The organism is Pseudomonas sp. s4, from assembly GCF_046764235.1.
Lineage (GTDB): Bacteria > Pseudomonadota > Gammaproteobacteria > Pseudomonadales > Pseudomonadaceae > Aquipseudomonas > Aquipseudomonas asiatica.
In genome coordinates, this window is sequence record NZ_CP177209.1 from 3037343 (window position 1) to 3148048 (window position 110706).

117 protein-coding genes and 4 pseudogenes (2 of these 121 only partly in view) are annotated in these 110706 nt (G+C 57.1%); 68 read left to right on the top strand and 53 right to left on the bottom strand.

Annotated elements, in window-relative coordinates; translation table 11 throughout:
* On the bottom strand, positions 1-29 hold the 5' end (the start) of the coding sequence (locus ACK56M_RS14270) for a hypothetical protein (RefSeq protein ID WP_029886795.1). It extends 286 nt beyond the left edge of the window; only the first 29 of its 315 coding nucleotides appear in the window; it begins with the start codon at positions 27-29; its stop codon lies off the left edge, out of view.
* Positions 30-288: 259 nt separating this feature from the next.
* On the opposite strand from ACK56M_RS14270, the gene ACK56M_RS14275 reads away from it, so the two are divergent.
* From ACK56M_RS14275 to ACK56M_RS14290, 4 genes are all read left to right on the top strand, one after another.
* The gene (locus ACK56M_RS14275; RefSeq protein ID WP_223809656.1) at positions 289-2406 is read left to right on the top strand and encodes an ATP-dependent nuclease; all 2118 of its coding nucleotides are present in this window, start codon (positions 289-291) and stop codon (positions 2404-2406) included.
* Complete coding sequence (locus ACK56M_RS14280) at positions 2403-4406, top strand: UvrD-helicase domain-containing protein (RefSeq protein WP_411959562.1); 2004 nt, start codon at positions 2403-2405, stop codon at positions 4404-4406. Before ACK56M_RS14275 ends, ACK56M_RS14280 begins: the two co-directional genes overlap by 4 nt.
* Before the next feature lie 75 nt (positions 4407-4481).
* Positions 4482-5288: a hypothetical protein gene (locus ACK56M_RS14285; protein ID WP_029886792.1), complete on the top strand. Its 807-nt coding sequence runs from the start codon at positions 4482-4484 to the stop codon at positions 5286-5288.
* A 367-nt stretch (positions 5289-5655) separates the two neighbouring features.
* Positions 5656-6483 carry a hypothetical protein gene (locus ACK56M_RS14290; RefSeq protein WP_411959563.1) on the top strand — a complete coding sequence of 276 codons (828 nt, stop codon included), beginning with the start codon at positions 5656-5658 and terminating at the stop codon, positions 6481-6483.
* A 405-nt stretch (positions 6484-6888) separates the two neighbouring features.
* Here ACK56M_RS14290 and ACK56M_RS14295 read toward each other — a convergent pair whose 3' ends face one another.
* Positions 6889-7797 (bottom strand): LysR family transcriptional regulator, encoded by a 909-nt coding sequence (locus tag ACK56M_RS14295; RefSeq protein ID WP_029886790.1) that lies wholly within the window; start codon positions 7795-7797, stop codon positions 6889-6891.
* Positions 7798-7899: 102 nt separating this feature from the next.
* On the opposite strand from ACK56M_RS14295, the gene ACK56M_RS14300 reads away from it, so the two are divergent.
* Positions 7900-8652, top strand: a complete 753-nt coding sequence (locus ACK56M_RS14300) for an SDR family NAD(P)-dependent oxidoreductase (protein ID WP_411959564.1) — start codon at positions 7900-7902, stop codon at positions 8650-8652.
* A 62-nt stretch (positions 8653-8714) separates the two neighbouring features.
* Here ACK56M_RS14300 and ACK56M_RS14305 read toward each other — a convergent pair whose 3' ends face one another.
* On the bottom strand, positions 8715-9299 hold the full coding sequence (locus tag ACK56M_RS14305) for a hypothetical protein (protein WP_411959565.1): 585 nt from the start codon (positions 9297-9299) through the stop codon (positions 8715-8717).
* A 321-nt stretch (positions 9300-9620) separates the two neighbouring features.
* Between ACK56M_RS14305 and ACK56M_RS14310 the strand changes: the two genes are divergently transcribed.
* The 5 genes from ACK56M_RS14310 to ACK56M_RS14330 all read left to right on the top strand — a co-directional run bounded on the left by ACK56M_RS14310 (position 9621) and on the right by ACK56M_RS14330 (position 14172).
* Positions 9621-10787 carry a hypothetical protein gene (locus ACK56M_RS14310; RefSeq protein ID WP_029886787.1) on the top strand — a complete coding sequence of 389 codons (1167 nt, stop codon included), beginning with the start codon at positions 9621-9623 and terminating at the stop codon, positions 10785-10787.
* Between the two features lie 183 nt (positions 10788-10970).
* On the top strand, positions 10971-11879 hold the full coding sequence (locus ACK56M_RS14315; RefSeq protein WP_029886786.1) for a LysR family transcriptional regulator: 909 nt from the start codon (positions 10971-10973) through the stop codon (positions 11877-11879).
* Between the two features lie 103 nt (positions 11880-11982).
* Positions 11983-12972: a zinc-dependent alcohol dehydrogenase family protein gene (locus ACK56M_RS14320; RefSeq protein ID WP_029886785.1), complete on the top strand. Its 990-nt coding sequence runs from the start codon at positions 11983-11985 to the stop codon at positions 12970-12972.
* 208 nt (positions 12973-13180) lie between these two features.
* On the top strand, positions 13181-13483 hold the full coding sequence (locus ACK56M_RS14325; protein WP_029886784.1) for a nucleotidyltransferase family protein: 303 nt from the start codon (positions 13181-13183) through the stop codon (positions 13481-13483).
* Positions 13484-13962: 479 nt separating this feature from the next.
* Positions 13963-14172 carry a hypothetical protein gene (locus ACK56M_RS14330; protein WP_411959566.1) on the top strand — a complete coding sequence of 70 codons (210 nt, stop codon included), beginning with the start codon at positions 13963-13965 and terminating at the stop codon, positions 14170-14172.
* A gap of 303 nt (positions 14173-14475) precedes the next feature.
* Here the strand turns inward: ACK56M_RS14330 and ACK56M_RS14335 are convergent, their stop codons facing one another.
* The 3 genes from ACK56M_RS14335 to ACK56M_RS14345 form a co-directional block, all read right to left on the bottom strand.
* On the bottom strand, positions 14476-15225 hold the full coding sequence (locus tag ACK56M_RS14335; RefSeq protein WP_411959617.1) for an SIR2 family NAD-dependent protein deacylase: 750 nt from the start codon (positions 15223-15225) through the stop codon (positions 14476-14478).
* Positions 15226-16245: 1020 nt separating this feature from the next.
* Positions 16246-16377 (bottom strand): type II toxin-antitoxin system prevent-host-death family antitoxin, encoded by a 132-nt coding sequence (locus ACK56M_RS14340; RefSeq protein WP_080709233.1) that lies wholly within the window; start codon positions 16375-16377, stop codon positions 16246-16248.
* A gap of 9 nt (positions 16378-16386) precedes the next feature.
* A complete protein-coding gene (locus tag ACK56M_RS14345) occupies positions 16387-16683 on the bottom strand; it encodes a hypothetical protein (RefSeq protein ID WP_050492218.1) in 297 nt (98 codons plus the stop codon).
* A 307-nt stretch (positions 16684-16990) separates the two neighbouring features.
* On the opposite strand from ACK56M_RS14345, the gene ACK56M_RS14350 reads away from it, so the two are divergent.
* Both ACK56M_RS14350 and ACK56M_RS14355 read left to right on the top strand, forming a co-directional pair.
* Positions 16991-17995, top strand: coding sequence for a hypothetical protein (locus ACK56M_RS14350; RefSeq protein WP_029886612.1), 1005 nt, complete (start codon positions 16991-16993; stop codon positions 17993-17995).
* Positions 17996-18368: 373 nt separating this feature from the next.
* Entirely contained in the window at positions 18369-18878 is a 510-nt protein-coding gene (locus tag ACK56M_RS14355) for a ProQ/FinO family protein (protein ID WP_054889896.1), read from the top strand.
* Positions 18879-18998: 120 nt separating this feature from the next.
* On the opposite strand, the gene ACK56M_RS14360 is transcribed toward ACK56M_RS14355, so the two are convergent.
* The 3 genes from ACK56M_RS14360 to ACK56M_RS14370 form a co-directional block, all read right to left on the bottom strand.
* Entirely contained in the window at positions 18999-19187 is a 189-nt protein-coding gene (locus ACK56M_RS14360) for an AbrB/MazE/SpoVT family DNA-binding domain-containing protein (protein WP_411959567.1), read from the bottom strand.
* 156 nt (positions 19188-19343) lie between these two features.
* Positions 19344-19928 (bottom strand): hypothetical protein, encoded by a 585-nt coding sequence (locus tag ACK56M_RS14365; protein WP_411959568.1) that lies wholly within the window; start codon positions 19926-19928, stop codon positions 19344-19346.
* A 121-nt stretch (positions 19929-20049) separates the two neighbouring features.
* Positions 20050-20583, bottom strand: coding sequence for a hypothetical protein (locus ACK56M_RS14370; protein ID WP_411959569.1), 534 nt, complete (start codon positions 20581-20583; stop codon positions 20050-20052).
* Between the two features lie 516 nt (positions 20584-21099).
* On the opposite strand from ACK56M_RS14370, the gene ACK56M_RS14375 reads away from it, so the two are divergent.
* The 6 genes from ACK56M_RS14375 (at position 21100) to ACK56M_RS14400 (ending at position 27023) form a co-directional block, all read left to right on the top strand.
* Entirely contained in the window at positions 21100-21528 is a 429-nt protein-coding gene (locus ACK56M_RS14375) for a LexA family protein (RefSeq protein ID WP_029886617.1), read from the top strand.
* Positions 21515-22795, top strand: coding sequence for a translesion error-prone DNA polymerase V subunit UmuC (gene umuC, locus ACK56M_RS14380; protein WP_411959570.1), 1281 nt, complete (start codon positions 21515-21517; stop codon positions 22793-22795). The genes ACK56M_RS14375 and umuC overlap by 14 nt, the downstream gene beginning before the upstream one ends.
* A gap of 264 nt (positions 22796-23059) precedes the next feature.
* Positions 23060-25846, top strand: a complete 2787-nt coding sequence (ligD, locus tag ACK56M_RS14385) for a DNA ligase D (RefSeq protein WP_411959571.1) — start codon at positions 23060-23062, stop codon at positions 25844-25846.
* Positions 25847-25850: 4 nt separating this feature from the next.
* Positions 25851-26075, top strand: coding sequence for a DUF2188 domain-containing protein (locus tag ACK56M_RS14390; RefSeq protein WP_411959572.1), 225 nt, complete (start codon positions 25851-25853; stop codon positions 26073-26075).
* 110 nt (positions 26076-26185) lie between these two features.
* Positions 26186-26578: an NUDIX domain-containing protein gene (locus ACK56M_RS14395; protein ID WP_411959618.1), complete on the top strand. Its 393-nt coding sequence runs from the start codon at positions 26186-26188 to the stop codon at positions 26576-26578.
* Between the two features lie 154 nt (positions 26579-26732).
* Positions 26733-27023: a hypothetical protein gene (locus ACK56M_RS14400; RefSeq protein ID WP_411959573.1), complete on the top strand. Its 291-nt coding sequence runs from the start codon at positions 26733-26735 to the stop codon at positions 27021-27023.
* A 273-nt stretch (positions 27024-27296) separates the two neighbouring features.
* On the opposite strand, the gene ACK56M_RS14405 is transcribed toward ACK56M_RS14400, so the two are convergent.
* The 4 genes from ACK56M_RS14405 to ACK56M_RS14420 all read right to left on the bottom strand — a co-directional run bounded on the left by ACK56M_RS14405 (position 27297) and on the right by ACK56M_RS14420 (position 29525).
* The gene (locus ACK56M_RS14405) at positions 27297-27590 is read right to left on the bottom strand and encodes a hypothetical protein (protein WP_411959619.1); all 294 of its coding nucleotides are present in this window, start codon (positions 27588-27590) and stop codon (positions 27297-27299) included.
* Between the two features lie 98 nt (positions 27591-27688).
* On the bottom strand, positions 27689-27940 hold the full coding sequence (locus ACK56M_RS14410) for a hypothetical protein (RefSeq protein WP_411959574.1): 252 nt from the start codon (positions 27938-27940) through the stop codon (positions 27689-27691).
* Between the two features lie 248 nt (positions 27941-28188).
* A complete protein-coding gene (locus tag ACK56M_RS14415) occupies positions 28189-28674 on the bottom strand; it encodes an AraC family transcriptional regulator (protein ID WP_411959575.1) in 486 nt (161 codons plus the stop codon).
* 164 nt (positions 28675-28838) lie between these two features.
* Entirely contained in the window at positions 28839-29525 is a 687-nt protein-coding gene (locus ACK56M_RS14420) for a hydrolase (RefSeq protein ID WP_411959620.1), read from the bottom strand.
* A 206-nt stretch (positions 29526-29731) separates the two neighbouring features.
* Between ACK56M_RS14420 and ACK56M_RS14425 the strand changes: the two genes are divergently transcribed.
* Positions 29732-30193 carry a RidA family protein gene (locus ACK56M_RS14425; protein WP_411959576.1) on the top strand — a complete coding sequence of 154 codons (462 nt, stop codon included), beginning with the start codon at positions 29732-29734 and terminating at the stop codon, positions 30191-30193.
* 19 nt (positions 30194-30212) lie between these two features.
* On the opposite strand, the gene ACK56M_RS14430 is transcribed toward ACK56M_RS14425, so the two are convergent.
* Entirely contained in the window at positions 30213-31196 is a 984-nt protein-coding gene (locus ACK56M_RS14430; protein WP_411959621.1) for a LysR family transcriptional regulator, read from the bottom strand.
* 1014 nt (positions 31197-32210) lie between these two features.
* Positions 32211-32903, bottom strand: coding sequence for a DUF421 domain-containing protein (locus ACK56M_RS14435; RefSeq protein WP_411959622.1), 693 nt, complete (start codon positions 32901-32903; stop codon positions 32211-32213).
* Positions 32904-33195: 292 nt separating this feature from the next.
* Between ACK56M_RS14435 and ACK56M_RS14440 the strand changes: the two genes are divergently transcribed.
* Positions 33196-33564, top strand: coding sequence for a histone-like nucleoid-structuring protein, MvaT/MvaU family (locus ACK56M_RS14440; protein WP_267817331.1), 369 nt, complete (start codon positions 33196-33198; stop codon positions 33562-33564).
* 251 nt (positions 33565-33815) lie between these two features.
* Positions 33816-34106, top strand: a complete 291-nt coding sequence (locus ACK56M_RS14445) for a hypothetical protein (RefSeq protein ID WP_411959577.1) — start codon at positions 33816-33818, stop codon at positions 34104-34106.
* A 199-nt stretch (positions 34107-34305) separates the two neighbouring features.
* Here ACK56M_RS14445 and ACK56M_RS14450 read toward each other — a convergent pair whose 3' ends face one another.
* Entirely contained in the window at positions 34306-34536 is a 231-nt protein-coding gene (locus tag ACK56M_RS14450; protein WP_411959578.1) for a hypothetical protein, read from the bottom strand.
* Positions 34537-34813: 277 nt separating this feature from the next.
* On the opposite strand from ACK56M_RS14450, the gene ACK56M_RS14455 reads away from it, so the two are divergent.
* The 3 genes from ACK56M_RS14455 to ACK56M_RS14465 all read left to right on the top strand — a co-directional run bounded on the left by ACK56M_RS14455 (position 34814) and on the right by ACK56M_RS14465 (position 36691).
* Positions 34814-35044 (top strand): hypothetical protein, encoded by a 231-nt coding sequence (locus ACK56M_RS14455; RefSeq protein WP_411959579.1) that lies wholly within the window; start codon positions 34814-34816, stop codon positions 35042-35044.
* 62 nt (positions 35045-35106) lie between these two features.
* On the top strand, positions 35107-35316 hold the full coding sequence (locus ACK56M_RS14460) for a hypothetical protein (protein WP_411959580.1): 210 nt from the start codon (positions 35107-35109) through the stop codon (positions 35314-35316).
* A 949-nt stretch (positions 35317-36265) separates the two neighbouring features.
* A complete protein-coding gene (locus ACK56M_RS14465; RefSeq protein ID WP_411959581.1) occupies positions 36266-36691 on the top strand; it encodes a hypothetical protein in 426 nt (141 codons plus the stop codon).
* Positions 36692-36866: 175 nt separating this feature from the next.
* Here the strand turns inward: ACK56M_RS14465 and ACK56M_RS14470 are convergent.
* Positions 36867-37356 (bottom strand): annotated as a pseudogene (locus tag ACK56M_RS14470) (hypothetical protein).
* A 10-nt stretch (positions 37357-37366) separates the two neighbouring features.
* Between ACK56M_RS14470 and tnpC the strand changes: the two are divergent.
* Positions 37367-38032: pseudogene (tnpC, locus tag ACK56M_RS14475) on the top strand (IS66 family transposase); the annotation flags it as partial.
* On the opposite strand, the gene ACK56M_RS14480 reads toward tnpC, so the two are convergent.
* Positions 38027-38590, bottom strand: a complete 564-nt coding sequence (locus tag ACK56M_RS14480; RefSeq protein WP_102084242.1) for an isochorismatase family protein — start codon at positions 38588-38590, stop codon at positions 38027-38029. The pseudogene tnpC and the gene ACK56M_RS14480 sit on opposite strands and share 6 nt — an antisense overlap.
* A 412-nt stretch (positions 38591-39002) precedes the next feature.
* Between ACK56M_RS14480 and ACK56M_RS14485 the strand changes: the two genes are divergently transcribed.
* A complete protein-coding gene (locus tag ACK56M_RS14485; protein WP_180963716.1) occupies positions 39003-40037 on the top strand; it encodes a DUF4238 domain-containing protein in 1035 nt (344 codons plus the stop codon).
* 808 nt (positions 40038-40845) lie between these two features.
* Here ACK56M_RS14485 and ACK56M_RS14490 read toward each other — a convergent pair.
* The 3 genes from ACK56M_RS14490 to ACK56M_RS14500 all read right to left on the bottom strand — a co-directional run bounded on the left by ACK56M_RS14490 (position 40846) and on the right by ACK56M_RS14500 (position 42834).
* Positions 40846-41826, bottom strand: coding sequence for an IS5-like element ISPpu18 family transposase (locus ACK56M_RS14490; protein ID WP_058178368.1), 981 nt, complete (start codon positions 41824-41826; stop codon positions 40846-40848).
* A 54-nt stretch (positions 41827-41880) separates the two neighbouring features.
* Positions 41881-42522 carry an HAD family hydrolase gene (locus ACK56M_RS14495; RefSeq protein ID WP_411959582.1) on the bottom strand — a complete coding sequence of 214 codons (642 nt, stop codon included), beginning with the start codon at positions 42520-42522 and terminating at the stop codon, positions 41881-41883.
* Positions 42523-42654: 132 nt separating this feature from the next.
* Positions 42655-42834 carry a hypothetical protein gene (locus ACK56M_RS14500; RefSeq protein WP_102084029.1) on the bottom strand — a complete coding sequence of 60 codons (180 nt, stop codon included), beginning with the start codon at positions 42832-42834 and terminating at the stop codon, positions 42655-42657.
* Between the two features lie 465 nt (positions 42835-43299).
* On the opposite strand from ACK56M_RS14500, the gene ACK56M_RS14505 reads away from it, so the two are divergent.
* Together ACK56M_RS14505 and ACK56M_RS14510 are read left to right on the top strand one after the other, a co-directional pair.
* Entirely contained in the window at positions 43300-47643 is a 4344-nt protein-coding gene (locus ACK56M_RS14505; protein ID WP_241523238.1) for an NACHT domain-containing protein, read from the top strand.
* Positions 47644-47646: 3 nt separating this feature from the next.
* Positions 47647-48021, top strand: coding sequence for a hypothetical protein (locus ACK56M_RS14510; protein WP_102084027.1), 375 nt, complete (start codon positions 47647-47649; stop codon positions 48019-48021).
* A gap of 39 nt (positions 48022-48060) precedes the next feature.
* Here ACK56M_RS14510 and ACK56M_RS14515 read toward each other — a convergent pair whose 3' ends face one another.
* Positions 48061-48528, bottom strand: coding sequence for a helix-turn-helix domain-containing protein (locus tag ACK56M_RS14515; protein WP_102084026.1), 468 nt, complete (start codon positions 48526-48528; stop codon positions 48061-48063).
* A gap of 376 nt (positions 48529-48904) precedes the next feature.
* Here ACK56M_RS14515 and ACK56M_RS14520 point away from each other — a divergent pair, with 376 nt between their 5' ends.
* The gene (locus ACK56M_RS14520) at positions 48905-49342 is read left to right on the top strand and encodes a hypothetical protein (protein ID WP_241523237.1); all 438 of its coding nucleotides are present in this window, start codon (positions 48905-48907) and stop codon (positions 49340-49342) included.
* Between the two features lie 356 nt (positions 49343-49698).
* Here the strand turns inward: ACK56M_RS14520 and ACK56M_RS14525 are convergent, their stop codons facing one another.
* On the bottom strand, positions 49699-50304 hold the full coding sequence (locus ACK56M_RS14525) for a DUF262 domain-containing protein (protein WP_241523235.1): 606 nt from the start codon (positions 50302-50304) through the stop codon (positions 49699-49701).
* Positions 50305-50663: 359 nt separating this feature from the next.
* Here ACK56M_RS14525 and ACK56M_RS14530 point away from each other — a divergent pair, with 359 nt between their 5' ends.
* The 5 genes from ACK56M_RS14530 (at position 50664) to ACK56M_RS14550 (ending at position 54306) form a co-directional block, all read left to right on the top strand.
* On the top strand, positions 50664-51236 hold the full coding sequence (locus tag ACK56M_RS14530) for a hypothetical protein (protein WP_102084024.1): 573 nt from the start codon (positions 50664-50666) through the stop codon (positions 51234-51236).
* Between the two features lie 221 nt (positions 51237-51457).
* Positions 51458-51622 carry a hypothetical protein gene (locus ACK56M_RS14535; RefSeq protein WP_170977525.1) on the top strand — a complete coding sequence of 55 codons (165 nt, stop codon included), beginning with the start codon at positions 51458-51460 and terminating at the stop codon, positions 51620-51622.
* 355 nt (positions 51623-51977) lie between these two features.
* Positions 51978-53069, top strand: a complete 1092-nt coding sequence (locus ACK56M_RS14540; RefSeq protein ID WP_170977526.1) for a hypothetical protein — start codon at positions 51978-51980, stop codon at positions 53067-53069.
* A gap of 454 nt (positions 53070-53523) precedes the next feature.
* Positions 53524-53904 (top strand): hypothetical protein, encoded by a 381-nt coding sequence (locus ACK56M_RS14545; RefSeq protein WP_102084020.1) that lies wholly within the window; start codon positions 53524-53526, stop codon positions 53902-53904.
* Positions 53905-54306 carry a histone-like nucleoid-structuring protein, MvaT/MvaU family gene (locus ACK56M_RS14550; protein ID WP_411959583.1) on the top strand — a complete coding sequence of 134 codons (402 nt, stop codon included), beginning with the start codon at positions 53905-53907 and terminating at the stop codon, positions 54304-54306.
* A gap of 13 nt (positions 54307-54319) precedes the next feature.
* On the opposite strand, the gene ACK56M_RS14555 is transcribed toward ACK56M_RS14550, so the two are convergent.
* The 11 genes from ACK56M_RS14555 to ACK56M_RS14605 form a co-directional block, all read right to left on the bottom strand.
* Positions 54320-55417 (bottom strand): hypothetical protein, encoded by a 1098-nt coding sequence (locus ACK56M_RS14555; protein WP_137138341.1) that lies wholly within the window; start codon positions 55415-55417, stop codon positions 54320-54322.
* 319 nt (positions 55418-55736) lie between these two features.
* Complete coding sequence (locus ACK56M_RS14560; RefSeq protein WP_411959584.1) at positions 55737-56069, bottom strand: hypothetical protein; 333 nt, start codon at positions 56067-56069, stop codon at positions 55737-55739.
* A 286-nt stretch (positions 56070-56355) separates the two neighbouring features.
* Positions 56356-57600 (bottom strand): hypothetical protein, encoded by a 1245-nt coding sequence (locus tag ACK56M_RS14565; RefSeq protein WP_411959585.1) that lies wholly within the window; start codon positions 57598-57600, stop codon positions 56356-56358.
* A 53-nt stretch (positions 57601-57653) separates the two neighbouring features.
* Positions 57654-58685: a zonular occludens toxin domain-containing protein gene (locus tag ACK56M_RS14570; RefSeq protein ID WP_411959586.1), complete on the bottom strand. Its 1032-nt coding sequence runs from the start codon at positions 58683-58685 to the stop codon at positions 57654-57656.
* Between the two features lie 3 nt (positions 58686-58688).
* Positions 58689-58973 (bottom strand): hypothetical protein, encoded by a 285-nt coding sequence (locus ACK56M_RS14575; protein ID WP_411959587.1) that lies wholly within the window; start codon positions 58971-58973, stop codon positions 58689-58691.
* A gap of 9 nt (positions 58974-58982) precedes the next feature.
* The gene (locus tag ACK56M_RS14580) at positions 58983-59996 is read right to left on the bottom strand and encodes a hypothetical protein (protein ID WP_411959588.1); all 1014 of its coding nucleotides are present in this window, start codon (positions 59994-59996) and stop codon (positions 58983-58985) included.
* A 143-nt stretch (positions 59997-60139) separates the two neighbouring features.
* Positions 60140-60346, bottom strand: a complete 207-nt coding sequence (locus ACK56M_RS14585; RefSeq protein ID WP_411959589.1) for a hypothetical protein — start codon at positions 60344-60346, stop codon at positions 60140-60142.
* A gap of 10 nt (positions 60347-60356) precedes the next feature.
* On the bottom strand, positions 60357-60581 hold the full coding sequence (locus ACK56M_RS14590) for a hypothetical protein (RefSeq protein ID WP_411959590.1): 225 nt from the start codon (positions 60579-60581) through the stop codon (positions 60357-60359).
* Complete coding sequence (locus tag ACK56M_RS14595; RefSeq protein ID WP_411959591.1) at positions 60581-60877, bottom strand: propanediol utilization protein; 297 nt, start codon at positions 60875-60877, stop codon at positions 60581-60583. The genes ACK56M_RS14590 and ACK56M_RS14595 overlap by 1 nt, the downstream gene beginning before the upstream one ends.
* Positions 60878-61143: 266 nt before the next feature.
* Positions 61144-61377: a hypothetical protein gene (locus ACK56M_RS14600; RefSeq protein ID WP_411959592.1), complete on the bottom strand. Its 234-nt coding sequence runs from the start codon at positions 61375-61377 to the stop codon at positions 61144-61146.
* Positions 61374-62504 (bottom strand): phage/plasmid replication protein, encoded by a 1131-nt coding sequence (locus tag ACK56M_RS14605; protein ID WP_411959593.1) that lies wholly within the window; start codon positions 62502-62504, stop codon positions 61374-61376. The genes ACK56M_RS14600 and ACK56M_RS14605 overlap by 4 nt, the downstream gene beginning before the upstream one ends.
* Positions 62505-62663: 159 nt before the next feature.
* Between ACK56M_RS14605 and ACK56M_RS14610 the strand changes: the two genes are divergently transcribed.
* The 3 genes from ACK56M_RS14610 to ACK56M_RS14620 all read left to right on the top strand — a co-directional run bounded on the left by ACK56M_RS14610 (position 62664) and on the right by ACK56M_RS14620 (position 64902).
* A complete protein-coding gene (locus ACK56M_RS14610; RefSeq protein WP_411959594.1) occupies positions 62664-63029 on the top strand; it encodes a helix-turn-helix domain-containing protein in 366 nt (121 codons plus the stop codon).
* A 147-nt stretch (positions 63030-63176) separates the two neighbouring features.
* A complete protein-coding gene (locus tag ACK56M_RS14615) occupies positions 63177-63791 on the top strand; it encodes a hypothetical protein (RefSeq protein ID WP_411959595.1) in 615 nt (204 codons plus the stop codon).
* 385 nt (positions 63792-64176) lie between these two features.
* Complete coding sequence (locus tag ACK56M_RS14620) at positions 64177-64902, top strand: hypothetical protein (protein WP_411959596.1); 726 nt, start codon at positions 64177-64179, stop codon at positions 64900-64902.
* A gap of 166 nt (positions 64903-65068) precedes the next feature.
* On the opposite strand, the gene ACK56M_RS14625 is transcribed toward ACK56M_RS14620, so the two are convergent.
* The 10 genes from ACK56M_RS14625 to ACK56M_RS14670 form a co-directional block, all read right to left on the bottom strand.
* Positions 65069-65641, bottom strand: a complete 573-nt coding sequence (locus ACK56M_RS14625) for a hypothetical protein (RefSeq protein WP_411959597.1) — start codon at positions 65639-65641, stop codon at positions 65069-65071.
* Positions 65642-65804: 163 nt separating this feature from the next.
* Positions 65805-67052, bottom strand: coding sequence for a hypothetical protein (locus ACK56M_RS14630; RefSeq protein WP_411959598.1), 1248 nt, complete (start codon positions 67050-67052; stop codon positions 65805-65807).
* Between the two features lie 53 nt (positions 67053-67105).
* The gene (locus tag ACK56M_RS14635) at positions 67106-68137 is read right to left on the bottom strand and encodes a zonular occludens toxin domain-containing protein (RefSeq protein WP_411959586.1); all 1032 of its coding nucleotides are present in this window, start codon (positions 68135-68137) and stop codon (positions 67106-67108) included.
* 3 nt (positions 68138-68140) lie between these two features.
* Complete coding sequence (locus tag ACK56M_RS14640) at positions 68141-68425, bottom strand: hypothetical protein (protein WP_411959587.1); 285 nt, start codon at positions 68423-68425, stop codon at positions 68141-68143.
* Positions 68426-68434: 9 nt separating this feature from the next.
* Complete coding sequence (locus ACK56M_RS14645; RefSeq protein WP_411959588.1) at positions 68435-69448, bottom strand: hypothetical protein; 1014 nt, start codon at positions 69446-69448, stop codon at positions 68435-68437.
* Positions 69449-69591: 143 nt separating this feature from the next.
* Positions 69592-69798 carry a hypothetical protein gene (locus ACK56M_RS14650; RefSeq protein WP_411959589.1) on the bottom strand — a complete coding sequence of 69 codons (207 nt, stop codon included), beginning with the start codon at positions 69796-69798 and terminating at the stop codon, positions 69592-69594.
* Positions 69799-69808: 10 nt separating this feature from the next.
* Positions 69809-70033: a hypothetical protein gene (locus ACK56M_RS14655; RefSeq protein WP_411959590.1), complete on the bottom strand. Its 225-nt coding sequence runs from the start codon at positions 70031-70033 to the stop codon at positions 69809-69811.
* Complete coding sequence (locus tag ACK56M_RS14660) at positions 70033-70329, bottom strand: propanediol utilization protein (RefSeq protein ID WP_411959591.1); 297 nt, start codon at positions 70327-70329, stop codon at positions 70033-70035. The genes ACK56M_RS14655 and ACK56M_RS14660 overlap by 1 nt, the downstream gene beginning before the upstream one ends.
* A 266-nt stretch (positions 70330-70595) precedes the next feature.
* Positions 70596-70829 (bottom strand): hypothetical protein, encoded by a 234-nt coding sequence (locus tag ACK56M_RS14665; RefSeq protein WP_411959592.1) that lies wholly within the window; start codon positions 70827-70829, stop codon positions 70596-70598.
* Positions 70826-71956 carry a phage/plasmid replication protein gene (locus ACK56M_RS14670; RefSeq protein WP_411959593.1) on the bottom strand — a complete coding sequence of 377 codons (1131 nt, stop codon included), beginning with the start codon at positions 71954-71956 and terminating at the stop codon, positions 70826-70828. The genes ACK56M_RS14665 and ACK56M_RS14670 overlap by 4 nt, the downstream gene beginning before the upstream one ends.
* A 159-nt stretch (positions 71957-72115) precedes the next feature.
* Here ACK56M_RS14670 and ACK56M_RS14675 point away from each other — a divergent pair, with 159 nt between their 5' ends.
* The 3 genes from ACK56M_RS14675 (at position 72116) to ACK56M_RS14685 (ending at position 73884) form a co-directional block, all read left to right on the top strand.
* Positions 72116-72481 carry a helix-turn-helix domain-containing protein gene (locus ACK56M_RS14675; RefSeq protein ID WP_411959594.1) on the top strand — a complete coding sequence of 122 codons (366 nt, stop codon included), beginning with the start codon at positions 72116-72118 and terminating at the stop codon, positions 72479-72481.
* Positions 72482-72628: 147 nt separating this feature from the next.
* Positions 72629-73243 (top strand): hypothetical protein, encoded by a 615-nt coding sequence (locus ACK56M_RS14680; RefSeq protein ID WP_411959595.1) that lies wholly within the window; start codon positions 72629-72631, stop codon positions 73241-73243.
* A gap of 407 nt (positions 73244-73650) precedes the next feature.
* Complete coding sequence (locus ACK56M_RS14685; RefSeq protein WP_411959599.1) at positions 73651-73884, top strand: hypothetical protein; 234 nt, start codon at positions 73651-73653, stop codon at positions 73882-73884.
* 835 nt (positions 73885-74719) lie between these two features.
* Here ACK56M_RS14685 and paaX read toward each other — a convergent pair.
* Positions 74720-75643: a phenylacetic acid degradation operon negative regulatory protein PaaX gene (paaX, locus tag ACK56M_RS14690; protein ID WP_015270318.1), complete on the bottom strand. Its 924-nt coding sequence runs from the start codon at positions 75641-75643 to the stop codon at positions 74720-74722.
* 77 nt (positions 75644-75720) lie between these two features.
* Complete coding sequence (gene paaY, locus ACK56M_RS14695) at positions 75721-76320, bottom strand: phenylacetic acid degradation protein PaaY (RefSeq protein WP_100413607.1); 600 nt, start codon at positions 76318-76320, stop codon at positions 75721-75723.
* A gap of 355 nt (positions 76321-76675) precedes the next feature.
* On the opposite strand from paaY, the gene paaF reads away from it, so the two are divergent.
* The 16 genes and pseudogenes from paaF (at position 76676) to ACK56M_RS14775 (ending at position 92624) form a co-directional block, all read left to right on the top strand.
* Complete coding sequence (gene paaF / locus ACK56M_RS14700) at positions 76676-77449, top strand: 2,3-dehydroadipyl-CoA hydratase PaaF (protein WP_100413608.1); 774 nt, start codon at positions 76676-76678, stop codon at positions 77447-77449.
* A gap of 34 nt (positions 77450-77483) precedes the next feature.
* Complete coding sequence (paaG, locus tag ACK56M_RS14705) at positions 77484-78275, top strand: 2-(1,2-epoxy-1,2-dihydrophenyl)acetyl-CoA isomerase PaaG (RefSeq protein ID WP_015270321.1); 792 nt, start codon at positions 77484-77486, stop codon at positions 78273-78275.
* Positions 78276-78277: 2 nt separating this feature from the next.
* Positions 78278-79795, top strand: a complete 1518-nt coding sequence (gene paaH, locus ACK56M_RS14710; protein ID WP_054573572.1) for a 3-hydroxyacyl-CoA dehydrogenase PaaH — start codon at positions 78278-78280, stop codon at positions 79793-79795.
* Positions 79788-80228: a hydroxyphenylacetyl-CoA thioesterase PaaI gene (gene paaI / locus ACK56M_RS14715; RefSeq protein WP_054573571.1), complete on the top strand. Its 441-nt coding sequence runs from the start codon at positions 79788-79790 to the stop codon at positions 80226-80228. Before paaH ends, paaI begins: the two co-directional genes overlap by 8 nt.
* On the top strand, positions 80221-81441 hold the full coding sequence (gene pcaF, locus ACK56M_RS14720) for a 3-oxoadipyl-CoA thiolase (protein WP_411959600.1): 1221 nt from the start codon (positions 80221-80223) through the stop codon (positions 81439-81441). Before paaI ends, pcaF begins: the two co-directional genes overlap by 8 nt.
* A gap of 121 nt (positions 81442-81562) precedes the next feature.
* Positions 81563-82882 carry a phenylacetate--CoA ligase PaaK gene (paaK, locus tag ACK56M_RS14725; protein ID WP_411959601.1) on the top strand — a complete coding sequence of 440 codons (1320 nt, stop codon included), beginning with the start codon at positions 81563-81565 and terminating at the stop codon, positions 82880-82882.
* Between the two features lie 292 nt (positions 82883-83174).
* Positions 83175-84164 (top strand): 1,2-phenylacetyl-CoA epoxidase subunit PaaA, encoded by a 990-nt coding sequence (gene paaA, locus ACK56M_RS14730; protein ID WP_015270325.1) that lies wholly within the window; start codon positions 83175-83177, stop codon positions 84162-84164.
* A 25-nt stretch (positions 84165-84189) separates the two neighbouring features.
* On the top strand, positions 84190-84471 hold the full coding sequence (gene paaB / locus ACK56M_RS14735; protein ID WP_013972614.1) for a 1,2-phenylacetyl-CoA epoxidase subunit PaaB: 282 nt from the start codon (positions 84190-84192) through the stop codon (positions 84469-84471).
* Between the two features lie 8 nt (positions 84472-84479).
* Complete coding sequence (gene paaC, locus ACK56M_RS14740; RefSeq protein WP_280167976.1) at positions 84480-85238, top strand: 1,2-phenylacetyl-CoA epoxidase subunit PaaC; 759 nt, start codon at positions 84480-84482, stop codon at positions 85236-85238.
* Positions 85225-85758 carry a 1,2-phenylacetyl-CoA epoxidase subunit PaaD gene (gene paaD, locus ACK56M_RS14745; RefSeq protein WP_054573567.1) on the top strand — a complete coding sequence of 178 codons (534 nt, stop codon included), beginning with the start codon at positions 85225-85227 and terminating at the stop codon, positions 85756-85758. The genes paaC and paaD overlap by 14 nt, the downstream gene beginning before the upstream one ends.
* Positions 85759-85773: 15 nt before the next feature.
* Positions 85774-86850: a 1,2-phenylacetyl-CoA epoxidase subunit PaaE gene (paaE, locus tag ACK56M_RS14750; RefSeq protein WP_217190382.1), complete on the top strand. Its 1077-nt coding sequence runs from the start codon at positions 85774-85776 to the stop codon at positions 86848-86850.
* 226 nt (positions 86851-87076) lie between these two features.
* Positions 87077-87385 (top strand): DUF485 domain-containing protein, encoded by a 309-nt coding sequence (locus tag ACK56M_RS14755; RefSeq protein WP_004376242.1) that lies wholly within the window; start codon positions 87077-87079, stop codon positions 87383-87385.
* Positions 87376-88944 (top strand): annotated as a pseudogene (locus ACK56M_RS14760) (cation acetate symporter); the annotation flags it as partial. The gene ACK56M_RS14755 and the pseudogene ACK56M_RS14760, both read left to right, overlap by 10 nt.
* 40 nt (positions 88945-88984) lie before the next feature.
* The gene (locus ACK56M_RS14765) at positions 88985-90217 is read left to right on the top strand and encodes an OprD family porin (RefSeq protein ID WP_031324467.1); all 1233 of its coding nucleotides are present in this window, start codon (positions 88985-88987) and stop codon (positions 90215-90217) included.
* A 28-nt stretch (positions 90218-90245) separates the two neighbouring features.
* Entirely contained in the window at positions 90246-92297 is a 2052-nt protein-coding gene (gene paaZ, locus ACK56M_RS14770; protein ID WP_411959602.1) for a phenylacetic acid degradation bifunctional protein PaaZ, read from the top strand.
* A 156-nt stretch (positions 92298-92453) separates the two neighbouring features.
* Positions 92454-92624: a hypothetical protein gene (locus tag ACK56M_RS14775; RefSeq protein WP_155252250.1), complete on the top strand. Its 171-nt coding sequence runs from the start codon at positions 92454-92456 to the stop codon at positions 92622-92624.
* 388 nt (positions 92625-93012) lie between these two features.
* Here ACK56M_RS14775 and ACK56M_RS14780 read toward each other — a convergent pair whose 3' ends face one another.
* Together ACK56M_RS14780 and ACK56M_RS14785 are read right to left on the bottom strand one after the other, a co-directional pair.
* Entirely contained in the window at positions 93013-93282 is a 270-nt protein-coding gene (locus ACK56M_RS14780; protein ID WP_054573301.1) for a DUF6555 family protein, read from the bottom strand.
* Positions 93283-93449: 167 nt separating this feature from the next.
* Positions 93450-93659, bottom strand: coding sequence for a general stress protein (locus ACK56M_RS14785; protein WP_003259459.1), 210 nt, complete (start codon positions 93657-93659; stop codon positions 93450-93452).
* Between the two features lie 279 nt (positions 93660-93938).
* Here ACK56M_RS14785 and ACK56M_RS14790 point away from each other — a divergent pair, with 279 nt between their 5' ends.
* A complete protein-coding gene (locus ACK56M_RS14790) occupies positions 93939-97721 on the top strand; it encodes a CheR family methyltransferase (RefSeq protein ID WP_411959603.1) in 3783 nt (1260 codons plus the stop codon).
* Positions 97722-97991: pseudogene (locus ACK56M_RS14795) on the top strand (NUDIX domain-containing protein); the annotation flags it as partial.
* A 125-nt stretch (positions 97992-98116) separates the two neighbouring features.
* On the opposite strand, the gene ACK56M_RS14800 reads toward ACK56M_RS14795, so the two are convergent.
* Complete coding sequence (locus ACK56M_RS14800; protein ID WP_015270335.1) at positions 98117-98668, bottom strand: ATP-dependent Clp protease proteolytic subunit; 552 nt, start codon at positions 98666-98668, stop codon at positions 98117-98119.
* Between the two features lie 22 nt (positions 98669-98690).
* Complete coding sequence (locus tag ACK56M_RS14805) at positions 98691-99065, bottom strand: low affinity iron permease family protein (RefSeq protein ID WP_003259456.1); 375 nt, start codon at positions 99063-99065, stop codon at positions 98691-98693.
* A gap of 165 nt (positions 99066-99230) precedes the next feature.
* Here ACK56M_RS14805 and ACK56M_RS14810 point away from each other — a divergent pair, with 165 nt between their 5' ends.
* The 5 genes from ACK56M_RS14810 to ACK56M_RS14830 are packed head-to-tail and all read left to right on the top strand — an operon-like array spanning position 99231 to position 103539.
* Positions 99231-100148, top strand: coding sequence for a DUF72 domain-containing protein (locus ACK56M_RS14810; RefSeq protein ID WP_411959604.1), 918 nt, complete (start codon positions 99231-99233; stop codon positions 100146-100148).
* Entirely contained in the window at positions 100145-100930 is a 786-nt protein-coding gene (locus tag ACK56M_RS14815; protein WP_013972626.1) for an endonuclease/exonuclease/phosphatase family protein, read from the top strand. Before ACK56M_RS14810 ends, ACK56M_RS14815 begins: the two co-directional genes overlap by 4 nt.
* Positions 100927-102129 (top strand): cardiolipin synthase ClsB, encoded by a 1203-nt coding sequence (clsB, locus tag ACK56M_RS14820; protein ID WP_054573296.1) that lies wholly within the window; start codon positions 100927-100929, stop codon positions 102127-102129. The genes ACK56M_RS14815 and clsB overlap by 4 nt, the downstream gene beginning before the upstream one ends.
* Complete coding sequence (locus ACK56M_RS14825; RefSeq protein WP_411959605.1) at positions 102129-103082, top strand: lysylphosphatidylglycerol synthase domain-containing protein; 954 nt, start codon at positions 102129-102131, stop codon at positions 103080-103082. Before clsB ends, ACK56M_RS14825 begins: the two co-directional genes overlap by 1 nt.
* 28 nt (positions 103083-103110) lie before the next feature.
* Positions 103111-103539: a hypothetical protein gene (locus ACK56M_RS14830; protein WP_411959606.1), complete on the top strand. Its 429-nt coding sequence runs from the start codon at positions 103111-103113 to the stop codon at positions 103537-103539.
* A 124-nt stretch (positions 103540-103663) separates the two neighbouring features.
* Here the strand turns inward: ACK56M_RS14830 and ACK56M_RS14835 are convergent, their stop codons facing one another.
* Together ACK56M_RS14835 and ACK56M_RS14840 are read right to left on the bottom strand one after the other, a co-directional pair.
* Entirely contained in the window at positions 103664-103888 is a 225-nt protein-coding gene (locus tag ACK56M_RS14835) for a metallothionein (RefSeq protein WP_054573293.1), read from the bottom strand.
* Positions 103885-104349, bottom strand: a complete 465-nt coding sequence (locus ACK56M_RS14840; protein WP_054573292.1) for a hypothetical protein — start codon at positions 104347-104349, stop codon at positions 103885-103887. The genes ACK56M_RS14835 and ACK56M_RS14840 overlap by 4 nt, the downstream gene beginning before the upstream one ends.
* Positions 104350-104477: 128 nt before the next feature.
* On the opposite strand from ACK56M_RS14840, the gene ligD (ACK56M_RS14845) reads away from it, so the two are divergent.
* The 5 genes from ligD (ACK56M_RS14845) to ACK56M_RS14865 are packed head-to-tail and all read left to right on the top strand — an operon-like array spanning position 104478 to position 110087.
* On the top strand, positions 104478-106970 hold the full coding sequence (ligD, locus tag ACK56M_RS14845) for a DNA ligase D (protein ID WP_411959607.1): 2493 nt from the start codon (positions 104478-104480) through the stop codon (positions 106968-106970).
* 54 nt (positions 106971-107024) lie between these two features.
* Positions 107025-108068 (top strand): acyl-CoA dehydrogenase family protein, encoded by a 1044-nt coding sequence (locus ACK56M_RS14850; RefSeq protein WP_015270343.1) that lies wholly within the window; start codon positions 107025-107027, stop codon positions 108066-108068.
* Complete coding sequence (locus ACK56M_RS14855; protein WP_139657715.1) at positions 108065-108820, top strand: PIG-L deacetylase family protein; 756 nt, start codon at positions 108065-108067, stop codon at positions 108818-108820. The genes ACK56M_RS14850 and ACK56M_RS14855 overlap by 4 nt, the downstream gene beginning before the upstream one ends.
* 11 nt (positions 108821-108831) lie before the next feature.
* Positions 108832-109431 carry a class I SAM-dependent methyltransferase gene (locus ACK56M_RS14860; protein WP_015270345.1) on the top strand — a complete coding sequence of 200 codons (600 nt, stop codon included), beginning with the start codon at positions 108832-108834 and terminating at the stop codon, positions 109429-109431.
* Positions 109428-110087, top strand: coding sequence for a glycosyltransferase (locus ACK56M_RS14865; protein ID WP_015270346.1), 660 nt, complete (start codon positions 109428-109430; stop codon positions 110085-110087). The genes ACK56M_RS14860 and ACK56M_RS14865 overlap by 4 nt, the downstream gene beginning before the upstream one ends.
* 222 nt (positions 110088-110309) lie before the next feature.
* Here the strand turns inward: ACK56M_RS14865 and ACK56M_RS14870 are convergent, their stop codons facing one another.
* Positions 110310-110706 carry the final stretch of a Ku protein gene (locus tag ACK56M_RS14870; protein WP_015270347.1) on the bottom strand. The gene runs 425 nt beyond the window's last position, so the window shows 397 of its 822 coding nt (coding positions 426-822); the start codon falls outside the window, past its right edge — the gene reads right to left on this strand; the stop codon is at positions 110310-110312.

A 110706-nucleotide genomic window follows, 5' to 3' on the forward strand; every position in this document is an offset into this window, starting at 1 on the left:
TCGCGAGCTGTTAGTGGTTTTGCTGCCAAACGGGAATACCTGTGCACATTGGGGCTTTCGGCCTGTTCGCGCCCGGCCTGGGCCGACAGCATGGTAAATGAAACTTGGCGTCTTGGGCGGGTTACGCGGCCATCAATTAGGGCTGAACTGATACCCGCGACGGCTACACGACCAGGCGGGTATGCCGAATGACCAAGCCCCCGGTAGGAACCGGTCGAATCGTCTAGCCCCAGTGGATTTTTCATGGCATATAGCTAGCACATCCAGGGAGGGATGGTGTCGGCCAGGTTGACGCTCAGCAACCCTCTCCCTGCCACTGAATCAGGTGAGGGCAGCGCTGTGCATCTTTCGGCTTTGAAAATCGAAAACTTCCGCCAGTTCGGCCAAGGCGGTCATGCGTTGAACATCCAGTTCAACGAAGGGGTGACTGCCCTCGTAGGTGAAAACGATGCGGGCAAAACCGCAGTCATCGATGCGATTCGCTACGTACTGCAGACACGTGATGCTGAGTATCTGAGGCTTCAGATCGAGGACTTTCACATCGCCAGCGATGGCACCCAGGCGGAAGCCATCACTCTCAGGTGTACGCTGGAAGGACTGAGCTCCGCGGAACTCGGCGCTTTCGCTGAGTACGTGACCTACAAGGATGGTGTTGGGAGGCTCTACGTTCACTGGTCGGCTCGCCGCATCGTTGCCTCTGCCTCGACTCGTAAATGGGTCGACATCTCGATTCGTTCGGGTGAAAACGGAGAAGGCCCGTCCTTGGACGTGGGTGTACGGCAACTACTGGCCACCGCGTACCTAAAACCGCTGCGCGACGCAGAACGAGAGATGTCGCCGGGCAGAAACTCCCGCCTGTCTCAAGTACTCAGTAGTTTCCCGAATATTGACGCCGGCAGCGCCTTTGATCCTGCGGCGCTTCCAGCTGACCTTGCTGACGCTGAGGCCCTCAGTATTGCAGGTATGGGCGACTATCTTCGCCATCTGGTGAACAGCCACGGCGCCATCGTCTCCGCGCAGAAGGAAATCAACGACACCTACCTGCGTCCGCTCTCCCTTGCTGGCCAGCCACTGACAAGTCGCATTGGTTTCGGGGAGGCGGGAACGGATCCCGCCAAACTCAAACAGATCCTGGAGCGTTTGGAGCTGGGGCTGTTGGATCACGCCACAGGTCAAGCCCGCGGCGTTTATGGGCTGGGCTCGAACAACGTGCTGTTCATGGCCTGTGAGCTACTGCTGCTCGGTAAGGAGCCCGACGGACTTCCGTTGCTCCTCATCGAAGAGCCAGAAGCGCACCTACATCCTCAGCGCCAGCTCCAGTTGATGGAGTTTCTTGAGGCTGCGGCTCAGCCAGCTACAGGCTTGAGGCAGGTTCAAGTCATATTGACCACGCACAGCCCCAACCTGAGTTCGAAAATTCCGTTGCAGAACCTGGTTCTGATGCAGCGGCAGCAGGCGTTCTCCCTTGCAGAAGAGCAAACCTGCCTTGCTCCTGACGACTATCGCTTCCTCAGCCGCTTCCTAGACGCGACCAAAGCGGGTCTGTTCTTCGCCAAGGGATTGCTGGTCGTAGAAGGCGATGCCGAAGCCATTCTGTTGCCGTCGCTCGCTCGGCGACTTGGCAAAGATCTCACCAAGCATGGCGTATCGATCATCAACGTGGGCGGTGTTGGTTTGCGGCGCTACTCGAAAATCCTGCAGCGAAAAGACACCTCCAAGGGCGAGATATCCGTGCCTACAGCCTGCATTACGGACATGGACGTGATGCCGGACTGTGCCCCCGAGATTTTGAGTCTAAAGGGAGTAAAAGGGGCTGCATGGCCAGACAAAGCCGATCGACGCTGGCGCGCGATGAAAGACTTCGGTGCCACACCGCTTGACCTTGAAAAAGGACTCAAGGATCACCGCGACAAGCGAGCAGAAAGTGACGGGCAATGTGTGCGCACATTCGTTGCGGATCACTGGACGCTTGAGTACGACCTGGCGTTCAAGGGGCTTTCGAAGGAAGTCCACCATGCCGCATACCTGGCCATCAATGAGGAAAAGATCGACGAAGGCAAGGAGACCAAGGTCACGCTGCTGAAGAAGGCGCGAACAGCTTTCGACAAGATCCAGACGACCTATGCCACCGAGGATGCAAGGTGTTCCGCGATCTACAAACTGTTCAAAAGAGCTTCTAAAGCGATCGCAGCCCAGCACCTGATCGATTTGATCGACCAGCGGTTTGAAAACAAAACCCTGGACGCCACGACGCTGCGTGGGCTGCTGCCCACTTATGTTGTCCACGCGATCGAGTACGCAACCGGAGGTGCCGCACTGACCACAACCTCCAGCCCGGCTCACACTCTCGTGGTGTCGGCAGCACCGGCAGGCTCAGCTGATCCGCTGGAAGAGGTCGCCGAATGACGCTTAGCCAACTGGTTGCCCCCATCACTGATGCCGATGTGGATTGGGTCATCAAGCTCATGGGGCTGGAAACGCTGGACGAGCCTCGTCGTGATTTCTTGAAATCCATGGATACCATCGATGTAGCGGCTTGCCCGGGGAGCGGCAAAACGACCCTGGTCGTGGCGAAATTGGCCATCCTGGCTCGCCATTGGAAGAGCCGTATGCAGGGTATCTGCGTGCTTTCACACACCAACGCGGCCAGGGAAGAGATCGAGAAACGCCTCGGCGGTACGGAAGTAGGTCAACGGCTGCTGCGCTTCCCTCACTATATCGACACCATCCATGGTTTCGCCGGACGATTCTTGGCTTCACCATGGCTGCGCTCGAAAGGGATTGCACTGCAGGCCATTGACGATGACCTCACGCATAAGGCACGCCGAAGAAAGCTGACGGATAGCGAGCATTTTGGTGCTAAGACGGCCTTTGAGATGAAGCACAAAAGCCTCCACAGCTTGCGAGTCCGGTCTGCTGATTTCGATCATCCACTGGGGGATGAAGAAATCGGTTTTGCGCCACACACCGCCACCTACAAAAGTGTGGTGAAATCGCTGAGCGGCGCTGCCAAGGCAGGTTATTTCTGCTTCGATGAAGTGTTCGTGCTGGGCCACGCCTTACTCGACCAAGAGCCAGCTGTGGGCGGCGCATTGCGTCTGCGCTTCCCGTGCGTGTTGATCGATGAGATGCAGGACACCCAACCTGACCAGGCGGGCATACTGCAACGGGTTTTCCCCCACGATGACCCAGATGTTCGCGTCATCCGCGTTGGCGACCCAAACCAGGAAATCTTCGAGAAGAAGACACCACAGTCGGATCCGTTCCCTGACCCAAAGCGTCAGTTGGAGATCGCCAGCAGCTTCCGCTTTGATCAGGCCATTGCGTCGATTGCCAACCCGTTTGCCTATGTCCCGATCACAGATGGCTTGAAAGGGCTGCGGGCTGAAGGCGAACCCAGCACCATCCCGAACACGATCATCGTCTTTCCGGACAAGGATGCAACCGGAGTGCTGGACGAATTCGGCAAGCTGGTGCTGAAACATCTACCGGAAGATATCCGCGAGAAGGGTGTGTTCGCCGTCGGCGCCGTGCATCGGCTTGAGAACTTCAAGCCCAACCAGTACCCGAAAGCCTTGGAGCATTATTGGCCATCCTATCGGTCTGACACGACCAAGACGTCGTTCAAGCCCCGCACGTTTGCCGAGGGCGCACATATCGCGCGCCGCTATGCGATGAAGGAGCCCACGGCCAATTCAGCCGTTGAGCTTCTGGCCTCGTGTCTGATCAACCTCGGTGAGTTGGCTTTCCCTCGTAGCCTAGTTCAGATACGAGGTCGGCACCAAGCCGCTGTACATGAGAAATTCACGACCAAGCCCGAAGCCTTCGCTCGGTACCGCGAGTGTCTCCAGCAGATGCTGTTTGTGCCGTCCGAAATCACTCAGCAGGACTGGGTCAAGGTCATCGCACCGAAACTCATGGCGCTGGCTGCCGCGCTCTATGATTCTGAGGGTGTGGCAGCTGAAATCCTGGGCCGCCAATACCTTGCTTATGAGCCGGCTCCGGTTGCCACCGAAGCCGGAGAAACAGGGGGATCCCTTGTAAACACCTACCGTTTCCAGGATGTCTCCGCCGGCGTCGATATCCGGATGTCATCCATTCACTCGGAAAAGGGCAAGACACACGCAGCGACGATAATCTTGGAGACCTTTAGGGGCAGCCACTTCATCCAGAAACTCATGCCATATCTAGAGGGCAAAAAAGCAGCTGCCAAGAGGCCTAAGGAAACAGCGAAGAAGGACATGATGCTGATGTACGTGGGGATGACCCGTCCGTCGCACATGCTGTGCTTGGCCATACGCCAGAGTTCATTGGGGGAGGGTGCTGCAGGGGAAAAGCGAAGGGTGGCGCTTGAAAAAGCTGGCTGGTCGATTCTGGAGCTTGCAGCGTCAGCGCCTGCCCCTTAGTCGTCCACCGCCACTATGCAGACAGCAAAACCAAATTCTTCGCCATGAATGAACAACAGCAAGGATGCCGCAACAATGAAACCTGAGATGTCTGAGTTTTCCTACGGCTTCGCTTTCACCAACGAGCTGATCACAGCGCCTGGCGCTCATGTTGTGGCTGCCCCCGAGTTTCCTTCACTGCAGAAGGAGGGAAAACCGGGTGGTGGCTACGACGTCAAGATTCCTTTCGGATCGCCACTGTTTCTGCAGTTCAAGCTGAGCCATCGCTTGGAGCGCACGAACTGCAAGGAATACAACCTGATGGGGGGCGCCTACTACCGTTGGCACCTCCATGCGTTAAGGCATTCCGCGCAGCATGATTTGTTACTGGAACTGGAAAGCACGGGCAACGAAGTCTATTACGTGGCCCCTGCGTTCCATCTAAGCGCCGAGCTCAACACGCATTACCTGTCGAAGCAGATCGTCGACAACTCGTTAGGGTTCCGCCCCAATGATATAGGCGTGCTGCCTGATGATGATGAGCACTACGTCGTGTTCAATAGCCACCCTGTGGCCTACCGATGTTCGGATGACCCATCGCAAGTCAAAACCCACATGATGAGTGATCTTCTAGGTACCTCCCGGGATCAACGAGCCACCCGGGATCTGGATGAGGGCGGGATTCGCCAACTTGGTCAGTTGATCGTCGATGCGCTTCGTAAAAGCAGAAGCCGGCGCCTCATCGGGCACAAGTCGGTCAATCCAGATGAGGTCGCGCGGGCAATCGATGGCCAGCCTACGCTTCGTACGCTTGCATTTATTTCGCGCACAGTTCTGGATTCCGAACTGCTCATCGTCAGAAATGAGCCAACGGCGAAGCGCATCCTTCGCAAGCGAGGGTAGGTTGGTAATGCGTCGTTTGGGCCCTGGACTCCAGCTGCGGTCTTGAAGGACTCCCCACGACCGAGCAAATGTTGAGTACTGGGGGAGCCTCGTACGCATTCGGCTGGGCAACCCACTGCCTACCCATGTACACCGTGCAGTTGACGCGATGAAACGTTATCACCAGGCTCAGGCAAATGGTGTAACGGGTACTGAGCTGGAGCGCCTGCCACATGAACTGATGAGGCGGCGCGCAGCATGTGCAGGGCGAACGCATTGCCGCTCCAGCCCTTGCAGTTGCGGCAATCCTCATATGATGATGGCGCTTTGAAATCGCGTAAAATCTCGTACCTTGGTCAATGCAAGGTCTCGTTGTGCGAAGGACAGCATGAGAAAAATTACGAAAAAGCAAGTGGTCGGCGCCAGTGCAGCAGTGGTAGTTGTTGTGCTGACGGATAAATACCTGTCTCACGTAGAGGAACGAAATCGGTACGCCTATAACGCTTCCGTAGTTGCGAAGCTACCAGTACTGCCGTTCGAATCCAAGGAGCTTAGCGTCCAGGAAAAAGCTGAGGCGATGGATATCTACGATCCACAAAATCGCATTCTGGTCACTGCTGGTCTGGCGAAAAAGTACCAAAGATTTGAATTCGAGAAGGAGTACAAGACTTTCCTGGAGTCTGGACAGGAAAAGCCAAAGGATAAATTTGAAGCCAACCGGCGCTCAACTGAGAATCGTGTGGCTGCAGAGGAGGCTTTCACTCGCTACCAGATGAAGTTCGCGAAAGCTCCACCAAAGCTCATGACAGGAAACACGTCGATCCGTTTCGGAGACTATGACTTCGATAATCACTCGTTTCTCGTCAGCGATATCGGTAGAACCAGCGGGCCTTTTCCTGCTGCCATGTTTAGAAACGTTGGCAATCCAGGCTTAGTGCGTGGCCCTGGCACCAGCAGCTTTGAGCGTCTGGCCTCGGCGACAAGGGCCTATAGCGTCTCCAGCCGCACCTGGCGCGTGAGTGAGGACATCGCCAAGGACATAGACACTGAACGCTTCGAGGTCTATGCCAAGAGCTATTTTGAGACTATGTACTCGACCTCGGAGGGAGATGGCTTGATGCTCTACTGCATTCAGATGGATCTGTTCGCCGACCCAGCGATGACGATTCCCTTGGGATCTCAGGGGTGCAATAGCCTTAATGTGACGATGAACTGATTTCCCACAATCTCCCAGCAAGCTCTTTCTAACCCTCTCAATCAATAGGCGAGGGCAGGTATTCTGGGAGTGTATCGGCGTTGGAGGAGTTCCGCTTGCCATGGGCTGAAGTGCGGACTGATCGCCGGCGCCGCGCCCCAATTCGGGGGTAGGCCAATCGCTGCTTCGGGCTCGAAGAGGCCGGCTGGATCGTTGCTAGGCCTTCTATATTCTGTTTGTATAACGGGCCTTACGAATGTGGCTTGGAGGTGGCTAGGGAACCACGGGCAATTCACTCATCCGACACGGATGGCTCAACGGAGTAGCTCAGACAATCGAGTTGGATGAGGTAGCCGACAAAGGAGTACACATGTACTCCTTACGACAGCTTCTGACAAAATCCCCCCAGCGCCTGCTTGGGACTGACTACCGCCAGGCTGGGCTTGAAAGGTGTTCCGCAAAGAAATCAGAAAGGGCCTGAACTTTTCTCGGCCGTGCACGTGCTGATGGCGTTACGAAATACAGACCGCCTTGCGTCATGCGCCACTCAGGCAGTATGTGCTGTAGACGTCCATCGGCTAGGTATTCGGCGACGATGAACTCCGGAAGCTCAGCTATCGCAATCCCCGCCAGCAAAGGCTCGACCAATGCATCGGAGTTGGTGACACGTAGCGGGCCGCGCGGTGTTACATCCTGCTCGCCGCCATCACCGTGGGTGAAGCGCCATACCTGACTGCGCGCTCGATAGGCGTAGCTCATGCACGCATGAGCAACCAAATCACGTGGATGACTTGGATGGCCATGCCGAGCCAGGTACGACGGGGCTGCTACCAAGTACTGGGTTACTGAACAAATCCGTCGGGCAACCAGTGAGGAATCGGGGAGGGCAGCGATCCGCAATGCGGCATCGAAACCATCAGCTACCAGGTCGACTGTTGAATCCGATAGGTGTAGATCCAGCTCAAGTCCTGGGTAACGCTCCAGTAACTCGGGAAGCAACGGCGCGACCCAACGCAAGCCGAACGACATTGGTACGGCTAAACGCACCAATCCCCGCGGCTGCACAGATAGCTCCTGAGCTTCGCTTTCCATTTCCTCAGCCTGGCGATACAACGCACTCGCTTGATCAACCATGCGCTGGCCAAACTCGGTCATAGAGAGTTGGCGTGATGTCCGGTTAAACAGACGACCGCCAAGGCGCTCCTCTAAGCGTGCAACCGCCCGGGACACCGTAGGTACCGACACACCCATGGCCCTGGCGGCCGCCGCGTAAGAGCCCTCTTCAGCCACTTTGGCGAACATAGCCAGTCCTTCAAAATCCGGAATCCTTGGCATTTCAAATCTGCAATGATGTCTTTCAAATGATTCTATTTTGAAAAAAGTCTGCGGTCGATACGCTTCTCCCACACCGATCACAACCTCAACGGGAGAAACATCATGAGCAAAAAACTTGAAGGCAAAATCGCACTGGTTACTGGCGGCACTACCGGCATCGGCCTGGCCACTGCTAAACGCTTTGCTGAAGAGGGCGCCCACGTTTACATCACCGGCCGCCGCCAGGCTGAATTGGACAAAGCGGTGGAGCTGGTGGGCAATGCCACCGGTATTGCCGTTGACTCCACGAAGCTCGAACAGCTGGATGCCCTGTACGCCCGCATCAATCAGAACCATGGGCGGCTCGACGTGTTGCTCGCCAACGCCGGCGGTGGTTCCATGCTGCCTTTGGGCGAGATCACCGAGGCCCACTACGACGATACCTTTGACCGTAACGTGAAGGGCGTGCTGTTCACTGTTCAGAAAGCGCTGCCACTGCTGGCGCATAACGCATCGATCATTCTTACGGGTTCTACCGCTGGAAGCTCGGGTACCGCAGCGTTCAGCGTGTACTCAGCATCGAAGGCCGCTGTCCGCGCCTTTGCTCGTAGTTGGATTCTGGATCTCAAGGATCGCGCAGTAAGGGTCAACACCCTCAGTCCGGGCGCGACTCGCACTCCCGGCCTGGTCGACTTGGCTGGCCCAGATGCAGAACAACAGCAAGGTCTGCTCGACTACTTGGCTTCGCAAGTACCATTGGGGCGAGTCGGAGAGCCCATCGAGATTGCCAACGCCGCAGTGTTCCTCGCAAGCGATGACTCAAGCTTCGTAAACGGAGCTGAACTGTTCGTAGACGGGGGGCAGGCACAGATTTGACGCTGATGATCTGCGAGAGGAAGGGGGATCGCCCCCCTTCCTTGCCGCACTCAATCTCGAGCTTAGCGTTTCAGTCCGCGGCGCAGCATGTCAGCTTTGACCTTTTCGTCGATCAGCTCGTGGGGAGGGTTTTCTGCCACGAGGTGCTTCTGATCAAAAATGTCCGGGAAAAATTCTTTGGCCAATTCAACTGGCACGGCTGCACTTGAGTGCCAATACCTAAGCCATGCGATCAGTTCTTGGGCATCGCTGAGAAGGTAGAGCGGTTGAGGGTTGCGCGTACGAAACGCCTCTATCCGAGACCTACCAAACCCAGTCCTCGCCTCACGGACTTCATCGCCTCGCTCATCCCATCCAATCCAGTAAGAATCGAAACCTACATCGTCATCATCATCGGCGACCATTCGGACATGGCTAGCCTGCGGAGGTGGAAGCCGAGCAGCACAGATTTTTCGCATGATCGCGTCATGGATGTGAGCGGCTGTGTCTGCTGGTGCTTTTTCGAGGTTTGTTTTGAAATGATGATAGTGGGCGAATCCTAGCAGCTTCGCTTTGAACTCAAGGGTTTGGGCGTGAGTGAGGTGCTGTGGGACATCGGCAACCTCCATTGATTTGAAGGCGCTGAGAATGAATTCGGTGGTAAACATGGTCGCATGACTCCACTGTCATGGCCTTGATAGCGCATACGCACTTCGCTGAACATGCTGCTTGCTGAGCCGGCCACAGGGAGTTATGTGGTAACCGAAGAACCGAGATTTCCCACGCAGCAGGGAGGTTCACGGCAAACCCTGCAGATTAAACTAGCAAAGTGTCCTTCACCCATGCAAGCCCTCTAGGCCGATGCTCAATGCTTCCCAAGCTGAGCATGAGTTGAATGTCAGCGTCTAAGACCTAGCTCAGAACAAGCTGAAGCTAACGAGCTAACCTTGGCAGGACAAAAGTTGGAGAACCTGCTTGGAGACGGCTAGATGCACAAGACAGTTTCTTTCCCGGCCCAAGAGCTTTTCGAGAAGGTTTGGTCGACACCTGTCCTGACGCTCGCACGAGAAATAGGTGTCTCAGACGTTGCGCTGGGTAAAGCCTGCAGAAAGGCGGGTATCGCTGTCCCTCGCCGCGGCCATTGGGCAAAACCAGCAACGAAACGACCGAAAAAACCTGCTCCACCAACCTCTAACGAGCTGGTGTCATTTCGTGTGCTAGACCGCACCTTGTTCCCTGAAAAACTGGCGTCCGTAACCGAGGAAATACCTCCGCCACCCAAAGTCACGATCCCTGACAGTCTTGTCGATCCACATCCACTCGTAGACCGCTGGCGGAAGACGGCACAGAAAGCCAAAGCGATTGAAGGAAGGCTGGCGCTCCAGCAAGACAACGTGCTCAACACCAGGATCTCACCAGCACTCATCGATCGCGCCGCGATCCTCCTGAACACGCTGATCAAGCACACCGAGACCAATGGCTGTAGGTGGGCCGTATTCAAACAGCAGACGACGGTTACCTTCGACGGAGAAACGGTCTACGTAACACTGCGAGAAAGGTTGCTGAAGCAAGAGCTGCCACCGCCGCCACCAGACCCAAAGCCGAAAAAAGTCTGGACTCTAGACCTCTCACGCATGGGGATGCCTAGGTATGAGTTTCTCTCTACTGGAGAGCTCACCTTGATTCTCAGGGAAAGCCCAGACTACGGGCCGCAGAAAACATTTTCCGACGCGAAAACAGGAAGAATTGAGGACAAAATCCACCTCTTCATCCCGGGCTTAGAGGCTCTCACCAAGAGAATCAAGGTATCTCGCGAAGAATGGGAAGAGAAAAGGCGCCGCGACGAGGAGGAGGAAGTCATCCGCAAGGCTCACGCGATCAAGTCGGAGCAACAACGGCGCCTGCGAAAGCGCTTGGTGCGCAACCTCGAGCACTGGGAAAAAGCCAAAAGGCTGCGGTCTTTTGTCGACGCGGTGGTCAGAGACTGCCAGGCAGAAGCTGACCAGGTCGAAGCATGGGCGGAATGGGCGCGCCAGCAAGCCGCGCTCTTAGACCCGTCAACATCGCCCGCCACCATTTCTCTCGACTGCCAGATTGAAAGCTATTTCACTGGATACAGGATTGCGAAAGATGAGGACGATTGGTGGGAACGCTAGAAGGCGGTTAGTCCAACCTATACGCTCTAGCGCTAGTTCCAGAAAGCCGCTGCCCAGCAGGTGGATGCCATCCTGTCGCGATCGCCCATCTTCCCAATCTGGCGACAACGGCATTTCACGCTTCAGACTGTGATTGAATGGTAGGCGACTGCTTAACTGAGCAGCATCTACCTGGAGCTATGAATGGATGTGCTGAATGCGATGCAAGTGTTCGTGAGTGTTGTGGAGACGGGTAGTTTTACCAACGCTGCACAGTCACTTCACATGCACCGGCCATCGGTGTCAAAGACAATCCAGCTCCTTGAGCAGCGACTTGATGGACGACTGCTCAACAGGTCTACACGCAGTCTCAGCATGACCCCAGAAGGTGAGGCGTTTTACCATCGGTGTAAGGCCATCCTCGACAATGTCGGCCAGGCGATGGCTTCGCTGAGTGATCGTCCAGAGCGATTGATCGGGAAGCTGCGGGTTGACTTGCCGGTGTCGGTGGGCCACCTGCTCATCATTCCGTCACTGATGGAGTTCCAGCAACGCTATCCTGGGATCGAGTTGACGCTGGGTACCAGTGATAAGCCAATCGACCTCATCAGCGAAGGCGTTGATTGCGTCGTGAGGCTTGGCGCCTTGGAAGATTCCAGCTTGATCGCCAGTGGGATTGGCTATCTACCTATGGTGACGTGCGCCTCTCCAGCGTATCTGGCGCGACATGGGGTACCCGAGCAAATAGGTGATCTGAGCAAACACCTTGCGGTCAACTACTTCTCCGGCAGCAATCCTCGCACGCTGGAATGGTTGTTTGTTGACGGTGAAGAAATCCACACCGTTCGGGTCAAGTCAGCAATCAACGTGAATGACACTCAAGGCTTCGTCGCATCAGCCTTGGCGGGGTTCGGCCTGATCCAAGGCCCTGCGCTCAATGTTCAGGCTCATCTTGATTCCGGCGCGCTGGTGCGGGTAATGCAGCACTGTCCAGTACCTTCAAAGCGTGTCTCGATCCTGTACCCCCACCGCGAGCTGATGCCTCCAGCGGTCGATGCCTTCGTAGTATGGCTGCGGTCGCTAATGGCTGAAAAGGGCTTGAACCAGCCTTGATTGGTAATTTCAGGGATACCAGTCTGTAACTCGTGCGTGTCTTTTTCTCCGGCTTGCAGCTCAGTAATTTTGCCCTTTGAGCATTCGCAAGAGGAACAAAGACATGTCTAAGGTTGTTCGATTCCACCGTCTTGGCGGCCCTGAGGTTCTTCAGATTGATGAGCTTGATGTCAGGGCTCCAGGCCCAGGTGAGGTGAAGATCAAGGTCAAGGCGCTTGGGCTCAATCGCGCGGAAGCGATGTACCGCTCCGGCCAGTATACCTTTACTCCCGACATGCCCGCGGCCCTGGGCTATGAGGCAGCAGGCACGATTGAATCGGTCGGAGAGGGCGTGAGCGAGTTTGCCGTCGGTGATGAAGTGAATGTAATCCCGGCCTTCTCATTTGCGGATTACGGCATGTACGGCGAAACCGTTGTCGCGCCGGCGCATGCCTTGGTGAAGCAGCCAGCAGGGCTGTCTTCAGTAGAAGCTGCTGCTACCTGGATGAAGTACGTCACCGCTTATGGCGCGTTGGTGGATATCGGCCAGCTACAGAAAGGTGAGATTGTGCTGATCAGGGCTGCATCGAGCAGTGTGGGGCTGGCAGCTATTCAGATCGCCAATTCCCTTGGCGCCATTCCGGTAGCTTTGACCCGTACCTCGGAGAAGCGCCAGGCTCTTGTGGACGCAGGGGCAGTGCACGTGATCGCAACCGCTGAAGAGGATCTGGTCGCCGCTGTAGCTCGCATCACAGACGGGAAGGGTGCACGCATGGCCTTTGACCCCGTGGGTGGCCCTGAGGTGGGAAACATCCTGCGATCACTGTCTTTCCTAGGGATTTTCTTCCAGTACGGCGCACTAGAGACGTCTGACATCAGCGTGCCAGTGATGGAGCTGCTCGGCAAAGACTTGACCATCCGCGGTTACCAGCTTTTCGAGGTTACCCAGGATGAGGCTCGGCTGAACAGGGCCAAGGCGTTCATCACCGAGGGCCTGGAGAACGGCAGCTTGCGTCCAATTGTCGGCAAGGTGTTCAAGTTCGACGAGATCGTAGAAGCACACCGGTACATGGAGTCAAACAGCCAGGTAGGCAAGATTGTTGTAGAGCTCTGAATTGATCATGGCCCGGGCGAATGCAATGTCTGCCCGGACATAGCAGAAGCGGCTCGTGTATGTAGGTAGTCAGCGGTGGATGTGCGTCGCTGGACAGGTGTCCTATCGGTAACTCCGCCACTAGACACGCGACGCCGTAGTAGGATTGCGGAAACCCGTCGACGACCACACGCCGTTTGAGCACCTAGAGTACGAAAGGTGACCCTGCATGAAACCATCCGACGCCATCCAAGGGAAAACCAAGGAGATTAAGCAAGCTGTCGAGTCCTACGGTTTCGTGGACGTCCGGATATTCGGCTCCGTTTGCCGCGGTGAAGACAGGGAGGGCAGCGACCTCGACCTCCTTGTGACCATACCAGCTGAGCGGGCAGGGAAGATCTCTCTCTTCGACATCTTGGATCTTGAATCGAAGTTGGAGGAAATGCTGGGGGTACCGGTTGATATGAACGTGGCGAACAACATACCTGACCACCTCAAACGCGAGGTGGAGCGCTCAGCCATTCTCCTATGATCGGGCGATGCGGCCCGCTCCGTGGGGTGTCGGAAGCTTTCTATTCGAAGAATTTGATTATTTTTCGTCCCCCCCTTGAAATCAATTTTTAAAACCGGAGCTTTCTAGTTTGTAGTCAAAAGCAAAGCAGCGGTGTCCCAGCCACCGCGCATTGGGCATGCACCACACCTGCTAACAGGTTTTCGGTTTTGCCTTTTAGATTTTCGCTGTTGAGCGAAGCCGATTTTTTGGGCTGATTTTCTCTAGGAAAGTCAGAGATCAGTTCGCTCCGCTCCCCGAGCAATACTGGTCGTTTTTTGCGGGCCTGTAAGGCCCCGGCTTTGTTTTGCCCCCAAAAAACATGTGAATAACCTTATTTTTTAAAGGTTATTTGTGCACTCACCAAGGTGGATTGCTTGGCCTCTGCCATAGGGTATAGTACCGTCGCTCAGAGGCTACTGCCCGGTAGCGTCGATTCGTTTCAGCCATTGGCACCCTGAATGACACGTGAAAAATCTGCGAAAGAGCAGAGCCCACCACTCGATGCTTTTGAACTCAAAATGGCTCGTGAGCGCCCAACTTTTTTGAATCAAGAAGTGCTTGATGCCATTGCCCGAGAGCATGCTGGCGACCTGATCAGAATCGGCAGCGGCCTGCCAACGGCTTTGGATGACGAGACATTGTTGGTGCCCATTCAGCTGCCTAAGTGACAAACATACCTGCGATGATCCGAGCATCTAGCAAGGCATGATGAGGGAGGTCTGACCCGTCGTTCAGCGGCTCGAGGGTGAGCGCGTTGGTGGGCGCCGGATACACGTTTTGCGGCCACTTACCTTCGTTGTACGCAAGTTCGCAGAACAGCTCCCAGTCGTACTCTGGGGCATCAGTCAGTACCGTGATCACGCAGTCGAATGAGCGCAAAAACGCAATCAGCCCCTCTCGGGCAACGAGAATGGGACAGGATGACCTGGGCATGCAGTCGACCTGGCATCCACTTTCAAACCCAAGGTGAATCAGCCGAAAGCGCTCTCGACCAGTTCTTGCATAACAGAGGCAGGCCCCTGCAAAAATACTTCTTGGCCACTGACCTCAAACCGTACCGGATTGACATGCACAACCCTCGCACCTGCCCCTAGAGCACGTAAGGGCAGCTCCGCAGCTGGGAACACGACACCTGATGTTCCAATCGAGAAGAACAGATCACAGTTACCTGCCGCGGTAAGGCCAGCACTCCAGGCCGACTCTGGAAGCATCTCTCCGAACCAGACCACTCCAGGCCTGATGTACCCATTACATTCAGCGCACCGCGGTGGCTCAAGACGGCAACCATCCACGGGTAATTCATTAGATGGAAGGGACGTCACGTGCGCATGGCCGCAGTCAATGCACCTGGGGGCGCGAAGGCTGCCATGAAGGTGGATCACGTCTTGACTACCAGCGCGTTCATGCAGGTCATCCACGTTCTGGGTCACGACTGTCGGCTTAGGAACGTGCTGAGCGAGTTCTGCTATCGCGAGATGAGCTGCATTCGGCTGCGCTTGGAGCACTTTCAACCTACGCCACTCATACCAACCCCAGCACAGCCCAGGATCCGCACGGAACGCTTCGGCTGTCGCTAATTGAGCAGGGTCGAATCGAGACCAGAGACCGGTCAATGCATCTCTGAATGTTGGGATCCCACTCTCGGCGGATACGCCGGCGCCGGTGAAAACGACAACGTGCCTTGCCTCCTGCAACAGCTTAGCGATGGTAGTGAGAGGCATTGAGATATCCTGGAAATTCGTTCCCGTGAGGTTACCCGAGCCTACCTGTTTGGTCATTGTGTGATGCTGAGGGATCGAGCAGCAGTGTTTGTGTAAGTCGTATAAGTGTCCAGAAAACCAAGCTGGCGCTAAGACGCAGGTAAGACCGTGTAGGGACGGTTCACATCAAAAATAACTGTATGCATATACAGCCTATCTATTAACTGCGGAGAAACGCACACCGATTGAGCATATTTTGCATCACTGGCGCTGGTAGAACGACACGGAACCGGACATGCAGTCAAAGCCCCATAATTTCTCGTAAGCCCCAAACCACGGGGCTTCCAGCCTAATTTAGCTGCCTTTTCTGGACAGTTATGAGACGGCAGCGAGCTCTGAGTATCAAATCTACCGGCAGGGAAAAGGATGCTGTATGTATATACAGCTTATCCGCGCTATAACAAATCATTGTGTCCGATGGGGTAGGCGCGCCGTTTTCCAAAATGCGAGGGTGACGCTCGCGAGACGCCATCCACACCATCTCCGAGGCACCAATGAAAAAGACAGGAAGTCGCCAGCGCGCTAGGGAAGGCATCGTCAGAATGATCGCAAAGATCCAGAAACTCTAGGCACCCCGTCACTCTGGACAACCTGGAATTATTGAACGACTGAAGGGTATGTTTGGAGCAGCGCTCAGGACGCATCAGGGTGTTGAGTCGAACCGGCAAGTACAGCAGGGCAGATGACTTTGCCGAACATGGCTTACATAGCAATTTTCTAGGGAAGAACTGTCCGAGTACTTAAGCGGCCTGCTGGCGATGAGGCAAGGATCAACACCCTGATCAATCGCTGGCGCCTGTAGCCTTGTCGCTACTGAATGATCTACGAAACTACTCGACGTGAATCTGGTACGGTTACCGCGTGCAAGCGGAGCGCGCAAGGCGTGAGGATCGAAGCCCGGAGGGCCAAGACGAAAGCGAAGCGGCCGGCTTGGTTCACGAGAGCCGACCCAACGGGCACGCCCTGGAAAGCCCTAAATGCCTACTCGTCGAGCTCCAACCGACATACTGGTTTCCCACGCCGGGTCAAAATGAACGTATGACCTTTCTCTGCGAGCTTGAGCACTCGACGAAAACGTCGACGCGCCCGGCTGATGCTCATCACGTACTCCATAAAACCCTCTTAACCTAACAATCGTCGAAGAAGCCCTTCGACCTGCGTGTTTTCATACCTGGCACATAGCTCGTCGAGCTTGGCGCCCCGACGCTCACCAGTCGCAAGGCTCAGCCCATGCAGAGCGTTAAACAGCCGTTGCTGCTCCTCAACACCTTCGCGAACGTCTTGCCACATTGAATTGACCAGTTTCACCACCGACTCCAACTCAGCAGCCAGAACCTGTGTCTCGATGAGCTTGTTACTGTTCACTGTCGTCTTGAGAGTCACTTTACGCTGCTCAAGCTCTTGGAGCTGCTCGCTCAAGCATTCGGCCTAGCCAATCGACGTGGCAATTCCAGCGATGAAGGCTTTGTCTTCCTGGACGCTGTAGATAGCCAGCGAACCGTCGGCGCCACCGGTAACATCGGGGTGGTGGATTTGATAGACATCAGAGAGATGCTCCCCCCTGACCATCCCATGTAAACCGACCCGGTGGAGGCGCTTAAGCAATATCCCCAAGCTCAAGCCGCAGGCATCCAGCCACGCTCTTCACTTTCGTTGCACATACTAGAAGGTAGATAATGATCGCAATAATCTCTCCAGCGTACTCGGTGAAGGTGGTTTTCCCTCAATGCTTAAATGGCTTTCCTCAATTAGTCGCGATTTTCGCATTCACCTTGACTGGCCGCGTTTCGAGGAATTAGAGCGCTACCGCTATGTCACGGAGGCCTACGATCAATTCCCTACACAAGTGATGGAGGCGGATCTAGCCGAGCGACTGAAGCGCGTTCAAGATGAGGCGGCTGCAAAGTTCAATGCTGATCGTGATCGGCTGGAAGGTGCGGTCGCAGCACTGCAACCCAAAGTCACTGATGCCAAGCGTCTGGTGAGCCTTTTTCAGCGCGACTATCGCGCTGAACTCGAGGCCCTGTACGCAGAAAAAGATCGGCTACGCGGTGAAATGCAACTGACAAGGGAAAAGAAATCATCCGAGTACGACAGCATCGAGGAGTTGCACGAGGAGAAAAAAGATCTGTATAAAAAACGTCACGAGCTTCAGGACGAAATTAACAGCTGGTATGCGCAAGCTAACCGGAGTCGGGTTTTGCTGGGGAAAAAAAATCGAGAGATTCCAAAATACTCGATCTTCGGGATTAGCCAAAATTCATTGCAAAGCGCCAAGAACGACCGGGATGTCGTAATCAAGAAGATCAAGCGGGTGAAAGAGGAAATCGACGAGGCCAACAGTGATATCTATGCCTTGAATAAGGCACTAGAGCAAATGGGTGAGAAATTTGGCCAGACCAAGCAGCGCATCGTAGATACCAAGCGGGATCGGACTGAATTTTTCGATCTGAGAGAGTCAGGTAAGACCTTAAAGGCCCTGAAAAGTGACCAGGACGATTTGGCCTGTGAGCTTGCCAGGTTGCGCACCTCTGCGGTCTCACTCGAAGAAGAGCGGACATATTTCATCCGAGATGCCGAAAACGGGTATGGTGTGCAGGCGCTTCGCACCGAACTGAATAATCGGATTGAAACTCGTGTTGCCCACCTCAGAGCATACGATCTACCCGAACAACAGATGCAGCGTAAGCTGCGACACCGAGAGCAGTGGCTGCGGGAGCACTCGAAGTAGCACTCAAATTCCAAGGTGAGTTACCCCGGCGTTCCCAGAGACGCGATGACTGCTTATAACCGTTAGCTGCCTTTTGCAAAGGACAGCAATGGGTCGATAGCAACCATTCGCGACTGATCGCTATCGACCCGTGCAGTCATTCGCGAGAGATAGCAATCGAGCAGAAGCGGACGTACAGAATGTGGCCGATTGTTGATGGTTGCCATTGGCTGGCTGGAAGATGTCGCGACTAGATCGAGCTGCTGAGGTTCGGTGTAATGCACAGGCTCAAATCCACTGAGCCAGCGGCGATTTATCCTGTTTCAGCTGCTCCCAAGCGCTGAATGGAATATCCTTGCGACACGCAATCAACCTCGAAGCAGTGAATTGAACGATGGGTTTTGAACAACTTGCTGGGCTACGTGACCGCCTGCGTGCTGAAAATGAGCAGGCAAAGGCCGATAGCACTACACACCTTAAACGCAAATCCGCCCCGCAGGCCAAGCCTCGTGTGCAGGATCCGGCGGTGGAAGCGATCTGGCCACTGCAGAAGCATTTTCCATTGGCGTTCCCTGTCAATCCGGCCCCCAAGGTTCCGCTCAAAGAGGGCATTCTCAAAGATGCCGAACAACACCTGGAGCTGCTCGGGATAACCCGCGAGCAGCTCAAGCTTGCCATCTCTACCTGGTGCAGAGGAGCTCGATATTGGGCAAGCATGGTGGAGAATGCGCCGCGCTTGGACTTGAGTGGACAGGCAGCCGGCATCGTGACTGCTGCCCAGGCGATGTACGCGAAGCAGCAGGCTTTGCGGCAACGCAGCCAAGACCGACGAAATCGTGCGAAGTCAAAAGCACCTGTCCCTGCACCCGTTGCCGATGCCGTCGTGGAACAGACTACAGATTGAATGCAGTCGCACCTTGCATAGTGTCGGCACTGGCAAGGCGCGTGAGTAACTGTTGACCTGCGCGCTCGATGGGCGCGCAATCTGCTGGGGCGGACTATCTATATTGGGTCGAAAGCAGTCTCAGGATTTCGAGTCGGTGCCTCGGATTGGCTTTAGCACTATCGATCCATCGACCAGCTCGATGCTCAAAGAGTCACCAAGACCGACGTCCATTGGCGCAAGGATGGCCGGCGGGAGATCGATGATGACGTCCCCGCTGCCGTCGCCTGGATCCTGGCAGATCACAGTCGTTTGCAATGAATCACTCATCAGGCGTTAGCTCCAGTCTCGACAGAAGTAATTACGCGATATCCTACGCCGCAAGTGCGCTACTGGTAGTTATCGGCCAGTAGCGGTTACTGTGGACTCGGGTCTTCGCGGCACCAGTAAACTGGATGATGTTCAGCAACTGCCCCCTCTTTTGATTTATGGCTCATAAAGGCACCCACCAAGTGGATCAGTCCAGACCAGATCCCCAGTAGCGGGTCGTCTCATAATGTTGTCAAGCTTGGCATCGACGTTACCTTCATGGCGCTCCGCAAACTCAGCCGACTTAGCGAGAGTTATCAAAACTCCTGCTAAATCTGGATACTCGTCAGCTAAGGCCCAGCATTGTTCAGAAAGCGCGCAATTGGCAGGTAAATCATCATTTTCGTCGAGCAACCCCGACAATATGCCGGCAAGTAAAGGTTCACTGGTCTCATCTACGCTCGTCAACCTCTCCACTTGGGCCAGCCAATAGAACTCACTAGCGCTTCCTGGGAGTGAAGAGTCAGAGTGGCCGACTGCGCCGTAATCGTGAATGATCTCGACAACATTACGGTTGCCTTCAGCCGACTGCTGGGCGAGAAAGTTGTGTCCGCATCCTTCGAGAGTAAGGCGATAAAGTCTGTCGCCACGCTCAAACAACATGCTGCTAGAGCCTTGACAAAGGAAAGTTGCTTCTTTCAGCGGCTCTTTTTTGAGGATTTCCTGAAAATGAACACCCTCAAACGCTGGCTCATCGATCATGCGTACTCCCCAACCTGATTTTTCCAATGGGATATAGCTGAGTAAGAATGAGCACGAGAGCCCATTAGAAGTAAAGCCAGTTGGACTAACCTGGCTTATGACCTCCGGCTTGGATGAATTGTTAAATACCGACTCCTGATGCTTCGATCGCCGCTTTTGAGAGGAGGCCAAGGTTGCTTCTGAGGTGAGCTTTTTCCCCTAGCCAATTAGGAATCAAAGCGCCTTGGGCAGCAAAATGCTCAACATGAACCACTGTGATTCTTCCGTCCGTGTAGGCAACTGAGTTGATCATTTTCCAAGCGCCAGGGCGAGCGCGGCGAAATAGATCGTAAGCGGACGCGACATAGTTCAGGCCCGTGCCCAAGCCGAACATGACAATGAGCCGAGTCTCTTCCGGCAGGTCACGGAGAAAGGTAGTTGTGCAGTTAGTCGCGACCGATGTGCCGAACGGGGTACCAATGAACTTGTCCAGCATGCCGCCACCTGATCCTTTCCAAGATGCAGACTTATGGTCATAGCGCTCTACAGTGCAACGAATGAGTGATGCGAAATGAAAGCGCCCGGACTTATCCGCGATAAGACGATCTACATGTTTCTTCAGCACATCGGACTCGTCGGTGGGGATGAGCCCGACGTGAGCCAGAATTTTGCCCACGTTGAGGCGATTGCCCTTGTACGCAATCTCGTCGTGAGGTTTAGAGGCGAGTGCTCCAGTCTGAGTCGGGCCCTTGGAAAAGCCAAGTACAATAACCTCGGGCTTAGTGCTACCCCATGCCAGAGGGTTTGCTGTAATTCGCCAATCTCCCTCCGCGCGCTTAGATACATCGAATTGTGGCGCAATATCACTATAGCAACGCGAACAGGAGACTCTGCCGTGACTCGGTAAGCAACTCATCAATCCTCCCAGTACAGCCAAAGTCTGAAGTAGCCGAGAGCCCATAGGACGGACTCCATAAGCACCTAACTACTACGAGGCAGATGCTCGTTGCGGTTGACGTTAACAATTTGCCATCACAGAGTCCACCGTCCGCTCCTGGCCGTTAGCTGCCTTCCGCGAATAGGTCGTTAGTGGTCATTCGTGATCTTGCCACCGTCAGCTTTTCCGGGCTGCGTTGACCAAGTGATGAAAAAGCGCTTAACTGTACAAACATACAGTATAGGCATTTTCTTCATGGTCACGATTCTCGGCCCCCTCGAACCCAGCGGAGCGAAGCTTCCGCTTTTTTCCTTCCATGTCCCTGCGGGCTTTCCATCCCCCGCAGCCGACCACTTGGAAAAGCGCATCTCGCTTGATGAGTTGCTCGACGTCCGGGCTCCGCACATTTATCTGGTGCGTGTAGAGGGCGACTCGATGATCGGTGCCGGCATCTACCCTGGCGACCTCGTGATTGTGGATCGCTCCATCGAGGCGGAGCCAGGCCACATTGTCATCGCCGCAGTGAACTGCGAACCGCTCTGCAAACGCCTGGCTCGAGATGGCAGCCAGGTGGTGCTCAAGTCCGAGAACCCGCGCTACCCATCTCGTTACCTTCTCGAAGGGGAAGAGCTGCAGGTGTGGGGTGTGGTGACCTACAGCGTGCGAAGCCATGACAAAGCCTGAGCGGGTCTTTGCCCTCATCGACTGCAACAGCTTCTACGCGAGCTGTGAGCGTGTGTTCCGCTTCGACCTTCGTTCCAAGCCTGTTGTCGTGCTCAGCAACAACGATGGTTGCGTGATCGCCAGGTCGGCAGACGCGAAGCCCTGGATCAAAATGGGCGAGCCGTATTTCCAGATCAAGGACAAGCTCTGTAAGCACGGCATCGTCGCATGCTCGTCGAACTACGAGCTATATGGCGACATGAGTGAGCGGGTAATGACCGTCATTGAGTCCATGGTGCCGGCGGCAGAGGTCTACAGCATCGACGAGGCGTTCGCCGAGCTCACGGGCATGCCCGGCGATCTCGAGCGCTTGGGCCGGCAGATCCGAGCCGAAGTTTATCGGCGCACAGGCATCCCGGTAGGTGTTGGCATTGCCTCTACGAAGACCCTGGCCAAGCTGGCAAACCACGCTGCCAAGAAATGGCAGAACCACACCGGTGGGGTGGTCGACCTACGCGATGAGGTGAAGCGGAACTGGGTGCTCAAGAAATGCGATGCAGGAGATGTTTGGGGCATTGGCCGTCGTCTCTCCGCTCACTTGGCGGCTATGGATATCCGTACTGCGTGGGAGCTTGCACATGCCGACGCCTGGTCGCTCAGAAAGCAGTTCAGCGTTGTGCTGGAGAAGACTGTACGCGAGCTTGGTGGTACCACCTGCCTGGAGCTAGACGAGCCCGATCCCCCCAAGAAAGAAATTTGCTGCAGTCGTATGTTCGGTACCCGGCTCACTGAGCTGGCCCCTATCAAGGAGGCAATGGCGACCTACACGTCTAGGGCTGCCGAGAAGCTTCGTGCGCAGCAGTCGCTCTGCAAGCGTCTACGCGTGAGCATCCGCACCGGCATGTTCAATCCCGATGAGGCGAAGTATGCCAACGGCGTTCTTGTCGAACTGCCGTACCCAACGGATGACACGCGCTTGCTGACAAAGGCTGCGCAGGAGGGGGTAGAGAGGGTTTACCGGGAGGGCTACCGCTACAGCAAGGCTGAAGTCCTTCTGCTCGACCTCAGCCAGCGTAACGAGATCACAGGTGATCTGTTTGCGGTTGCACAGCCAGTCGCCAGTGAGAGGCTTATGGGCGTGCTTGACGCGGTGAATGGCCGGTGGGGTAGGGGAACGATGCGGTTGGCGAGTGTGCCTGTCGATCCCGCTTGGGGAATGCGCCGGGAGATGATGAGCCAAAGCTTCACGACACGGGTTAATGAGCTCTGGACTGTTTACTGCAAATAGAGCGGGGGCATGAGCAAGGCAGGGCTTCCAGTTCCCTGGCCATAAGCAATTTATCGGTTGTCTTCAATCATGCCGCTGTCTTCGTCCTGCACTGCTTGCAAACCTTCAGTTTCCGAGATTCGAGCACACGGTCAAATGATCATTCTCTTCACACGCTGAACCACAGAGCAAGGTGGCTAATCGAATGAGAATCCAGCTACCAGCCTCGGCCAACTGATCCTTCCTGCACCGAGGGCTGCCCATTGCAACCCATAGGATCGTTCCATGGATGACTTCACGTTGGCTTTCCTGAGCTTTTGCGTCGACCATCCGGAAGCGGTCGAGCAGGTACAAGCGCTTACGGAGGCAAATGCCCTAGAGGCGGGCGAATCTCTGCCTGCGCTGCGGGATACCATGATTTCGCAAATTCTGGAGGTAGAGGCTAAGCAACGTAATATTTCAATGAAGGCACTGATACTGGAACTCACCGGCCAATCGAGCCAAGTGTCAGATGAACCCGACACAGTTCCAGGCCTTGAAAAGTACAATCAAATGCGTGACTTCGGTGCCTCGCCTGAGCCATCAGGTTCATCCAAGGCAACGAAGCGAAGCAAAAATTCCGAACTTCAAGCCCTGCAGTTTTGCGTACAAAAGCACGACGCCACCAGGCTCCACTACGATTTCCGACTGGAGCTCAACGGCACGCTCAAGAGCTGGGCCATACCGAAAGGGCCCTGCTTCGATCCGAAGGTGAAGCGTCTTTCGGTTCACGTTGAAGACCACCCGCTCGATTATGCAAGCTTCGAAGGCACCATCCCTAAAGGGCATTACGGCGCCGGGGAGGTAATCGTGTGGGATCGTGGGATCTGGATCCCTCAAGGTGATCCGGACGAGGCCTACCGCAAAGGCCGGCTAAAGTTTGAGCTGAAGGGCGAGAAGCTGTCTGGCCTGTGGAATCTGGTTCGAACCAATATCGAAGGCAAGCAGGAGCAATGGTTCCTCATCAAACACCAGGACGAGTCGGCCAGACCGCTCGCTGATTACGATGTCGTGTCGGAGCAGCCGAACAGCGTGCTCAGCGACCGAACCGTCATTCCCAAGAAACGAGGCAAGCCTAAATCCTCAACTCCGAGTGAGTCACCAGATAAAGCCGAGCTGCTCCGAACGGCTCATGAAGTACCGGCAGACCTCCCAGAGAAGCTGGCACCGCAGTTGGCCACGCTCGTCGAGTCGAGTCCGCAGGGCAGTGAATGGCGCTTCGAAATCAAATTCGACGGCTACCGCATGCTCAGCCGAGTCGAGGGTGACGAAGTGCGGCTGTTTACTCGAAATGGACATGACTGGACTGACAAGCTGCCGAAGCAGGCCGCAGCAATCAAGCAGCTCGGTTTGGAAAGCGCCTGGCTCGATGGTGAGATTGTCGTCCCGAACGCTGATGGCGTACCCGATTTCCAGCTGCTGCAGAACGCGTTCGACGCGGGCAAGAGCCAGAGCATCATCTACTACCTGTTCGACCTTCCGTACCTCAACGGCGCCGACCTGCGCCTGGTGCCTGTGGAGCAGCGGCGAGCCGCTCTCAAACAGGTAATGGAAAGCAATGAACATCCCTTGCTTCGATTCTCGGACGACTTTACCGAGGACGTCGATGCGCTCATGAACAGCGCCTGCCAGATGAAGATGGAGGGACTGATTGGGAAGCGCTCCGGTAGTCCTTACGTATCAAGGCGCAGCGATTCGTGGATCAAGCTCAAGTGCAAGCATCGCCAGGAGTTTGTGATTGTTGGCTTCACCGATCCGAAAGGTGCTCGCAGTGGCTTTGGAGCATTGGTGCTGGCCCTGACTAATAAGGACAGCGGAGAGCTTCGGTACGCCGGCAAGGTCGGCACTGGGTTCACCGAATCGACCCTCGCCACCATCTTGCAGACGCTGCAACCCCTGGAGCAGAAAAAGGTGCCGGTGGTGAATCCGCCAAAGGGCGTCGACGCCAGGGGTATCCACTGGTTGAAGCCTGAGCTGTTAGCTGAGGTCATGTTCGCTGAGATCACCTCGGATGGTGTTGTGCGACATGCCGTCTTCCATGGCATCCGCACTGACAAGCCCGCTAAGGACATCACGGAAGAGAAGCCGGCGCCCGCGCCGAAAAAAGCGACATCCGCCAAAGCTGAGGCGACCAAACCAACAAGCAGTAAGGTTAGGATCACGCACGCCGAGCGCGTCATCGATCCCAGCAGCGGCCTCACAAAGCGTGATCTGGCCGAATACTATGCCCAGGTCTCACCTTGGCTCTTGCCGCATCTGAAAGATCGTCCCATTGCGCTCGTGCGAGCGCCTGAAGGCATCACAGGTGAGCTGTTCTTCCAGAAGAATGCTGATTGCCTAGCGATACCCAACATCACGACCGTGCCGAAGGCTGAGGCAGGCAAAGCCGGCATGGTGATCAACAGCGTCGAAGCTCTGGTCGGGGCGGTGCAGATGAGCACCATTGAGCTGCACTCCTGGAACGGCACAACCGCTCGCATTGATCAGCCTGATCGCTTCGTCCTCGATCTCGACCCAGATCCTGCTTTGCCTTGGAAGGCGATGGTCGAGGCCACACAACTCACCCTGGTGGTGCTGGATGAACTAGGCCTGCAGTCCTTCCTGAAGACCAGCGGAGGGAAGGGTATCCACATCATGGTGCCGCTTACTCCGAAGGCTTCATGGGAAGAGGTGAAGTCGTTCAGCCAGGCGGTGGTGAAATACATCGCCAAGCTCATTCCAGATCGGTTTTCGGCTGTGCTCGGCCCGAAAAATCGCATCGGCAAAATCTTCATCGACTATTTGCGAAACGCTAAAGGCGCTACGACGGTCAATGTCTATGCGGCCAGGGCTCGTGAAGGACTACCTGTATCTGTCCCGATTTACCGAGAGGAGGTCGTCGAGCTCAAGTCCGCAGCGAGGTGGAACATCACCAACCTCCAGGAGCGTCTGGATGAGCTCGGCGGTGATGATCCTTGGGCGGAACTGGCCAGTACGAAGCAGCTCATCACGTCAGAGATGAGACAGCGGATCGGCATGAAACAGAAGGAGTAGAACGATGGACAACTATCACGTCAGCCCCACTGCAGACGGCTGGGAGCTCAAGAAGGCTGGAGCTGAACGGGCCTCAAAACGCAGCTCCACCAAGCAGGAGCTGGTGGCCGCACTTTCTGATTTTTTCCAAGGAAAAACGGCGTCGGTAAAAATCCACAAGGCCGACGGCACCATCGAAGAAGAGCGTACCTATCCGCGCTCTGCTGATCCGAGGCGAACGGAGGGCTAATCGCCGAGGAGATTGAACGAGTTGCACCATGGAGACGTCTTCAGGGAAGAAGCCCATGCTCAGTGTCGCGAGATGGGGTGTTGATTGGTGGTGACGAGTTGAGCGTATGCATGCGGGAAAAACGAAAATGCAGAATTAAGTCCAGGGCAACGATAATTTGTCTGCGAAGCGGCAAGGTACTCCTAGTTCGGAAAAAAGGCGGCAGATGGAATTTCCCGGGCGGTTCGATTGAGCCTGGTGAGACCCCTCATAATGCTGCAGCAAGAGAGCTACGTGAGGAGACATCCATTGAAGGGCATGGCCTGCTTTCCCTGTGCTCGATCAGGGTGGGTTCAGTCGTGCATCACATCTTCACCACCCGATTCCACGAAAATGACAAACCTGTGGCCGACCATGAAATAGTCGCGTGTAAATGGGTGCCTCGCGAAAAGCTTACACCTGACTTGCTGAATTCCGCAGCAGCTGGCCTCTTGGCAACTTGGTTGCCTGCACTGTCTGCCTGACCACCGCTGCAAAGTTGTACAAGAAAAATTATTTGTATCGAAAATCAGGCCGGTTGTCTGATACCCGTATTACCGCCTCCTAAGTCATTGAACTGCCTCCTTGCTTTGCTATGGTTAGGTCTCCGTATAAGACTAAAGTCGAAGGAGGGACGGCATGCGTATTCGAGGCGATGTTTTTTGGGATTGGGCGGATCCAGTGCTTCATCATCGTACCCATGACGAGGAGCTCGATGACGGCACGACCATCGATGTTCAAGTCAGGCTCTCGCGCACCGGTCAGACGCAAATGTTCATCGGCGTGTACGCCGGTTGTGGGATGGCTTTACACGAAGAAGCGTTCGATTCGCGGCCCGGTGAATCCATGACCCGAGCTCTGGCTTGGGGCGTGGGACGTGGAAGGCGCCTGGCTACAGATCAGCGGCCTGCCGTAAGACAGGTGGCGTAAGCCCTAAACCTCGGCTTACAGGTGGTCGCTTGCCCGAGTGTCAGCGGCCACCGCTTTCATGAATCCACGCGGTGTATGCAGATACCAACGTTGGTAAGAGCTCAGGCAGTGCTTCCGAGGCCGCAATCAACCGGGATGGGCTTCTAAACCAATCCGCTAACCAGGCGAGTAGTCGAAGCCTGGACGTTGGGCAAGTTCCAACCTGTCTTTCCAGCTCATCAGCGATAAGTCCGAGTTGCTCGATATCTTTATCCAGCTGATCTATCTGCTTTGTCATATGCCGCTTGATCTCAGTTTGAGGTGAGCGTGTCTAGCCAGCTGTCGACCTCGTCCAGCTGCCCAGGCCATAGCTCTCGTGATCGTCTCGCCTGGTCGTTCTACGTAAGCCTCTTCCAGCCGGGCTAGCCCTGATAGCTCGTAAATACCAATGAATAGCTGTGTATCACCAGTACGTGAGAGGCGCACTTGGATGTCGAGCCGAGCACCGTCGGGCAGAACTTCTTCATGGAAGTGATGCTTGAGATCCGGATCAGCCCAAGCCCAAAATACCTCGCCTCGATGTCGCATCCTTGCCTCCTGATAAATCTCCATCGAGGAAGCGTAGACCGTCTCGTCTAGGGCGGAGGTTTCGAATGGTTTCAAACCGTGGCAGCGATATCGGATCTCTACTCTGCAAAAGCACTATCTACTCGCAAGAGGGGAAATTGCTCGTCCGGATTACGGCATTCGGCATTCAGCTTCAGCCGCGCCGCCTCAGCCAGTGATCGGCTCGGGTAGCTTGGCTTGAGCCGGAGTTTTTCCTGGTTGTCGTAAATGTCGAAGCCACCAGACACCGTCGTGGCATAAAAGCGAGATCCATTTTGAAAGGATTCTTTTTCGATAGGTACTGCTGGAACGATAACAAATCTTGTTTGCATGATTCATGCCTCCCCTGACAGATATCTTAGTATTAGCCTGAGATGAGGTAAGCATCAACATGACTCATTGAGTCGAATTTGTGGCGCAGTGGGTCATTCATAAGGCAGCCATTTAAGTCGCGAACGAGCCTTGAATACCTGCAGTTATTTACTGAATGCGTAGATTTCTCACTTGCTCCTATTGATGTGACTTACTTAACCCTTGCACTGGGTCAAGAGCACGGGTTGGCGAGATACCATGTTCCCGATCAGAACGGTAGGGAAGCGGATCCGGCGCATACCACTATTCGTCTTTCACTCCTACTGCCGCTAGCACTGTTTCTTTGGAGCTGGATTGTTCTATGCATTCTTTGCGACCAGGCATGCTGTTGCCAGGCGTGCGGTGTCATGCCTTCAGCTGTTCTGAACGTGCGGCAGAAGTGAGACTGATCGCAGAAGCCACATTCCAGCGCGATCTCCGCCAAAAGCATGGTGGACGTTTCTAGGAGATGTTTGCTTTTTGATATTCGCTGCTTTCGCATCCATTGCTGCGGCGCTGTGCCGGTGCTTTCCTTGAAGATTCTGGTGAAGTGACTCCGTGAGAGACCGCACGCTTCGGCTAATTCCGTTACGGATACGCCCGTCTCCATATGATCAAGCATTTTTCGCTTGGCGATTCGCAGCTGCCAGGGTTTCAGTCTTCCATTCGATTTGAAGGCGAAGGTGGCCAGCACAGTGCTGTGGTCACTGTTCATGAGATCCAGTCCTTTGAGACTTCGGCTGCCCATCGGACAGAACAGCCAGATGTGACGTGTTAAGGAAGTATCCAAGCGCGCCATCCGGGTCGAAGGCTTGGCCCAGCCCCGTGCGAACTGAATGGCGTGCTGATAATGCAGCCCCTTGTTGGAGCCGCCGTTGGTTAGAGGGACGCAGCAACAGGCGCCAAGGTCGGGCCGTGTTGCACGCGCTCAGGCGCTTTGTGCACCATTGTGTAGGCGTAGTCGACGCCCATGCCGTAGGCGCCGGAATGCTCTTTGACCAGATCCATGACAGCATCGTAGGTGTCGCGGTTTTTCCAGTCTCGCTGCCACTCCAGTAGCACCTGCTGCCAGGTGACTGGCACCACACCCGCCTGGATCATCCGCTGCATGGCGTAGTCGTGAGCCTCCTTGGTGGTGCCCCCCGAAGCGTCGGCAACCATATAGATCTCGTAGCCTGCATCGTGCATTGCGGACAGTGCGAAGGTGGTGTTACAGACCTCAGTCCACAGGCCTGAAACGATGATCTTGTTTCGACCATTCTTCTTCAGCACATCACGAACCTTCTGGTCATCCCAGGAGTTCATGGAAGTGCGCTCCAGCAACGGTGCTTCAGGGAAAACCGCGAGCAGCTCGGGGTAGGTATGTCCGGAGAAACTCTCGGTTTCGACCGTGGTGAAGGTAGTGGGCACATTAAAGATCTTGGCTGCTTTGGCCAGGCCTACGGTGTTGCTCTTCAACGTCTGCCGGTCAATGCTCTGAACGCCAAAAGCCATTTGCGGTTGTTGATCGATGAAGATCAGCTGGCTGTTGAGCGGGGTCAGGACTTCAGTGTGTGGATTGCTCATTGTTCTTCCCTTTTGCTGAACGGTGTCGAGAGTTTTTCGGCGGATCGTCGCCGAGCGCCAGTACAAGGTAGCGAAATACTCAGCGAAACGGTGGCGCACTTTTGCGTCCTTGATGGCGCATTTATGCACCACTTATGGTGTGCAATCCGGTGCTAGGATCTTCGCCAGTTGGATCACATCGATCCATTTTCGCCAAGGAGAATCCAATGGCCGCTTCACGACCTTTCAACGATGACACCGCCTACTGGGGCGTTCCATGGGAAGACGGCTACGGCTATCCGCAAGCGCGGCGAGTTGGGAGCGATATCTTTATCTCGGGACAGTTCAACCATGACGAAGAGGGCAACCTGGTAGCGCCGGCGCCACTGGATGCGGACGGTCGTCCGAGCGATTTCTCGGCTATGGGCGAACAAATGCGGGTGTCCTACGACAACATTGCCAAGTTGTTGGCTCTGTATGGTGCCACCATGCAGGATGTTGTAGAGGAGACGCTATATGTGTTGGACATGGACGCAGCCTTTGCCGTAGTCGGCAAGGTGCGCAAGGCGGCCTATGGCACTGAGCGCCCGCAGGCGGCCAGCAATATCATCGGTGTATCGCGCCTCGCCCAGCGCCCCCAACTGATCGAGATTGTGTGCCGTGCGGTGATCGGCGCCCAGACCAAATGACAGGCGCTCCCGGTTTCAGCTATGAAGCCGGGATGGCCTGCTGACCTTCGACCAGCGGTTTGAGATCGGCCACGGCAGCCGCGCAGAACGTCATGAATGCTTTCACTCGCCAGGACTTCCTGATGTCCTGGTGGGTAAGCAGCCACAACTCGTCCTGCAGCTCCTGCACCACTGGGCCGACCCGAGCCAATCCGGGGGTGATGTCGCCCAGCATGCAGGGGAGGAAGCCAAATCCCAGTCCCGCTGCAATGGCGGCACTTGCTGCCGCCACGGAATCGGTGCGGTAATAAATATGCTCCGAGGGCACCCGACATTCGACGTAGCTCGTGGCCTTCAAACCGCACAGGCCTCCCGAGTAGGACACCCATGCCTGACCTTCAGCGAAGGGGTCGACAATCGCCGCCTGCTTGACGCTGCCATATGCCGCCCAGGCGATGTTGGCGAGCTTGCGACCCACTAGGGTGTCCGTTGGTTTTTTTGTCGCGCGCACCGCAATATCCGACTCGTCCCTCGCCAAACTCAACGTCTGGTTGCCGACTAACACTTCGATGGTGATGCCCTCATTGAGGGCTTGGAAGTTGGCGATGATCGGCGTGAGAAAGTACAGCAGCAGCGAGTCGCTGGTAGTGATTCGCAGCTTTCCCAGGGGGCCTTGGCCGGCACGGGACACCCTACGGGTGACACTGACGATATCCAGTTCAACGCGCTCGGCCAGCGCACGCAGCTCGGTACCTTCGGCAGTCAGCAGATACCCCGCCTTGCGATGATCGAAAAGCGCGACCCCAAGCGTCTTCTCGACTTGCGCGACTCGGCGCGAGACGGTGGATACATTGATGCCAAGCTTCTTGGCCGTGGCGGCGCGGTTGCTACAGTCACTTAGCGTTTTGATGATCCGCAAATCGTCCCAGGAAAGCTGGCTGACAGCTTCGCCGATATCCCATTTCGGGCCATTGGCGTTTGTAGAGACTAGCGGGACACCTGCAGGGGACGACTTCACGAAAATGCTCCAGGTTGGGGGCACCGATGATACGAAAACGGGCTGCAGCAACCAAGCTGCTATGGATAATGACCCTACGTTGATCGTGAAGATGCCGGTAGGCGCCACCACCGTGCCAGCGCCTCGCGGGGCTGGGTAGATGACTTGGCCGAACTGATAGGATGGACACGCTCCGTGTTTTTTTGAATAAGCTGACCGGGTGCGCGAAAGGTCATGAAGCGCAACGGATCGTGTAATAAAGATTGCGACATAGCTTGGGCAACTGTCCCCGCTGGGGGCGCGACTACCCGGCTTCCAAGAGAGGCAGTCGCTGCCGGATGTCGGCGATGAGCCGTCTAGCTTCTGCCTCCATCAGATCGCCATAATTGGCAATGGCGCCACACCCTCGGCACGTGAGGATGGCGTTCTTGTTCAACCTTTGTGGCCTCACAAGGTCTTGCCCACTGCACTTGAGACATCTCAGCGTGACGCTCACAACTTTCCTCTCCATGGATGTTGATCAGGCTCATTCCCTTGCCGTGCTGTTTGCGATACACGGTGCGATAGATGGAGTGGCGCAATTTGCTGAACGTTCACTTTGAGATGAGGCTCCCTCGGTCAGCCCGCTCCTGGATGAAGGCAACTGCTGACGAGAGCAGCGGAGAATTTCAATTGCGAAACGCGCCGGGATAAGGTGGATCGGGCAAGCGGAGCGCGCCGGCCCCGGATGGGCCAGAGGCGTGAGGATGGAAGCCCGATAGGGCCGTAACCTGGCTCCGCCAGGGTGCGGTTCACGACAGCCGTCCCCGCTGGAGCACGCCCAGTGGCAGAGCTACCTGAAACTGACCTCTGCGATCGGCCGGAGCGGCTGGTCTAGCTAAAAAAATGCGGGCAAAAGAAAGCCCGCTGGGGGCGGGCAAGGGAGCTTCTATCACACGTAGGGATAGCTAACCTTCCCACACCGCATGTGAAAAGGACGTGAATAAACCCGGCGGTGAAGGCGGTGCCTGTCCAACCTCCGCGCCCTTAAGTGGACTTGGTCTAGCGGTTGCGCACGGTATCCAATGCAGGTGACCAGACGTTATGTCCGCAGCGTTCACATACGACTGAGTCTTGTGGCCCATGGAAGGTCGGAAAGCCGCAGCTGACGCAACAATGTAGGCCCGCGTTCGGCGGTGCCAGGTATTCTGGACGATGTTCGACTGGGAGCACCGACAACCCTGGCCGAGTGTCATCTGGCCCATAGAAATACAGACTGATATCGCCATCGGTTTCCAATAGGCCGAGTCGAACCTGGCCGAGATGCTCCACGCCTTGTTGGCGCAGCTCCATGAAGAGCTCATTGGACGAGATGTTCAAATTCCGCAGCGAATGAATCTCGTACATGCCGTCCTTTACGACAGTGATGGGCAATCCATCGATCCAGGCCTCACATGTTCTGCTGCGCCTCATCATGTAGACGGTTCCGCGATAGAGCAGCAAAAGCGTGAGGAAAACCAATGCGACCGGGAGGAGGGGGACATCTTCGTAAAAGGTCACATCGCCTGCGGCTGAGCCCAAGGTGAGGATCACCACGAGCTCGAATCGGGAAAGCTGCCTGATTCCGCGTCGACCACTGAATTTCAGAAAGAAAAACACGGCTAGAAAAGCCGCTGAAACGCGGAGGGCGACCTCCAAGAGAAAGGTCAGCGGGAACTCGCCAATGAGCATCCTTTGCAGATCAAATGAAACCATTCGCTGAATCCCATCTGTTGCTATCTCCTGATACAGATTGACCGGCAATTCTCGGTCTTGGTTCATGCGCTGGTGTCAGTGAGACAAGTGTTCATGCTCGGCGGGAGCGAAGCAGATATCTCATCGCGCTGGCAGGCTCAGCTATTCGCATTGCTAATTCAGGCGTGTTTATTTGAACGTCACTGCTTAGAAATTGAACAAGAATGGCAGTGCATACTCAAAATTTAAGTAGGGCGAGCTGGAAATAGTTTACAGTGACCCACTAATTTGATCCGGTATTCGAGGAAGCACTATGTCCCGTCTGGCAGAGTTCCGTCAGCTTGAGCAAAAATTGGCCGCACAACTGGCCGAACTAGAAGCAATGAAAGGCTCCTCCGAGCTGAAAGCGGAGATCGAATTTGAGACCAAACTGCGCGATCTTTTGAGCAAATACGGGTACAGCCTGCGTGACATCATCAACATCCTGGATCCCCAGGCTAGCCGTCGCGCCGCCGCTCCTGCTGTTGCAGAGAAAGCCCCACGTCGTGCCCGCCAGGTAAAGCAGTACAAGAATCCGCACAACGGCGAAATCATCGAGACCAAGGGCGGCAATCACAAGCTGCTCAAGGAATGGAAAGCCGAGTACGGCTCCGATGTGGTGGAAGGCTGGCTCGCCCAGTAACACGCTCCACTGACGGTTTGCTAAAGCCCCCTGATGGGGGCTTTTTCTATGGTGATTGCAGGTGTTGGCAGGTGCGGTTGCTGACCTATTTGATGGTGCATCAGCACCTGTACCGTGTGCATAGGACTCTGTTTGGTAGGGGGTTTCTGCCGGTTGTCTGAATTATGGCAGCCAATCTCCTGGAGGGTTGAAACGTCATCATCCCGCGCTATGGTTGATGGGCTATAAGACTAAAGTCGTAGGAGGGCGGCATGCGTATACGCGGTGAAGTTTTTTGGGCTTGGGCCGATCCTGTGCTTCATCACCGGAGCCATGACGAGGAGCTGGATGACGGCACCTCGATTGATGTCCAGGTGAGGCTTTCCCGAACTGGCCAGACACAGATGTTCATTGGTGTGTACGCAGGCAGTGGCATGGCCCTTCACGAAGAAGCCTTCGATTCTCGACCAGGTGAGTCGATGACTCGAGCTTTGGCCTGGGGCGTGGGGCGTGCAAGACGACTCGCGACAGATCAGCGGCCTACAGTGAAACACGTGGCCTAGACATTAAAACCAGGACTCTGGTGGTCGCTGTGCACAGATGCCAGCGATCACGCATTCCTGGGGGCGTCCTGCGATGAGTGTAATTGCGGGCAAAAGAAAGCCCGCTGCTAGGCGGGCAAGATCTATCACACGTAGGGATAGCTAACGCTCCCATATTGCATGTGAAAAAGCCGTGAAGACTATTGGACACGACGGGCTATCACCCACCGTTTGAGTGAATCCAAGATGTGTAAGCCGAAACCAGGCTCTGCGGAATGCTTGGTAAACCCTGCTCAAGTTCGGCCAATCTTGATGGACTACCTATCCAGTCGGTGACCCAGGTTACCAACCTCAACCGGGATGTGGGGCACGGAGCTACTTGCTGCTCTAGCTCATCCGCGATACGGGCCAAACGCTCGATGCTGTCGTCTAGTTTGGTAATCTGATCCATGTTTTCGCTCCTTGGGTGATAGCCCAAACATAACATGTCGAAATCGGGCGCCATCGAAGCGTGACAAATCTCGCCCCCACATTCCTCCATTGCGGCGTGGTGTTGCGTCACCTGGAACAATCTCTCCATCTGGGCGAGGCATCGCCACTCTCAGCGAAAACCTACCTCGTTCCGGCGACTGATCTGTTCTCATCGCAGGCGCATTTCGTCCGCAGTACCTATGCAGCCGGGTGTGTTTCGAATACTGTATGTCCATACAGCAATGGAGAATGCCGTTATGACGGGCACCAATCTGCCGGTAATGTCGATCCAAGAGTGGCGGCAGCTGCTCAACGACACCGAGGCTCTGCTCCTCGCGCCTAAGAAACATCACAGAGAGCTTCTGCATCACGCATATGCGCTACGTGATGCCCATGCCGTAGACTCAGGAAGCTTGGCCGATATGCTCGAGCTCGCCGACGAAGCATTGATGTTCGCCCACTCCGTCCAAGCTGATCAGCAGTGGTAGGCTAAACACACGCCTTGATGGCATGGCATCGCGTGGGATAGCTATGGTGAAAGGGAGAGATCGTGAAAAGAGATCTGAGCAAGGTACTCATGCCTGACCACCCCCTGTACACCGAGGCTGTGGAAGCACTCAAGCTGTACCACCAAGCCCAGGCTAAAGGGGTAGTCGAAACGGAGCCGGAGCGGCTCAAGCTGTTGGCCGAGCATCGCTTCCAGGCGGTCACCGACTACCAGTTGCACGCCCTAGGCGGGCCCACAGAGACAGGTCATTAACAGACGGCCTGCATCAGGCCGATACCCTGCATGCAAGGTGTGGAGATTTGCCATGTACGTGACCAGTGATTTTTATCGATGCTTACCAGCCGTTTGCATTCGACGTGACCAGCCACTTGCAATCGTTATGACCAATCGCCCACATGGCTTAGAGGCGCAAGCAGCACTTTACGGTTGACTGCTAACGACCCATTGCGGACATTCGAGAATAACGGATTTAGTAAGGTCAACACGCACTCTGTGGGAGCGGGTTTACCCGCGAAGCAGGCGGCGCGGTGGATCGCACCGGCTGTGCCGGTGGATGCTCTCGCCCATGGCAGCACAGTGGCTTACAGAACTGGCAGGTAAAAGAAAGCCCACCGAGGCGGGCAAGGTCTATCATGTAGGGATAGTCTTAGGCTGCCTCGGTGAGCGTGAAAATTTGGTGAATGGGATGTCTGCAAAATATTAGGTATTTGGATACCCCCCTTTGAGGTCGGCGTAGGGACTGATGCGGCGCAGGGCGTGCTCATGTTTCAGGGAGGGCAACTGACACGGTGCTTGGCATTAGAAAAATCGGTTCCAAGACTATTTCGGCGACCCTTCTAGAATGAGGCCTGTAGGCGCGCCGTTTCGATTTCATTTTGGAACTGATAAAGTGCTTCAAGCCGCATCAGTGGGGTTTTCTTGGATCGGATTGCAAATCCGTCTACGCTGGTTCGATTCCGACCTCGGCCTCCATTATTCGAAAGCCCCGCAGATTAATGTCTGCGGTTTTCTATTGCGCCCAAGAAAGCAGAAGTGTTTCGCAACTCATCCTGCTTTGTCGGACTCACCACTTGGGCAACTCGACGGATGACCGCTGATGCATCGCTGTCCAGCTGCTGTACCAGCGCATCCTGCTAACCGCGGAACGGGCACGGCAAGCGATCGTTAGCGATCCCTGTTTCCTTTTCAAGAGGCTTGGTCAATGGATGAAGAACTGTGGGGCTTTCACCTGTTCGGCGCGAACTTTGCCAGTGATGAAGAAGCAGAGTCATACGCCTTCGAGCAATGGGAGCCAGAACCTCCCGAAGCTGCCTCCGATACTGAATATAGTGACTGGGAAGAGCGCAACCCAACCTGGCGAATGGCTGACGAGCTTGAATTCCACATGGATTCTGACTTTGTGGAACTGCTAGGTGGCCTCGATCGCGTCGTTTCTCAGATAAGCAGCCCGGCTGAGCGGGCCGATGTCATGGCCAAGGGGGCGCCGTTCTCTCATTTCATCATGATTGGCACGAATCGGGAGGCCATCTGGCACGACCGTCGCTCGCTTTCATCTCAAGTCGAGCCCGTAACGCGCTTGCCGGAAAGTACTGCCACTATCACCTACTTGGGGAAGTACAACTGCTGACCCGCTCCCACAGGCCCCGCGCCGGCCTAGAAAAATCAGCAAGAGCTGTACTCTCGCCATGGCAGCTTTGGGTCGTTAGCTGCCAATCGTGGCTGGCTGCGTTCGCCCCTCAGTCATACTTGCGACTGGTCAGTTGGAGTGCAAGCGGCTGGTTACGTCGAATGCAAACGAGTTTTCACAGGGTGTAAATGCGCAAGGAGCACCTGACTATCCAGCGGCCCATCATGACGAACATTCCGGCAATGATCCTGGCATCGAGAAGAGCGTGGTGAGGTAGCTCTGCCCCATCGTTTGTCGGAGACAGTGTGGTCGCATCTGTCGGACGATTTCGGACATTTTGAGGCCAGCGCCCAGCGTCGCAAGCGAGCTCGCAAAACAGCTCCCAATCGTTCTCGGGGGCATCGGTAACGATCTCGAGTTCAGCCTCGAAGGATGCTAAGAAGGTGAGCAGCGCTGCCCTAGCCTCAATGATCGGCATGGCGTACTTACCGCCCCAGAGCTGTGGCAGCACGATCTCCTTCACGAACTCGCTGCATTCCTCTTCTCGCTATGTATCCATCACTTCTACGTAGAATTCCGTGCCATCCTGGCCAACCTGAGCGAGAGAGATCAGCTTCGCCTGTGCGATGAGCTGAGTGGAATTCGCAGTCCAGGAAGAGCTTCATAATTGAATTTCCGTCATGCCTAGGCGAACATGCGCGCAACTTCCTGGGCACCTGGAACGGCAAGTTGGTCTGCGATGACTTCGTGGGCTACAAAGCCGGTTTTGAGCAAGGCATCACTGAAATCGGCTGCATGGCTCATGCTCGCCGCAATTTCTTCGACCTGCATGTCGCGAACAAAAGTCAGCTGGCCGAACAGGCGCTGCACTCGATTGGCGCTTTGTACGAGGTTGAACGCGAGACTCGGGATATGAGCAACGAAGACCGTTGGCGAATACGTCAGGAAATGGCGGTACCGATCAGCAAAACACTGCATGACTGGATGTTGGCCCAGCGCGATCTGGTGCCCAACGGATCAGCCACGGCCAAAGCCCTTGATTACAGCCTGAAACGCTGGGTAGCGCTGACGCGCTACCTGGATGATGGGGCTGTGCCCATCGACAACAACCAGAACCAGATCCGACCCTGGGCGCTGGGCCGCTCGAACTGGTTATTTGCCGGATCGCTGCGCAGTGGCAAACGGGCGGCGGCGATCATGAGTCTGATCCATTCAGCGCGCATGAATGGGCACGATCCGTACGCCTATCTCAAGGACGTTCTGATGCGGCTGCCGACCCAGCGGGCCAGTGAAATCGGGCACTTGCTACCGCATCAGTGGGGGCCTGCCGCTGTTTCATAGGCAGAGGTGTGCGACCACATCATCTGATGACATGACTTGGGCATATTCAGTGCCCAGTATGGCCAAGGTCAGCTCATAAACGGTTGAGGCATCCCAACACGTTCCTTGCGGCCCGATTACGGGTACAGCAGTCGTGGCATCCGCAGGAAGAATAATTTCGTACCCAAGCGCTTTCCCGGCTCGAATAGTGGCATCCATGCTGTTATGAACCACAACGCCGGTCAAAACAATGCGTTTTACTTTCATGCTTTTGAGAATGGCATCCAATTGGGTTCCTATGAATGCGCAGTTCTCATGCTTGATGATGACAATCTCGCCCGCTACTGGAGCCACTTCTTTCTTGATCCCATTCCAGGGGCCATGAACGTGATAGCTGGAGTTGAGATTCTCTTCATCATGCTTTACATGAAGAACAGGCCAGCCTTTTGTTCGCCAGTGCCGCAGAAGGCGTTGAATTACGGACAAATAGCCAGGGTGGCTTTTACCGTTCCAAACAGGCTGATCGATAGCATCCTGAACATCGAGGATAACCAGGGGGATGCTAGGCGTATCCTTCATGTGGGGTCGTCTCCTTACGATGGACGCTTAGTGTGCTGCAACGTCTTCCAGCCAACAAGCAGCGCAGTCTCGCTAGGGTGCCGGTGCTGACAAAGAGGCCACTAAGGACGGGCTGGATCCGGCCCAGCTCACGCAAGGTGAGTTGGGCGGACGCTTACCGATAAGCAACCATGCGCATGCGTTGCGAGAGAACTTTGCTTGGTGCCTGGCAGCCTTGATCGCGTGAAGCATGGAGCGCCCTTGGTTGAAGTTGAGTGGCCATGCAAACGCGTTTTCGGCGATCCGCGCTGCAGGGCGGACAGTAACGCAAGGCAATGGCCTAGCGTTAGCTCAATGGCAAGGTTTACGGCCATAGCGACAGCCCGCTATGGTTGGCTGGCACAACGTCTAGCAGGGGTGAGCAGTGTCCGGAGTGAGACAACATTTCATACCGCGTTTTTTGCAGAAGGGATTTCGCATCCCCTCGAACGGCAAGATTGTCCGCTCCTGGGTGTATGAGCATGATCGGCCACCACGTACGGCGAACATCGCTGATGTAGGGCTAGAGCGCTATTTCTATGCCGTCGACACGGAGACCGAGCTCGACGACAAAATCACTGAGGCTGAACAGCATGTCTACGCGCCTCTCGTTGAGAGGCTTCGGGAAGGATGTGTAGATGCAGGTGATGCCAGCCTCATAGCAGAAATGCTGGCGCATTTCGAGGTGCGTAGTAGGCATGTCAGAGAGAACATGGGTGGGCTATTAAAAGACTGCACCAGCCAAATCATGTTGCAACTTGCGGATCCTCACACCTTGGCCTTGCTTCTCGAAAAGCACCTTACCCCTGGGTCAGAAATGCTGGACAGGGCGCTGGCGGAGCAAGGAATCACGTACGAACAGCTGCAGATCATCCTTCGTCTCAATCAAACAAGACTCCAAGATGTTCTTCGACCTCTAATTGAAGCTATTGCTGCCCAGATCAGCAATGCGCTGCCAGCATTCCTTCCCCAGATCACAGGGATTGTGAAGCAAGGCCACGTGAAAATTTTGACGGATGCGGTTTCACCGTCCGCGCGAGCAGTCCATTTGGCGCGCTTGAAGTATTCGGTCAAAACCTTTGAAGCAGGCAATCTACCCCTAGGCGATTCGATCGTGCTTTTCCACGTCAAAGGGGAAAGGGCCTTCAAGTCATTCCTCGATAAGGGAGACGAGGTGCTACACGTCGTGCTTCCGTTGTCATCGAATCAATATCTACTAGGTGTTGCGACGGGCGCCCGAGCGGATTTGAGCTATGACTTGCCGGAGCAGATAGCCCGTTGCTCGATGAGATACTTCATCTCCTGCAGCGATCAAATGACAGAACTACAGGATAAGATCGGCACTAATGCACACTGGCTCTTGCAGGCGGAAACTCAGTCCATAATTGACAGTGTCGTCGGAGAGTTGCTGCCCAACTCGCTCATCTGAATCTTAGACAGTCAGTCTCCGGCAAGCGGAGCGCGCAGGCGTGAGGATCGAAACCCGAAGGGCCAAGACGAATGTGAAGCGGGCGGCTTGGTTCACAAGAGCCGACCCAACGGGCACGCCCGGGAAAGCTAGAACCGTCTACCGGGTAAGCTCAAGCCGACTTACCGGCTTACCGCACCGAGTCAGGACGAACGTATGGCCTTGCTCAACGAGCTTGAGCAAGCAACGAAAACGCCTGCGCGCCTGGCTAATGCTAATCATGTATTCCATACAAACCTCTTAGCCCAACAACCGTCGAAGGAGTCCTGCGATCTGTGTATTGTCATGCCTAGCCGAAGGCCATGGACGTTCTGTGGAAGCTTGAGGATCTTAGATTTCATAGGGCAGGGTGCGTATCTGGTACGGTTTCCGGTATGCAGAAAACCTGTCTATTTTCCGCCTCATGCGGTTGCCAGTCGAGGGAAATTGCCTCTCTGAAACACCTCGCGCAATGCCCCAAAAAGGAACATTAATGGCGTTTTTATGGGTTAATGAACCCAAACGGGGACACTATGGCTGGCGCTGAGCTGGCAATAGAGTGAGGAAGCGTAAGGCCGGCTTATGGGAAGGAAAACCGTAAAGGGCGGTAGTCGACAGTATCCTTAGCCGGTCACTCTACCTAAGGAAGGTCTGAAGTAGCCCTGTATTTCCGGTCGACTTCAGCCCTCGCTGCTTTTGAAAGCGGGCCGTCGATCAAATTCGACCAGGTAACCCGCTCAGTTCTCCGTTTTTGGCCGCCGCGAGCACCTCGCAGCAGCCATTTTCCGCATTACAGGTGCACCTTTCCTGCGGTAGTCAGCAAATGTCGGCGCGCCATCCATAGGTTCGACAGCGCGAACAGCGTCACCAGCTGAGCGGTGTTCTTGGCCAGGCCACGGAAGCGCACCTTCACGTAACCGAACTGGCGCTTGATCACTCGAAACGGGTGCTCGACCTTCGCTCGCACTTGTGCCTTGGCCTTCTCGATCTTGCGCTTGGCTTTGTACAGGGCGCTGCGTTTATCGAGCTTCTTGTAGGTGCTGCGGCGTGCTGCGACCTGCCAGATCACTTCGCGGCCAGCATGTTCGGGGCGCTTTTCGACGCCGGTGTAGCCGGCATCGGCGCAGACGACGTTCTCGTCACCGTGCAGCAGTTTTTCGACCTGGGTGATATCCGCCACGTTGGCTGCCGTGCCTACCACGCTGTGTACCAGCCCCGACTCATCATCCACGCCGATGTGCGCCTTCATGCCAAAGTAATACTGGTTCCCTTTCTTGCTCTGGTGCATTTCCGGGTCGCGCTTGCCGTCCTGGTTCTTGGTCGAGCTGGGCGCGTGGATCAGTGTGGCATCGACGATAGTGCCCTGGCGCAGCGACAGGCCGCGATCCCCCAGGTAGCCATTGATTACGCCGAGGATGCCGGCTGCCAGCTCATGTTTCTCCAGCAAGCGACGGAACTTGAGGATGGTGGTTTCGTCGGGAATACGCTCGAGGCTCAGCCCGGCGAACTGACGCAGGATGGTCGTCTCGTAGAGCGCTTCTTCCATGGCCGGGTCGCTGTAGCCGAACCAGTTCTGCATCAGATGGATACGTAACATGGCCATCAGCGGATAGGCTGGACGACCACCTTCACCCTTTGGGTAGTGTGGCTCGATCAGGGCAATCAATCCCTTCCACGGCACCACCTGATCCATCTCGATCAGGAACAATTCCTTACGGGTCTGCTTGCGCTTGCCGGCGTACTCGGCGTCGGCGAAGGTCATCTGCTTCATGGAAAAACTCGGCTGGCGGGATCGGCGTATTTCACCAGATTCAGGAAGTCTTTTTCAGACCTTCCCTAAGAGCTGATCCAAAGCATTGTAGTCTGGACAGGGGTGGAAATTTGTCTGACCCGAAAACTTGCTAAAGTCGGCGTCTCCATAGCCCGCCACTAGGCAACCGGCGAGCAATCCAGCCTCGACACCAGACAAGCTGTCCTCTACAACCAGGCACTTGTCAGTTGGGAGCCCCAATGACTCCGCTGCATGCAGCATGATTTTTGGATCGGGCTTCCACGCTTGCACCTCATATGCACTGATGATGGTGTTCTCGAAGGCCGAGTAGAGGCCAACGGATTTGAGGCAAGTCTCGATCTTGATGCGAGGGCCGTTGGAGGCCACGCAGGCAGGGATCCTAAGAGACTCGACAAACTCGATTGCACCCGGCATGGGTTCCAGGCGTCCCTCGAACAATGGGAGGCTACGTGTGCGAAATCCAACAGTGAGTGTCTCAGGCGAAAGCGCAGGGTAGAGGTCGCACAGACCATCTACGAAGCTCTGGAATTGGACGCCCCGAAATCGAAGGAGCACATCGGCAGGTGTCATCTCAACATCCTGCTCTCCGAGCAATTGGCTCAGAAGCTGTGCTGCGAGGCGCTCACTGTCTACCAGGGTGCCGTCACAGTCGAAAATAATGCCTTGGATGTTCATAGGAATTTCTCTAGTTCCTCATGCGCTAGGTTACCGAGTGGCTAGGCACTCCGGATGCCCAAGCGTTCGCACAACCAAGCTAGTGACGAGTATTCGTACATTTTGCGCCGGCGCAAACAGCGCCTGGTTGCTTCAATGCTGAGTATTTTGCTGGCGCGAGCGCTGAAACCGAGTCACTGCAATCTGGACAACGGCTGCCACAACGCACAACAGGCCTACTTTCCAGCTGCCCTGTACGCCGAAGTGCTCAGCTGCCTTCCCCGCGATGATCACGCTAAGAAAGATGGCGGCGGGAAGGATTAATTTACTCATCAGGTGTTCCAGGTGAAAAAAAGCATCAGCTGTGAGTAGTCTCAGAGACCACGAAAAAGCTAGCCTAACCGATTCGCGCAGGTCGATGCATGCCCACTGAACCCAGACTCCAGGTACGGAAGGCGATATGGAGCGAAAAAAACGGGAACCACTTCTACCTGATCATCCGTTGTATCAGCAGGCCATCGAGGCCATGAAACGATACGATCAAGCCAAAGCTGATGGGAGGCCTGAAGCTGAGGTGGAGCGCCTCCGCCTGGAGGCCGAATACGCATTTCAATCAGTCACCGACTACCAACTTGAAGCGCTCGGTGGTTGGTCTCCGACACGCCACTAGCGTACCTACGGTACCAAGGAAAGCGCGTTGCCCCTATCGCAGGTGTAGTTGAGTCGACCAAGTTGGCGCTTACGGAGCTTAGTAGCACAACTGCGGAGGGCACCGATGCTGGCGCCAATTCAGGTAGGATGGCAGAGCCTCTGCAGCCCAGTTCGGGACTGCACCTGACCTGCTTGAGATCCACCTATGAACGGGCACTCGGACGCATTCAACTCAATCGTACCTTCTCGAAAATCGTTCTGGATGCAGACGTCAGCGACGACGCAGACCTGAATGCTAGGCACAGCAGAGCAGGAAATCTCCTTTGGCCTGACCTTTTAACTCATCACCGTGTGATTCTGCTATCCGAGGCAGGCTCAGGTAAGACCGAGGAGATTAGCAATGTCGCTCGCCAGCTCCGAAGCGATGGAAAGCCGGCATTCTTTCTGCGGATAGAGCACGTCAAAGACTTCTTCGAAGGCGCTTTCGAAGTGGGCACGCATGATGAATTCATTAGCTGGTGCACCTCAGGAACAGAGGGGTGGATCCTTCTGGATTCAGTTGATGAAGCGAAGCTGCGGAGCCCGCTCGACTTCGAGCTGGCCATACGAAAGATTGGCCTGTTCGCAAGGAAGGCTGGAGACAACGCTCACATCGTTATCACCAGCAGGCTATCTGCCTGGCGTCCCAAAACTGATCTTGCACTGTGCCGAAGAGAGTTTCCGTTCGCGACAAGCTCCGATGAGCCAGCAGAAAGCACAGACGCCGCAAGTCCCTTCATGCTTGTCACCCTGGACGACATCCAGGGGGAGCAAATTGACACGTTCTTGAGAGCTAAGGGCGTTGAGGACGTGGATAGCTTCAAAGCTGCTATTGAGCGAACCGAAGCGAGTTCACTCACAACCCGTCCGTTGGATTTCCTCGAGCTTGTCCTCTTCTGGAAGTCTCAGGGAAAGATTGGATCTCGCTACGAGCTGATGCGCAGCAGCATTGAGCGACGGCTCCAAGAGCACGATCCGAATAGATCACATGCCAAGCCGATAGCTCCAAACAAGCTCCGCCGCGGTGCCAGACTGGTCGCCTTGGCTACTACGTTGGCCCAAACATCCGCTATTCGAATACCTGATGGAAACCGAAACACCCGAGGGATGCCGTTAGATGGAGTTCTCGGCGATTGGACTGAGACTGAATGCGAAGCGCTGCTCAGCCGGCCTATTTTCGATGAAGGCATCTATGGCACTACGCGCTTTCACCATCGCTCCGTCCGGGAGTACCTCACTGCGGAGTGGCTACACCATCAACTCCTGAACGAAGCCTCTCGCGTCAAAATCGAAGGCCTATTTTTCAAGACCCAGTATGGCCGTGAGGTCATAGAACCAACGATGCGACCTGTGTTGCCGTGGCTCGCCTTGCTTGATGAGCGCACTCGAGATCGAGCTATCCGTATCGCTCCAGAGATTTTCTTCGAGGACGGTGATCCCAGACATCTCCCGAGCGACCGGAGGCGCGTAATTCTTCAGCGAGTGTGTAAGGCGCTGGCCCGACCCGCACATGATTGGACAGTCACTGAGCACTCGGCTGTGCAGTTGTTCGCGCACACCGATCTCGCGGCAGTCATAAAAGAGCTGCTTGCCGAATACTGCGAGCACAGCCACATCGTTGCATTCCTGCTTGAAATGGTTGCCCAGGCCAAGATGGATGCCCTAGTCCCCGATGCCCGGGAATACGCCCTTAACATCAGGAACGCGCGCGTCAAGGTGGCTGCGATCCGCGCTGTCAGAGTGGCAGGCTCTGCTGACGACATCGCCAGCCTGAGAATTGAAATGCTGGCGCGAACCACCAAGTTCGGGCGTGACTGGTTAACAGAACTCATCGAAGACATGCCGATGGATGAGGTATGGATCCAGTGGCTTTTAGACTCTCTGGCACGCTCCGTTCGTAAGCCCAGCTACAGCAGCGGCGATGAGCTGGCTTTCGCGATCTCCGACATCGTAGACGCATGCCCAACACAGCATCTCCATTTATTGCTTGAGGGATTCGATGAGCTGTTTGACAAGGCTCCCGCAATTGATCGCGGCTACTGCGAGATCTCTAAACGCTTTTCCTGGTTGGCAGAGCCTGCCGCCCAGGCCGCGCTGCGCCTCCTGAAGACCAAGGATGCAAAAGCTATGGAGCCGCGCGTCCTTTCTGTTCTGCGAAAGCTTTCTCGCCTAGACAGCTACAACGACCTTGCCGACAGGAGTGCGATCACTGAGGTAAGGGAAGTCGTGCCGACGTGGCCGGAAATGGATCATCAGCTGTTCTGGCATGATGTCATCGAAACGCGCAGAAGCGCGGAGAAGGCGATTGCCGACACGTGGGGTCTCGGCGGTTTCCGGCATCTTTGGACATACAACCCCCAGAATTTCGAGCGCGCTTGCGCTGACATTACCCAGAAGACAGAACTCGATGACCAACTCATGGCATTGAGTCTTGTGTTTCACATCTACCAGGAGGCCGGTCGTCCAGGTTCATGGCCCGAGCAACTCGAAAACGCGTGCAATGGCCGTCCGGAACTCTGCTCAAAACTGGAGTTCCTGAGTAAACCTCAGCCCAACGAGATGACCAGGTTTGAGCGTCGTCAAGCGGAGCTGAAGGAGAAGCAGGAACGTCAAGCAGCCGAGGAGCAAGAGGAGTGGGGGGCCTGGAAGGAGCATTTGGCCGGAAATCTTACAAGCTTACTTGGCTCCGCCACACTAGGCGCTATCACCAATGCCCAACATACCCTCGATCTTCATATGCGCTCACTGACCACAGGTACGGGCAAGAAGTCACAGGGTGATTGGACGTCCCTCATTTCAGAGTTTGGAGAGCCGATCGCCAAGGCATTTAGGGAAAGCGCCACCAGATTCTGGAGGACTGCCCCTCAGAAATTGCCAAGCGAAGGAGGGCACGCCCTTGTACTATCAGCGACTACATCGCTCGGTCTAACGGGGCTCGCGATAGAGGCCAAAGAGCTCCCAAGCCTCTTTTCTCAGATGACAGTCGCTGAGGCTGATGTCGCAGCGCGTTTTGGCTTGCTCGATCCCTACAGCTTTCCGACCTGGCTATCGAGCCTGTTCTCTTACCATTCTGATGTCGTTGCGAGACTCGCTCTCCAGGAAATTGAAAGCGAACTTAGTGCTGCTCCAAGTGATTCGCGCCACCACTGCATACTGGGGAAGGTACGAAGGGGCGGTGCCTGGATGTTCGACCATATCGCCCCGTCATTGATCTCACGACTGGAGAAACCAGTCACAAGCGTCACGGGCCTGCAGCTGGCGCTGAGCATCTTGAACGATTCGTCCATTGCTGATGACTCGATTTCGAGGTTGGCCAGTGTAATGTCCCTCCCTAGTAGCGAGCCCGAGATAGCGGCCACCTGGTTTGCTGCTTGGATCGGGACGCAGCCAGACGTTGCAATCCCAGCTCTAGCGCAACACCTTGAAGCAATGACATTCGACGAGGACAAGACGAGGCTCGTGATGCTCTGCTTGACGGTTATCGCAGGTAACCGCAACGGAAGCCGCTGCCGCCAACAGTACAAAGCCCCTCACCATGCTGCGGAGTTGTATCTACTAGCGAGCAAGCACCTTAGGGTTGAAGACGACATCAATCGCTTAGGCAAGGGCGTCTATTCACCTGGTCTGCGCGATGACGCTCAGGACGCAAGAAATGGACTTTTGAACATCATTCGGGACACCCCTGGCCACGAGGCTTTCCTCGCGCTTGAGAAGATTGCCCGAGAGCATCCTGTACAACGCCTTCGAGCATGGAGCGCGTTCTACAGCGAGCAACGAGCTACAGCTGATTCAAAATCTACGCCTTGGGAGCCAGCGGATGTTGTCGACTTCCAGAACCGGCTTGAAAAGATACCGGCTAGCCACCGCGAGCTGTGGAGCCTTGCAATTGACCGCCTTCACGATTTGAAGCACGACCTTGAGAATGGTGACTCAAGCATTGCAGAACTCCTGCTACTAGCTAATCAAGAGAATACGCTTCGAAAGCACATCGGAAACTGGTGCAGGGATCGCGCAGGAGGCCGCTACGTCATGTTGCAAGAAGAGCAGCTCGCTGACGACAAGCGTCCGGACTTCAGACTTCAAAGCAGCCGATTTGATGGGCCGGTACCCATTGAGCTGAAGCTCGCTGACAAATGGCCTGGGCCGCGCTTGTTCGAGCGTCTTGAGAATCAGCTAGCTGGTGACTACCTGCGAGACACACGCTCTAGCTGTGGAATTTTCCTCGTGCTCAATCAAGGAAGCAGAGAAACCTGGGAGACCCCAAGGGGCCGACTTACCTTTGCCGACCTAGTCATTGCACTGCAGGAGGAATGGCAATCCCTAGCCCCTAAATATCCTGGCGTTTCTGATATCAAGGTAATGGGTATAGACCTTACCATTCGAGGAGGGAAGGCAGCAGCCAAAGCCATCAAAGCCAACCAGGTGAAAGCTGAGCAGAGCGAGAAGGAGTAAACCATGGCCGATCTAGTTGAAGGAGAGCGTCAATTGCGACGACTGCTCTGGGCTCTGTCCGCTCTCCATCCTGGCGATCCCAAAGCAAAAGCTGTTCTCCAGGAGCTGCATGCAGTTGAGGGAGGTTTGGATGACGTCCATCAGTCCTGTAGATATCTCCTCAGCCTCGTCAATACGACGACTCATTCTTCAGGGAGGAAGATCGTTGATGAGCTGACCATTCCCACGCCGTGGAGGGAGCGGTTTGACCAAGCAAGCGTAGGTTCTACTCGCTTAGCGGCGGGCCCGTATCTGGACGACCTGGAGAAATTCGTCGATGAATGGGAGCTCGAGATGAAACGTCTTAAGGCGCATCGAGAAGCGCTCCGCCGAAGCTAAGTCTCTACCCTCAGTCATCCAACATGCCCTGCTGGGGGCTTAGGTATTCCACCATTTCTGAACTGTGCTTCGAGCAATGCCCAGTTTCTCGGCGATTGCCTTTTTATCCAAACCTTCAGATTTCAACTTGTGGATTGCCTGAGCGTTCTGCGGCTGCTTCGGCTTACCTTGCGACCGCTTAATGAGTTCACCATCCACGAATTGGCCTCTGACCAAATCCCATCCACCAGCACCTTCAAACTCTCGGATCTGAGAGGCCGCTCGTTGCAGTGCAGCAGAAGGGGACTCGTCGCACTTCGCCGCTACGACAAGGCTGACAACGGACAGTAAATCTAGCTGCAGGGCACTGGCAATCTCATCCAGCTTCTCAAGGGTCGGGTTCGCACGACCTTGCTCGAGCATCCCTACGTAGGTTCTGTGCGTAGCATCCGCGAGATCATCGTAGTCGAAACCTCTGTGAGCTCGAGCACCCCGTAAAGCACCGGCTAGCGCCTCCTTGAATAGCATGATTGCACCTGCAAAAGGCAGGATAGAGCCATGGCTTGCGTGTTTCGATAAACAGATCATGGTGATATTATCGTGAAATGGCGAGATTTACGGCCATACATGCCTCGCCACAGATCTAAGCCGCATGGGGCACCGCGGCCTCCTTGGAGACGTGTGACACCGCACAGAGCGTACGTGTTGAACGCTTGAGTAAGCTTGATCAGTGGGTTGGCCACCAGCGTCCAGAACCCAGTTCGCAACAGAGCACTAAGGGAGCGTTGTGATTAAATTTGACTGTACGAAGGTTTCCGGGAAAGTCGACTACGTCAGGGTAGTCAATCAAATGTCGAAGGGCGTGAAGGCCAACGTGAGCCTAGACGGGCACGTAATACCCAACATGCAGATGGAAACTGATTTTTTCGAAGAGTTGGACTCAGGTGACCAGGTTACCCTGTACACGATCTTCAAAAATTCGAAGCACCGAGATAAAAATTTTGGAGTCTTGTATGGCTTCAAGAAAAGCGACGGAAAGAAGGCGTTTGCAACGAATTATCGGTGGCAGGTGCCACTAACCCTAGCGGTCTACGCTGTCATTGCCTTCTGCGCGGCCTTCGTGATCGGATGGCCAGTCACTGTTGCTCTGCTGCGCTTTTCAGGCTTGTTCATGCCTTCAATAGCAGAGGTCACGACAATTGCCTTGGTTGAGGCCAGCTTGGCAGGAGGATTTTTCCTTTGGGGAGCGTGGAAAATGATCAACTGCACCGCTGATCCCGAAGCATGGAAGACTATGGATCCAGCATCGTTATCCGGACGCTTCAGCAAGCTTTACAAATAGCTGTATGGAGGAGGGCGGGTTTATCCGACGCGACCCTTCTCACAAGGCATGAACCGCAAGGCGCCCCTCCCTTTAATCCCGCGGCGATCGTAGGTTAGCGTTAAACCGTTCCTGAGCGACCACAGGTGACGAGAATGCAAGCATATCGTGAGGAGGATTGGATCTAACCAGGAGGTGGTGCCCTGACACATCTGTCATGTAAGGGCACCCATAGCGGCAAGCGGAGCGCGCAGGCCAATGGCCGGAGGCGTGAGGATGGAAGCCCAGCGGGCCGCGACGCCGGCGTGCCGGTGGCGCGGTTCACGACAGCCGACCCCAGAGGGGCACGCTAAAATCTCTGTCAGCGCACTTGCCCGCTAAGCCGATGCCCGCTGATCTTCGGTATGTGCCGTTCCACCGAAGGCACGAAGATCGTAGACCTTACGCAGCGCAGCCTCATCACTCGAATGCACCCGGGCCTGAGCGAAGGGCATCGCCAGGAAACGCTTACGTTCCTTGTCACCGACCTCCGCCCAATACCGCACACACCCATCCGCATCGGGCACGCCAAACCTGCCAAGCAGATAGCCTTCCAGGGCTGTGAGCCTCTGCTGGCCATCTAGCAATACCTCGCTGTTCAGCGCATAGGCGCCACCATCAGCAAACTCATACCAACCGTTCACCAGGTAAGATCCAAGATCTGAACCCATCCAAATTGAAGTGATAAACCGAACCTGCTGCTCCTCAGTCCAAACTGAAGGCCGTTGCCAGGGAGCCAGGGGGTGTCCCATGGCAAACCGAGTCGCCCACGGATACTTGGCACGAGCCCGTGCGGGATCAACTGAGTAGGCCTCGAGGTTGGACGCGAGCATGTCGATCTGAAACATCTGTAGCGATGCGTCCAATTGCTTCTTGGGCATTTGAATACTGCCCGACTCATCGGCGCCGCTGAGTCGCTGAAATACTGCGTTTGATGTGGCCATGTAATGTCTTTGACTGAAGAGAGGGATGTGCAGACCACTGGGGCATTTCTATTGGAATTTTTCAGCGGTCTGAATCGATGATGGGAAGATAACACAACAGTGGAGGGGCGTGATATCTGCACGTATGTACAGTCACAGAGCCAATTATATACAGTATATAAAGCGCTTTAGGATTGATTTTGAATAGCGCCTCTGGCGAGCGGGTGGTGTAGTAGACGTAAGGAGGGCGGCCACAGGCCCAAGACGCCTAGAAGCGGTGGCGCCTCGTAAAAGATACAAAAAAATTTCTCAATAAAACTCAAGTTCTCAGAGAATCATCCGTTTATGATGATAGACCCACTGTCTCAACTGAGGATTTAATGAATTCGAACATCAGTACCGCACCAGCCACTCAAATATTTCAACGTCAAATTCGCTGCTGGCGCGAAAGTGATTCTCATAAGCACTGGGACTGTGCGATCAAGGGCGTAGGCGAGGGTGGTGTAAGGCTCGAGTTTGACTCTAACGGACTTGAATTCGGCTCAGCAGTTGCCTATGAGCTGGCTTTCTACCTGGCCGAAGCGATTGCCATCGTGGAGCAGCCCAATGCAGAGCTGACTACGGCAGTGGTCAGAGAAGACGAGCCACTACTGCAACGAAAGTACAGGTTGTTCGTGGACTGGCATTTGAACGCAACCGGTGAGATTCCCTTCAGTAAAGCTAGCCCCGAACTCATGCCGTTTCCCGAGGGCTATGCAGAAGTCTCTATCAAGACTGTCAGACCTGGTGGTGTTGAAATGGAGTTCGAATGCTCCGGCTATTCATTCTCGAAAGAAGACGCGGCCTGGATCATGGAGAAGCTGCTTGAGGCAAGCGGGCAAACGCTTGAAATGTACGAACGCCACTGCCTCTTTGAAACACTGAAGCGCCAAGGCCACAAGATCCGCGGTTGACCATCCGAGGTGCAATCATGAGCGCTGGCCACCTTGCCATAGCGCTCAGGTACTCGATGGCAAGCGGAGCGCGCAGGCCTCCGGCCGAAGGCGTGAGGATGGAAGCCCAGCGGGCAGGGACGCCGGCGCCAGCCGGTGGCGCTGTTTACGACAGCCGTCCCCAGCGGGGCACGCCAAGACCTACGTATTCAGCTTTTAGTTGGCGCTCTGCTGGCCTTTCTATGCGCCGGATCAACCAGGTGCTTCAAGTGCTCGCGACTCTCTATTATCTGGCCGCGAATCTCCTCTGGATCGATCGACATCGTGCCGCGGTCAGTCATTCTGAGCGTCTTGAGGCTGTTGACCGCCTCGATGAATTGACGCTCACGCGCTTTCTCGGCTTCTGACCTTCGATCCGGGAAGCAGAAATCCCAAAGGCGGAATAGAAATTTCACTATGCACCTATGAAACCTGAATCGCTGAGGGAGCCGAATTCTAAATGATGCTGTTGATACTCGCCAACTAATTAGCAAATGGTGAAAAATCGGTGTTAGCAAATTGCTAACTTCTCATCCGTACCTAGCCACCCATCGAGTTGGATGCTCCACTTACCGCGAATGAGTTACAGTCAAGTGAGGTTGCCTCACCTCAGCTCTGGTCGACTCAAAGAGGTTCTTCACCCATCACTTTTCATCTTGTGACTCAGCTGTCTTGCGACAGATAAAGCGACCAGCAGTAAAGACAGCGATTGAGGATCATGAGATGGCCAACATTCTCACCCATGCTGCTCGACATGTTAAAGCGGAACTGCTCGCGGCAGGAATTGAAGTGGGGCATGCGAAACTCCAGGAAGTCCTGGCTGCGCTCCTTGGCTACCACACCTACAGGGCGCTTAAACACGAAGAGGATGATCAAGAGCTTGAGTATCATCTGTCCGATGCAGAGTTCATCGTTCTCGACCAAGAGCTTGGCGAATGTCGTGCTGCTGAGCTGTTCGAGCTTCCAGGCAAGGTGTTGCCCAAGTGCATAGCGGCGCTGGAGGAATGCCTGCCAGCTCAAGTACTTCCAAGCGTGGATGCTTACCTTGAGCGTCATGGAATGAACGCAGTAATCGCAGCTTTGACAAACAACCCAGCACAGGGATGGCACCTTGGGCCAGATTGGAGCTCGAGTTACAAGCTGAGCCCTGACCAACGTTTTTCATTTCATGAGCCAATTTGGGAAGCGCGTCGTTCATGGCACGCGCATGCCGAAATCTCTTTGCAAAGCATTGCACCTGACGCGAAGCAGCGGAAAATCAATGTGCTACTCACTCATGCGAAAGCGGGCCGCTCTGGATTGATCTTGGAGGGAGTCAACCCGGTCGAGGACATCACCGCAGTTATTCAAAGCAGGCTAGTGGATCAGCTTGTTCGAAGAGATGACGGTTCAATTGGACGCCCTTGGGTAGCTGTTGTTGTCCATAAAACCTCTGGTACCGTCCTTGGAAGCGCTGTTTCATTTGCTGACAATCCAGAAGCTGTAGAGGTCGACGCTTTGACCGATGCGCTCGATTCGCCTGTGCATGGTGATAATGATGGAGGGAATGGAACCAACGGTTACCACATCTTCCAGCTTGATGTGGATCACGACTTTACGTCTGCACAGCTTAAGCAAATGGCCCTAGAGGCGGGGATTGAGATCATTCACCGCTCCCATCGCCCTAAGCAAATGGGCGGAACAGTAGAAGCTATTTTTCACAAGATCTCGAAGTCAATGACCTTGAAGCAGACAAGCCTACACGCCCGGAAACCTATTTCAGAGGCAGAAATTATGACGACTGAAGAGTTCGAGCAGATTTTCAAAAAAATCTGAGGACTTACGACCTTAGCAAAGGGGAGGAGGGCAAAAGCCCTCCTCTTTATTGTCGTTCAATTAAAAGGCTCGCACATTGAATAATTATCGCTGAATTGACAATGGTCTCGTCAAGTTGATTTTATCGAGTATTGACGCAGCCTCACACAAGCTAAAATTAGCACCTACTAGCCCACGAGGAGGCACTGTACCCGCCAGATGCATGAAACATTACGCACATCGACTGGAAGCGAATCACAGGAAAAATGCGCGTGCGAGCGATAGATTTTATCGGTATGAAGCGTTTTGCCGCAGACGGATAGATATCTGACTTAAACGCAACCTTCTGATTTCCTTGAATTATTTATAGATTCAGTCTGGATTACCTGCTAGCGACCACCTTCTGCGGGACTTCAAGCAAAGGAGCCCTTACGCTACACTGTCAATACGCAATGGCTGCCAGAGGCTGGATGTTATGACTCGTCCTCATACCTTGATCAACCTTCGCAACGCGGAGCGTAGGCTGACGGAAGCTGTGAAAGAGATTAAGTCCATCCAGTCTTCGCAAGATTATGAGTTAGATCTCGAGTTTTTCAAGGAGCTTACAGAGCTGATTAAAAGATATGGCTACGACTCTTCATACGTGGCAGATCTACTTATCGCTCGAGATCCTAATATAGAAAAGCCTGCCTATCCAAACACAACAATGCTGTATGTCAGTCGCCTCAGCGATCAGATTGATTTGGAGACTGCCCCGGATGATTCAGACCACAAAATAGAAATCAGTGGCGAAAGCGCGGGAAAAATCAAATTGGACGCACCCAGCACACGACAAGTGTTATGCGAGGAGACCTAAATGGATAAACTCGCTGAGATTTTTCGGGTCAACCGAAGGCTGGACTCTGAGTACCAGGCTGCCGACTCGTTAATCAGAGATGCAGAGGTTATCAAGGGGCTTCGCTTTTTGACAGAGTTAGACTCGCTGGCTGCCAAATACCAGTTCGAGCCTCGCGATATACTGGTATTATTACGCCCTGAGTTAGCCGACCAGCAGGGTTCTATGAATGCTACCAACCCAGAATCAGAGACTATTCCTAAGCTCTCGAAACCTAGCTCCAAAAAAAATGAACGCCCGATTAAACGTTACAGAAACCCCCGTACTGGCGAAGTGCTGGAAACACGTGGTGCGAATAATGGTAAATTAAAGCAGTGGAAATCCGAATTTGGAGCCGAATTAGTTGAGAGCTGGAGATATTAAAGTGATTTTCGCGTCAGTAAATCATCTTTGCTGATCGCTTTACCAAGCTGAAGGACATTTTTTTGTAGAGTTCCACCGCTGCACGTACTTCGGCATCGCTGCTATCTTGAGCTGCCGCAGCGACAGCCAACCGGAAACGCCCCAGCTCACTCACTAATGCTGCCTTGTTTACACCTGTGTTGAAGCGCTGATTTAAGAATAAGGGCGAGCGGGGCAGAGGAGTTTCAGGACTCAATCCAGCAGCACGCAGATAATTATCAAAAATTGCCGTGAATTGAGCTGGCAGCGGTTCACGCCCGCTGGAGTCGTTGGCAATTGAAAAATGCCAGCCATCCCGCCCGCGCTGAAACTGATCAAGAGTCGTCGTACTGAGCTCACTACCCACGATCTCGGACGCGCTGTGATCTGTGTACCGCGCCAAACTCAGAAAGACGGCCATTTTGAGAGCCTGGGGCTGACAACTATGGATGGAGTATTCGAAGAACCAGTTGAGCTGGCGCTCTGTGAACGCGGAGACTTGAGGGCTTCTTGGAACCTGCAATTTTTGCAAAATTCTGAAAGCCACCACCGGATTTTCCTTTTTGCTTCTGATCAAGCCTAGATAAAAGCTGAAAAAATCCCTCAGCACCCTGAACCGATCAGCGGTAGCCTGACGCACGATTGGTTTTGAATCTCCTGCTGTATCGTACGTACGGTTTAATGGTCGCCAGCGAGGATTGATACGCCACTCGGAGAACGGCCTTGCATCCTCCAGGTACTTTGAGACTGGCGGAGCTGACCACGAGGACGGAGGAGCGACGTAAAAGCGCAAAACGTTTTCGATGTCAGCTTTCTCAAGATCAATCACAGCTCTATTGTTTTGAAAACTCCAGAGGAGCAAAACCTCCAGAGGCTGTACGGCTAAGGCGTAGTCAAACGCTCGCCTGGGAGCTGTAATAGCGTACCAGCGCAGGAACGAATAGCAGAAATAGACGCTCGTAAAAGGTAGAGCTACCGGATTAACTTCCTCGAGTCGTGCCATGACTTCATAGTTGTCGGGCACAGGATAGGATTGCCCAGGTTGCCATAGTCGGTAAGGCGGGAAGATAGGAAACGGTACGAATGGAGGCACTGCTGATTCCTTTGCAGCTTAAGAGTGCGGGTCATACCATTAGGTCTAGTCCAATCAAAACCAACGTCAATACCAACCGGTGATTGGTGAACAGGTGTGGAGGCGTGGTCGAGCTTTCTCAGCTATCTCTCTGATAGGAAAAGGAACCGGTGATTGTTGAAAACCCAGCCGGTGAATGATGAAACTGGATAAGAATACGGACGGGCACTTCCAAACACGTCATTTAACATAATACTAATTATGCGCACCTTCGTATGGAGCTATCGGGGCCATGGGTGGGCAGATTTGACCAGGGCTAACCAGCCCTGGCCTGGCATGCTTAGTAAGCGCCGCGTTTCAGGACCATGGGTTCAAGGTTGGTCAACGCCAATGCTTTCTGCGTCAGAACCGCACCGCGGAATTGGACTTCCCAGCTTTTAGAGACTCGAACATAGCCTTCCTCGATCAGCCAATGTACGCAGCCACCGAAGAAAAGCTCGTCTTCGCTCGGCGGAACGTGAATCTGCTCACCCTCGATGGTGTTGTATCCACCAACGACGTCAAAGCCCGCTGCAGAGGCATCGAGCTGAATAGTTAGCGGAAAGCTCGAAGCGAGCTTTTCAAAGATATTCCCAACCACACGATTGAATTTCGTAGCCTGAACCAGTTCCATGGAGCTCTCCTTGAATGATGACTAAGCGTTCCTGGCGGCAGGAAGCCATCATCATTATGCAGGAAAACAATCGTCACTCAGGATCGATTGCCGTCACTGAGCGCTCAAGCCCCTGATTTATGGGGCTGTTACCGATTACACGTGCTGATTATGCGTGCCCTTGATAGCTACCGTACAAATTTGGAAGATAGCGAACAAGGATGAGCTACCCCTAGCTCATCAGGTGAGCTACCCTTTCTGCTGATAACGGTAGATTATAACTATGCTAAATATTCATTTAGTTTAGTTATATAGGCACATCTACCAAGCGCGGAGTCAGAAACAAAACCAGCTCGGTTTCAGTCTTCACAGTGGAGCGACTGGTGAACAACCATTTGAGCCCTGGAATCTGCCCGAAAAACGGCACACTACGAACGACAGTGCTGTCAGCATCAGAATATACACCTCCAAGAGCAACAGTTTTGCCAAATCCCGAAAACACCCGAGAAGTCAGCGATGTGGTGTTGATCGGCGGCACCCCGTTCATCGCCTTCGAGTAATCAGGTTCATCCTTCGACAGAATTACGTCCAGGAGAACTCCGGCATCGTTCACAATCGGAGTGACATCAAGCGAAAGCGCGGCTTCCTTAAAAGAGACGGACGTAGCCCCGTCACCGGCCGACTGCTGGTATGGAACCTGAGAACCTTTAATGATCTTCGCCTGATGCCGATCAGTCGTAAAAACGCGCGGACTGGAGATTACACGCCCCCTACCCGCCTGCTCCATTGCGTTCAGCTCAGCATCCAAATTGAACGACCTGGATGTAATCCCAAACCCAGCGATAGCCGCTGGTGTCAGGCCTAGTGGAACGCTGCCAATCAAAGTACCGGCACCGCTACCAACAGAACCGGACCATTGAATACCGAGATTCTTTGAATACGACCGGTCAACCTCGACAATACGAGCCTCAATCATCACTTGCTTACGAGAATAATCAACGGCCTCCAGATAAGTACGCAGATCCGCCAAACGTTCGGCGCTCATTCGGGCGACAACCACAGACGATCCCTCTTCCGCATTTAAGCTTTCACCCTGGTCGAGCGGAAACGCCTTGATAGCATCTTGCGACGGGATGTTTCGTACCTTGAGCACAGAAATTCTATAAGACGGTGAAATAGCCGACGAAGCAGTATCCTCTGGGCCGGAAATGGCCTGAAGAGTTTCTTGCAAGCCATCAGCGCGTGGATAAGCACTGACGCGCAAAAAATTACCTTCGACGCTGTAAAGCAGTCCGCGAGAGCCGGTGACAAACTCTATAGCTTCATCCCAGGTGACATCTCTCATTCGCATCGAAATCGAGCCGCTAACCTCTCCGTCTAGCACAAGATTCAGACCACGATAATCAGCAAGAAGCTGCAAGGCAGCAGACACTTGAATGCTCTGAAAATCAAATGTCAGCTCTTGAGGAGTAGTTTCTGCATAAGAAAAAGAAACAGAACAAAAAAAGAATATGACAAGGTAAAAACGGCGAATAATTTTTAGAGCATCCATGGAATTAGGTCCAGATAACGAGCGGATTAATTGGGGGCGTTCTTTGCGCTACGCTAAAGACCACCCCCAATTAATCCTCCTGTAATTGGGTTCGGTTTTTTCAGTGACCAATTGGTAATCTTGTGACCGTCTACCAGGCAATAAGCTTCAGTAAAGTCGGGAAAATAACGGCAATGAGAAAAAGAAATGTATCGGGTGTTTCCATTGTTGTCGGCAATCAAGGCAAGAGCCTCAGATACAACCCTGGAGGATGGATCAGGCTTAGAAGGATGAACAAAACCGACTAGACGCCAACTGCTTGAAATAGGAACCTCAACAGGTTTGATGGGCTGCTTAACAGGCTCCGAAGTTGCGTTGCTCACACCTGGGCTAGAGGAAGAAAAGAATTTCTTAACTCCATAAATACCTAGACCAATAAAAATGACAAAAGCACCAAACGTTGACCAAAGTCCGAAAGAGCGAAGAATACTAGATCGACCATCAGCTGACGATTCGTCGCCTACAGCACCTGAACTCGACTGAGTAGCAGACTTATAAAAGGAGTAAATGGAAGGTTTAAAAGTGCCGGCGGTAGTCCTAACAAGTTTTGACTTAGAAGGAGCATCCCCAGTGACGGCGCCGTTATAGATATCAACCTTGAACGCTTTTTTAGTGATTTTCCGAATACGGTAAGTGGTCTCAATCAGCAGGCGTACCCATGAGGAAATTTGTGCAAGGTCTTGAGTTACCAGGACAACACGCATCGAATTGTTATTGGCGTCCACCCGATGCCGATGCTCAGCAAGCAATGACTTATCAGTAAAATTAGCATGGTTTACGTTCTGGCCTGCTGGCCAGCGTCTCCAGCACTCGTCAATGATAGCCACACAACCCGAGGGAATAATCTCGGAAAGGTCGGGTAATTCGAACCAGTTGTCTGGTAACTGAGTGATATTGCCACCATAGGTAGACAAGAGGTCATCAATGGAGAGCGGTATGTTGGTTACAACATGCCTATCTTGTTTAAGCGACGGAATCACAACGTGTTCAACAACGCCGTAACTTTTGCCGTGCCCAGGCTTACCTACATAAGCATGAATGGCCATAAGTCACCCTATAAAAGGAATACGACGAATTAGAAAGCGCAAAAAATAGGCGCTCGTGATTAAAGGAATACCAACGGTAAGCTGCATCATATCCATGAAATACCAAACGCTTGCCGGAATTTGTGAGAACAAAGCAGCCGCATTTTCAATTGCGTCAACGATGAAACTTGAGTCAATCAAGTTCAAAAGAGCTCGCCACAACCAATCAATCACCGCAAAGGGGATATCAACAACAAACTGCAATATCTGTTGCAGGATATCCAAGAGCCAATCCGCGAAACCAGACATAAAACCACCTCAAGCTGACAAAACAATGCGCATAGCTAAGACAGACCATGCAGCCAAAAAGACAATGCTCAAAACTGGAGAAATAGCGTCAAAGAGGCGGCAGTGAGTATCCATGAAAATCGGAGTATTCAGCACGGTGAATGAGGCTGCGGGACATGCTGCGCCGCCTGAATTGATACTGAAACGAAAATTCTGTAACGCCATCCCTGTGCGAGAGTCGTATAGATCGGCCTGCATCTTATATAAAAAGACTTGATAACGACCTGCGTTCTTTTCGTCGGTGAATTTTTCAATATCTAATTGACCTGGTGATTTGAATGATAGCTCTCCATCGAAACTACCACCGGCCCCCTCACCTGGTGTCGAACACCCCTCAGCATTAGGGTCAGACTCACACACATCACCTCCATCGCCGCCGGGATCAGTCGGCGTGGTTATGGTTAGAGAGTCACCAATACTCGGTTGCTGATATCCAACTTCGCCGGTACAGGCCGGATTTGACGAGTCCAGCCCTACAACGTAATTACAAAACCCGGAAGAAGTAGAGCCGGTATTAAGGTAGCAAGTACTTGCAGCTGCCGAGGAAGCTAAGTAAGAGCAAGAATTATGGCAAATGTCTTGGGTGACGGACGAGACAGACCAAGAAATATAGTATTTATTGTCTGACTTGATAGCCGTTGAATCAGGCCCGCGAGACTCTAAGGTGTCCTCACAAGTAACCGTGTCCGAACCAATGATAGAAAATGATGCACTTCTAGGATTGCCACCATGCGTGTAGGTATAGGTGCAGATTTTTCTAGTTGGCGAGTCCGCTATACAGGAACCCGGAGCATAGTTCTTATAAAGCCCACTATCGTCGAAAGCAGCAAGGTATACAGCCGAAAACTGCTCTGCTGTAGGCGAGTCAGCAGCAGCTGCACACTGAATGGGGTAAAGGGCGGTTGAGGAACAAACCCAGCCAGCCGAAGCACTAGAGGAATAAATGAAAACCAAAACGAATAGTGGCGCAAGGAAATATCTCATTTCACCACCCTGTAAAGACTGCAAAAGCGCAACCTGTACCGATGCAAAACATTGCGAAGTAATAGAGCTGATCCATGCTGTTCCCCAAAATTCAGAGAAAAAAAGGGCGCCCGAAGACGCCCAGGTCACGCACTAAAAGAGAGTCATCCGCGCAGGAATCCGAGAACGATTTTCGCACCCTTGATACCAGCATAAACACCGGCAAGGATGCCAGCCACAGCCAACACACCAACCGAAATGGTGCTGAAGTCGATAGAGGAAGTCAGGCCGGTATAGTCCCAGCCCTCGGCGAAAACAGCCGGAGCGGATCCTGCAGCCAAAACAGCAACAGCAACGGTTTTTTTGAACATGGGTAAATCCTCAAGATTGCTTGATGAAATTTAAAAACGCCCGAATCCCCATCGACATAACCATAAAGCTCGCGACCAGGGTGAAACCGGCACCAAAAGCTTGAGCCACAATAACTGGATCAAGTTGTGAAGGGTCAAAAGGGACAATGTAAGGAACAGAAACCCAATCGACCGAGCACGAGGGAGCACCACCCTGAATGATGAGCTCACCAGGGCAATGCAATAAACCGGACATTACGCAGTTTTCTGAGAAGCCGAAGAAGCGGCGGGACTAGCGCTAATGCGGCGTCCTTGGCGCGGATCGACTTCAAAAATAAGGCGATCATCCCGCACGTGCGCAATCACATCACATTCATACTTTCCAGGCTGGGGAACCTGCTGCGGAGTTTCAGCATAAAAAGTACACTTCTGCGGATATGGAATATTCGGCAAGTGCGCATATGCTTCAAACATGCAGTACGGCTTTCCAGATTTTGCGGCGGTACCGCTACGGAAATTGCCTGTAATTTCAACCACAATAACGTTAGACATGTGATGCCCTTATCTCAATGTTGGAAAGCCAGGAACAGTGCCGGGCTTACGGTATGCCCAACTGGGCGCAATGACTTCAGGATTACGCCTGAAGGTTAAAAATTGACGCTTATTACGTTGCCGAGAGACAGCTTGACTTGAAAGCTCCGTCAGTACAGTTCGCATCACATCATTTGCGATGCTGTTTACTAACGATTCGTCGCTCAAGTGATTACGAATGTCTGTCTCTACATTCCAGCGAAGAGCTTGGAACTGTCTTTTATCCATTAGAAACCCATCCATTCAGCAATACAGGTTGTTCCTGTTTCTTGATGTTCAAGGGTCCAGAGGCGTTCTGGCTTAGCGCCCTGCTCTTTCCGAATTTCAACATTATTGAGCGTTTGCTCTACTTGCTGAGCAAGTACAGGGTTAATGAAAGAATCCCGTACTTTGTTTTCTCTAGCTAAACGCTGCCGCTGGCCGCTTGTAAGTTGGATGCCTTGAAAGCTTACTGTTCTCAAGCTGCAACCTGCTGAAGGTGATTTGGGCGTTGATACCATGTTGGTATAACAAGGGTGCCTTTTGTTACTTCGCGACATTGACGTACGAATACAGGAGCAAAGCGGCTGGTATCACATGCGTTGCGAATATTGATTCCGATGCGGTTAAGGCGAGCCGCATGGGTTTGGACTTGCTTCTTTGAAAAGTCAAAGCGTTGACCGTGCATCCACTGAATAGCATACATGGCCGTGGTATTAGCCGAGCGGGTGGTATCAACAATGTTTTCAGCAAGAAGCTGCTCGCTAATACTTACGATATCCATCGCGGTCACCTTTAACTTTTCATCTATCTTAAGAAACTCGCTGTGGAGTTCGGCCAGACGCCTTTCATCAAATAGCCCCCAATAGCAAAGGGCTTCACGTTGTAAATATTCGCTTTTAAGTTCTTGTTCCATACGGACCACGCCTTCTTGTGCGCAGTAGTCTTTAACCCGCTGAACATATTTGTATTCTTGTGAATCTTCGCCAAAAACACGTTTTATTTTTGGAAGGCAGTTCTGATCCATTTCAAAGGCTTTGTCGTACGCCTTTCGATACTGGAGGCGACCGCCTTTGCCGTTGCCTTTTGGAGTCCAAGCAACAGTGCGCCCATTTGGGTACAAGAAACCGATTGAGTGCCCAATTCGCTGACTAGAAACACCACGCAGATATGCAAGTACGTTCCCCTCCCCCAACGAAACGTTGGTGGTCAGATCAACTCGCTCAATCTTTGCCCCATCGGCAATACGGTCGCCGGATTTTGCGCCGGACTGACCTTGGCGAATATCAAGGCGAGTACAACGGGTGAATCCTGGCAGACCGTACTCACGCAACAGCGAGTTATAGACTGAAACGCACTGTTCGATGGAGCTGAAGCCGAATAAGTTGTCTAACCGCCCTACCCGGCTGGGATTTCCTTCAACACGAACTTTACGGCCCTGAACGTGAACTGTGACTGACGTAGAAAAACTGGCTTCATGCTTAAAGCGCGGCTGACGGGTGCTCAGCACCTCATTGGTATTAGCATCAATCGTCAAGGTCAGGACGTCGCACACGATCGGCAAATCATGCTGATGCTCCTGCGAAATCGTCAGCCAGTCGATGAACATTCAAAAACCTGTCAAGCCACTAAATGATGTGGCAGAGACTACGATATATTGTGGTTACGCTGCAAGCCTAATTTGGTGGCTTGTGCCACCATATATCGGTGGTGGATGGATATACAGGGGTTAGATTAGATGCATCACACTGGCGCGATTGAAATCCAAATGAGCATCGGCGAAAACATCAGAATCAAGCGCGAGGACATGGGCCTTTCTCAGAGGTCTCTGGCCGAAGCCATCGGTAGCGGCGAAAACACCGTAGCGGGTTGGGAGAAAGGAAAAAATGCCCCTCCTGGCGACAAGGTGGTGAGCATGGCGAAGCTTTTCGGCTGCTCGACAGACGAAATTTTGCTTGATGAATCGGAGCGAGATGTGGCACCAGAAATGAGGGCCCTGCTCAGGAGATTCGGTGACCTACCAGACAACATAAAGCCTCTGGCACGTAGCGTGATGACGTCTCTCTTGGCGACCATCGAGAACGAAGCTGGAAGAAATAGCGCGGAAAAACCTGCTTGGCCTCCTCGTAAGTGACCGTGGGAAACCACGGTAAAGTGGGGGTGTAACAACACCCCCACCTTGCAGCCGACAAAGCGGATAACCGGAAGCCAGCTGCGATGCGACCAGAAATGGTCAAGGGGTAGTAATCAGGATGAACAATCGTCTAAAGGAGATGCAGGAATGACCGTTGAAAACATGTCTGACAGAATCGCTCAGTCAGTCAAATCCTCGATCAAGAGTGAGCTGGACAAAATCGGGGAGTCCGTCAAACAGGCCATCAGAGACGAGCTGGACCAGTACGGCACGGGAGAAACCCACGATCAGACGATCTACGAGTACCTGCTCATAAGCGGCGTAAGCGGCATAGGAGAGAAGATGCCCTCCGAGTTCAAGAGCATGCCGAAAGACGCGCAGGAATCTATCATTTCTGCGCTTATGAAGGAGCTGAACCCTGGAGACGGCATTAAATTTTCCGACGATCAAAAGGTCCCATTTTGGGTGCAGGTAACGCCGCTTCATGAAAAATATCGGCCTCGCAACGACCCTTCCCAGCAGCGCTGGATACGCCTCGACACGATCACCCAGGTGATCCCCAAGGCGCTGTCCTACACAGAGGGTCAGCCTCAATCGGAAACGATTTGGGGCCTCGCCGTTGAAGCGAACGGCGAAAAATATTACGTGTCGAGCAAAGAATTCAAAGGCGAGGCAATCCGTGAGCCAGAAATGAAGCTGCTTTCTGCCGTCACCAAAGCTGTTGCTGTATCTAATTCTGGAGCAGCCATTGGCTTGTTTTAAGTTGACGCCCTGGTGCTGATGAAACATGATCCAAGGCTACACGTGACTGTATCCAGCGAAAGAAAACCGCCATCTCAAGGCGGTTTTTTTTGCAAAAAATTACGTCTGCCCTACTCCTGCTCACGATTCGTCACTCCAGGGACCGATAAAAACCTGGGGCGGGCCGCCTGCGCAATGGGGCTAGCTACGGTCCCTAAAGTGACGAATTGGATCGAGACTGACGCGCTACGCTTGTCGGCCCCGTCTGTGCACCTGGCTGGGTCGTCACGTTGCTCCTTCCCAACCAGGCACACAGCCGCGGCTATGGTCATTAGTCACGGAAATACATCTTTCCGGGACTCATACATACCGAGAATCACCAAAAATCTCTCAAAAGGAAACACGGATGACATACGAGCCCACGTCTGAAGGGAATGAATTTCAGCTGACTAAAAAGCAGCACTTCCACATGGAAGCGGTCCTTAAGAACTTTGTCGGGTCCGACAATAAGGTTTCCGTCACGGACAAAAAGACAGGGCTCACAGAGCGTTACGGTGTCGGCAACCAGCGTTTCTTGGCGAAACGGGCGTGGTCCCAGGAGATCGAGCAACATCTGAGCTGGCCAATCGAGATCCCATTTGATGCAGAGGTCAAGCGAATAAAAGCCAACGGAATCATTGAGGACCATGAGGCTATTTCATCCTATCACCTGCTCTGGGTGCTTAGGCATTGGTATGCTTTGAATCCATCTCCAGCACGGCAACTGATCCCCAACATGCCAGGTGAAATAGATAAACGTCTGGAAGAGTTCGTGGAGTCACTTGGCAAGCTGCCTTTAAACGGCGGCACAGCAAAAAGCCGTTTTGCGACAGCTCTAGATATCAAAGATCGCTTGGGTGATCCAAGCAACCTTGCCAACTACTCAGGCATTTCTTGGCAAATCCTGCATTCTGAAGGGAGTCGCTTCATCTCCGCGGATAGCTATCCAACACGCCTTCTCTTGCCACTAGGACCTCACATCTTACTGAAGGGCTGTAGAAAAAAAGAGGATTCCAGGCTGCTTACTGATGAAGATGTTCAGTTTTTCAATAACATAGCAACCGAAGAGGCGACAAATTTCACGTTTGGCTAGGCGTCGCATAATGCACGCTATGTGTAAATCCGGCGCCGGGGCTTCGCGATTTTCCCGGCGCCTGATTCGGCCGGCGGGCCGGCTTCGCTAACATAACGTGCACCTCATTATGCGCACCTTCGTATGGAGCTACCGGGGCCGAGGGTGGGCAGATTTGAAGCCAGGCTCATGACGGATCGGCCTGCTTGGCCGCCTCAGGCTGGAATTCAGCTGGCGTCATTCCGTAGTAAACAATGAACGGGTCACGGCACCCTTGCTCGCGGTACCACTTCACGACGTTCTCGATCATCTGGCCAAGCACGTAAACCAGCGTGTCGCTGTAGCCTTTCGGCGAGTTGGCCTCATATGGATAGCGAGCGTTTGTGAAAACATTGCGATAACGCTCAATCCATTCTTCCTCCTGGTCAAATCGAAGTCGCGACCGGATATCAGCAGGCACTGCATGGAAAAGCGTGAGCAAATCGTGCTTGTCGACGCGCTTGTCAGCCGCAATCTTGCCTGCGTGCTGCAACTCGCGATGCGCGTTCTTAATCAAATCGGCGTCAAGGTCGTAGGTTTCATTGACCTGGCCGTGGTTGCCATTGGGCACGGCAACGAAGCTTTTCAGCAAAATCTCCATGCCGATCGCAGCATTTACCTGAGCAACAGCCATCATATCGTGCCCAGTAAGCAGGTGTTTGGCGGCTTCCCAATAGCGGTAAGCGCTTTCGATCATCCAAGGCGTAAGGTGCTGCTGCATCAAAATTCTCCTTCATTTGAGCTACCCCTAGCTCATTCTTGAACGCTAGCGTGCATGCATGAACGTTAGCGATCATGGATGAGCTACCCCTAGCTCACCAGATGAGCTACCCTACCCTCATACTATGACTGCGAGGAATAACTACACTAAATATTCATTTAGTTTAGTTATATGAGGCATCCACCAAGCGCGGAGTTAGAAACAAAACCAGCTCGGTTTCAGTCTTCACAGTGGAGCGACTGGTGAACAACCATTTGAGCCCTGGAATCTGCCCGAAAAACGGCACACTACGAACGACAGTGCTGTCAGCATCAGAATATACACCTCCAAGAGCAACAGTTTTGCCAAATCCCGAAAACACCCGAGAAGTCAGCGATGTGGTGTTGATCGGCGGCACCCCGTTCATCGCCTTCGAGTAATCAGGTTCATCCTTCGACAGAATTACGTCCAGGAGAACTCCGGCATCGTTCACAATCGGAGTGACATCAAGCGAAAGCGCGGCTTCCTTAAAAGAGACGGACGTAGCCCCGTCACCGGCCGACTGCTGGTATGGAACCTGAGAACCTTTAATGATCTTCGCCTGATGCCGATCAGTCGTAAAAACGCGCGGACTGGAGATTACACGCCCCCTACCCGCCTGCTCCATTGCGTTCAGCTCAGCATCCAAATTGAACGACCTGGATGTAATCCCAAACCCAGCGATAGCCGCTGGTGTCAGGCCTAGTGGAACGCTGCCAATCAAAGTACCGGCACCGCTACCAACAGAACCGGACCATTGAATACCGAGATTCTTTGAATACGACCGGTCAACCTCGACAATACGAGCCTCAATCATCACTTGCTTACGAGAATAATCAACGGCCTCCAGATAAGTACGCAGATCCGCCAAACGTTCGGCGCTCATTCGGGCGACAACCACAGACGATCCCTCTTCCGCATTTAAGCTTTCACCCTGGTCGAGCGGAAACGCCTTGATAGCATCTTGCGACGGGATGTTTCGTACCTTGAGCACAGAAATTCTATAAGACGGTGAAATAGCCGACGAAGCAGTATCCTCTGGGCCGGAAATGGCCTGAAGAGTTTCTTGCAAGCCATCAGCGCGTGGATAAGCACTGACGCGCAAAAAATTACCTTCGACGCTGTAAAGCAGTCCGCGAGAGCCGGTGACAAACTCTATAGCTTCATCCCAGGTGACATCTCTCATTCGCATCGAAATCGAGCCGCTAACCTCTCCGTCTAGCACAAGATTCAGACCACGATAATCAGCAAGAAGCTGCAAGGCAGCAGACACTTGAATGCTCTGAAAATCAAATGTCAGCTCTTGAGGAGTAGTTTCTGCATAAGAAAAAGAAACAGAACAAAAAAAGAATATGACAAGGTAAAAACGGCGAATAATTTTTAGAGCATCCATGGAATTAGGTCCAGATAACGAGCGGATTAATTGGGGGCGTTCTTTGCGCTACGCTAAAGACCACCCCCAATTAATCCTCCTGTAATTGGGTTCGGTTTTTTCAGTGACCAATTGGTAATCTTGTGACCGTCTACCAGGCAATAAGCTTCAGTAAAGTCGGGAAAATAACGGCAATGAGAAAAAGAAATGTATCGGGTGTTTCCATTGTTGTCGGCAATCAAGGCAAGAGCCTCAGATACAACCCTGGAGGATGGATCAGGCTTAGAAGGATGAACAAAACCGACTAGACGCCAACTGCTTGAAATAGGAACCTCAACAGGTTTGATGGGCTGCTTAACAGGCTCCGAAGTTGCGTTGCTCACACCTGGGCTAGAGGAAGAAAAGAATTTCTTAACTCCATAAATACCTAGACCAATAAAAATGACAAAAGCACCAAACGTTGACCAAAGTCCGAAAGAGCGAAGAATACTAGATCGACCATCAGCTGACGATTCGTCGCCTACAGCACCTGAACTCGACTGAGTAGCAGACTTATAAAAGGAGTAAATGGAAGGTTTAAAAGTGCCGGCGGTAGTCCTAACAAGTTTTGACTTAGAAGGAGCATCCCCAGTGACGGCGCCGTTATAGATATCAACCTTGAACGCTTTTTTAGTGATTTTCCGAATACGGTAAGTGGTCTCAATCAGCAGGCGTACCCATGAGGAAATTTGTGCAAGGTCTTGAGTTACCAGGACAACACGCATCGAATTGTTATTGGCGTCTACCCGATGCCGATGCTCAGCAAGCAATGACTTATCAGTAAAATTAGCATGGTTTACGTTCTGGCCTGCTGGCCAGCGTCTCCAGCACTCGTCAATGATAGCCACACAACCCGAGGGAATAATCTCGGAAAGGTCGGGTAATTCGAACCAGTTGTCTGGTAACTGAGTGATATTGCCACCATAGGTAGACAAGAGGTCATCAATGGAGAGCGGTATGTTGGTTACAACATGCCTATCTTGTTTAAGCGACGGAATCACAACGTGTTCAACAACGCCGTAACTTTTGCCGTGCCCAGGCTTACCTACATAAGCATGAATGGCCATAAGTCACCCTATAAAAGGAATACGACGAATTAGAAAGCGCAAAAAATAGGCGCTCGTGATTAAAGGAATACCAACGGTAAGCTGCATCATATCCATGAAATACCAAACGCTTGCCGGAATTTGTGAGAACAAAGCAGCCGCATTTTCAATTGCGTCAACGATGAAACTTGAGTCAATCAAGTTCAAAAGAGCTCGCCACAACCAATCAATCACCGCAAAGGGGATATCAACAACAAACTGCAATATCTGTTGCAGGATATCCAAGAGCCAATCCGCGAAACCAGACATAAAACCACCTCAAGCTGACAAAACAATGCGCATAGCTAAGACAGACCATGCAGCCAAAAAGACAATGCTCAAAACTGGAGAAATAGCGTCAAAGAGGCGGCAGTGAGTATCCATGAAAATCGGAGTATTCAGCACGGTGAATGAGGCTGCGGGACATGCTGCGCCGCCTGAATTGATACTGAAACGAAAATTCTGTAACGCCATCCCTGTGCGAGAGTCGTATAGATCGGCCTGCATCTTATATAAAAAGACTTGATAACGACCTGCGTTCTTTTCGTCGGTGAATTTTTCAATATCTAATTGACCTGGTGATTTGAATGATAGCTCTCCATCGAAACTACCACCGGCCCCCTCACCTGGTGTCGAACACCCCTCAGCATTAGGGTCAGACTCACACACATCACCTCCATCGCCGCCGGGATCAGTCGGCGTGGTTATGGTTAGAGAGTCACCAATACTCGGTTGCTGATATCCAACTTCGCCGGTACAGGCCGGATTTGACGAGTCCAGCCCTACAACGTAATTACAAAACCCGGAAGAAGTAGAGCCGGTATTAAGGTAGCAAGTACTTGCAGCTGCCGAGGAAGCTAAGTAAGAGCAAGAATTATGGCAAATGTCTTGGGTGACGGACGAGACAGACCAAGAAATATAGTATTTATTGTCTGACTTGATAGCCGTTGAATCAGGCCCGCGAGACTCTAAGGTGTCCTCACAAGTAACCGTGTCCGAACCAATGATAGAAAATGATGCACTTCTAGGATTGCCACCATGCGTGTAGGTATAGGTGCAGATTTTTCTAGTTGGCGAGTCCGCTATACAGGAACCCGGAGCATAGTTCTTATAAAGCCCACTATCGTCGAAAGCAGCAAGGTATACAGCCGAAAACTGCTCTGCTGTAGGCGAGTCAGCAGCAGCTGCACACTGAATGGGGTAAAGGGCGGTTGAGGAACAAACCCAGCCAGCCGAAGCACTAGAGGAATAAATGAAAACCAAAACGAATAGTGGCGCAAGGAAATATCTCATTTCACCACCCTGTAAAGACTGCAAAAGCGCAACCTGTACCGATGCAAAACATTGCGAAGTAATAGAGCTGATCCATGCTGTTCCCCAAAATTCAGAGAAAAAAAGGGCGCCCGAAGACGCCCAGGTCACGCACTAAAAGAGAGTCATCCGCGCAGGAATCCGAGAACGATTTTCGCACCCTTGATACCAGCATAAACACCGGCAAGGATGCCAGCCACAGCCAACACACCAACCGAAATGGTGCTGAAGTCGATAGAGGAAGTCAGGCCGGTATAGTCCCAGCCCTCGGCGAAAACAGCCGGAGCGGATCCTGCAGCCAAAACAGCAACAGCAACGGTTTTTTTGAACATGGGTAAATCCTCAAGATTGCTTGATGAAATTTAAAAACGCCCGAATCCCCATCGACATAACCATAAAGCTCGCGACCAGGGTGAAACCGGCACCAAAAGCTTGAGCCACAATAACTGGATCAAGTTGTGAAGGGTCAAAAGGGACAATGTAAGGAACAGAAACCCAATCGACCGAGCACGAGGGAGCACCACCCTGAATGATGAGCTCACCAGGGCAATGCAATAAACCGGACATTACGCAGTTTTCTGAGAAGCCGAAGAAGCGGCGGGACTAGCGCTAATGCGGCGTCCTTGGCGCGGATCGACTTCAAAAATAAGGCGATCATCCCGCACGTGCGCAATCACATCACATTCATACTTTCCAGGCTGGGGAACCTGCTGCGGAGTTTCAGCATAAAAAGTACACTTCTGCGGATATGGAATATTCGGCAAGTGCGCATATGCTTCAAACATGCAGTACGGCTTTCCAGATTTTGCGGCGGTACCGCTACGGAAATTGCCTGTAATTTCAACCACAATAACGTTAGACATGTGATGCCCTTATCTCAATGTTGGAAAGCCAGGAACAGTGCCGGGCTTACGGTATGCCCAACTGGGCGCAATGACTTCAGGATTACGCCTGAAGGTTAAAAATTGACGCTTATTACGTTGCCGAGAGACAGCTTGACTTGAAAGCTCCGTCAGTACAGTTCGCATCACATCATTTGCGATGCTGTTTACTAACGATTCGTCGCTCAAGTGATTACGAATGTCTGTCTCTACATTCCAGCGAAGAGCTTGGAACTGTCTTTTATCCATTAGAAACCCATCCATTCAGCAATACAGGTTGTTCCTGTTTCTTGATGTTCAAGGGTCCAGAGGCGTTCTGGCTTAGCGCCCTGCTCTTTCCGAATTTCAACATTATTGAGCGTTTGCTCTACTTGCTGAGCAAGTACAGGGTTAATGAAAGAATCCCGTACTTTGTTTTCTCTAGCTAAACGCTGCCGCTGGCCGCTTGTAAGTTGGATGCCTTGAAAGCTTACTGTTCTCAAGCTGCAACCTGCTGAAGGTGATTTGGGCGTTGATACCATGTTGGTATAACAAGGGTGCCTTTTGTTACTTCGCGACATTGACGTACGAATACAGGAGCAAAGCGGCTGGTATCACATGCGTTGCGAATATTGATTCCGATGCGGTTAAGGCGAGCCGCATGGGTTTGGACTTGCTTCTTTGAAAAGTCAAAGCGTTGACCGTGCATCCACTGAATAGCATACATGGCCGTGGTATTAGCCGAGCGGGTGGTATCAACAATGTTTTCAGCAAGAAGCTGCTCGCTAATACTTACGATATCCATCGCGGTCACCTTTAACTTTTCATCTATCTTAAGAAACTCGCTGTGGAGTTCGGCCAGACGCCTTTCATCAAATAGCCCCCAATAGCAAAGGGCTTCACGTTGTAAATATTCGCTTTTAAGTTCTTGTTCCATACGGACCACGCCTTCTTGTGCGCAGTAGTCTTTAACCCGCTGAACATATTTGTATTCTTGTGAATCTTCGCCAAAAACACGTTTTATTTTTGGAAGGCAGTTCTGATCCATTTCAAAGGCTTTGTCGTACGCCTTTCGATACTGGAGGCGACCGCCTTTGCCGTTGCCTTTTGGAGTCCAAGCAACAGTGCGCCCATTTGGGTACAAGAAACCGATTGAGTGCCCAATTCGCTGACTAGAAACACCACGCAGATATGCAAGTACGTTCCCCTCCCCCAACGAAACGTTGGTGGTCAGATCAACTCGCTCAATCTTTGCCCCATCGGCAATACGGTCGCCGGATTTTGCGCCGGACTGACCTTGGCGAATATCAAGGCGAGTACAACGGGTGAATCCTGGCAGACCGTACTCACGCAACAGCGAGTTATAGACTGAAACGCACTGTTCGATGGAGCTGAAGCCGAATAAGTTGTCTAACCGCCCTACCCGGCTGGGATTTCCTTCAACACGAACTTTACGGCCCTGAACGTGAACTGTGACTGACGTAGAAAAACTGGCTTCATGCTTAAAGCGCGGCTGACGGGTGCTCAGCACCTCATTGGTATTAGCATCAATCGTCAAGGTCAGGACGTCGCACACGATCGGCAAATCATGCTGATGCTCCTGCGAAATCGTCAGCCAGTCGATGAACATTCAAAAACCTGTCAAGCCACTAAATGATGTGGCAGAGACTACGATATATTGTGGTTACGCTGCAAGCCTAATTTGGTGGCTTGTGCCACCATATATCGGTGGTGGATGGATATACAGGGGTTAGATTAGATGCATCACACTGGCGCGATTGAAATCCAAATGAGCATCGGCGAAAACATCAGAATCAAGCGCGAGGACATGGGCCTTTCTCAGAGGTCTCTGGCCGAAGCCATCGGTAGCGGCGAAAACACCGTAGCGGGTTGGGAGAAAGGAAAAAATGCCCCTCCTGGCGACAAGGTGGTGAGCATGGCGAAGCTTTTCGGCTGCTCGACAGACGAAATTTTGCTTGATGAATCGGAGCGAGATGTGGCACCAGAAATGAGGGCCCTGCTCAGGAGATTCGGTGACCTACCAGACAACATAAAGCCTCTGGCACGTAGCGTGATGACGTCTCTCTTGGCGACCATCGAGAACGAAGCTGGAAGAAATAGCGCGGAAAAACCTGCTTGGCCTCCTCGTAAGTGACCGTGGGAAACCACGGTAAAGTGGGGGTGTAACAACACCCCCACCTTGCAGCCGACAAAGCGGATAACCGGAAGCCAGCTGCGATGCGACCAGAAATGGTCAAGGGGTAGTAATCAGGATGAACAATCGTCTAAAGGAGATGCAGGAATGACCGTTGAAAACATGTCTGACAGAATCGCTCAGTCAGTCAAATCCTCGATCAAGAGTGAGCTGGACAAAATCGGGGAGTCCGTCAAACAGGCCATCAGAGACGAGCTGGACCAGTACGGCACGGGAGAAACCCACGATCAGACGATCTACGAGTACCTGCTCATAAGCGGCGTAAGCGGCATAGGAGAGAAGATGCCCTCCGAGTTCAAGAGCATGCCGAAAGACGCGCAGGAATCTATCATTTCTGCGCTTATGAAGGAGCTGAACCCTGGAGACGGCATTAAATTTTCCGACGATCAAAAGGTCCCATTTTGGGTGCAGGTAACGCCGCTTCATGAAAAATATCGGCCTCGCAACGACCCTTCCCAGCAGCGCTGGATACGCCTCGACACGATCACCCAGGTGATCCCCAAGGCGCTGTCCTACACAGAGGGTCAGCCTCAATCGGAAACGATTTGGGGCCTCGCCGTTGAAGCGAACGGCGAAAAATATTACGTGTCAAGCAAAGAATTCAAAGGCGAGGCAATCCGTGAGCCAGAAATGAAGCTGCTTTCTGCCGTCACCAAAGCTGTTGCTGTATCTAATTCTGGAGCAGCCATTGGCTTGTTTTAAGTTGACGCCCTGGTACTGATGAAAAATGATCCAACGCTGCACGTGACTGTATCCAGCGAAAGAAAACCGCCATCTCAAGGCGGTTTTTTTTTGCAAAAATTACGTCTGCCCTACTCCTGCTCACGATTCGTCACTCCAGGGACCGCTAAAAACCTGAGTCGGGCCGCCTGCGCAATGGGGCTAGCTATGGTCCCTAAAGTGACGAATTGGATCGAGACTGACGCGCTACGCTTGTCGGCCCCGTCTGTGCACCTGGCTGGGTCGTCACGTTGCTCCTTCCCAACCAGGCACACAGCCGCGGCTATGGTCATTGGTCAACGTAAATCGGAGTTTGCGTGACTAAGGTCCGAAGAAAAGCACCTTAGGGTGAGGTAAAGTGCGCGCCTCTACAATCCAAGGAGGTACCAATGAAGATCGCACTGAGCAACGAAGCACTGCTGGCTAAGGCAAACGAAGAGCTGCAAGCAAAGCCATGGTTTAAGGAAGACATGAAAATCGGCACAGCACGGATGGAAGGCCAGTTCCTGGTGATGCACGCCGATGGCATGCTGAAAGAAAACGGTGCTGCTGACCCTGAAATCGTAGAGAAAATGAACGAGTTCGCGAAGTCGTTTTCAGACCGCTACACGCTGCAACAGTAAGGGGCATAGCCGCGCATAATGCACGCTATGTGTAAATCCGGCGCCGGGGCTTCGCAATGATCCCGGCGCCGGATTCGGCCGGTTGGCCGGCTTCGCTAACATAACGTGTACATCATTATGCGCTGGTCTATATTGGGTCACCGGACCTCGAGTGAGGCACTTTGGGACCCTCCCTGGTCTAGATAATCCGTCCTGATCCATCGCCCGCTTCGCCGACTTTGTGCTGGATGCGTTAGCCTTGCCTTTTGACTGTTGGCTACCGCGACTTGGACATCAGGCCAGCCATTTGCACCTGTACCCTGAGTGCTTGAAAGAAACCTGGTACGGTCACCCTCGACCTTGTTTACCAAGACAAATCCGGCGCATGCATGACCACACTGACGACTAGCGCCTGTCAGCCAGCGCCATTGAGTTTGCCACGCTGCCCATCGCCGGCAACCCAACTCCCGGTCGATCGGTTAACGCGGTCAATTGTAGGAGCGGCCTTGTGTCGCGATGGGCTGCAAGGCAGCCCCAGCAATTCATGCGTCTGCTTTGAAACCTTGGGGGCTGCTGCGCAGTCCATCGCGACGCAAGGCCGCTCCTGCAAGGGCCCGCAGGATTGAGAAGACAGTTGTTTACATCTCACGCAGACCTCAAACCAAGAACCATCCCTGTGGGTGCTGGCCTGCAAGCGATGTGACCAATACAAGCGACAAAGGATACATGAGGACCGCGCGATACCTGAGGGCCAGGCATACCCCCCATTTGCCATGCTTTATATGCAAATAAGATATAACTACACTAAATACTCATTTAGCGTAGTTATATAGAACCCGCCTCTGCACCCAAATCCTCAAACAAGCCCGCCAAAACGCCTGTAAAAGCCTTCATTCACATCCGGCAAAGGCCCATCAGCCGTCTCCAGCGCTGCGTTCAGCCATTCTTCCGCCTTGGCAAACACCAGCCGATAGAGGTTACGGCACAACTGTCGCGCGGCCCTTCCCTCCCAATCCCCAGGCAGCAGCTCGTCCGGCAGTTGCGGGTCGCGCAGCAGCAGCCGGCGGTATTCGTGAATCAGCAGCGTACGCGCCAGGAAGCAATCCTGCGCATCAAGTTGTTGCTGCTCTTTCAAACCTTGCCATAGCGGCCTGAACAGCTGGATGAACTCGCTGTACTGCTGCCCCAGTTCGTCGATACGCCAGCTTTCCCGCACCTGGGCACGCATGGCCTTGGATGCCAGCACTTCCTGGGTGTGGGTTTCGAAGACGATGCTGTCGTCGCTCGCCTCCAGGTCACGCAAGGTGGCGGCCAGGTCGGCGCGGTCTGCCCGTGGGCAGCCCAGCAGGTTCGGCGCCATGGTCCCGAAGCCCTGCCACTCCAATTCTTCACGCAAAGCCTTGCGCTTGCCGGCCTCCAGTTGCGAGAGCAAAACCAGTGTCCAGGCACCGTCCCAGGCTGGCTGGCTGGGGCTGTAGACCCGCTTGAAGGCCTTCTCGAAACGCCGGCGGCCGGTACCTGTCAGGCTGTAGTAGCTGCGGCGGCCAACCTTTTCGGCAGTGAGCCAGCCTTCCTTGGTAAGGCGGAAGATCGATGTGCGGATCAGGCGCTCGTTGATGCCGATCGGCTCCAGCAGGTTGATCAGGCTACCCAGCCAGACGGTTCCGCCGTGGGGCTCGATGGCGTCGCCGTACAAAGTGATGATCAGGGAACTGGCGCGGATCGGCGTCTGTTCCTGGAAGCGGGTGATCAGGTTGTTCAGTGGGGCGAGATTGCTCATGGGCGAACTGTGCGCGGTTAAAGCACCGACTATACCTGCGCGGCGGGCCGCCTGACCATTGCGTGACGCTGCCAGGCTCATGCCGATGCCTGGCCTTTGGGCCTGACGCCAGTGTCTTCCATGCGTGGGCGCTCGGGCTCGACCTCGGTCAGTGGTGGGCATTCGACCATGCTGTTCATGCAGCGTTGCGCCAGGTGCTGATACTCCGCCGTGCCACGTTGCTTCCAGGCCAGTTCCTGTTCGGTCAGTGGGCGCTTGACCTGAGCTGGCGAGCCCATCACCAGGCTTTGTGCCGCACATTCGAAACCCGCCTTGACGAATGCCGTGGCCCCAACGATGCAGCGCGGTGCCACATGGGCACCATCCATCACCACCGCGTTCATGCCGATCAGGGCGTCTTCGCCCACGCGACAGCCGTGCAGCACGGCGCCATGCCCGACATGCCCGTTGCGTTCGACCACCGTATCGCCACCCGGGAAACCATGCATCACGCAGGTGTCCTGCAGGTTGGCACCCTCCTCCAGCACGATACGGCCGAAATCCCCCCTTAGTGACGCCAGTGGGCCGACGTAGCAACGAGGGCCGACGATGACATCACCAATCAGCACGGCGCTGGGGTGCACGTAGGCTGTCGGATGAACCACGGGCGTCAGGCCGTCCAGTCGATAGCAAGGCATGGCAAAGCTCCTGAAATGATTTCAAATGCGCCTTGATCTTGTATCACAATCTTGTGATGCGTCAATCGCCATGGTCGTGTATCACTTTTGCTGGGGTCATTGAGCTCCATTAAATTCAGCGTTAATCGTTAATTATAAGGTGATGAAGCGATTCAACATCATAAAACCCTTTGCTGAGGCAGGTGTCACCCCCACAAAAAGAGATACATGAAACAATTTTTGATGTTGCATTGTTGTATCGCATAATGCATATACTGGTTCCACCTGGACGTGATCCCCGCATCACGCCTCTGCAAACAATTCCAAGAAATGCCGGCCCCACGATGTGCCGTGCGTGCAGCCAGAGGAACCCGACATGCCGCGATATCTCGATGTGCCGGCGCCTGAACACGGCGTCCAGCTCATTACCCTGCAACGGCCCGAGGCGCTCAACGCCCTGTGCACCGAGCTACTGGCAGAGCTGGCCGCTGCGCTGGAAGCGGCCGGGCAAGACGAACAGACCCGCGCGGTGGTCATCACCGGCAGCCGCAAGGCATTCGCCGCAGGCGCCGATATCCGCGAGATGGCCGAGCGCGACCTGGTCGGCATCCTCAACGACCCCCGGGTGGCCCACTGGCAAAGCATCGCCGCCTTCGCCAAGCCACTGATCGCCGCCGTCAACGGCTACGCCCTGGGTGGCGGCTGCGAACTGGTGATGTGTGCCGACATCGTCATCGCCGGCAGCGACGCCCGTTTCGGCCAGCCGGAAATCAACCTCGGCATCATCCCCGGCGCCGGTGGCACCCAGCGCCTGCTACGGGCAGTAGGCAAGCCGCTGGCCATGCAAATGGTCCTGACAGGCGAAGCCATCACCGCCCGTCATGCCTTGCAGGCCGGATTGGTCAGCGAAATCACCCAGCCGGAACTCACCGTAGAACGCGCCCTGCACATCGCCCGCAGCATCGCCGCCAAGGCCCCGCTGGCAGTTCGCCTGGCCAAGGAAGCGTTGCTCAAGGCCGGCGATACCGACCTGGCCAGCGGCCTGCGCTTCGAACGCCATGCCTTCACCTTGCTGGCCGGCACCGCCGACCGCGACGAAGGTATCCGTGCCTTCCAGGAAAAACGCCAGGCCCGCTTCCAGGGCCGCTGATCATCTTTCCCTCGACTGACGGAGCGAGTCTGTCATGACTTTCCAGCACATCCTGTTTTCCATCGAGGACGGCGTCGCCCTCCTCTCGTTGAATCGCCCCGAGCAGCTGAACAGCTTCAATACCGCCATGCACCTGGAAGTGCGCGAGGCGCTCAAGCAAGTACGCCAGAGCAGCGAAGCCCGGGTGTTGTTGCTTACTGCCGAAGGCCGGGGTTTCTGCGCCGGCCAGGACCTGTCCGATCGCAACGTCGCCCCGGGCGCCGAGATGCCGGACCTGGGCGAATCGATCGACAAGTTCTACAACCCGCTGGTGCGCACCCTGCGCGACCTGCCGCTGCCGGTGATCTGTGCGGTGAACGGCGTGGCAGCCGGCGCCGGTGCCAACATCCCGCTGGCCTGCGACCTGGTGCTGGCGGCGCGCTCGGCCAGCTTCATCCAGGCCTTCTGCAAGATCGGCCTGGTACCCGACTCCGGCGGCACCTGGCTGCTGCCGCGCCTGGTCGGCATGGCACGGGCCAAGGCTCTGGCCATGCTGGGCGAGCGCCTGGGCGCTGAACAGGCCCAGCAATGGGGGCTGATCCACCGCGTGGTGGACGATGCCGCGCTGCGCGACGAAGCCCTCACCCTCGCCCGCCAGCTCGCCACCCAGCCCACTTACGGCCTGGCCCTGATCAAGCGCAGCCTGAACGCCAGTTTCGACAACGGTTTCGATGAACAGCTGGAGCTGGAGCGCGACCTGCAGCGCCTGGCCGGGCGCAGCGAGGACTATCGCGAAGGCGTGAGTGCCTTCATGAACAAGCGCACGCCGGCATTCAAGGGGCGTTGATCATGAGCGCACTCGCAAGCATTGCCAAAGTGGCGGTGATCGGTGCAGGCGCCATGGGCGCAGGCATCGCCCAGGTTGCGGCCCAGGCCGGCCACCCTGTAAAGCTCTACGACAACCGCCCGGGCGCTGCCGCCCAGGCGGTGGCCGGCATAGACCGGCAACTTGCCCGCCTGGTGGAAAAAGGCAAGATGCAGGCTACCGAACGGGAAGCCATAAGCGCCCGGCTGTGCCCGGTAGACGCCCTCGAAGCCCTGGCCGATGCTCGCCTGGTGATCGAGGCCATTGTCGAGAACCTGCAGGTCAAGCAGGCGCTGTTCAGCCAGCTGGAAGCCTTGTGCGCCACCGACTGCATCCTCGCCAGCAACACTTCGTCGCTGTCCATCACCAGCCTCGCCGCCGGGCTGCAACGCCCGCACCAGGTGGTTGGCATGCACTTCTTCAACCCGGCGCCGCTGATGGCCCTGGTCGAAGTGGTCTCGGGCCTGGCCACCGCCCCGGCTGTTGCCGCGTGCATTCATGCCACCGCCCAGGCCTGGGGCAAGCAGCCGGTGCACACGCGCTCCACGCCGGGCTTCATCGTCAACCGCGTGGCGCGGCCGTTCTACGCCGAAAGCCTGCGCCTGCTGCAGGAAGGCGCAGCCGATTGCGCCAGCCTCGATGCGCTGCTGCGTGATGCCGGTGGTTTCCGCATGGGCGCATTCGAACTCACCGACCTGATCGGCCACGATGTCAATTACGCCGTTACCTGTTCGGTCTTCGATGCGTTCTATGGCGACTTCCGCTTCCAGCCTTCGCTGGTGCAAAAAGAACTGGTGGACGCGGGCCGCCTCGGGCGCAAGACCGGCCAAGGCTTCTATAGCTATGCCGAAGGCGCCGAACGCCCGCAGCCAGCCGAACTGCATAGCCCCGCCATAGTCGATGCCTGCGTCGTCGAAGGCGACCTGGGGGTGATGCAGCCTCTGGCCGAACGCCTGCGCCAAAGCGGCGTCGCCGTGACCCAACGCGCCGGCAGCGGTCTGATCCAGGTGGGCGATGCCACCCTGGCGCTGTCCGATGGCCGCCTGGCCAGCCAGCGCGCCCGGGAAGACGGCCTGCGCAACCTGGTACTGGTCGACCTGGCCCTGGACTACACCACCGCCACCCGCCTCGCCATCAGCTGGTCGGCCGACACCAGCGACAACGCTCGCGACCAGGCGGTGGCCTTGCTGCGGCGTGCCGGTCTGAAGGTAACGGCGGTCGCCGACCTGCCCGGCCTGGTGGTGCTGCGTACCGTGGCGATGCTCGCCAACGAGGCCGCCGATGCCGTGCTGCAAGGTGTCGGCAGCGCCGCCGACATCGATCTGGCCATGCGCGCCGGCGTCAACTACCCCTGCGGCCCGCTGGCCTGGGCCGCGAACCTCGGCATCCCCCACACCCTGCGCGTGCTCGACAACCTGCAGCGCAGCTACGGCGAGAGCCGCTACCGCCCTTCCCTGCTGTTACGCCGCTGCGAAGCCAAAGGAGGCACCCTGCATGACTGAAGTCGAACTGGCACAAGCCTGTGCCCAGGCCATGTACGCCCGCGACCAGGCCACCCAGGGCCTGGGCATCCGCTTGCTGGAGGCCGGCCCTGGCCAGGCATGCCTGCGCATGCCGGTACGCGCTGACATGATCCAGGGGCATGGCACTTGCCATGGCGGTTTCCTGTTCGCCCTGGCCGATTCGGCGTTTGCCTTCGCCTGCAACAGCCATGACCAGGCCACCGTCGCCCTGGGCTGCAGCATCGACTATCTGGCCCCGGCGCTGCGCGATGACGTGCTTACCGCTCGCGCCAGCGAGGTCAGCCGCAAGGGCCGCACCGGCCTGTACCACGTCCGCATCGAGAACCAGCGCGGTGAGCTGGTGGCGATGTTCCATGGCAAATCCTACAAAGTGCGCGGCACCGTGCTGGCGCAGGAGACGCAAGATGACTGAACACACTCAAGCCGATGCCTTGATCATCGACGCCGTGCGCACCCCCATCGGCCGATATGCCGGCGCCTTGAGCGGCGTGCGCGCCGATGACCTGGCTGCCATCCCGCTCAAGGCCCTGATCCAGCGCCACCCCGAACTGGACTGGAAAGCCATCGACGACGTCATCCTCGGCTGCGCCAACCAGGCTGGCGAGGACAACCGCAACGTCGCGCACATGGCCAGCTTGCTGGCCGGGCTGCCGATCGAAGTGCCGGGCACCACCATCAACCGCCTGTGTGGCTCCGGCCTGGACGCCATCGGCAATGCGGCCCGCGCCCTGCGCTGCGGCGAAGCCGGGCTGATGCTGGCCGGCGGCGTGGAGTCGATGTCACGCGCGCCGTTCGTCATGGGCAAGGCGGAGCAGGCGTTCGGCCGTGCGGCCGAACTGTTCGACACCACCATCGGCTGGCGTTTCGTCAACCCACTGATGAAGGCGGCCTTCGGCACCGACTCGATGCCGGAAACGGCCGAGAACGTTGCGCAGCAGTTTGCTATTTCCCGCGCCGACCAGGACGCCTTTGCCCTGCGTAGCCAGCACAAGGCCGCCGCCGCCCAGGCACGCGGGCGCCTGGCACGGGAAATCGTGCCGGTCGAGATCCCGCAGCGCAAAGGCCCGGCCAAAGTGGTCGAGCACGACGAACATCCCCGCGGCGACACCACCCTGGAGCAACTGGCCAGGCTGGGTACCCCGTTCCGCGACGGCGGCAGCGTCACCGCTGGCAATGCTTCCGGGGTCAACGATGGTGCCTGCGCCCTGCTGCTCGCCAGCAGCGCCGCCGCCCGCCGTCATGGCCTGAAGGCTCGCGGCCGCATCGTTGGCATGGCGGTGGCCGGGGTCGAACCACGGCTGATGGGCATCGGCCCGGTACCGGCTACCCGCAAGGTGCTGGAGCTTACCGGGTTGTCGCTGGCCGACATGGACGTCATCGAGCTCAACGAGGCCTTTGCCGCCCAGGGCCTCGCGGTACTGCGCGAGCTCGGCCTGGCCGACGACGACGCGCGGGTCAACCGCAACGGCGGTGCCATCGCCCTGGGCCACCCGTTGGGCATGAGCGGTGCACGCCTGGTCACCACCGCGTTGCACGAGCTGGAAGAAACCGCCGGACGCTACGCCCTGTGCACCATGTGCATCGGCGTTGGCCAAGGCATCGCGATGGTCATCGAACGCCTCTGAGCAGCTCAGACCATCGGCTTGTTACCGAACCGAACGCAGCCGTATATGCTGCTTCCATGACACTCACCACGCGGCCTGCAACCGGTACCGCGCGGCGTACAAGAACAATTCGAGTGAAGCCATGAACATGTACCATGATGCCGATCGTGCCCTGCTGGACCCGATGGAAACCGCCAGTGTCGACGCCCTGCGCCAGCACCAGCTGGAGCGCCTGCGCTGGAGCCTGCAGCACGCCTACGACAACGTGCCGCTGTACCGCCAGCGCTTTGCCGAGTGCGGCGCTCACCCCGACGACCTCAAGTGCCTGGAAGACCTGGCGAAGTTCCCCTTCACCGGCAAGAACGACCTGCGCGACAACTACCCCTACGGCATGTTCGCCGTGCCCCAGCAAGAGGTGGTGCGCCTGCACGCCTCCAGTGGCACCACCGGCAAGCCGACGGTGGTGGGCTACACCCAGAACGACATCGACACCTGGGCCAATGTGGTCGCCCGCTCGATCCGTGCCGCGGGTGGGCGCAAGGGGGACAAGGTGCATGTCTCCTACGGCTACGGCCTGTTCACCGGCGGGCTTGGCGCGCATTACGGTGCCGAGCGCCTGGGCTGCACGGTGATCCCCATGTCCGGTGGCCAGACCGAGAAGCAGGTGCAGCTGATTCGCGACTTCCAGCCCGACATCATCATGGTCACCCCCTCCTACATGCTCAACCTGGCCGACGAGATCGAGCGCCAGGGCATCGACCCGCAAGACCTCAAGCTGCGCCTGGGCATATTCGGCGCCGAGCCGTGGACCGACGAGCTGCGCCGCTCGATCGAGCAACGGCTGGGCATCGATGCCCTCGACATTTATGGCCTGTCGGAAATCATGGGGCCTGGTGTGGCGATGGAGTGCCTCGAAACCAAGGATGGTCCGACCATCTGGGAGGACCATTTCTACCCCGAGATCATCGACCCGGTCACCGGTGCGGTGCTACCGGACGGCCAACTGGGCGAACTGGTGTTCACCTCGCTGAGCAAGGAAGCGTTGCCCATGGTGCGCTACCGCACCCGCGACCTCACTCGCCTGCTGCCCGGTACCGCCAGGCCAATGCGGCGGATTGGCAAGATCACCGGCCGCAGCGATGACATGCTGATCATTCGCGGGGTCAACGTGTTCCCGACCCAGATCGAGGAGCAGGTGCTAAAAATAAAACAGCTTTCAGAGCTTTATGAGATTTATCTGTATCGCAATGGCAACCTTGACAGTGTAGAGGTGCATGTGGAACTGCGTGCGGAGTGCCAGCACCTCGATGAAGGCCAGCGCAAGCTGTTGACCGGGGAGCTGACCAAGCAGATCAAGACCTATATCGGCATCAGCACCCAGGTGCGCCTGCAGCCCTGCGGCACGCTCAAGCGTTCCGAGGGCAAGGCCTGCCACGTGTTCGACAAACGGTTGGCCAGCTGATTCATTCGGCTGCCTTTTCGGCCCCGGCATCGTCCGGGGCTTTTTTTTGCCTGGGAGATTGCTGGGGGCGCTTTGCGCCCCTTTCGCCGATAAGCCAGCTCCCACAGGGGCAGCGTCCATCTCCAGGGCAACCGCTCTCCTGTGGGAGCTGGCTTGCCGGCGAAAGGGCTGCACAGCAGCCCTCTTGGCCCGCAAAGTGATACACAAATATTATTCGATACACATAAAACTGTTTGACGTTATGTTTTGTATTGCTTACAAATGACTCATGCCTTAGCAGGAGTTGGAACACATGTACGCACAGCTAGTGGAAACCGGAGTCAAGCGCGTCAAGTCGCTGGAAGAGATGTCGCCCGAGGAGCGCAACTTCCAGGAAAAGATCGACGCCGAAATCAAGATCGAAGCCAAGAACTGGATGCCCGAGGCCTACCGCCAGACCCTGATCCGGCAGATCTCCCAGCACGCCCACTCGGAAATCGTCGGCATGCTGCCCGAAGGCAACTGGGTCACCCGTGCCCCCAGCCTCAAGCGCAAGCTGCAGCTGATGGCCAAGATCCAGGACGAAGCCGGCCACGGCCTGTACCTGTACAGCGCCATGGAAACCCTGGGCGCCGACCGTGACGAAGAAATCGCCAAGCTGCACAGCGGCAAGGCCAAGTACTCGAGCATCTTCAACTACCCCACCCTCAGCTGGGCCGACATGGGCGCAGTGGGCTGGCTGGTGGACGGCGCCGCCATCGTCAACCAGGTGGTGCTGCAGCGCACCTCCTACGGCCCGTATTCGCGCGCGATGATCCGCATCTGCAAAGAAGAGAGCTTCCACCAGCGCCAGGGCTACGAAATCCTCCTGACCATGATGCGCCACGGCACCCAGGCCCAGCGGGACATGGTCCAGGACGCGATCAACCGCCTGTGGTGGCCGGCACTGATGATGTTCGGCCCCAGCGACGAGCACTCCCCCAACAGCGCCCAGTCCATGGCCTGGAAGATCAAGCGCCAGACCAACGATGAACTGCGCCAGCGCTTCATCGACCAGACCGTGCCGCAGCTCGAGCTGCTCGGCTGCACCGCCCCCGACCCCGAGCTGAAGTGGAATGCCGAGCGCGGCCATTACGACTTCGGCGAAATCCAGTGGGACGAGTTCTACGAAGTGATCAAGGGCAATGGCCCATGCAACCAGGAACGTGTCGCCACCCGACGCAAGGCCATCGAGGACGGTGCCTGGGTGCGCGAGGCCGCCGTGGCCTACGCGCGCAAGCAACAGAACAAGAACGCCGCCTGAGCGGCGATTGATGCGGAGATCGAAAATGTCTGTCTGGACCCTCTACGAAGTGTTCGTGCGCAGCAAGCACGGCCTTAACCACAAGCATGTCGGCAGCGTGCACGCCGCCGATGCCGCCATGGCCATCGAAAACGCCCGCGAGCTGTACACCCGCCGCAGCGAAGGCGTCAGCCTGTGGGTGGTGCCCTCGGCACTGATCACCGCCTCTTCCCCGGACGAGAAAGACCCGCTGTTCGCCCCGGCGGACGACAAGGTCTACCGCCATGCCAGCTTCTACGAACTGCCCGACGAAGTCGGACACATGTGAGGTTGGCCATGCACAACGAAACCCTTGTCCCCTACCTGCTGCTGCTCGGCGACAGTGCCCTGGTGCAGGGCCAGCGCCTCTGCGAATGGTGTGGCCGCGCCCCGGCCATCGAAGAAGAACTGGCCCTGATGAACGTCGGCCTCGACCTGGTAGGCCAGGCGCGCAACTGGCTGGAGTACGCCGCCGAGCTGCTCGATGATGGCCGTGACGCCGACGCCCTGGCCTTCCGCCGTGACGAGCGCGCCTATCGCAACCTGTTGCTGGTCGAGCAGCCCAACGGCGATTTCGCCGTGACCATGACCAAGCAGTTCTTCTATGACGCCTGGCATTTCGCCGTGCTTGAGGGTCTGGTCGGCTCGAACGACGAGCGTATCGCCGGTATCGCCGCCAAGGCCCTGAAGGAAGTCACCTACCACCTGCGCCGCTCCAGCGAGTGGGTGCAACGCCTGGGTGGTGGCACCGAAGAAAGCCGCCAACGCATGCTCGCGGCCATCCCGGCACTGTGGCGCTTCACCGTCGAACTGGCCGCCGGTAGCGACAATGAAGTGCACCTGGCGCAAGCGGGCGTCGCCGCCGACCCCGCTGCCGTCGGCGCAGCCTGGCTCAAGCAAGTTGGCGAGACCTTCGCTTCGGTCGAGCTGCCGCTGCCCAAGGCCGCCAGCCACTTCTACCTGTGCGGCCGCAAAGGCCTGCACACCGAGCACCTGGGCCTGCTGCTGGCCGAGATGCAGTTCCTGCCAAGGGCGTACCCCGATGCAACCTGGTGAGCTGATTGCCGGCGACCGTGGCGCCCGCGCGCCACGCGGCGATGACCTGGCCCGGGCCTGGGCGGTACTGGCCGAGGTCATGGACCCGGAAGTGCCCGTGGTCAGCGTGGTCGACCTGGGCATCGTGCGCGACCTCGGCTGGCGCGCCGGGCACCTGCACCTGGTCGTCACGCCGACCTACTCCGGCTGCCCTGCCACCGAGGTGATCGAAGGGGATATCCGCCAGGCGCTGGAGCAGGCCGGCTTCCCCGCGCCGCTGCTCGAGCGCCGGCTGACCCCGGCCTGGAGCACCGACTGGATCAGCGAACTGGGCCGCGAGCGCCTGCGCGCCTACGGCATCGCCCCGCCACAGGGCAGCGCCAGCAAACGCAGCCTGCTCGGCGAGGCGCCGCAGGTGTGCTGCCCGCAGTGCGGAAGCGCCCATACCGAATTGCTCAGCCAGTTCGGCTCCACGGCTTGCAAGGCGCTTTACCGCTGCCGCGAGTGCCTGGAGCCGTTCGACTATTTCAAATGCATTTGAGCCGTGGAGAACGCCATGAGCCAGTTTCACAGCCTGACCATCAAACAAGTGCGCAACGAGACCCGCGATGCGGTGTCGATTGCCTTCGACGTGCCCGAGCACCTGCAGGCGCAGTTCCGTTTCACCCAGGGCCAGTACCTGGTCATGCGCACCCAACTGGATAACGAAGAAGTCCGCCGTTCCTATTCCATCTGCAGCGCCGTGCAGGATGGCGAACTGCGTGTGGCGGTGAAGCGCGTGCCAGGCGGGCGCTTCTCGGCATTTGCCAACGACGTGCTCAAGGCAGGCCAGCAACTGGAAGTGATGCCGCCGTCGGGCAGCTTCTTCGTGCCACTGGAGCCGGCCCGCCAGGGTAACTACCTGGGCGTGGCTGCCGGCAGCGGCATCACGCCGATCCTGTCGATCATCGCCACTACCCTGGCCAGCGAGCCGTACAGCCGCTTCACCCTGCTGTACGGCAACCGCTCCAGCTCTGGCGCACTGTTCCGCGACAAGCTGGAAGACCTGAAGAACCGTTACCTCGACCGCCTGAACCTGATTTTCGTGTTCAGCCGCGAGCAGCAGGATGTCGACCTGTACAACGGCCGCATCGATGCCGACAAGTGCGGCGAGCTGTTCTCGCGCTGGATGGACGTTGCCAATCTGGACGCTGCGTTCATCTGCGGCCCACAGGCGATGACCGAGACGGTGCGCGACAGCCTGCAGGCCAATGGCCTGGCCAAGGACCGTATCCATTTCGAGCTGTTCGCAGCCGCCGGCAGCGAAGCCCGTCGTGAAGCCCGCGAGGCGGCGCGCCAAGTGGACTCGGCGCTCAGCCACATCACCGTGATCAGCGACGGCCGCGCCCTTACCTTCGACCTGCCACGCAACACCCAGAACGTGCTGGACGCCGGCAACGCCATCGGCGCCGAACTGCCGTACTCCTGCAAGGCCGGCGTGTGCTCGACCTGCAAGTGCCGGGTAATCGAGGGCGAAGTGGAGATGGACAGCAACCATGCCCTGGAGGATTACGAAGTGGCGGCCGGGTATGTGCTGTCGTGCCAGACCTACCCGGTGAGCGACAAGGTGGTGCTCGATTTCGACCAGCTGTAGGCCCAAGCCCCTCTCGGACTGACGCGGTCTCTGTAGGAGCGGCCTTGTGTCGCGAAAGGGTCGCAACGCGGCCCCAGGATCCTGGCCCTGATCATGGATTGCCGGGGCTGCTGCGCAGCCCTTTCGCGACACAAGGCCGCTCCTACAAAGGCCGCACCAACAGCATTGCAATGCAACACCCGCGTGACCTCAACAAAACAATTACAACACCCAGAGATCGCAACCCATGACACCCGAACGCATCGAAAGCATCGCCAACCACCCCGACTTCCAGCACCTGGTGCAGCGCAAACGCCGCCTCAACGGCAGCTTGACCCTGGCCATGCTGGTGATCTACTACGGCTTCGTCCTGCTGGTGGCGTTTTCCCCCAGCACCCTCGGCCAGTCCCTCAGCGGTGGCGTGACCACCGTTGGCATGCTGGTGGGCGTGCTGATGGTACTGCTGTCCTTCGCCTTGACAGGCATCTACGTGCACCGCGCCAACAACGTGCTCGACCCGCTCAACGACAAGGTCAAGCAGGAGTGCGCACAATGAACTGGACTGCCATCTCGATGTTCATGGTGTTCGTCTGCTTCACCCTGCTGGTCACCCGCTGGGCTGCCATGCGCACCCGCTCGGCCAGCGATTTCTACACCGCCGGCGGGGGCCTGACCGGCATGCAGAACGGTTTGGCGATCGCCGGCGACATGATCAGCGCCGCCTCGTTCCTGGGCATTTCGGCAATGATGTTCATGAACGGCTATGACGGCCTGCTGTATGCCCTGGGCGTACTGGCCGGCTGGCCGATCATCCTGTTCCTGATCGCCGAACGCCTGCGCAACCTGGGCAAGTACACCTTCGCCGACGTGGTCAGCTACCGCCTGGCACAAACCCCGGTGCGCCTGACCTCGGCCTTCGGCACCCTGGTGGTGGCGCTGATGTACCTGGTGGCGCAGATGGTCGGTGCCGGCAAGCTGATCGAACTGCTGTTCGGCATCAGCTATCTGTACGCGGTGATGCTGGTCGGTGTGCTGATGGTCGCCTACGTCACCTTCGGCGGCATGCTCGCCACCACCTGGGTGCAGATCATCAAGGCGGTGATGCTGCTGTCGGGCACCAGCTTCATGGCCTTCATGGTGCTCAAGCATTTCGGCTTCAGCACCGAGGCGATGTTCGCCAGCGCCGTGGCCGTGCATGCCAAGGGCCAGGCGATCATGGCCCCGGGCGGCTTGCTGTCCAACCCGGTGGACGCCATTTCCCTGGGCCTGGGCATGATGTTCGGTACCGCCGGCCTGCCGCATATCCTGATGCGCTTCTTCACCGTCAGCGATGCCAAGGAAGCGCGCAAGAGCGTGTTCTATGCCACCGGGTTCATCGGCTACTTCTACCTGCTGCTGATCGTCATCGGCTTTGGTGCCATCGTCATGGTCGGCACCGAGCCGTCCTACCGTGATGCCACCGGCGCCATTATCGGCGGCGGCAACATGGTCGCCGTGCACCTGGCCCAGGCCGTAGGTGGCAATCTGTTCCTCGGCTTCATCTCCGCCGTGGCCTTCGCCACCATCCTGGCAGTGGTCGCGGGCCTGGCGCTGTCCGGTGCATCGGCGGTTTCCCACGACCTGTATGCCTGCGTTGTGCGCCAGGGCAAAGCTAGCGAGCAGGAGGAAATGCGCGTGTCGCGTATCGCCACGCTGCTGATCGGCCTGCTGGCGGTAATCCTCGGCCTGATGTTCGAGTCGCAGAACATCGCCTTCCTCTCTGGCCTGGTGCTGGCCGTGGCCGCCTCGGTCAACTTCCCGGTGCTGCTGCTTTCGATGTTCTGGAAAGGCCTGACCACCCGCGGCGCAGTGTGCGGCAGCATGGCCGGCCTGGTTTCGGCGGTGCTGCTGGTGGTGCTGGGCCCGGCGGTGTGGGTCAACGTGCTGCATCACGAGAAGGCGCTGTTCCCCTACAGCAACCCGGCACTGTTCTCCATGAGCCTGGCCTTCCTCGGCGCCTGGGTGTTCTCGGTCACTGACAGCTCAGAACGCGCCAGCCAGGAACGTGGCCGCTACCTGGCCCAGTTCATCCGTTCCATGACCGGAATCGGCGCTGCCGGCGCCAGCAAGCACTGACTCTCAGGGAAGAACAACCATGTCGGGTAAAACAACAACAATGAACCGTACGCACTTCATTTCGGCCGCCTGGCTGGCGACCCTCGCCCTGCCGATGCCGGCGATGGCAGACTTCATCGGCGACAGCCACGCCCGGCTGGAGCTGCGCAACCACTACCTCAACCGCGACTTCCGCCAAAGCAACGCACCGCAGGCCAAGGCCGAGGAATGGGGCCAGGGCTTTACCGCCAAGCTGGAGTCGGGCTTCACCGAAGGCCCGGTCGGCTTTGGTGTCGACGCCATGGGCCAACTGGGCATCAAGCTCGACTCCAGCCGCGACCGGCGCAATACCGGCCTGCTGCCTTTCGGCCCGAACAGCCATGAACCGGTCGACGACTACAGCGAACTGGGCCTGACCGGCAAGGTGCGGGTGGCCAAGAGCACCCTGCGCCTGGGGACCTTGCAACCGATCCTGCCGGTGGTGGTGTACAACGACACCCGCCTGCTGGCCTCCACCTTCCAGGGTGGCCTGCTCACCAGCCAGGACCTGGCCGGCCTGACCTTCAACGCCGGCCGCCTGACCAAGGCCAACCTGCGTGATTCCTCGGGCCGCGACGACATAGGCTACGGCGCCGCCAGCAGCGACCACCTGGACTTCGGCGGCGGCAGCTACGCCATCACCCCGCAAACCAGCGTCAGTTACTACTACGCCAAGCTCGAGGACATCTACCGCCAGCAGTTCGTCGGCCTGATCGATACCCGCCCGCTGGGCGAAGGCCTGAGCCTGCGCACCGACCTGCGCTACTTCGACAGCCGCAACGACGGCGCCGAGCGTGCCGGCAACATCGACAACCGCAACTTCAACGCCATGTTCACCCTCGGCGTACGGGCCCACAAGTTCACCGCCGCCTGGCAGCAGATGTCCGGCGACAGTGCCTTCCCGTTCGTGAACGGCGGCGACCCGTTCACCGTCAACCTGGTCACCTACAACACCTTCACCCGCGCCGGGCTGGACTCATGGCAGGTGCGCTACGACTACGACTTCGTCGCCATGGGTATCCCCGGCCTGAGCTTCATGACCCGCTACACCGATGGCCGCCACGCCGAAACCGCCACCGTCAGCAACGGCCGTGAGCGTGAGCGCGACACCGACATCACCTATGTCATCCAGAGCGGCCCGTTCAAGGACGTCAGCCTGCGCTGGCGCAACGTCACCTTCCGTTCCGGCAATGGCCTGACCAACGCCGTGGACGAAAACCGCCTGATCATCGGCTACACCGTGGCGCTGTGGTAACAGCGCCCCCTCTACATTGGAGAACAGCATGTCTGCCGCCCCTACCCTGCAAAGCTTCATCGCCGGCCGCTGGCTTGGCCAGCACGGCGCCCAGGCCCTGCGTAGCGCCCTGGATGGCCACGTTTTGGCCTACAGCCACGAAGAGCGCCCGGATTTCGCCGAGGCCGTGGACTTTGCCCGCGCCCGTGGCCTGGCCACGCTGATGGCCATGGACTTCCAGCAACGCGCTGCCCGCCTGAAGGCAATGGCCCTGTACCTGGCCGAGCGCAAGGAGCAGCTTTACGCCCTGTCCCACCACAGCGGTGCTACCCGTGCCGACAGCTGGATCGACATCGAAGGCGGCAACGCCACGCTGTTCTCCTATGCGGGCATCGGCAGCCGTGAGCTGCCGTCGGGCAATCTGGTGCACGAAGGCCCGGCCATCCCGCTGGGCAAGCAAGGCCATTTCGCCGGCAGCCACATCCTGGTGCCGCGCGCCGGCGTGGCGGTGCACATCAACGCCTTCAACTTCCCCATCTGGGGCATGCTGGAGAAGTTCGCCCCGACCTTCCTGGCCGGTATGCCGTGCATCGTCAAGCCGGCGACCTCGACCAGCTACCTGACCGAGGCCGTGGTGCGGCTGATGAATGCATCCGGGCTGTTGCCCGAAGGCAGCCTGCAACTGGTGATCGGCAGCACCGGCGACCTGCTCGACCGCCTGCAAGGCCAGGACGTGGTGACCTTCACCGGCTCCGCCGACACCGCTGCCAAGTTGCGCGTCACGCCGAACCTGGTGCGCAACTCTGTGCCGTTCACCGCCGAAGCCGATTCGCTCAACTGCGCCATCCTCGGCCCGGACGTGACCCCGGACAGCGAAGAGTTCGACCTGTATATCAAGGAGGTGGTCCGCGAAATGACCACCAAGGCCGGCCAGAAATGCACCGCCATCCGCCGCGCCATCGTACCGGCCAGGCACATCGACGCGGTTGCCACGCGCCTGCGCGAGCGGCTGGCCAAGGTGGTTGTCGGTGACCCGTCGCTGGAAGGCGTGCGCATGGGCGCCCTGGCCTCCCACGACCAGCAGCACGATGTGGCCGAGCGAGTGCGCAGCCTGCTGCAGAGCTGCGACCAGCTGTTCGGTGCCAGCGATGGCTTTGCGCCGCGTGGCGAGGGTGTGGCCGAGGGCGCGTTCTTTGCTCCGACCTTGCTGCAGGCCCGTGACCCGCATGCCGAAGGCGGTGCCCACGATATCGAAGCGTTCGGCCCGGTAAGCACGCTGATGGCCTATGACGACCTCGATGAAGCCCTGGCGCTGGCCGCGCGGGGCAAAGGCAGCCTGGTGGCGACCCTGGTCACCGCCGACCGCAGCGTGGCAGCCAAGGCCATTCCAGTGGCTGCCGCTTGGCACGGCCGCTTGCTGGTACTCGACAGCGAGGCGGCCAAGGAATCCACCGGGCATGGCTCGCCATTGCCGCAACTCAAGCACGGCGGCCCGGGCCGCGCTGGTGGTGGTGAAGAGCTGGGTGGCCTGCGTGCCGTCAAGCATTACCTGCAGCGTGCCGCAGTACAGGGTTCGCCGAGCATGCTGACGGCGGTAACCGGCGAATACGTGCGCGGTGGCGAAGTGATCGAAACCGAAGTACACCCGTTCCGCCGCTATTTCGAGCAACTGCGCATCGGCGAGTCGCTGCTCACCCACCGCCGTACCGTGACCGAAGCCGACCTGGTCAACTTCGGCTGCCTGTCGGGCGACCATTTCTACATGCACTTCGACGAGATCGCCGCCAAGCAATCGCAGTTCGGCAAGCGCATCGCCCACGGCTACTTCGTGTTGTCGGCAGCGGCCGGGCTGTTCGTCTCCCCGGGTGCAGGCCCGGTACTGGCCAACTACGGCCTGGATACCCTGCGCTTCATCAACCCGGTGGGCATCGGCGACACCATCCAGGCGCGCCTGACCTGCAAGCGCAAGATCGATCAGGGCAAGACCAGCCCGCTGGGCCAGCCCCAGGGCGTGGTGGCGTGGGATGTGGAGGTGACCAACCAGCTGGGCGAGCTGGTCGCCAGCTACGACATTCTCACCCTCGTGCTGAAGAAGCCCTGACAGTACCGTTGGTCAGGGGTGGTGGACATCCAACCGACCGCCCCTGGCTGTTGCCGCTCTCATTCAATGAGGGGTGGTCAATGGCTTCGCCTCTCACTCCTGTATTGGGCCCGCCTGATCGCGGGCCTTTTTTTCATCGAGAGCGAGGGTTGCGAGATGAAAGAGTTTACTGCGATGGGTGGCGGCAGCGCACAGGATGACTGGCCAGAGCTCGAGCCGGACCGGCGCAATGACCGGGCAGATGACCCGGATGCCGACCCCAATGTGACTGATGACGAAGAAAACCGCCCGGGCGTGCCGGCCAGCGACCCCGAGTCCGGTGCCTAGACGGCCTGCGCGTACCTGTAGAAGCGGCTTTAGCCGCGAAGAATCCAACGCGGTGCATGGCACCGGCTGCGCCGGTGTTCGCGGGCGCGCCCGCTCCCGCAGGTAGGGCGCACTCCTTGAACTGGTGATGTCCCTGTGGGAGATTGCCCAGCCCTTTGGGCTGCGCTGTCGCGCAGAGAACCAATATCGCTCGTCTGACGCGTCCTTTGTAGGAGCAGCCTTGTGCTGCGAAGAGGCCGGTACAGCCAATAGACAGGCTTCGTCAGCCCCGGCCTCTTCGCAGCACAAGGCTGCTCCTACAGGACCTCGCCGAACCAATGAGTCATGTGTTGTTCTATGAGAGCGGGCATGCCCGCGAAGCAGGCGACACAGTGCTTTGGGCTAGGGATCACATTGTCGCCGCTGGCCCCCCCACCGACTGGTTCGGCTTGCTGCCGGATACCCGCCAGCTCACCGCGGTAATCCCGTAGCGCTCGGCCATCGGCCTGCTGACTTTCCTGATTTTTTCGCGCCCGAACTTCGGAATGATGCCGATGCCCGCATCACAACTTGCCCAATGCCAGGCCTCGGCGTTGTCCAGCGTCTCCAGACGAATGATGAAACTGCGCGGCTTGCCATGCAGTTGGTAGTCGATGATGTATAGCTGTGGGCCAGGCATCGCAGGGGCCTCCTCTTCTCCATGGATGACACCCTGATTGATCGGGGTACGGCCAGAAGATTCAAAAAAATGTCGAGCAACAGGTACCAAAGGCCATTGCAGCCTCGGTACACAGGAGGTGGCCGGTACCCGGCACTGCGGGTACCGGGTGCCCAGAAGCATTCAACTCACTGTTGGCGGCCCCCGCCGTGGCTGTTCTGGCCGCCCTTGCGACCGGCCTCCGATGCCCGTTGGCGGTCGTTGGCGAAATTGCCGCCAGAAGCCTGCCCACCCTTGTGCCCCGCGCGGGAAGCCCGTTCCCGGTCATTGGCAAAATTGCCAGGGTTGGTTTCCTTGGTGCCGCCGCGCTGGCTGGTTCGCTCTTGATCCTGCGCCATGTGGTATCTCCTTGCGATGGATTGGCTGCTCGCATGGATGTTTGCCATGCCTTGGTTCCGAGCCGCCAATCACACAGTCTGCTCAATGGTTTTGCCGGCAACTGACCAGTGGCACCAAACATGGGCCGGCAAAAGGTTTGCGTGACGGAAGCAGGCGGGTCGCACTTTCCTTCGCAAGCAGAGGTCTCAATAACATGGCGACGGCCTATAATCCCGCCACACACACGCCCGATGATGCTGCTAAGGGCGGAACGTTCCGGTCTGCACAAGGCTCCGTCCATGAAGTCGTCCCCCAAGCAACCTGCCTCGCCCCAGAACCCGGCACTCAGCCCCAGCCACCTGGATTTTCCGGTGGTGGGCATCGGTGCATCGGCAGGCGGCCTGGAAGCGATCTGTACGCTGTTCCGGCAAATGCCCAGCGATTGCGGCATGGCCTTCGTCGTGGTCCTGCACCTGTCCCCCGACCACCAGAGCGTCGCCGACCGCATCATCCAGGAGACCACGCAAATGCCGGTGCGCCAGGTGACTGAGCCGGTGCCCATCGAGCGCAACCATATCTACGTGATTTCACCGGCCAATCGCCTGTCCACCAACGACGGCTACCTGCGGGTGACCCCGGCCAACCGGCGCCGTGGCGACCACGTGGCCATCGACCTGTTCTTCCGTGACCTGGCTGACGTGCACAAGGACCACGCCTTCTGCGTGGTGTTGTCCGGTACCGGTGCCGATGGCGCCGTGGGCCTGTCGCGGATCAAGGAGCAAGGCGGTGTGACCCTGGCGCAGACACCGGACGACGCCCAGTACGACAGCATGCCCCGTGCCGCAATCGAGACCGGCATGGTCGACCTGGTGCTGCCGGCGGCAGAAATCCCGCAGAAGCTGCTGGAGCTGTGGCGCAATGCCCGCCAGGTCAGGCTCCCGGAAATCGAAGACGATACCCTGCCTCCGGCATTGGGCACCCGAGTCGGCGATGCCCAGGCCAGCGAGCCGATGCTCGAAGAGATCCTGCTGCAGTTGCGCAGCAATACTGGCCACGACTTTCAGCACTACAAGCGCGCCACGGTACTGCGACGCATCGAGCGCCGCCTGCATGTGACCGGCCAGGCAGACCTGGCGGCCTACCTGCATTACCTGGAACAGTACCCCGCGGAATCCAGGGCCTTGCTGGCCGACATGCTGATCGGCGTGACCAATTTCTTCCGCGACCGCGAAGCGTTCGAAGCCCTGGAGCGCCATGTGTTGCCACAGCTGGTCTGCGAACGCGACCCGGCCGAGGGCGCGGACGAGATACGCGTGTGGTCGGCCGGCTGCTCCACCGGCGAAGAGGCGTACAGCCTCGCCATGCTGGTTTGCGAGCAGCTGGCACTGGAGCAGCGCTCGCACAAGGTACAGGTGTTCGCCACCGACCTGGACGAACGCGCCATCGGCATCGCCCGCAGTGGCTCATACCCCGAGGCGATTGTCACCGACGTGCCGCCCAGCCGGCTGCGCCAGTTCTTCCTCAAGGAAGACCAGCATTACCGGGTGCGCAAAGAGGTTCGCGAAAAGGTGCTGTTCGCCCGGCACAACCTGCTGTCGGACCCACCGTTCTCGCAGATCGACCTGATTGTCTGCCGCAACCTGCTGATCTACCTGGACCGCGAGGTGCAGCGTGACATCCTGCAGATGTTCCACTTCGCTCTGCGCCCGGGTGGCTACCTGTTCCTCGGCTCGTCCGAGTCGGCCGACATGGCCAGTGAACTGTTCGCCCCGGTGGACAAACGCAACCGCATTTTCCGCGCACTCGATGCCAGCAATACCGGCCGCCGTTCCGGCCGTCAGCTGGCCGGCACATCTGCCGCCAGCATGCCACTGGAAACGCTGGCCAAGGCCAAGCCGGGGCGCAAGCCATCGTTCGCCGACCTTCACTACCGCGCCCTGGCGCGTCGCATGCCGCCCAGCCTGATCGTCGATATCGATGGCAATATCCTGCACATGAGCGAAGGCGTAGGGCGTTTCCTGCAAGTGGCCGGTGGCGAACCGAGCCGCAGCTTGCTCAACCTGGTGCTGCCGCCCCTGCGCCTGGCCCTGCGCAGCACCTTGTTCCAGGCGCGCCAGGGGACCGAGGCGGTCACCTCGCGCCCTGTCGACCTGGCGGAAACCATGGGCAAGCTGCAGGTGGAAATCACCGTGCAGCCGTACAAGGACGACCTCAGCGCCAGCGATTGCCTGCTGGTGGTGTTCGAGGAACGCGCGCCCGACCCGTCCCTGCCGTTACCCGGCGTCATCCGCCAGACCGACAGCATGGTGCTGCACAACCTCGAACGCGAACTGCAGCGCACTCGCCTGCAACTGCAGGAAACCATCGAGCAGTCAGAGGTCTCCAGCGAGGAGCTGACGGCTTCCAACGAAGAGATGCAGGCCATCAACGAGGAGTTGCGGTCGGCCAGCGAAGAACTGGAAACCAGCAAGGAAGAGCTGCAGTCGATCAACGAGGAACTGCTCACGGTCAACTACGAGCTGAAGAACAAGGTCGAGGAAACCGACAAGGTCAACGACTACCTCAGCAACCTGATCGCCTGCACCGAGATCGCCACGGTGTTCGTCGACCGCAACCTGCATATTCGCTGGTTCACGCCCCGCGCCACCGACCTCTTCAATATCCTGCCAGTCGATACCGGCCGTTCCCTGCTCGACATCACCCACTGCCTGGATTACCCGGCGCTGGCCGACGATGCCCGCGCCGTGGCCCAGGGCGAGGCCATCATCGAGCGTGAAATCGGCGGCCAAAGCGATCACTGGTACCTGGCGCGCCTGCTGCCCTACCGCTCCAGCGAGCAGAAAATCGACGGCACGGTGCTGACCTTCATCGACATCAGCAGCAGCCATGCCGCCGAAGAGCGCGTGCGCCTGGGCGAAGAGCGCCTGAGCAAGCAGTTGGCCGAGACGCAGAGTACCAACCACATGAAGGACGAGTTCTTCGCCGTCATGTCCCATGAGCTCAAGCACCCGCTGAACCTGATCCAGCTCAATGCCGAAATCCTGCGCCGCCTGCCGTCGCTGCGCAACATCAGTGCAGCGAGCAAGGCCGTGGGTACCATTTGCGACGCGGTAACCAGCCAGGCGCGGATCATCGACGACCTGCTGGATGTGGCGCGCATTCGGACCGGCAAGCTTAAGCTCAAGACCCAACCTGTGGATCTGCTCGCCCTCCTGCAGGGCATCCATGATGTGGTGGTGAGCGAGCAACACCCCTGCCCGGTTCGCCTGGAGCTGCCCGCCGACACCCTGCCGGTGATGATCGAAGGTGACGTTACCCGCCTGGAGCAGATCATCTGGAACCTGCTCAACAACGCGCTGAAGTTCAGCCCGGCGGGCAATGAGATACGCCTGGTGCTGAGCCACGACGAAAACCACGCGCGGTTGCAGGTGATCGACCATGGCGTAGGCCTGAGCCACGACAGCCTCGAGCACATCTTCGACCTGTTCAGCCAGGCTACGCCGCAACAGGCCAGCCACAGCCGCGAGGGCCTGGGCATCGGCCTGTCGCTGGTACGGCAACTGGTCGAGGCCCATGGCGGTAGCGTACGCGCCAAGTCACCGGGGCTGGGCCTGGGCTGCACCTTTGAGGTCACCCTGCCACTTTGCGATACGCAACTCCCGCAGCGTGAGCAAGGCTCGGAGCCACTGAGCGAGGGCCGCCTTAATGGAATTCGCGTGTTGCTGGTGGACGATTCCGTAGAAGTGCTGGCGGTAATGCAGGAGCTGCTGGAAATGGAGAGCGCCACTGTCAATGCCTTCAGCAAGCCACGTGAGGCCCTGGACGCCGCTGCGGGTGAGGAATACGACATCATCCTGTCCGATATCGGCATGCCGGTGATGGACGGCCATGCGCTGATCAAGGCCCTGCGTGGCTACGTGCACCTTCGCCATACCCCGGCCATCGCCCTGACCGGCTATGGCGCCAGCGCCGACCAGTACAAGTCACGCCAGTCCGGCTTTGACCGGCACCTGAACAAACCGGTGGGCTATGACGAGCTGGTCGAGGCCATCGAGGCCCTCAGCGGTTCGGTGCCTTACTGACCGTTGCAGGCAGCGGAGCGTGATTTGCTTGAGGAAACCGGGTTGCAGGCAGAATCGCTGACCCTGCTGGTGCGCCACGAAGCGGCAGAGCGCATGCATTATGTGTTCGAAGCGGAGTTCGCCGACGCCCCACATCCCAAGGCCCTGCGTGAAATTGCTGATTGCCGGTTCGCCCACCTGGACCAGGTGCCCATGCTCAAGGACGAGATCAAGCTGCTGATCCGCTCGTTGCTGGCGTGTGACCGGGCAATGGCAGCGTCAGTGAGGTAGACCTTTTTCTCCTGTGCCGGCCCTTCGCGGGCTTGCCCGCTCCCACAAGTACTTCACCGCTTCTGAAGCATGTGCTGAACCTGTGGGAGCGGGCATGCCCGCGACGAGGCCGGCACAGGTATCAGCTAGGCATGCACACTCCACTGACAAGCCTCCACCTCGATCGGCATCTCGTCTATGGCATGGATCATCCCGTTCGCCAATGCCTCCCGGGGCCCGAGTATCCGCGGGTAGGCCATCAGATACCGCGGTACATCCAGCACCTCGTCCGCCCCTTCGGTCCGCTCGGCGACGATTTGCGCGTATAACCGCAGGTCATAATCCAGGCTCATCGCATATTCAGCCATGCGTGAGTGGTCGACCGAGCCATGCAAGGTCCAGTGAAAAGGATGAAACAGGAACTTGCTGTAACTGCATGCCGTGCGCCGTTCCCCGGCCAGGAAGATGATGTTGCCCATGGATTCCACCGTGCCCAGGTTGTGGGTATGCACCTCGACCGGTAACGCCCGCAGAAAGTTGTACAAGGTAAACCCGTAGCTGCACTCGCCGCCCATGGTAGCGATGTTCAGTTGCAGGGCGTCGGCGCCCTGCTGCAACGCCCGCGAACAGGTGTTGATCAGGTTGCCGCAGGTGGATGAATTGATAGGCCCGGTGAAGTGGACGATATGTCTGGCCATGCTTGCCTCCAGGGTTGGCAGGTCATTCCTTGGTTGAATGCGCATCGTCACCCTGCCCGGCCATCTGCCGGTATTGCTTGCGCAGGGCATGCAGCTCGGCCGGATCCATGTCTTCAAGGTCCAGCAGCGCCTTGTGCGCCTTTTGGGTGGTGCGCAACAGCTCATCGATCTTGATGTGCAGTTCGTCGTTGTCGCGGTTCTGGGTGTTCTGGATCAGGAACACCATGAGGAAGGTGATGATGGTGGTCGAGGTGTTGATCACCAGTTGCCAGGTGTCGTTGAAGCCGAACAGCGGCCCGGTCACTGCCCAGATCAGGATCAGCAGGCAGGCGATGCCAAAAGTCAGCGGGCGGCCGGCCCAATTGGCCAGCCATTGGGCGAAACGGTCGAATTTCATCCTGGCGCCCTTCCTCGTAGCAGGTATGCGGTGGAAACGCCGCGGGCCGCAAAGTTCCACGCGGCATCAGCCTTTTCCGTTGGTCAACCGTGCTGAACCCTGGCCGCTGTTCACCAGTCGCACCTTCAGAGTGACCGAACAAGGACTGGCAATGAGGAAGGCAGCGTGAGCGATATCCGCATCGGCATCTCCGGTTGGCGCTACGGCCCGTGGCGCAAGGATTTCTACCCGAAGGGCCTACCCCAGGACGACGAACTGGCGTTCGCTTCGCGGGCGGTCAACAGCATTGAAATCAACGGCTCGTTCTACAGCCTGCAAACACCCGAACGCTACCAGGGCTGGCATGACCAGACGCCGCCCGGCTTCGTGTTCGCGGTAAAAGCCCCGCGCTACATCACCCATGTACGGCGGCTCAAGGACATCGAAGAAGCCATGGCCAATTTTTACGCATCCGGGCCGCTGCTGCTCGGCAAGAAGCTGGGCCCGTTCCTGTGGCAGTTTCCGCCGAACATGAAGTTCGACGAGGGCCGCTTCGCCCGCTTTCTCGAACTGCTACCGCACAGCCGCAAGGAGGCCCGCGAATGCGCACAGGGGTGTGCGCAGCGCCTGAAGGACAACGGCAGCACCGATATCAGGGGCAACGCACGGCTGCGCCACGCGGTGGAAATCCGCAACGAAAGCTTTTTGTGCGAAGCCTTCATCAAGTTGCTGCGCAAGCACCAGGTAGCGCTGGTAGTGGCCGACAGTGCCGGTAAATGGCCCTATGTCGAGGACCTTACCGCCGACTTCGTGTACATGCGCCTGCATGGCGATGTCGAGCTGTACAGCAGTGGCTATACCGCCCAGGCGCTGCGGCGCTGGAAGCAGCGCATCCAGCACTGGAGCCAGGGCCGCCAGGCCGACGATGCCCAGCTGGTAGTGCCTGGGCCGCCACCGCGGCGCGCCGCCCGTGACGTCTACTGCTATTTCGACAACGACCAGAAAGTCCATGCGCCTTATGACGCCCGGCGCCTGTTGCAGAAGCTGTCGCTGGACCATGAACTGATGACCGAGCCTGGCGTGGTGCCGGAGGTGACCCTGTGAACAGGACCCTGCCTGCCCCGCACGGCATCATCGACAAGATCACCGCCGTGCGTCGGCTGAATGTGCTGACGTTGAACGTGCACAAGGGCTTCACCTTCTTCAATCGGCGCTTCATCCTGCCCGAGTTGCGCGAAGCCGTGCGCGCCACCGGCGCCGACCTGGTGTTCCTGCAGGAGGTGCACGGCAGCCACCAGCAACATGCCCTGCGCCACCCGGCCTGGCCGGATACGCCACAGTACGAGTTCCTGGCCGACAGCATGTGGCCGCAGTTCGCCTACGGCCGCAATGCGGTGTACCCCCATGGGGACCACGGCAACGCGCTGCTGTCGAAATTCCCCATCAGCCGCTTCGACAACCTGGACGTCTCGGTGCAGGGCAACGAGCAGCGCGGGCTGCTGCACTGCCAGCTGGAGGTGCCGGGCCATGACCAGGTACATGCGGTGTGCGTGCACCTCGGCCTGCGCGAGGCCCACCGGCAACGCCAGGTAAAGCTGCTGCTGGACCTGCTCGACAGCCTGCCGCCCAAGGCGCCGGTAATCATCGCCGGCGATTTCAACGATTGGCGGCTGAAGGCCGATGCCGTGCTGTGCGAACACCTGGTAGAGGCCTTCGGCGAGCATTTCGGCACCCCGGCGCGCAGTTTTCCGGCGCGTCTGCCGCTGTTGCGCCTGGACCGCATCTACCTGCGCAATGCCATGCCCGGCACTGCCCAGGTGCTGTCGAAGTACCCGTGGTCGCACCTTTCCGACCACGCCCCTCTGGCTGCGGAGATCAAACTGTGAACCGACCCTGGGTAGACGGCAACAGCGTGCAGTTGCTGATCAATGGCGAGCAATACTACCCCCGCGTGTTCGAGGCCATGGCCCAGGCACGGGAGGAAATCCTGCTGGAGACCTTCATCATCTTCGATGACAAGGTTGGCCAGCAATTGCAGCAGGTACTGATAGATGCCGCCCACCGCGGCGTGCGTGTCGAAGTGGCCGTGGATGGCTACGGCACGGCCGACCTGCCCGACTCCTTCATTGCGGCCATGACCGATGCCGGGGTCAGTTTCCATGCCTTCGACCCGCAGCCGCGGCTGGTGGGCATGCGCACTAACCTGTTCCGGCGCCTGCACCGCAAGATCGTGGTGGTCGATGGCGAGCGGGCCTTCATTGGCGGCATCAACTACAGCGCCGACCACCTGGGCGATTTTGGTGCCATGGCCAAGCAGGACTATGCCGTGGAAGTCGCCGGCCCGGTGGTGGCGCAGGTGCATGCCGCCAGCAAGCGCCTGATGTCGCCGGTGCTGCAGCCGCCCAGCGCCGTACGCCCGCTGACCGAGCCTGCCGGTACCTGCAGCGCCGTGCTGGTCGAGCGCGACAACGGGGTGCGCAGCACCGATATCGAGGCCCACTACCTGCAGGCGTTTCGCAGCGCCCGGCAGCGCATCGTGGTGGCCAACGCGTATTTCTTCCCGGGCTACCGGTTGATGCGTGAACTGCGCAATGCGTCCCGGCGTGGCGTGGAGGTGCGGCTGATCCTGCAGGGCCAGCCAGACATGCGCTGGGTGCGGGCGCTGTCGCGGCTGTTGTACAACTACCTGCTGCGCGATGGTGTGGCCATTCACGAGTATTGCCAGCGGCCGCTGCACGGCAAGGTGGCGCTGGTGGACGATGAGTGGGCCACGGTCGGCTCCAGCAACCTGGACCCGCTCAGCCTGTCGTTCAACCTGGAAGCCAACCTGTTCATCCGTGATCGCGCCTTCAACCAGCAGCTCAACCAGCACCTGCAGCAGCTGGCCCGCGAACAATGCAAGCCGGTCACCCTGGAACGCATGGTTCGCGGCTACTGGTGGCGGGCGCCGCTGATATTCGTGTGCTTCCACGTGATCCGCCATTTCCCGCGGATTGCCGGCTGGTTCCCGGCGCACCGCCAGCACCTGCGCTCGGTGCAGCCGGAGGCCGAGGCACAGGGTGACTACCACGAGGGCCAAACCTGATGGCGCGTAAACACTGGCAAATCTGGGGCAAGCGGCTGTTCACCCTGGCATTCCTGATCCTGATCCCTGCGCTGTTGTACCTGCTGGCGCGCAACCTGGACTGGAACGAGGTGCGCCAGTCGTTGCTGGCCTACAAGCCCGGCACCCTGGCCATAGGCCTGGCGCTGGCCGGGTGCAGCTACCTGACGTTCGCCAGCTACGACCTGCTGGCTCGGGCCTACACCGGCCACCACCTGCCGGCACGCCAGGTTTTGCCAGTGGCCTTCGTGTGCTATGCCTTCAACCTGAATTTCACCACCTGGGTGGGTGGGGTTGCCTTGCGCTACCGGCTTTACAGCCGCCTGGGCCTGGACACGGCTACCATCACCCGCATCCTCACCCTGGGCCTGCTGACCAACTGGATGGGCTACATGCTGCTGGCTGGCACCGTGTTCGCCTTGCGCCTGGTCGAGCTGCCCGCCAACTGGGCGGTCGGTGCCAGCGGCCTGCAACTGATCGGCGTGGTGTTGCTGGCGATTGCCGCTGGCTACCTGCTGGCCTGTGGCTTCGCCAAAAAGCGCACCTGGCGCTGGCGCGACCATGAGGTAACGCTGCCGCCGCTGCGCCTGGCGCTGTGCCAGGTTGTACTGGGTGCCAGCAACTGGGCGCTGATGGCGCTGCTGATCTTCTGGTTGCTGCCTGGCGAAGCCTTCTACCCGTCGATTCTTGGCATCCTGCTGATCAGCTGCGTGGCTGGTGTGGTTGCGCATATCCCGGCCGGGCTGGGTGTGCTGGAAACGGTGTTCCTGGCCCTGCTGCATGGGCAGCTTGCCCAGGGCACGCTGGTGGCGGCCCTGCTGGGCTACCGCACGTTGTACTACCTGGTGCCGCTGTTGCTGGCGGTGCTTGTCTACCTGATCCTCGAGAAACGCGCCAAGGCCATGCGCCGGCGCGACAAGCCTGCCCAGACCTGACAAGGGCCATTGGCCCGGGAGGTGGCAAATGCGTGGCGCTGTCTTGAAGCCGATGTTGATACTGATGATGGCCAGCCTGCTCAGCGGCCAGGCCCTGGCCGAAGCCTGCAACGTGCTCACCCGTTCCTCCAGCGAGGCGGTAACGCCGGTGGAGCGACACAGCTGCTACAGCTACAGCAACCTGCCCGCCGAAGCGATCAACTGGTCGTGCAGCAATGAGAGCAAGGACATGCTCAACAGCGAAAAGCACAAGGTCGCGCGTTGTGCCGATGGCAGCGTTGGCAGTTGCATCGCACCGTTGACCCAGGAGGCATTGGCCAACCCCAAGGCAACTGGCGGTGACAAGCCGGCGTTGCCCAAGGATGCACGGGTGATCACCTACTACTACGACACCCCCAGCCTGGGCCAGGCCCGCAGTGATTACGAGCGTAGCAATGGTATCTGGCAGACTCACTGATTCTGCGGGCCTGCGCGCTGCTTTGTGTAGGAGCGGCCTTGTGTCGCGAAAGGGCCGCAAGGCCGCTCCTACAGGATCATCACAGCCCCATAGACCTATGCAGAAGCTATGGGACGGCGATGTTTCAGGGCGAAATCGGGTCACTCGCCGGAAAAGTCTCGTCCAGCGCATTGTCCACGGCGCTTTCCTTGGTTTTTCCCCCACAGTGGCAATCCGGCATCCGGCACGGTTCGCCATTGCGATGCCCGCTGGCACAGGCCTCGCAGCAATACACCTTGCCTTCGAGCTGCAAGGCATTGGCATCCACGGTGCAGGAACAATCTGCACAGGCACAACGCAACTCGTTCATGGCTTGCTCTCCTCGTCATCGATCACATCATCGGTCCACGGTTCGCCATCAAGCGGTGCGGAGCGGGCCAGTTCGGCTTCGTCCAGGCCTATGCCGCCGCCAATCTCATTGGCCTCTACCCGCCTAAGGGTCTTGTCTGCAGGGCCACCGCTGCCACCGGGTTCGTGCGGGTCACGGGCGCCGGTCTCGTCCAGCAAAGTGTCCGGGCTAAGGTCGTCGTAGGTGACGTTGTCCTCGTGCAGGCTGTCGCTCAACGCCTCGCCGCCAGTCATGCCGCTTTCGGCAACGCGCCGCGGTGGGAACTCGCGGGCCACGTCCGCGGCCGGTCGCTCGTCACCCGCACGCCCCTCGCGCTCGTCCAGGCGCTCGTCGAAGTCCAGTTCATGCACGCTGCCCATGCGGTCTTCGGTATCGTCGATTTCAGTGGGGGTATAGGGCTTCGGTTCATCTGTTCGGGCCATGTGCGTTCTCCGTCAGGTGGCTTCATTCGGTCGACTGCACCTGCTGGTGGAAGATTCAGAGTTTTTTTGAACTACCGCCCGGGCCGTTGCCTCCCAGATTAGAGACTGCGAACCGCCCGGAGCCCGCCATGGCCAAGCCCCTGCAGGAATATGCGCGCAAGCGCGACTTCAATGCCACGCCCGAGCCCAGCGGCAAGCGCAGCCGTGGCAAGCGGGCCCACGCGCTGCAGTTCTGCATCCAGAAGCACGATGCCAGCCACCTGCACTACGACTTCCGCCTGGAACTCGATGGCACGCTGAAAAGCTGGGCCATCCCCAAAGGGCCGTCGCTGGACCCCAAGGTGCGCCGCCTCGCCGTGCACGTGGAGGACCACCCGCTGGACTACGCCGACTTCGAAGGCCATATCCCCGAAGGCCATTACGGCGCAGGTGACGTGATCGTCTGGGACCGGGGCATCTGGGAGCCCGAAGGCGATGCGCATGAGGCCTATGCCAAGGGCAAACTGCGTTTCAGCCTGCAAGGCGAAAAGCTCGGCGGTGTATGGAACCTGTTCCGCACCCACCTGGCGGGCAAGAAGGAGCAGTGGATGCTGGTCAAGTCGCACGACGGCCTGGCGCGCAGCGAAGCCGACTACAGCATCGTCGACGCCCAGCCCGACAGCGTGCTCAGCGACCGCACGCTGGTGCCGCGCAAGCCGACAGCAAAAAAGGCCGCCGCGCCACGTCGCAAAGCCGCCAGCAAAGGCCGGAAGGTGCCGTTGCCGGCGCAGCTGCAGCCACAACTGGCGACCTTGGTCGACTCCCCGCCCAGTGGCGACTGGCGCTACGAGGTCAAGTTCGACGGTTACCGCATCCTTGCCCGCATCGACGGTGATGACGTGCGCCTGTTCACCCGCAATGGCCATGACTGGAGCAGCAAGATGCCCAGGCAGGTTGCCGCCTTGCGTGCGCTGGGCCTCGATTCGGCCTGGCTCGATGGCGAGGTGGTGGTGGCTGGCGAAGACGGCGCGGCGGACTTCCAGGCGCTGCAGAACGCTTTCGACACCGAGCATGACGAGCACATCACCTATTACCTGTTCGACTTGCCCTTCCTGGGCGGCCAGGACCTGCGCCAATTACCGCTGCAGGACCGGCGCGACACCTTGCAGCGCTTGCTGGAACACAACGAATCGGACGTACTCAAGTACTCCGCCGACTTTGACCAGCCGGTCGAATCCCTGCTCGACAGCGCTTGCAGGCTGCAACTCGAAGGCCTGATCGGCAAGCGCGTCGACAGCCCCTACAGCGGCCGCCGCAGCCCCGACTGGATCAAGCTCAAGTGCAAGCAGCGCCAGGAGTTCGTGATCGTCGGCTACACCGACCCCAAAGGCAGCCGCAGCGGCTTTGGTGCCCTGCTGCTGGCCTTGCACGACAACGACAGCGGCGAGTTGCGCTATGCCGGCAAGGTCGGCACCGGCTTCAGTGCAACCACGCTGGCCAGCATCCATGCCCGGCTCAAACCATTGGAAACCGCCAAGCCGGCCCTGCCCAACCCGCCCACCGGGGCCGAAGCCCGGGGCGTGCACTGGCTGAAACCGCAACTGCTGGCCGAAGTCGCCTATGCCCAGATGACCCGTGACGGCATCGTGCGCCACTCGGTGTTCCACGGCCTGCGCGATGACAAACCGGCTACCGCCATCGACCTGGAGCGCAGCATGCCCGCCAAGACCCTGCCCAAGCGCAAGCAGGCCAAGGCCCCCGAGGCTTTGGGCGAGCTGCGCCTGACCCACCCCGAGCGGGTGGTCGACGCCACCAGCGGCGTTACCAAGCGCGAGGTCGCCGAGTACTACGCCGCAGTCAGCCAATGGATACTGCCCCAGCTCAAGAATCGCCCGGTGGCGCTGGTACGTGCACCGGACGGGCTGGCCGGGGAGCTGTTCTTCCAGAAGAACGCCGGCCAGTTGCATCTGCCCAACGTGCTCAGCTATGACAAGGCCGAGGCCGGCCAGGCGGCGATGGTCATCAATCGCGCCGACACCTTGATCGGCGCAGTGCAGATGAACATGCTCGAACTGCACACCTGGAACGCCACCGACAAGGACTTCGACAAGCCCGACCGCTTCGTCCTCGACCTTGACCCGGACCCGGCGCTGCCGTGGAAGGCCATGCTGGAAGCCACCCAACTGGCCCTCACCTTGCTGGATGAACTGGGCCTGAAGGTGTTTCTCAAGACCAGTGGCGGCAAAGGCATGCACCTGGTAGTGCCCATGACCCGGCGTGCCAGCTGGGATGAGGTCAAGGCATTCAGCCACGGCATCGTCGATTACCTGGCCAGGTTGTTCCCCGACAGGCTCAGTGCCGTGTCCGGGCCCAAAAATCGCATCGGGCGCATCTTCATCGACTACCTGCGCAACGGCAATGGGGCTACCACCGCCTGCGCGTATACCCTGCGCGCCCGCGAAGGCCTGCCGGTATCCGTGCCGATCTGGCGCGAGGAACTGCCGCAACTCAAGGGCGCCAACCAGTGGAACATCGGCAACGTGCTTGAACGACTGGCCGATGTGGACGACCCCTGGGCCGATTATGGCAAGACCAGGCAATCGATCACCGTGGGCATGCGCAAGCAGCTGGGGCTGGCCTGATGACGACTTGCCTTCAGCGCTACGCCCGCAATGCCTCACCAAGGAGCCGAGCCCATGAGCATTGTCCAGGATTTTGACCTGACCAACCTCGATCGCCTGTTGCGAGCCTTCGGCGAGCGGCAGCAACCGCTCAACCTCGATACCCAGTTGCCGCAGCTGATTCAGGCACTGCAAGCCGACCACCTCGACCTGCTGCCCCTGCCTGGCCAGGGCAATACGCTACGGCGCTGGCAAACCCTCGCCCGGGTGGCTGGCTGTGACCTGGCCTTGGCCAAGCTGTACGAGGGCCACACCGACGCGGCGGCGATCCTTGCCGAATGCGCGGCTGCACACCACGCTGCCGAGGGTATATGGGGCGTGTGGGCCGCCGAACCGCCGGATGCCCGCGCCTGCATTGTCGCCCGTGATGGCGACCAGGTCCGCCTGGAGGGTCGCAAGGCCTGGTGTTCGGGCGCACTGCAGATCGACCGGGCGCTGGTCACGGCCTGGGACCAGCACGGCCAGCCCCAGCTGGTGGCCATCGAACTGTCCCATCCCAGCCAGGACCTTGCCATAGACCGCTGGCAGGCCATCGGCATGGCCACCACCGCCAGTGTCGAAGTCGAGTTCAACCACACCCCTGGCATCGCCATCGGCCGCCCCGGGCAATACCTGTCACGCCCCGGCTTCTGGCATGGCGGTGCTGGCATTGCAGCCTGCTGGTACGGCGCGGCCGAGGCATTGGCCGATTACCTGCGCGAACACTGCCGCAACCCCCGCCCCGACCCACATGCCGATGCTCACCTGGGCGCGGTCGATGCCGCCTTGTACGGCGCCAGGGCGGCACTGCGCGAATGCGCGGCATGGATCGACCGCCAGCCAGGCGCAGACGCCAGCTTCGAAGTGCGCCGCACCCGCGCCCAGGTGGAACAGGCCGTTGAACAGGTGATCCACCACGTTGGCCGGGCGCTGGGCGCCACTCCTTTCTGCCGTGACAACCACTTTGCCCGGCTGAGTGCCGACTTGCCGGTGTTCCTGCGCCAGAGCCATGCCGAGCGCGACCTGGCGGCGCTCGGGGAGCAGTTGGCAAAACAGCCGGCGGGAGTCTGGCAACTATGAGCGAGAACCTGATCCAGGCGAACAGCGGTACACCGTGGGCGGACTGGCAGCAGGCCGCGCACCTGGCCAGGGCCACCTGGATCACCCCTCAGCAATTGTGCCCGCCGGGCCGCCGCCTGGTGCTGCTGGCACCGCACCCCGATGACGAGATTCTCATGGCCGGTGGGCTGCTGGCGGGCTTCCACGGCCGGGAAGACGACCTGGTGCTGATTTCCGCCACCGATGGTGAAGCCAGTCACCCCGGCTCTACCCACTGGAGCGAACACCGCCTGCGCCGGCAAAGGCCACTGGAGAGCCGCCATGCCCTGCAACAGCTTGACCTCGACCTCGGCCGCCTGGACTGGCGGCGGCTCCACCTCAAGGACGGCGCGTTGCCACGTGACGAGGCGTTTCTACTCAACCACCTGAGCCAGTTGCTCAGGCCTGACGACCTGCTGATGGCTACCTGGAGCGGCGATGGCCACTGTGACCACAAAGCAGTAGGCCGGGCTGCCGCGCAGGCGGCCCGGATGCGCAAGGTGCAATGCCTTGAGGTACCCGTGTGGGCGTGGCACTGGGCACGACCGGACGACCCGCGTCTGCCGTGGCCGCGTGCCCACCGCATTCAGCTGGACGAGGCCAGCCTGGCCCGCAAGCGCAAGGCCCTGGCCGCCCATGTCAGCCAACTCGAACCGGACGGCCAGCGCCCGCCCGTACTGCCGCCGAACTTGCTGGATTGTCTGCTGCAACCTTTCGAACTGGTGTTCCTGTAAATGGAGTTGTCATGAGCCTCGACCCACAGTATTTCGCCGACCTGTACGCCACCAGTGAAGACCCTTGGGCCTTTCGCACCCGCTGGTACGAAAAGCGCAAGCGCGAGCTGGTCATGGCCTGCCTGCCGCGCCAGTGCTACCAGCGCGTGTTCGAGCCCGCTTGCGCCAATGGCGAGCTCAGCGCCTTGCTGGCCGAGCGTTGTGCCAACCTGGTGTGTCAGGACCTGGACCCTACTGCGGTAGCGCTGGCCGGTGAACGCTTGACTGGGCTGCGCAATGTCTCGGTGGAGCTGGCGCGGCTGCCGGCGGACTGGCCAGGTGGGCGTTTCGACCTGATCGTGCTGAGCGAGGTGGGTTACTACCTCGACCCGACCGACTGGTTGCAGGTGATCGAACAGTCAGTGGCCAGCCTGACCTACGACGGCGGGCTGCTGGCCTGCCACTGGAAGCATCCCATCGCCGGCTGCCCGCAGGACGGGCGTGAAGTGCACCGCATGCTAGCCCGGCACCTTCCGCTGTATCTGCAGTTCCAGCATGACGAGGCGGACTTCTTGCTGGAGTACTGGTCCTCTCAGCCCAGCGTGGTCGACCTGGACGAGACCTGCCCATGATTGGCGTGGTCATTCCGGCGCACAACGAGGCGCGACACCTGGGGCGGTGCCTGCGCGCAATGCAGGCTGCTGCCCTTCAGGCTCGGCAGTCGGGGCAACGGGTCGAGGTACTGGTGGTACTGGACCGCTGCAGTGATGGCAGTGCCGCTGTGGCAAGGCGCTACGGTGTGCAGATGCTGTCGGTGGATGCCGGCAATGTAGGCTTGGCCCGCCGGGTGGGCGCGGCACACATGGTCGAGCGCGGCGCGAAATGGCTGGCGTTCACCGATGCCGACAGCCGTGTGCCGGAACATTGGCTGCTTTCGCAACTGGCCTGTGATGCCGAGGTCGTATGCGGCACGGTGCATGTCGAGCACTGGCAACCCTGGCAGACAGCGGCCTTGCGCAAGCTGTACCACAGCCGTTACCAGGCACATGAGGGGCATCGGCATGTGCATGGGGCCAATCTGGGTGTGTGTGCCGACGCCTATGATCGTGTGGGCGGCTTCCAGCCACTGGCGGCGCATGAGGATGTGCAACTGGTCAGCGACCTGCAGGCCAGTGGTGCGCAGATCGTATGGACCGCCAGGCACAGCGTGGCCACCAGCAGCCGGAGCGACAGCCGCGCCCGCGAAGGGTTTGGTGATTATCTGGCTGGGTTGCAGACACAGGTTTGATGAGGCTTGTGTTTGACTCCTGGTTCAGCAGTTTCTGTAGGAGCAGCCTTGTGCTGCGAAGAGGCCGGTACTGACAAAGCCTGTCTATTGCTTGTACCGGCCTCTTCGCAGCACAAGGCTGCTCCTACAAAGGACGCTTCAAACGAGCGATATTTGTTCTCCGCGCGACAGCGCGGCCCCAAAGGGCTGGGCAATTTCCCACCCAGTGCAAGCGCAACGGAATCACGACGCCTTGCGTGTCTTCTTCGCCGGCTTCTTGCCACCGAGGCTGCGCTTGAGCAGTTCGGTGAGGTCGAGGATGTCCGCGCCTTTCCCTGCTTCCGTCGCCTCGCCCTTCTCCACAGTCTCGATCTTGCCCTTGCTGGCCTTTTCTTCCACCAGGTCCATGATGGTCTGGCGGAAGGCATCGTGGTAATCCGCAGGCTTCCACTGCCCGCTCATGTCTTCGACCAACCGCTTGGCCATGTCCAGTTCGCGCTTGTCCACCTTGGCCTCGGTGACGCTGCTGTCCAGCTCCAGCGTTTCCAGCCCGCGCACTTCTTCGGGCCAGCGCAAGGTGATCATCACCAGCGCATCATCCAGCGGCCGCAACAACGCCAGGTGCTGGCGGGTGTGCAGC

What these genes read in the sequence shown, in the direction of transcription:
- ACK56M_RS14295 (WP_029886790.1), bottom strand. Translation starts at nt 7,797, where the DNA reads ATGCCAAGGATTCCGGATTTTGAAGGACTGGCTATGTTCGCCAAAGTG.
- ACK56M_RS14510 (WP_102084027.1), top strand. Translation starts at nt 47,647, where the DNA reads ATGGCCGATCTAGTTGAAGGAGAGCGTCAATTGCGACGACTGCTCTGG.
- ACK56M_RS14480 (WP_102084242.1), bottom strand. Translation starts at nt 38,590, where the DNA reads ATGAAGGATACGCCTAGCATCCCCCTGGTTATCCTCGATGTTCAGGAT.
- ACK56M_RS14515 (WP_102084026.1), bottom strand. Translation starts at nt 48,528, where the DNA reads ATGCTATTCAAGGAGGCGCTAGCCGGTGCTTTACGGGGTGCTCGAGCT.
- ACK56M_RS14305 (WP_411959565.1), bottom strand. Translation starts at nt 9,299, where the DNA reads ATGTTTACCACCGAATTCATTCTCAGCGCCTTCAAATCAATGGAGGTT.
- ACK56M_RS14575 (WP_411959587.1), bottom strand. Translation starts at nt 58,973, where the DNA reads ATGTCTGGTTTCGCGGATTGGCTCTTGGATATCCTGCAACAGATATTG.
- paaH (WP_054573572.1), top strand. Translation starts at nt 78,278, where the DNA reads ATGAGCGCACTCGCAAGCATTGCCAAAGTGGCGGTGATCGGTGCAGGC.
- ACK56M_RS14840 (WP_054573292.1), bottom strand. Translation starts at nt 104,349, where the DNA reads ATGGCCCGAACAGATGAACCGAAGCCCTATACCCCCACTGAAATCGAC.
- ACK56M_RS14825 (WP_411959605.1), top strand. Translation starts at nt 102,129, where the DNA reads ATGGCGCGTAAACACTGGCAAATCTGGGGCAAGCGGCTGTTCACCCTG.
- ACK56M_RS14440 (WP_267817331.1), top strand. Translation starts at nt 33,196, where the DNA reads ATGTCCCGTCTGGCAGAGTTCCGTCAGCTTGAGCAAAAATTGGCCGCA.
- ACK56M_RS14650 (WP_411959589.1), bottom strand. Translation starts at nt 69,798, where the DNA reads ATGTTCAAAAAAACCGTTGCTGTTGCTGTTTTGGCTGCAGGATCCGCT.
- ACK56M_RS14490 (WP_058178368.1), bottom strand. Translation starts at nt 41,826, where the DNA reads ATGAAGCAGATGACCTTCGCCGACGCCGAGTACGCCGGCAAGCGCAAG.
- ACK56M_RS14620 (WP_411959596.1), top strand. Translation starts at nt 64,177, where the DNA reads ATGACATACGAGCCCACGTCTGAAGGGAATGAATTTCAGCTGACTAAA.
- ACK56M_RS14685 (WP_411959599.1), top strand. Translation starts at nt 73,651, where the DNA reads ATGAAGATCGCACTGAGCAACGAAGCACTGCTGGCTAAGGCAAACGAA.
- ACK56M_RS14660 (WP_411959591.1), bottom strand. Translation starts at nt 70,329, where the DNA reads ATGTCTAACGTTATTGTGGTTGAAATTACAGGCAATTTCCGTAGCGGT.
- ACK56M_RS14640 (WP_411959587.1), bottom strand. Translation starts at nt 68,425, where the DNA reads ATGTCTGGTTTCGCGGATTGGCTCTTGGATATCCTGCAACAGATATTG.
- ACK56M_RS14360 (WP_411959567.1), bottom strand. Translation starts at nt 19,187, where the DNA reads ATGAGTGATTCATTGCAAACGACTGTGATCTGCCAGGATCCAGGCGAC.
- ACK56M_RS14790 (WP_411959603.1), top strand. Translation starts at nt 93,939, where the DNA reads ATGAAGTCGTCCCCCAAGCAACCTGCCTCGCCCCAGAACCCGGCACTC.
- ACK56M_RS14505 (WP_241523238.1), top strand. Translation starts at nt 43,300, where the DNA reads ATGGCAGAGCCTCTGCAGCCCAGTTCGGGACTGCACCTGACCTGCTTG.
- ACK56M_RS14525 (WP_241523235.1), bottom strand. Translation starts at nt 50,304, where the DNA reads ATGGCCACATCAAACGCAGTATTTCAGCGACTCAGCGGCGCCGATGAG.
- ACK56M_RS14655 (WP_411959590.1), bottom strand. Translation starts at nt 70,033, where the DNA reads ATGTCCGGTTTATTGCATTGCCCTGGTGAGCTCATCATTCAGGGTGGT.
- paaE (WP_217190382.1), top strand. Translation starts at nt 85,774, where the DNA reads ATGAGCCAGTTTCACAGCCTGACCATCAAACAAGTGCGCAACGAGACC.
- ACK56M_RS14680 (WP_411959595.1), top strand. Translation starts at nt 72,629, where the DNA reads ATGACCGTTGAAAACATGTCTGACAGAATCGCTCAGTCAGTCAAATCC.
- ACK56M_RS14350 (WP_029886612.1), top strand. Translation starts at nt 16,991, where the DNA reads ATGCTTAAATGGCTTTCCTCAATTAGTCGCGATTTTCGCATTCACCTT.
- ACK56M_RS14335 (WP_411959617.1), bottom strand. Translation starts at nt 15,225, where the DNA reads ATGCCTCTCACTACCATCGCTAAGCTGTTGCAGGAGGCAAGGCACGTT.
- ACK56M_RS14645 (WP_411959588.1), bottom strand. Translation starts at nt 69,448, where the DNA reads ATGAGATATTTCCTTGCGCCACTATTCGTTTTGGTTTTCATTTATTCC.
- umuC (WP_411959570.1), top strand. Translation starts at nt 21,515, where the DNA reads ATGACAAAGCCTGAGCGGGTCTTTGCCCTCATCGACTGCAACAGCTTC.
- ACK56M_RS14590 (WP_411959590.1), bottom strand. Translation starts at nt 60,581, where the DNA reads ATGTCCGGTTTATTGCATTGCCCTGGTGAGCTCATCATTCAGGGTGGT.
- paaX (WP_015270318.1), bottom strand. Translation starts at nt 75,643, where the DNA reads ATGAGCAATCTCGCCCCACTGAACAACCTGATCACCCGCTTCCAGGAA.
- ACK56M_RS14630 (WP_411959598.1), bottom strand. Translation starts at nt 67,052, where the DNA reads ATGGATGCTCTAAAAATTATTCGCCGTTTTTACCTTGTCATATTCTTT.
- ACK56M_RS14860 (WP_015270345.1), top strand. Translation starts at nt 108,832, where the DNA reads ATGAGCCTCGACCCACAGTATTTCGCCGACCTGTACGCCACCAGTGAA.
- ACK56M_RS14330 (WP_411959566.1), top strand. Translation starts at nt 13,963, where the DNA reads ATGACACGTGAAAAATCTGCGAAAGAGCAGAGCCCACCACTCGATGCT.
- paaG (WP_015270321.1), top strand. Translation starts at nt 77,484, where the DNA reads ATGACTTTCCAGCACATCCTGTTTTCCATCGAGGACGGCGTCGCCCTC.
- ACK56M_RS14625 (WP_411959597.1), bottom strand. Translation starts at nt 65,641, where the DNA reads ATGCAGCAGCACCTTACGCCTTGGATGATCGAAAGCGCTTACCGCTAT.
- ACK56M_RS14595 (WP_411959591.1), bottom strand. Translation starts at nt 60,877, where the DNA reads ATGTCTAACGTTATTGTGGTTGAAATTACAGGCAATTTCCGTAGCGGT.
- ACK56M_RS14400 (WP_411959573.1), top strand. Translation starts at nt 26,733, where the DNA reads ATGCGTATTCGAGGCGATGTTTTTTGGGATTGGGCGGATCCAGTGCTT.
- ACK56M_RS14615 (WP_411959595.1), top strand. Translation starts at nt 63,177, where the DNA reads ATGACCGTTGAAAACATGTCTGACAGAATCGCTCAGTCAGTCAAATCC.
- ACK56M_RS14865 (WP_015270346.1), top strand. Translation starts at nt 109,428, where the DNA reads ATGATTGGCGTGGTCATTCCGGCGCACAACGAGGCGCGACACCTGGGG.
- ACK56M_RS14565 (WP_411959585.1), bottom strand. Translation starts at nt 57,600, where the DNA reads ATGGATGCTCTAAAAATTATTCGCCGTTTTTACCTTGTCATATTCTTT.
- ACK56M_RS14755 (WP_004376242.1), top strand. Translation starts at nt 87,077, where the DNA reads ATGACACCCGAACGCATCGAAAGCATCGCCAACCACCCCGACTTCCAG.
- ACK56M_RS14455 (WP_411959579.1), top strand. Translation starts at nt 34,814, where the DNA reads ATGACGGGCACCAATCTGCCGGTAATGTCGATCCAAGAGTGGCGGCAG.
- ACK56M_RS14670 (WP_411959593.1), bottom strand. Translation starts at nt 71,956, where the DNA reads ATGTTCATCGACTGGCTGACGATTTCGCAGGAGCATCAGCATGATTTG.
- ACK56M_RS14675 (WP_411959594.1), top strand. Translation starts at nt 72,116, where the DNA reads ATGAGCATCGGCGAAAACATCAGAATCAAGCGCGAGGACATGGGCCTT.
- ligD (WP_411959607.1), top strand. Translation starts at nt 104,478, where the DNA reads ATGGCCAAGCCCCTGCAGGAATATGCGCGCAAGCGCGACTTCAATGCC.
- ACK56M_RS14570 (WP_411959586.1), bottom strand. Translation starts at nt 58,685, where the DNA reads ATGGCCATTCATGCTTATGTAGGTAAGCCTGGGCACGGCAAAAGTTAC.
- ACK56M_RS14765 (WP_031324467.1), top strand. Translation starts at nt 88,985, where the DNA reads ATGAACCGTACGCACTTCATTTCGGCCGCCTGGCTGGCGACCCTCGCC.
- pcaF (WP_411959600.1), top strand. Translation starts at nt 80,221, where the DNA reads ATGACTGAACACACTCAAGCCGATGCCTTGATCATCGACGCCGTGCGC.
- ACK56M_RS14340 (WP_080709233.1), bottom strand. Translation starts at nt 16,377, where the DNA reads ATGGAGTACGTGATGAGCATCAGCCGGGCGCGTCGACGTTTTCGTCGA.
- ACK56M_RS14545 (WP_102084020.1), top strand. Translation starts at nt 53,524, where the DNA reads ATGACTCGTCCTCATACCTTGATCAACCTTCGCAACGCGGAGCGTAGG.
- ACK56M_RS14435 (WP_411959622.1), bottom strand. Translation starts at nt 32,903, where the DNA reads ATGGTTTCATTTGATCTGCAAAGGATGCTCATTGGCGAGTTCCCGCTG.
- ACK56M_RS14780 (WP_054573301.1), bottom strand. Translation starts at nt 93,282, where the DNA reads ATGCCTGGCCCACAGCTATACATCATCGACTACCAACTGCATGGCAAG.
- ACK56M_RS14535 (WP_170977525.1), top strand. Translation starts at nt 51,458, where the DNA reads ATGCGCCGGATCAACCAGGTGCTTCAAGTGCTCGCGACTCTCTATTAT.
- ACK56M_RS14405 (WP_411959619.1), bottom strand. Translation starts at nt 27,590, where the DNA reads ATGCGACATCGAGGCGAGGTATTTTGGGCTTGGGCTGATCCGGATCTC.
- ACK56M_RS14585 (WP_411959589.1), bottom strand. Translation starts at nt 60,346, where the DNA reads ATGTTCAAAAAAACCGTTGCTGTTGCTGTTTTGGCTGCAGGATCCGCT.
- ACK56M_RS14445 (WP_411959577.1), top strand. Translation starts at nt 33,816, where the DNA reads ATGCGTATACGCGGTGAAGTTTTTTGGGCTTGGGCCGATCCTGTGCTT.
- ACK56M_RS14580 (WP_411959588.1), bottom strand. Translation starts at nt 59,996, where the DNA reads ATGAGATATTTCCTTGCGCCACTATTCGTTTTGGTTTTCATTTATTCC.
- ACK56M_RS14425 (WP_411959576.1), top strand. Translation starts at nt 29,732, where the DNA reads ATGGCCGCTTCACGACCTTTCAACGATGACACCGCCTACTGGGGCGTT.
- ACK56M_RS14325 (WP_029886784.1), top strand. Translation starts at nt 13,181, where the DNA reads ATGAAACCATCCGACGCCATCCAAGGGAAAACCAAGGAGATTAAGCAA.
- ACK56M_RS14410 (WP_411959574.1), bottom strand. Translation starts at nt 27,940, where the DNA reads ATGCAAACAAGATTTGTTATCGTTCCAGCAGTACCTATCGAAAAAGAA.
- ACK56M_RS14610 (WP_411959594.1), top strand. Translation starts at nt 62,664, where the DNA reads ATGAGCATCGGCGAAAACATCAGAATCAAGCGCGAGGACATGGGCCTT.
- ACK56M_RS14285 (WP_029886792.1), top strand. Translation starts at nt 4,482, where the DNA reads ATGAAACCTGAGATGTCTGAGTTTTCCTACGGCTTCGCTTTCACCAAC.
- ACK56M_RS14290 (WP_411959563.1), top strand. Translation starts at nt 5,656, where the DNA reads ATGAGAAAAATTACGAAAAAGCAAGTGGTCGGCGCCAGTGCAGCAGTG.
- ACK56M_RS14830 (WP_411959606.1), top strand. Translation starts at nt 103,111, where the DNA reads ATGCGTGGCGCTGTCTTGAAGCCGATGTTGATACTGATGATGGCCAGC.
- ACK56M_RS14560 (WP_411959584.1), bottom strand. Translation starts at nt 56,069, where the DNA reads ATGGAACTGGTTCAGGCTACGAAATTCAATCGTGTGGTTGGGAATATC.
- paaI (WP_054573571.1), top strand. Translation starts at nt 79,788, where the DNA reads ATGACTGAAGTCGAACTGGCACAAGCCTGTGCCCAGGCCATGTACGCC.
- ACK56M_RS14850 (WP_015270343.1), top strand. Translation starts at nt 107,025, where the DNA reads ATGAGCATTGTCCAGGATTTTGACCTGACCAACCTCGATCGCCTGTTG.
- ACK56M_RS14465 (WP_411959581.1), top strand. Translation starts at nt 36,266, where the DNA reads ATGGATGAAGAACTGTGGGGCTTTCACCTGTTCGGCGCGAACTTTGCC.
- paaC (WP_280167976.1), top strand. Translation starts at nt 84,480, where the DNA reads ATGCACAACGAAACCCTTGTCCCCTACCTGCTGCTGCTCGGCGACAGT.
- ACK56M_RS14805 (WP_003259456.1), bottom strand. Translation starts at nt 99,065, where the DNA reads ATGAAATTCGACCGTTTCGCCCAATGGCTGGCCAATTGGGCCGGCCGC.
- ACK56M_RS14395 (WP_411959618.1), top strand. Translation starts at nt 26,186, where the DNA reads ATGCGGGAAAAACGAAAATGCAGAATTAAGTCCAGGGCAACGATAATT.
- ACK56M_RS14530 (WP_102084024.1), top strand. Translation starts at nt 50,664, where the DNA reads ATGAATTCGAACATCAGTACCGCACCAGCCACTCAAATATTTCAACGT.
- ACK56M_RS14785 (WP_003259459.1), bottom strand. Translation starts at nt 93,659, where the DNA reads ATGGCGCAGGATCAAGAGCGAACCAGCCAGCGCGGCGGCACCAAGGAA.
- ACK56M_RS14280 (WP_411959562.1), top strand. Translation starts at nt 2,403, where the DNA reads ATGACGCTTAGCCAACTGGTTGCCCCCATCACTGATGCCGATGTGGAT.
- ACK56M_RS14550 (WP_411959583.1), top strand. Translation starts at nt 53,905, where the DNA reads ATGGATAAACTCGCTGAGATTTTTCGGGTCAACCGAAGGCTGGACTCT.
- ACK56M_RS14320 (WP_029886785.1), top strand. Translation starts at nt 11,983, where the DNA reads ATGTCTAAGGTTGTTCGATTCCACCGTCTTGGCGGCCCTGAGGTTCTT.
- paaK (WP_411959601.1), top strand. Translation starts at nt 81,563, where the DNA reads ATGAACATGTACCATGATGCCGATCGTGCCCTGCTGGACCCGATGGAA.
- paaY (WP_100413607.1), bottom strand. Translation starts at nt 76,320, where the DNA reads ATGCCTTGCTATCGACTGGACGGCCTGACGCCCGTGGTTCATCCGACA.
- ACK56M_RS14775 (WP_155252250.1), top strand. Translation starts at nt 92,454, where the DNA reads ATGAAAGAGTTTACTGCGATGGGTGGCGGCAGCGCACAGGATGACTGG.
- paaF (WP_100413608.1), top strand. Translation starts at nt 76,676, where the DNA reads ATGCCGCGATATCTCGATGTGCCGGCGCCTGAACACGGCGTCCAGCTC.
- ACK56M_RS14835 (WP_054573293.1), bottom strand. Translation starts at nt 103,888, where the DNA reads ATGAACGAGTTGCGTTGTGCCTGTGCAGATTGTTCCTGCACCGTGGAT.
- ACK56M_RS14315 (WP_029886786.1), top strand. Translation starts at nt 10,971, where the DNA reads ATGGATGTGCTGAATGCGATGCAAGTGTTCGTGAGTGTTGTGGAGACG.
- paaB (WP_013972614.1), top strand. Translation starts at nt 84,190, where the DNA reads ATGTCTGTCTGGACCCTCTACGAAGTGTTCGTGCGCAGCAAGCACGGC.
- ACK56M_RS14800 (WP_015270335.1), bottom strand. Translation starts at nt 98,668, where the DNA reads ATGGCCAGACATATCGTCCACTTCACCGGGCCTATCAATTCATCCACC.
- ACK56M_RS14520 (WP_241523237.1), top strand. Translation starts at nt 48,905, where the DNA reads ATGCAGATGGAAACTGATTTTTTCGAAGAGTTGGACTCAGGTGACCAG.
- ACK56M_RS14365 (WP_411959568.1), bottom strand. Translation starts at nt 19,928, where the DNA reads ATGATCGATGAGCCAGCGTTTGAGGGTGTTCATTTTCAGGAAATCCTC.
- ACK56M_RS14500 (WP_102084029.1), bottom strand. Translation starts at nt 42,834, where the DNA reads ATGAGTAAATTAATCCTTCCCGCCGCCATCTTTCTTAGCGTGATCATC.
- ACK56M_RS14495 (WP_411959582.1), bottom strand. Translation starts at nt 42,522, where the DNA reads ATGAACATCCAAGGCATTATTTTCGACTGTGACGGCACCCTGGTAGAC.
- ACK56M_RS14310 (WP_029886787.1), top strand. Translation starts at nt 9,621, where the DNA reads ATGCACAAGACAGTTTCTTTCCCGGCCCAAGAGCTTTTCGAGAAGGTT.
- ACK56M_RS14450 (WP_411959578.1), bottom strand. Translation starts at nt 34,536, where the DNA reads ATGGATCAGATTACCAAACTAGACGACAGCATCGAGCGTTTGGCCCGT.
- ACK56M_RS14540 (WP_170977526.1), top strand. Translation starts at nt 51,978, where the DNA reads ATGGCCAACATTCTCACCCATGCTGCTCGACATGTTAAAGCGGAACTG.
- ACK56M_RS14415 (WP_411959575.1), bottom strand. Translation starts at nt 28,674, where the DNA reads ATGAACAGTGACCACAGCACTGTGCTGGCCACCTTCGCCTTCAAATCG.
- ACK56M_RS14855 (WP_139657715.1), top strand. Translation starts at nt 108,065, where the DNA reads ATGAGCGAGAACCTGATCCAGGCGAACAGCGGTACACCGTGGGCGGAC.
- ACK56M_RS14635 (WP_411959586.1), bottom strand. Translation starts at nt 68,137, where the DNA reads ATGGCCATTCATGCTTATGTAGGTAAGCCTGGGCACGGCAAAAGTTAC.
- paaA (WP_015270325.1), top strand. Translation starts at nt 83,175, where the DNA reads ATGTACGCACAGCTAGTGGAAACCGGAGTCAAGCGCGTCAAGTCGCTG.
- ACK56M_RS14355 (WP_054889896.1), top strand. Translation starts at nt 18,369, where the DNA reads ATGGGTTTTGAACAACTTGCTGGGCTACGTGACCGCCTGCGTGCTGAA.
- ACK56M_RS14375 (WP_029886617.1), top strand. Translation starts at nt 21,100, where the DNA reads ATGGTCACGATTCTCGGCCCCCTCGAACCCAGCGGAGCGAAGCTTCCG.
- ACK56M_RS14420 (WP_411959620.1), bottom strand. Translation starts at nt 29,525, where the DNA reads ATGAGCAATCCACACACTGAAGTCCTGACCCCGCTCAACAGCCAGCTG.
- ligD (WP_411959571.1), top strand. Translation starts at nt 23,060, where the DNA reads ATGGATGACTTCACGTTGGCTTTCCTGAGCTTTTGCGTCGACCATCCG.
- paaD (WP_054573567.1), top strand. Translation starts at nt 85,225, where the DNA reads ATGCAACCTGGTGAGCTGATTGCCGGCGACCGTGGCGCCCGCGCGCCA.
- ACK56M_RS14300 (WP_411959564.1), top strand. Translation starts at nt 7,900, where the DNA reads ATGAGCAAAAAACTTGAAGGCAAAATCGCACTGGTTACTGGCGGCACT.
- paaZ (WP_411959602.1), top strand. Translation starts at nt 90,246, where the DNA reads ATGTCTGCCGCCCCTACCCTGCAAAGCTTCATCGCCGGCCGCTGGCTT.
- ACK56M_RS14605 (WP_411959593.1), bottom strand. Translation starts at nt 62,504, where the DNA reads ATGTTCATCGACTGGCTGACGATTTCGCAGGAGCATCAGCATGATTTG.
- ACK56M_RS14390 (WP_411959572.1), top strand. Translation starts at nt 25,851, where the DNA reads ATGGACAACTATCACGTCAGCCCCACTGCAGACGGCTGGGAGCTCAAG.